Raw genomic sequence first — 112,855 nt, forward strand, 5'->3', positions numbered from 1 at the left:
CACGGCGATCTGTTCAATGCTCATGTGTCAGCCTCCCTCAGACGCGCTCGAACACGACAGCGATGCCTTGGCCGCCGCCGATACACATGGTGGCCAGGGCGTAGCGGCCCTGCATGCGCTGCAGCTCATGGATGGCCTTGGTGGCGATGATCGCGCCGGTGGCACCCACTGGGTGGCCCAGGGAAATGCCCGAACCGTTGGGGTTGACCTTTTCCGGGTCGAAGCCCAGCTCGCGGGCAACGGCGCAGGCCTGGGCAGCGAAGGCTTCGTTGGACTCGATCACATCCAGGTCTTGCAGGTTCAGGCCGGTTTTTTCCAGCACTTTGCGGGTGGCCGGGATCGGCCCCAGGCCCATCAGTTCGGGTTCCACCCCGGCGTGGGCATAGCCCACCAGGCGTGCCAGTGGCTTCAGGCCCAGGCGGCGCACCGCGTCACCGGTGGCCAACACCAGGCCGGCGGCGCCATCGTTGATACCGCTGGCGTTGCCGGCGGTGACGGTACCGTCTTTCTTGAATACCGGCTTCATACCGGCCAGTTGTTCGGCGGTCACATCAGCACGCACATGCTCGTCGACACTGAACTGCACGCTGCCCTTGCGGGTTTTCAGCTCCAGCGCAACGATCTGGCTGGCGAAGCGGCCCTCGGCAATCGCACGAGCGGCGCGGCGCTGGCTGGTCAGTGCCAGTTCGTCCTGCATTTCGCGGGTAATGCCGTACTTGGCCGAAACGTTCTCGGCAGTGATGCCCATGTGGAAGTGCTGGAACGGGTCCTGCAGCACGCCGACGGTATAGTCGATGCCTTGCAGGTCACCCATGCGTGCACCCCAGCGCGCTTGTGGCAGCAGGTAAGGGCCACGGCTCATGGACTCGGCGCCGGCCGCGACGGCCACATCGGTGTCGCCAAGCAACAGGCCCTGGGCCGCAGAGACAATAGCCTGCAGGCCAGACCCGCACAGGCGGTTGACGTTGAATGCCGGCGTTTCCTTGGGGATGCCAGCGTTCATTGCCGCTACCCGTGCCAGGTAGGCGTCACGCGGTTCGGTGGGGATTACCGTGCCCATCACCAGGTGGCCGACTTGCTCGGCGGCCAGGCCCGAACGCTCGATGGCGGCGCGGGTCACGGCGCTGGCCAGGTCGGCCAGCGGCAGGTCCTTGAGGGAACCGCCAAAGCCACCAATGGCTGAACGGACGGCACTGACGACGTAGATTTCTGCGCTGCTCATAAGGGCTCCGATTGCGAAGGCGTGGCGGGACCGGGCCAGGCTCTGCGAGAATGGTTGGCGGCCCCGAAGTGGGTTCGAGTCTAGGCAAAGGCTCTGTAGCAGCCTATGCCGAATCTGTTCAAACAACCTGGCACTTTTTGCCACTCAGCATAGACAGCGAAAACCGCCATGCGCGAAAGCGATTCAGTCGCCGTGTACTTCCTCAACGCCATGCTCCACGCCCTGCGCGACACACCCGCCGAGCGTGATGCCCAGCTGCGTGCGGTGGGCATCGCCCCGCAGCTGCTCGATCAGCCTCTGGCGCGGGTGCCGGCCAAGGCGTTCGCCCAGCTGTGGCTGGCGTTGATCCAGCGCCTGGACGATGAGTTCTTTGGCCTCGACAGCCATGGCATGCCGCTGGGCAGTTTTGCCCTGATCTGCCGGGGGTTGATCCTCGAGCCGAACCTGGAAAAGGCCTTGCGCCAGTGCATGGGGGGCTTCGGCCTGTTCCTGCGTGACCTGCGTGGCAGCCTGACGGTACGTGGCGGGCGGGCGGTGATCAGCGTGCAGTCGAACATTGCCGACCCCTTGACCCGGGTCTATGCCGAGGAAACCTACCTGGTGCTGATGATCGGCATGCTGTGCTGGCTGGCCGGACGGCGGATTGCCATCGACCGCACGGAGCTCGCGGTGTCGCGCCCGGCCCAGGAGGACGACTTGCTGCTGTGGGGCCCGGACCTGCGCCTGGGCAGCGGACGCACCGAGGTGGAGTTCGACAGCGCCTACCTGCGCCTGCCGGTGGTGCAGGACCGTGCAGCCCTGAAGACCTTTCTGCGCAGTGCACCTCAGGGGCTGGTGATCCGCTTTCGCAATCAGAACGGGCTGGTGGCTGAGGTGTATCGGCACCTGCGGGCATTGCGCTATGGACAGTGGCCGACATTGGCCGCACTGGCGCAGCAACAAGGGATCAGTGCCAGTACCTTTCGCCGGCAGTTGGAGCGGGAGGGGCGTTCGTACCAGCAGATCAAGGATGAAGTGCGCCGGGCCATGGCCTTCGAGCGGCTGCGCGAAGGCGCGTTGAGCATTGCCGAAATTGCCGAGCAGGCGGGGTTTCAGGAACCGAGTGCGTTCCACCGGGCGTTCAAGAAGTGGACCGGGCAGAGCCCAGGGGGCTACCGGGCGCGGCTGGCCGGCCTGCGTTCTAGCTGTGGAAGCGGGCTTGCCCGCGAAGGAACCAATGCGGTGGATGGCACCGGCTCTGCCGGTGTTCGCGGGTAAACCCGCTCCTACAGTCCACACGCACAGAATTGTGGGAGCGGGCATGCCCGCGAAGAAACCAACGCGGTGGATTGCACCGGCTCTGCCGGTGTTCGCGGGTAAACCCGCTCCTACAGGGCACGCACAGAATTGTGGGAGCGGGCATGCCCGCGAAGAAACCAACGCGGTGGATGGCACCGGCTCTGCCGGTGTTCGCGGGTAAACCCGCTCCTATGTATGGACTCGCCCACACTGTCTAGCTGCTTTTTTGAACATAGGAACCCGGTTGCATCTATGTATCAGGCCTGTTCGAGGAAGCTTTTTGCTTCTGGCCAACATCGTGGTGAGCTCGCAGTGTGCCGTTTACATTGAGGCCACTATCAGGCCTGTAGGAGCGGAGGCATCGGTCTGCGACGGTCTTACCTAGGGTCAATGTTCACTAGCAGGGGTTGGAGCGCCTAGCGCCCCGGTGGCATTACCCGGTGGGTCAGAGGCTCATAGCCGCCTCCGGTTTTTCGTTCGGTTTGCGTTGGTAAACCTGATCGCTCTGTAACAGGGCCCAGATAATCCGCAGATTTCGATTAGCCAGCCTGATCGCCGCCTCCTTGCGCCCAAGGCGGGATAGCCAACGCAAGAGGCGGCGATCATCTGGCTGATCGGAATCAGGCCTTAGCTGGCTCAAGACGGAATGCGCGCCCTGGATCATCAGGCTGCGTATGTAGCCGTCACCGCGCTTGCTCATCTTGCCCAATCTGATTTTGTTTCCGCTGCTGTGCTGATCGGGCACGATACCGAAGAAGGCGGAATACATTCGGCCACTGGCGAAGCGGCTGGGGTCGGTCTGTTTCGCCACGATCGCCGTGGCAATGATAGGGCCGACGCCGCGAATGGTGATCAGTCGCTGAGCGACTTTATCCTCTTGGGCAGTCGCTTCGAGCCGGCGGCTCAGCGCCGCTATGCGTTCACCTAGAGACAACCAGTCCATCAGCAACTCATCGAGCAACTCGCGCAACAGGTCGGGTAGAGGCAAGGAAGCATCCTCAAGCGCCTGAGGCACATGCTTATTGATCGCGGCATCGCCCTGGGGCATGGATACGCCATGCTCAAGTAGCAAACCACGGATCTGATTGCCCAGCGCGGTATGTCGCTTGATGTTACCGCGCCGGATACGGTGCAGCGCTTGAATAGCCAGTGCTGTGGTGCTCTTGATCGGTATCGAAGCGATGCTCGTATCGCGACCGGCACGCAAAATGGCATAGCAGTCGTTACGATCGTTCTTTGCACCGCTGCGATGTTCGGCGACACGTTGCGCCGGCAGGATGCGAACCGGATTACCTTTGGCCTGCAGCAGCCTGGCCCAGGCTTGCGCACCTGGACCGCACTCCATCAAGACGGCCACGGTCGTTGGCAGCCTGAGCAGGAAATCATGGAACGCTTGGCGGGATTTGATGCGATCTTCGTAGATCACCCGCCCAGTAGCGTCCTCGCCTGCTAATTGGAAGACCTGTTTGGCCAGGTCTACGCAGATGGTTGTGCAAAGCTCCACATCAGTGGAAGACAGGGAATCGTGTTTCGAACTATGCTTTTTCATGGTCTCGCCCTCGCTGCCGTTGGCTTCTTCGAACACCACCGTGGCACTGTGATGCCTCGGCGGGGGCGAGTCCATCGATTACAGGGCACGCACAGAATTGGACTGCCCCCAAGAAGTTGGACACCAATCCAACCCTTGGGGGATCTATGGGTAAGTACACCGAGCAATTCAAGCTCACAGCGATCACAGCCTACCTGGATGGCAGCAACGGTTTCCGAAAGGTGGCTCAACACTTAGGTATCGATTTCAGCCTGCTTCGACGCTGGGTGGCCAGTTATCAGGCCAATAATGGCATTGGTCCAGGCTCGCATGGGCGGCGCTATACCAGTGATTTCAAACAGCAGGTGCTTAGCTATATGCACGAGCATCGGCTTTCGCTGCGCCAGACTGCTGCCCACTTTGGTCTTGGGCAGTCCTCTCAGATAGGCATTTGGCAGCGGCAGTACTACAGTGGCAGTCCTGCACCCTCTACTGCCACCAAGCCAAGAAAGCCAATCGACGTGTCGAAGAAGATCAAGCCTGCCAAACCCACCGATACCAATGATGATCAGAAGTCTCGAGATCAGCTGATGGCTGAACTTGAGTACCTGCGCATGGAGAATGCTGTCCTAAAGGAGCTCAAGGCTCTGCGCGAGGAAAAGGAACGAACACGCGGGAAAAAGTCCTGATCGTTTCCAAACTCAAGCGCAGGTTTCCTTTGCCTGACCTCCTTCAGTTGGTCGAGCTGGCGCGCAGCACCTTCTACTACCAGCTCAAAGCTCAGCAGAAGCCAGACCGGCATGCTGAGCTCAAGGCATTGGTGCATCGCGTCTATCACGAGCAGAAACGGCTTTATGGTTATCGCCGTGTCGCACTCGTAATCAGGAAGGAAAAGCGGGTGAACAAGAAGGTCATTGAACGGCTGATGGCTGAGCAGGGATTGAAATCAGTAGTGCGCCCCAAGAAATATCGCTCCTATCGAGGTACCGTCGGCAAAGTGGCAGCGAATGTACTGGAGCGAAATTTTGTCGCTCAACGCCCAAACCAGAAGTGGGTGACTGACGTAACCGAGTTCAAAGTAGCTCAACAGAAGCTCTATCTGTCGCCCGTGATGGATTTGTACAACGGCGAAATCGTGGCCTACGAAATGGCCAGCCGCCCGTGCTATAGCCTGGTTGGGAACATGCTTGGCAAAGCGCTCGATTGCCTGGGAGAGAAACCGAAGCTCGTGCTGCATTCGGATCAGGGATGGCATTACCAGCAGGCGCAATACCGCCGTAAGCTAAGCGAATGTGGGGTAAAGCAGAGCATGTCTCGAAAAGGCAATTGCCTGGACAACGCGGCCATGGAAAGCTTCTTCGGCACGCTCAAATCTGAGTTTTTCTACCTGAAGCGTTTCGAGAGCATTGATGAGCTGAGAGCGGGTCTGGATGAGTACATTCACTACTACAACCATGATCGCATCAAGCTGAGGCTCAATGGCCTGAGCCCTGTGGAGTACAGGGCTCAGGCTGCAGCTTAAAACTGTCCAACTTTTGGGGGGCAGTCCAAATTGTGGGAGCGGGCTTGCCCGCGAAGAAACCAACGCGGTGGATGGCACCGGCTCTGCCGGTGTTCGCGGGTAAACCCGCTCCTACAGGGCACGCACAGAATTGTAGGAGCGGGCTTGCCCGCGAATAGGCCAGCACAGGCCACCCGAAAGGATCAGGCCGGCACCATGGCAAAGCCGACGCCGAACCGGTTCCAGGCATTGATGGTGGCAATTGCCAAGGTCAGGTTGGCCACCTCGCCCGGCTCGAAGTGTTCCTGCAGGGCTTCATATTGCTCTTGCGGCGCACCCCGTTCAGGCAAGCGGGTCAGGCTCTCGACCCAGGCCAGGGCAGCACGTTCACGCGGCGTGAAGTAGCTGGTGTCCTGCCACACGCACAAGGTCTGCAGGCGTGCTTCGGTCTCACCGGCCTTGCGCGCATCGTTGGCGTGCAGGTTGACGCAGTAGGCGCAGCCGTTGATCTGCGAAGCGCGCAGGCGTATCAGCTCCAGCAGCGAGTGTTCAAGGCCGCTGTTGGCCAGCGCCTGCTCCAGGCCGACCATGGCTTTGTAGGCTTGCGGCGCGTGTTTGGCCCATTCGATACGGTTGTGCATGGCAGTCTCCAGAAGTGTGGGGTGGACATGGCGCTACTGTAGCGCCGCTCATTGGCCACCCCGATAGCCAATTTTGCGCATAAGCGGGAGGCCAATCGTCCATTCAGGTGGCCACTGACCTGCATCCAATCTCTTCATTTCTGCCAGGCCAGCCGAGCCGGGATAATGGCCAGTTCCTGTTACAAGAGAACCGACTCACAATGAGCGCTGTACTGAACCTGTTGCTGGTGATCCTGCTGGCGTTGAACCTGCGGCCGATCCTGACCAGTATCGGCCCGTTACTCGAACCCATGCGCGCCAGCACCGGCCTGGGTTACCAGCAGGCGGCCTTGCTGACGGCGCTACCGGTGCTGTGCATGGGCCTGGTGCCCCTGTCGCAACCGTGGCTGCGACGCTGGGTCAGCGAGCATGGCGGCATGCTGGGGGGCCTGGCCGCGATTGCCCTGGCCTGCCTGTGGCGCCTGCAGCTGGACAGTGCCTGGGCGCTGATCGCCAGTGCGCTGGTCGCCGGCCTGGGCGTGGCGGTGGTGCAGGGCATGATGCCGGGGCTGGTCAACCGCTGGTTCCCCGGGCGTCTGGCCGGGGCGATGGGGCTGTACTCGGCAGCGCTGATGAGCGGCGGCGGCCTGGCTGCAGTACTCGGGCCACACATCAGCGGCCATTTCGGCTACTGGCAGGCGGGCCTGGGCGTATGGGCGGTCCCGGCCGTGCTGGCGGTGCTGGCCTGGGCCGTGCTGCGGCCAAGGCAGGAGGCGCCGAAGCTGTCTGGGGCCGCAGGCGGGCACTGGTTCGGCACCCGCCGGGCATGGTTGCTGGCCCTGTACTTCGGCCTGATCAACGGCGGCTACACCAGCATGGTGGCCTGGTTGCCGGCTTACCACATCGAGCATGGCGGCAGCGCTCAGGGCGGTGCCGACCTGGTGGGCCTGATGACCGTCTTCCAGGTGCTCGGTGCGCTCGGCCTGCCGCTGCTGCTGCGACGTTGGGCAGACAGGCGCCCGGGTTTGTGGCTGGCGCTGGCGATCCAGCTGGCGGGCTTCCTGGGGCTTTTGCTGGTACCTGCGGCGGCTTCCGGGCTTTGGGTCGCCATGATCGGCTTTGGCTTGGGTGCCTGCTTCAGCCAGTGCCTGACGTTGACCCTGGAACACCTGAAAACGCCTGCCGAAGCCGGCAGCCTGGCGGCGTTCGTACAGGGTATCGGCTTCATCATCACCGGCATCGTGCCGTATATCACGGGTTGGCTGCGGGATGTCAGTGGCGACTTCCAGGCTTCGTGGACGCTGTTGACCGTGACCGTGATGGCAATGCTGCTGGTGACCGCGTGCTTCAACCCGCGCGGCTATGCGGTGGCTATCGCCCGGCCGGCCGCAACCGGCAAGGCCGCACCGGTCAACTGAGGCGTTGCAGGGTATCGCGTACCCGGTCCAGCGCCGGGTCGATATCCAGCAGTTCGATGGCGCCGAAGCCCATCAATAGCCCCGGCCGTACCGGTGCCTCGCTGAAGAAAGGTGCCAGGGAATACAGGCCGACCTCTACCTTGCGCGCGAGGTTGGCCAACAACTCCACATCCACCCCGGGTGTGGCCAAGGCACTGAGGTGGAAGCCTGCGCTGGCGGGGATGGCGCTGAACCACGGTGCCAGATCGCCGCCCAGGCGCGCCAGGATGCGCTCGCGGCGTGCGCTGTAGACCTCGTGGCAGCGGCGGATGTGCTTGTTCAGGTGGCCTTCGCCAAGGAAGCGCGCCAGCGCCCACTGCAGCAGGGTAGGGCTGTGCCAGTCGCTGAGGTGCTTGGCCACGCAAGCGGCCTGCAGTACGGCAGGCGGTAATACGGCATAGCCCAGGCGCAGCTCGGGTAGCAAGGTCTTGGAGAAGGTTCCGACATAGGCGACCAGCCCATGCCGGTCCAGACGCTGCAGCGCGTCCGAGGCTGGCCCGTGGTAGCGGAACTCACAGTCGTAGTCGTCTTCGATGATAAGTGCACCCAGCTCGGCGGCCCGCGCAAGCAGGGCATGCCGGCGTGGCTCGCTCATCGGCATGCCCAGCGGGAACTGGTGCGAGGGTGTTACGTAGATCAGCCGGGTGCCGTCGGCGATCTGTTCCACGCACAGGCCCTCATCGTCCACCGGCACCGATTGCAGGCGTGCACCCAGGGCCAGGAACAATTGCCGTGCCGGTGGGTAGCCAGGATCTTCCATGGCCACCTGGCAGCCCGGCTCGACCAGCACCCGGGCGATCAGGTCCAGCGCCTGCTGGGCGCCGTTGCACACCAGCAGGTCGGCTGCGCTGCAGTGCACCCCGCGCGAGTAGGCGATGTGGTGGGCAATGGCTTCGCGCAGTTCCGGCAAGCCCTGGGCCGGGAATTGTCGCTCGGGGTGGCGCTGGCTACGGCGCAGGGCGTAGTTCAGGCAACTGCGCCACTGGTCGAACGGGAACTGTGCCTTGCTCGAAGCACCCCCGACGAAGTCATAGCGCGATGGCGCCTGCAATTGGCGTTGGCTGAGCACGGTGGCGCGTTGCTGCCAGCGCTCGAGGGAGGCGGCGCCGGCCAGGGGGAGGGTGGCTGATTCGCTACTGCGCAGCGGATGGCGTGGGGTGACGAATGTGCCACGGCCGACCACGCCGCTTAGCAGGTTATCGTAGGTCAGCCGCGAATAGGCCTCGGCCACAGTCTTGCGCGATACGCCCAGTTGTTCAGCCAGCAGACGGGTAGGCGGCAGTTGGGAGCCGGCGGCCAGGTGGCCGCTGTCGATACCGTCGCGCAGTTGCTGGTAAAGCTGATCGGCCAGGCCTTTGCGGCCCTCCAGGCGAATGTGCAGTTCCATGGGCGGGTCCGGAGCGGAGGATTGCTCAGGATAGCGGATTGGCTGCGACTCAGGTGCTTGTCACAGGCGACTAAGAGGCCGAGCCAACCGCTCAGAGCCGAGCGGTGCTGACGGTGATATAGCCTTTTTCTGCCAGGGCAATGCGTATCACGGTTTCGTCTTCCGGCGCGTTGCGGTTGCGCTTGATGCGCACGCCTTCAACCGTCGAAGCTTTCATATGCTCTGAAATGGCCCGCCCGTTCGCGTCGAAGAACACCTCGCTGGCCAGCAACTCGATGCGTTCGATCAATTGCCGGGAATGTTCATCGGTGGCGCAGAAGAACATGACCCCCGACAAGTGCGGGTCGTTGTCGGGGTTGGTCATGTCATGGGCCAGCATTTCGCGCAGGCTGCTGCGCAGTTCGGCGATGGGGCGGGCGTACGGGTGCATGCGGAGCCTCCTCTGGATCGCGACCTTGCGTCCTCCAGTGCCGATCATGTTTTCTGTGGGCAGAGGCAGCAAGTAGGGCGCTTCTGAGGGCTGCGTAGGAAACGTCTTAAGATGCTGGGCGGTGGTCGAACCCCAGGGTCTACAAGGCAGCAGCCCCCGCCTTGGCCACCTGGGCATCCTGTTCGGATTTGACGCCGGATACACCAATGGCGCCCACCACCTGGCCTTCCACCCGCAGCGGCACGCCACCTTCAAGGCTGGTCAGCAGGGGGGCGGTCACGAATGCCGTACGGCCACCATTGACCATCTCTTCATAATCCCGCGTCTCTTTGCGCCCCAGTGCGGCGGTGCGGCCCTTTTCCATCGCGATGTAGGCACTGGCCGGCGCGCAGCCGTCCAGGCGTTCCAGGGCCAGTGGGTGGCCGCCGTCGTCGACCACGGCGATGGTCACGCTCCATTGTCGGGCCTGGGCTTCCTGGCGGGCGGCGGTCAGTACGCGGGCGATTTCGGTCTGGCCGATAACGAACTTGCTAAGCATGGGCGGGCTCCGGGTTCAAGGCTGCTTCGACGATTTCGACCCAGTGGCGCACGGGCGTGCGTCCAGCTCCGTCGAGGTGGGCCTGGCAGCCTATGTTGGCTGTGGCAATGAGGTGCGGTTTACCACTTTCCAGCGCATTCAGACGATTGTCGCGAAGTTGCAGTGACAGTTCTGGCTGGGTCAGCGAATAGGTCCCCGCCGAGCCGCAGCACAGGTGGCCATCGGGCACAGAGGTCAGGGTAAAGCCAAGCCGCGTCAGCAACGCTTCCACCGCGCCGCCCAGTTTCAGGGCGTGCTGCAGGGTGCATGGGCAGTGGAAGGCCAGGCGCTGTTCGGCGCACAAGGCCAATTGTTCGATCGGCTCATCGCGCAGGATTTCCACCAGATCGCGGGAAAGGGCGCTGACCCGGGCGGCCTTGGCAGCGTAGTGGGGGTCTTTTTCCAGCAGGTGGCCATAGTCGCGGACAAACGCACCGCAGCCGCTGGCGGTCTGCACGATAGCCTCGGCACCCGCTTCGATGGCGGGCCACCAGGCGTCGATATTGCGCCGCGCCCGCTGCAGGCCTTGCTCCTGAGCATTCAGGTGATAGTCCACCGCGCCACAGCATCCGGCCTGCCGGACCGGTTGCACACTGATGCCCAGGCGGTCGAGCAGCCGCGCAGCAGCGGCATTGGTATTGGGTGACAGGGCCGGCTGCACGCAGCCTTCCAGCATCAGTACCCGGCGTGCATGGCGCACTGCCGGACGCTGGCCGGGTGTGGTGACCTGCGCCGGCAACTTGCGTTTGACCGAGGCCGGTAGCAGCGGGCGCAGCACCTGGCCGCTGCGGGTCAGGGCCTTGAACAGTGCCGGGCGCGGCACCACCGCACGCAGGCCCAGGCGCAACAGGCGCTGGCCGAGCGGGCGTGGCACCTGCTGCTCGACCACTGCGCGGCCGATGTCCAGCAGATCGTGGTACTTCACCCCCGATGGGCAGGTGGTTTCGCAGTTGCGGCAGGTCAGGCAGCGGTCCAGGTGCAATTGGGTGCTGGCGGTGACCGGCTCGCCCTCGAGCATCTGCTTGATCAGGTAGATGCGCCCGCGCGGGCCGTCCAGCTCGTCGCCCAGCAACTGGTAAGTGGGGCAGGTGGCGGTGCAGAAACCGCAATGTACGCAGGTGCGCAGGATGCGCTCGGCTTCGTCGGCGCGGGCCAGGCGGCGCGATGTTTCGCTAAGGTTGGTTTGCATGGTCTGGCCTCACAGGTCCGGGTACAGGCGACCAGGGTTGAACACCCCCTGGGGATCGAGCTGCTGCTTGAGGGCGCGGTGATAGCGCATCAGTGCAACCGGCAGCGGCGGGCTGCTGGCTGCACCGGGGGCGTAGCAGGTGGCGTGGCCGCCCACCTTGGCGACCTGGTCGCGAATGGCCTGCGCCGGTGCGCAGGTCTTGAGCCAGCGCTGGGCACCCCCCCAGTCGATCAGTTGCTGGCCGGGCAGGTCCAGCTCGCCGGTGACGGTGGGTACGGACAGGCGCCACAGGGGGGCGGCGTCGGCAAAGAACGCCAGGCGCTGTTCGCGCAGGTCGCTCCAGAAGCGGTTATCGAGTGTATCGCCCCCCAGCCGCTGGCGTGCCGACTGCACCGACCCTTCGCCGCCTTCCAGGCGCAGGTACAGCGTTTCGCCTTCATGGCAGGCGGCGCTGATCGGCAGCGGTTGCTGGCCCCATTCGGCCAGCTCGGCCAGCGCTTCATTGCGGCCCATCGCCAGGCGCAGGCTCAGGCACAGGCGAGGCCGTGGCAGCACTTTCAGCGAAACCTCGGTCAGCAGCCCCAAGCATCCGAAGCTGCCCGCCATCAGGCGTGACACATCGTAGCCGGCGACGTTCTTCATCACCTCGCCACCAAAGCGCAGCAGCTTGCCGTGGCCGGTGATTACCCGTGTACCCAGTACAAAGTCGCGCACCGACCCGGCCCACGGCCGTCGCGGGCCAGACAACCCGGCCGCAACCATGCCGCCCAAGGTGGCCTCGGGGCCCAGGTGGGGTGGTTCGCAGGGCAGCATCTGGCCGGCCTCGTGCAGGGCTGCCTCGATCTCGCGCAGGGGGGTACCGGCGCGGGCCGTGAGTACCAGCTCGGTAGGGTCGTAGCTGACGATGCCGCGGTGGTTGCGGGTGTCGAGTACTTTGCCCGCCACCGGGTTGCCGAGCATCGCTTTGCTGTTGCTGCCCTGGATGCGCAGCGGCGTACCTTCGTTCAGTGCCTGGTTGACCTGCTCCAACAGCGTTTGGCTCATGTCGCGGTCCATGCTCATCAGAAGCGCTCCAGCTCGGGGAAGGGTAGTTGCCCATGGTGCACATGCAGGGCGCCGAATTCGGCGCAGCGGTGCAGGGTGGGAATGTTCTTGCCGGGGTTGAGCAGGCCCTGGGGGTCGAAGGCGGCCTTCACCGCGTGGAACAGGGTAATTTCGTCGCTGTTGAACTGCGCGCACATCTGGTTGATCTTCTCGCGCCCCACGCCGTGTTCACCGGTGATGCTGCCGCCCACTTTCACACACAGCTCCAGAATCTTGCCGCCGATCGCTTCGGCACGCTCCAGCTCGCCGGGCAGGTTGGCATCGAACAGGATCAACGGGTGCATGTTGCCGTCGCCGGCATGGAACACGTTGGCCACCCGCAGGCCGTACTCCGCGGACAGGTCGCTGATGCCCTTGAGCACCCGTGGTAACTCGCGGCGCGGGATGGTGCCGTCCATGCAGTAGTAGTCCGGGGAGATGCGCCCCACGGCCGGGAACGCGTTCTTGCGCCCGGCCCAGAAGCGAACGCGCTCGGCTTCGTCGCAGGCCAGGCGCACCTCGCGGGCCCCGGCTTGGGTCAGCACGGCGGCGACGCGCTCGCAGTCGTCGTGAACATCGGCTTCCACGCCATCCAGTTCGCACAGCAGGATCGCCGCCGCGTCCACCGGATAGCCGGCATGGATGAAGTCTTCAGCGGCGCGGATCGCCAGGTTGTCCATCATCTCCAGGCCGCCGGGAATGATGCCGGCAGCGATGATGTCGGCGACTGCCCGGCCGGCGTCCTCGACGCTTTCGAAACTGGCCAGTATCACCCGCGCCACCTGGGGCTTGGGCAGCAGCTTGACGGTGACTTCGGTGACGATACCGAGCATGCCTTCGGAGCCGGTGAACAATGCCAGCAGGTCGAAGCCGGGGCTGTCCAGAGCATCGCTGCCCAGGCTCAGGCGTTCGCCCTCGACCGTAAGGATGTCCACCTTGAGCACATTGTGTACGGTCAGGCCGTACTTGAGGCAGTGCACGCCACCGGCGTTTTCGGCGACGTTGCCCCCGATTGAGCAGGCAATTTGCGAGGAAGGGTCGGGTGCGTAGTACATGCCATGGGATGCGGCGGCCTGGGAAATGGCCAGGTTGCGTACGCCCGGCTGCACGCGGGCGTAGCGCCCCTGCGGGTTGACCTCGAGGATACGGTTGAAGCGCGCCATCACCAGCAGGATGCCCTTGGCCAGCGGCAGGGCACCACCGGACAGGCCGGTACCGGCGCCACGCGCAACCACCGGTACGCCGCGCTGGTGGCAAAGCTTCAGCAGCGTCTGCACCTGTTCCAGGCGCTCGGGCAGTACCACCAGCAGTGGCACGGTGCGGTAGGCCGACAGGCCGTCGCATTCGTACGGTTTGAGGTCTTCGTCGCGGTGCAGGATGTCAAGGTCCGGCAGTGCATCGCGCAGCGCCTGCAACAGGGCGGCCAGGTCCACGTTGGGCAGCGCGCCATCGACGCGTTCGTCGTACAGGATATTCATTGGCTCACTCGCAACGGTTTTTGTTGTTGTTGGCGAAGCGGTCACCGATGCAGCGTGCGCGTGCTAGCGTTCGGGGTCGAGTGAGATGTTGACTGGTCCTACCAGTTTCTTCGGGCAGTACTGTCTATTCACGGTTCTGTCTGGCTAGATTGGCGCTATAAGTCAAAGTGGTCCTACCAGCAGGAGTGTGCGCAGTGGGTACTGAAGGCAAGGCCAAGGTCGCCGACCAGGTGGCCGAACGGGTCGAGCGGCTTATCGTCGAAGGCGTGCTCAAGGTGGGCCAGGCACTGCCGTCGGAGCGGCGGCTGGTGGAAAAGCTTGGCTGTTCACGTTCGGCCTTGCGCGAGGGCCTGCGCGTTCTGCGTGGGCGCGGCATCATCGACACCGAACAGGGGCGGGGTTCGTTCGTCGCCGATCTCACCGGGCAGGCGGGTGCTACGCCTTTGATGCACCTGTTCAGTTCGCAACCGCGCACGCTGTTCGACCTGCTGGAGGTCCGGGCGTTGCTGGAGGCTGAGTCGGCGCGGCTGGCGGCGTTGCGGGCTACCGACGTCGACCGCCTGCTGATCCGCCGGCGCTACGAAGAAATGCTGGCTGCGCACGAGGCTGCCCAGGCGCTCGATGCCCGTGAGCATGCCCGCCGTGACCATGCCTTTCACCGGGCGATCAGTGAGGCGTCGCATAACCCGGTGCTGGTGCATACCCTGCAATCGCTCAGTGACCTGACCTTGAGCACGGTGTTCGCTTCGGTCAACAACCTGTATTGCCGGCCAACGCAGAAACGCCAGATTGATCGGCAGCATGCGCGCTTGTATCGCGCGGTCATGGAGCAACTGCCCGAGCAGGCGCAGCGGGCCGCGCGTGAGCATATCAATGGCATACGCGACAGTTTGCGGGAGATCGAGCAGGAAGAGCAGCGCCTGGTCAGGGCGACCATGCGCATGGATGGCTGGGGGTGAAACGGCCCTGTAGCGGCCCTCTCGCGTCTGAGCGCCGCGAGAGGGTCGGTAAAGGTCTACTCAATGGTCAGCCACAGGGTCATCTTGCGACAGGATGGCCCGGGCCAGCTCTTCATCATTGGCCTGCAGCCCTGGATGGTCCTTGCGGGCCTGTTCAAGCGCCGACTCCACATAGGCGCCGCGGATGGTACCGCCGCTGGCGACGAACGCTGAAAGTTCGTCACGGGCCGGGATGATCCGTTTGTCGTCCTTGAAGGTCGAATACAGCGAAGCGGAAATACCGGCCGAGGTGGCGACGTCGCCCGCATCGACGCGGGCCAAGGCAGCACCGGCAGGCATCAGGAGCAGCAGCGCTGGGGCGAGCAGTAGGTGGCGCATGTCGTGTTCTCCAGTAGCGTGAAGCACAGGGAAATAAACCACTCAGTGTCTAAGACGGCGGGGGCGTTGGGGTAGTTCCCTTATCCTGGCTGGAGGGTGTCGGGGACAAGGTGCACCTGTCGCTGACGAGGTGGCTGAACTCGCGGGTTGCAAGCTGGCGACGGAGCGCGTCTTGGATTGACCGCGTCGGGACGCGCGTGATTTGCTTGGGTGGATGGTGCTTCGCGGGCAAATCCGCAGAGGGCCCTGCCGATCATTCAAAGGAAACTGAAGGTTCGCCCATGTCCGACTACAAGCTGCACTGCTTCGCCGAATCCGGTAACGCCTACAAGGCTGCGCTCATGCTTGAACTCACCGGCCAGAAATGGCAGCCGGTGTTCGTCGACTTCTTCCATGGCCAGACGCGTGAGCAAACCTGGCGCGATGAGGTGAACGAGCAGGGCGAGGTGCCGGTGATGGAACACGCTGGCAAGCGCATCACCCAGTCTGCGCTGATCCTCGAATACCTTGCCGAACAGACCGGCCAGTTCGGGCCTCGCGATGAAGATGAAAAGCGTGAGATCTGGCGCTGGATGCTGTTCGACAACCATAAGTTCACCAGCTATTACGCTGCGCTGCGCTTTTTGTTCTGCCTGAAGAACACCGGCGAAACCGATGTGACGCGGTTCCTGCGCGAGCGTGCCACGGCGGCTTACCGTATTGTCGACGCGCACCTGGCGAAGACGCCATTCATGGTCGGTGGCCGGTTGACCATCGCCGACCTGTCGTTGGCCGGGTATGTGTTCATGCCGGAAAACACCGGTATCCCGTTGGCAGCGTTCACGCACATCGAGGCGTGGAAAGCCCGTATCCAGGCGCTGCCGGGGTGGAAACACCCGTATGAGCTGATGCCGCGCACGGCATCCTGACCCATTCGCGGCTAAAACCGCCACCACGGCGGCCCGGCGAAATCAGGTGTGTGGCACACCCCGAGTGGGTGCGCCACCCGCATACTCCGGCTTCAGGTGCCCTTGCTCATCCAGCAGATAGGCGTCCATCACCTCCCGCACCACCGGCCCTGCGACCCGGCCTCCGGCCTCACCGTTCTCGATCATGACCGCCACCACCACACTGGGGTGCTCAGCCGGAGCAAAGCCGACAAACAGGGCGTTGTCGCGGTGGCGCTCGAGGGTCTTGTTGCGGTTGTAACGCTCACCCTGCTTGATCGCCACCACCTGCGCGGTACCGCTTTTGCCGGCAATTCGGTACTGGGCACCGGCGGCCGCGGCGCGGGCAATGCCGCGCGGGTCGTGCATGACCATCTGCATGCCCTGGCTGACCTGGTCCCAGGCATGCTTGTCGTGCAGCACGATGTCGGGCATGGGGTTTGGGTCGATCGGCGTATCGCCGCCCACGGTCATGGCCAGGTGCGGGCGGTGCCACACGCCCTTGCTTGCCAGCAGGCTGGTGGCCTGGGCCAGCTGCAGGGGGGTGACCTGCATGTAACCCTGGCCAATGCCAAGAATCAGCGTCTCGCCCGGGAACCAGGCCTGGCGTCGTGTGGCGCGCTTCCACTCGGCCGAGGGCATCAGCCCGGAGGCTTCTTCGAACATGTCCAGTGACACCTTCTGGCCCAGGCCGAACTCGGCCATGTAGTCGTGCAGCCGGTCGATGCCCAACTTGTGCGCCAGGTCGTAGAAGTAGGTGTCGTTGGAACGCATGATGGCGGTGTACATGTCCACCCAGCCGTCGCCGCTGCGGTTCCAGTTGCGGTACTTGTGGTCATAGTTGGGCAGTTCGTAGTAGCCCGGGTCGAACACCCGGCTGGCAGGGGTGATCACCCCGCTGTCGAGGCCAGCGATGGCCACTTCAGGCTTCACGGTCGAGCCGGGCGCATACAGGCCGCGCAGGACGCGGTTGAACAGTGGGCGGTCGATGGAGTCGCGCAGCGCGGCATACTGCTTGAAGCTGATGCCCTTGACGAACAGGTTGGGGTCGAAGCTGGGGTTGCTGACCATCGCCAGTACGTCACCATTGGTCGGGTCCAATACCACCACCGAGCCACGGCGGTCACCCAGCGCTTTTTCTGCGGCTATCTGCAAATGGGCGTCCAGGGTAAGGACTATATCCTGCCCAGGGGTCGGGTCCTTGTGGTTGAGCACTCGCATCACCCGCCCCTGAGCGTTTGTCTCGACCTCTTCGTAGCCCACGTGGCCATGCAGTTGGCTTTCGTAGAAGCGCTCGATGCCGGTCTTGCCAATCGATTGGGTGCCGCGGTACTCAGTGCTGTCGAGCGTCTTGGCTTCTTTCTCGTTGATGCGCCCCACATAGCCCACTGAATGCGCGAAATGCTCGGCCAGTGGGTACTCGCGGATGAACTGCGGCTCCACCTCCAGGCCCGGCAGGCGGAACTGGTTCACCGCTACCAGGGCGATCTGCTCCTCGCTCAGGCCCACCATAAGGGTTACGGGCTCGAACGGTTTGCGGCCACGGCGCAGGTCCTTGTCGAACTGCTTACGGTCGTCTTCGGTCAGGCCCAGCACCTGCGTCAGGGTGTCGAGCACCTTGGCCGAGTCGCCGCCGGCCCGCTCCCGGGTCATGGTCAGGTCGAAGCTGGGCTTGTTGTCGGCCAGTACCACGCCGTTGCGGTCGTAGATCAGCCCGCGTTCGGGGGCGATGGGCAGCACGTGCACGCGGTTGTTTTCCGACACGGCCGTTTGTTGGTCGTGCTGCAGTACTTGCAGCACATAGAGCCGGCCCACCAGGACGGCACACAGGCTGAACACCATGGCGGCGCAGGCCAGAAGCCGACGGTTGACCAGGTGTCTTTCCTTTTCGTGGTCCTTTAGAGGGATAGGTTGCGGCATCAGTGAATCGATCCTGAGGGGTAGCAGTACGCGCGCGATCGGGCCGCGGATGCTACGCAACCCGTACTGCCCCCTCAAGACGAGCCCCGGCTGCCCGCTGGCTGGCATCGGCTGTGTGCCCCATGATCAGGGCGCTGAGAGGGAATATGAAGATTTGTTCATTGCGGAGTCATGATGGCGAGTCAGGGGTGGTTTTTGATGATTTGTGGATCCACAAATCGATTCTGTTCGGTAACCGAACATCAAGTTTCGTTGGTTGTAAATTTCTAAGTTATTGAATTTATTTATAAAAAATATGATTTTTCCTAGCAATGAACTGAAATTGGTCGCGCCTGATTGTTAGGCAGTGCTTTCGTCACGTTGTCTGTGGATCCATTATCTGGTTGATTAGCGCCTGACAACGGCCGGAGCCCTCCTGCCGTATGCGATAACAATTACAAAAAGGGTCCAGTCATGAATGGCTATCCAGCGGCACTGAACCGTCAGGGTTCCTCCCGTTGCGCCTGCGTGTGCGCATCGTTCCTCTCGCCTGTGGCCAAGCCTGGCCGGCAGGTGACCCCATGAATACCGATCTCAAGCAACATCTGGACAACGACCCGATGGGTCGCTTTCAGTGCCTGGCCATTGGTATTTGCATCATCCTCAACATGATCGATGGCTTCGACGTGCTGGTCATGGCCTTCACCGCGGCCTCGGTGTCTGCCGAGTGGAACCTGAACGGGGCGCAGGTAGGGCTTCTGCTCAGTGCCGGCTTGTTCGGTATGGCGGCCGGGTCACTGTTTATCGCGCCGTGGGCTGACCGTTTTGGCCGACGCCCGCTGATCCTGCTGTGCCTGGCGCTGTCCGGTATCGGCATGCTGCTCTCGGCACTGAGCCAGAGCCCGCTGCAACTGGCGCTGCTGCGTGGCCTGACCGGGCTGGGCATCGGTGGCATCCTGGCCAGCAGCAATGTGATTGCCAGTGAATATGCCAGCAAACGCTGGCGCGGCTTGGCGGTGAGCCTGCAGTCCACTGGCTATGCGCTGGGTGCGACCCTGGGCGGTTTGCTGGCGGTATGGCTGCTGGGGCATTGGGGCTGGCGCTCGGTATTTCTGTTTGGCGGCATCGTCACCGTACTGGTGATCCCGCTGGTACTGCTGTGGTTGCCAGAGTCGCTGGACTTTCTGCTGGCACGCCGGCCGGCCAATGCTCTGGCCCGGGTCAACCGTCTGGCCCTGCGCCTCGGCCAGCCGGTATTGGCGCAACTGCCGGCTGTTGCCGCAAGGGCAGAGGGTGCCAAAACCGGGTTCAGGCAGCTGCTGGCGCCGGCCATGCGCCGCACCACGCTGGTGATCTGGTTGCTGTTCTTCCTGGTCATGTTCGGCTTCTACTTCGTGATGAGCTGGACGCCGAAACTGTTGGTGGCCGCCGGCTTGTCGGCCCAGCAAGGCATCACCGGCGGCGTGCTGTTGAGCGTGGGCGGCATCGTTGGCGCGGCGCTGATCGGCGGCCTGGCTTCGCGCTGGCCACTGACTCGCGTGCTGGCGTTGTTCATGCTCATCACCGCCGCGCTGCTGGTGCTGTTCGTGGCCAATGGTGCCTCGGTCACTGCGGCGCTGGCGTTGGGCCTGCTGATCGGGCTGTTTTCCAACGGCTGCGTGGCTGGGCTGTATGCCTTGTCGCCGGTGGTCTATGACGCATCGGTACGCGCCACCGGTGTGGGTTGGGGGATCGGCATCGGCCGCATGGGCGCGATCCTGTCGCCGACCGTGGCTGGCGTGCTGCTCGATGGTGGCTGGCAACCCCTGCATCTGTATGGCGTGTTCGCCAGCGTGTTCGTGCTTGCCGCAGGTTGCCTGCTGCTGCTGCGCCCAACGGCCAAGCCTGCGTCTGCCTTGCCTGCTGATGCACTGAGCCACTGAGTGCAACCCGGCCTGGCCGGGTATCTGAATGCAACTTACTGCTCCGGGTCATGCTGGCCTGGGGCGGTCTGCTGCGCCTATTGAACGTGGAGAACAATAATAATGATGGACACAACCTGCACGCTGGCCCGTTCGGTCCTGGCTGTTTCGCTGGCGTTTGGCCTTGGTTTGCCGGCCTGGGCGCAAGAGGGGGGCTTCTTTGAAGATGCCAAGGGTGGGCTGACATTGCGCAACTACTACTTCAACCGCGATTTCCGCGACCCGGGGGCCGCCAAGGGCAAGGTTGAAGAATGGGCCCAGGGTTTCATCTTCAAGTTCAGCTCTGGCTACACCCCGGGGTTGATCGGTTTTGGCCTGGACGGTATCGCCCTGTTCGGCGTGAAGCTGGACAGCGGCGGCGGTACCAGCGGCTCAGAACTGTTGCCGGTGCACGATGACGGGCGAGCGGCCGACGACTACGGTCGGGCCGGGCTGGCGGCGAAGCTGCGTATGTCCGCGACCGAGCTGAAGGTGGGGGAGTTGTTGCCGGATATTCCGCTGTTGCGTTACGACGATGGCCGCCTGCTGCCGCAGACCTTCCGTGGTGCCATGCTCGACTCGCGGGAAATCGAAGGCCTGAGCCTGCAGGCCGGCCAGTACCGCGAGGTGAGCCTGCGCCACTCTTCGGACATGCAGGATCTATCTGCCTGGGCCGCGCCCGGGGTCACCTCGGACGGCTTCAACTACGCCGGCGCCGAGTACCGCTTCAACCAGCAGCGAACACTGATCGGCGCCTGGCACTCGCAGTTGGAGGACATCTACCAGCAAAGCTACTTCAACCTGCTGCACAGTCAGCGGGTAGGGGAGTGGACGTTGGGGGCCAACCTTGGCTACTTCATCGACCGGGATGACGGACAGGCGCGCATCGGCGACATCCAGAGCCGCACCGGTTACGCCTTGCTGTCAGCTTCGCACAGTGGCCACACGCTGTACCTGGGGTTGCAAAAGGTCAGTGGCGACAGTCAGTGGATGTCGGTTTACGGCAGCAGTGGGCGAACCCTGGGCAACGACATGTTCAACGGTAACTTCAGCAATGCTGACGAGCGTTCGTGGCAAGTGCGTTATGACTACAACTTCGCCGCGCTCGGTGTGCCAGGGCTGCTGGCCATGGTGCGGTACGGGCATGGCGAGAACGCCACCACGGCGGCGGGCAGCAATGGCAAGGAGTGGGAGCGCGATGCCGAGGTGAACTACACCTTCCAGAGCGGGGCTTTGAAGAACCTCAACATCCGGCTGAACAACGCGACCAACCGGCGCAGCTTCAACAGTGATCTCGACCAGACGCGCCTGATCGTCAGCTATCCGCTGACCTTGTAGGGGCGGGTTCACCCGCGAACACCGGCGCAGCCGGTGCCATGTTCCGCGTCGCCTGCTTCGCGGGTAAACCCGCTCCTACATTTACGGCGCATGTCTTGGGCCAGGTGGGTTTCTTGGCGCGCGCCTCCCCCCGTAGGAGCGGGTTCACCCGCGAACACCGGCGCAGCCGGTGCCATGTTCCGCGTTGCCTGCTTCGCGGGTAAACCCGCTCCTACATTTACGGCGCATGTCTTGAGACAGGTTGGTTTCCATGCGTTAGCGCGCCTGGACTGCGCCCCAAATGTTGGATACTCGGCGTTAGCCTATCTCAGCCTGAACCCTGTAGGCCACAGGGCTCAGGCCGTTCAGTTTCATTTTTATCCGGTCATGGTTGTAGTAGTGGATGTATTCATCCAGGCCCGCCTTAAGCTCTGCAACATTCTCGAAGCGTTCGCGGTAGAAGTATTCCGACTTGAGCGTCCCAAAAAAGCTCTCCATCGCAGCGTTGTCTAGGCAATTGCCCTTACGTGACATGCTTTGCTCAAGACCTGCCTCTTTCAACCGTTTGCAGTAGTCGGGATACCGGTAGTGCCAGCCTTGATCTGAGTGCAGAAGCGGATTGCTACCCGCTGGAAGTCGATTAATCGCCGCCTCCAGCATCTCACCTACCAGTGTGAAGCGTGGCCGGGTGGCGGTGTGGTACGCAACGATCTCACCGTTGTACAGGTCCATCACCGGCGAGAGGTAGAGCTTTTCCCCAGCCACTTTGAACTCGGTGACGTCCGTCACCCATTTCTGGTTGGGCTGTTCGGCTTTGAAATCGCGCTTGAGGATGTTCGGTGCTGCTTCACCCATTAGTCCCCGATAAGATTTGTACTTCTTGAGGCGTACGGTGCATTTGAGGTCCAGCTCAACCATTAGGCGGCGTACTTTTTTACTGTTAACCATTTGTCCTTCGCTGCGTAGCGTAGAGGTGATCCGACGATAACCATAACGGCCTCGGTGCCGGTGGCTGATCTCCTGGATTGCCGCCTTGAGCGAGGCACACTGATCCCCGGCCGCGAGCACGCCAAGCTGGTAGTAGTAAGTACTGCGGGGCAGGCCAGCCACCTTGAGCAGTCGGGTAAGCGAGTAGCGCTTACGCAGCGCCGCCACTAGCCGGGTTTTTTCCTGGCTATCTTCAGCCTCGCCTTCTCCTCGTCTAACTCCTCGAGCTTTTTTAGGTAAGCGTTCTCCACTTCAAGCATGGCCAACCTCTCGAGCAACTCCGCGCGGGTGAGTTCCTCAATGGGCTTGGAAGCAGTTTCTACAGGCTTGCGTGGAGCTTTGCGCATCGCGGTAACCAGCATCTCTTTACGGTTGGACAGGGACTGACTCCCGCCACTGTAATACTGTTCTTGCCACCTGCGAACCAGTGTCGAGTTGCCGAGATTAAAAAGTGCTGCCGTGGCCCGTAACGAGAGGTTGTCGCGCAGCTTGCGGTGGATAACGCCGAGTTTGAATTCGACGCTGTAGTGGCCGCCTGGTTTGTTAAGACTGGCCTCACCGTGCACGCGATAGGCCTCGACCCAGCGGCGAAGCAGGGTCGGATCGATCTGGAACTGCGCGGCGATATGGCGAAAGCCCCGCCCGCGATCAAGAAACGCTTGGATAGCAGACAGCTTGAACTGCTTTGAATATTTGCTCATAAAAACCCCAGAAGATGGACGGATGTCCAACATCTGGGGTGCAGTCCAGCCCCCCGTAGGAGCGGGTTCACCCGCGAACACCGGCAAAGCCGGTGCCATGCCCCGCGTCGCCTGCTTCGCGGGTAAACCCGCTCCTACAACAGGCCTGCAGCAACCCCTCGGCTTGCGCTAAGATGCCCGTTCATGTCTTTGGAAGTCGCCTGGATGAGCAAACCCGGTCAGATGGTGCTGGTTGCGTTGCGCAAGATGATCGCTTCGGGCGAGCTGGCGGCCGGCGAGCGATTGATGGAAGTCCCAACCGCTGAACTGTTCGGCGTTTCACGCATGCCGGTGCGCATGGCATTTCGCACCCTCGAACAGGAAGGCCTGCTGGTGCGCTTTGGTGGCCGGGGGTTTCAGGTGCGTTCGGTCAGCGCCGATGACATCGCGGGTGCGGTCGAGGTGCGCGGTGTGCTGGAGGGGTTGGCGGCGCGCCAGGCTGCAGAACGTGGCTTGTCGGTGCAAGCACGCGCTGCGCTGCAACAGTGCCTGGTCGACGGCGATCAACTGTTCGACAAGGGCTTTGTGAGCGAAGACGACTTGCAGGTCTATCACGACCTGAACATGCGCTTTCATCAGGTGATCATCGACGCCAGCCACAACCCGGCCATTGCCGTTGCCCTGGCGCGCAACGACCACCTGCCATTCGCCTCGGTCACCGCACTGGCGGTGGACCGCCATGATCTGGCTCGCGAATACCGGCGCTTCAACTTCGCCCACATGCAGCACCACGCCGTGTTCGACGCCCTGGTCAACCGCCAGGGTGCCCGCGCCGAAGCGATCATGCGCGAGCACGCCAATGCCACCTTGCGCTATGCCGAAACCTTTGGCGGGGCAGCGGCGGACGCGGGCATGAAAGTCATCCTGCCCTCGTCGTAAGCCGGATCAGATGTCCAGCACCAGCAGCGGCGTCTTCGAGCGCGAGCAGCAGGGCGTGAACTGATCGTTCAGGGCCTGTTCCTCTTCGGTGAGAAACAGATCGCGATGGTCCGGTGTGCCCTGCAGCACGCGTGTCAGGCAGGTGCCGCAAATACCCTGCTCGCACGACATGGCGATCTCGATACCGTTCTCTTCCAGCACCTGCACCACGGTCCGGTCGGCTGGCACCTCGAACACCTGTCCCGTGCTGCCCACCTGCACCGAGAAACTGCCATCGTTGCTGGCATCCACCGGTGCTGCGGCGAAGTACTCGCGGTGCAGGTTGGCCTCCTGCCAGCCCAAGCCCTTCGCGCTGTCCAGCACATGCTGCATGAACCCGCCCGGCCCGCATACATACAGGTGCACATCATCTTGCGGGTTGCCCAGCACCTGGGCGATGTCCAGCGCCGTTTCCGGCTGCTCGTCGAAATGCACGAACAGCCGATCAGCGAACGGCGCGCTGCGAATCCGCTCGACAAACGCCGCACGTTCGCTGGAGCGGGCACAGTAGTGCAGCTCGAAGGCCTGGCCGCTGTGGGACAGCTGCTCGGCCATGCACAGGATTGGGGTAATGCCGATGCCGCCAGCAAACAGCAAACTGCGCTGCGCACCCTCGGCCAGCGGGAACAGGTTGCGCGGCGCACTGATACGCAGCCGGGCACCGGCCTGCACCTGTTCGTGCAGGCTACGAGAGCCGCCCCGCGAAGCCGGGTCGTTGAGTACGCCAATCAGATAGCGATGGCGTTCTTCGGGGTGGTTGCACAGCGAATACTGGCGCACCAGCCCGTCGGGCAGGTGCACGTCGATATGGGCGCCGGCGCTGAACGCCGGCAGCAGGCTGCCATCTGCCGCGGCCAGCTCGAAGCTGCAGATACCCTGCGCTTCATCGTTACGGGATACCACTACGGCATCGATCATGTCGGCTGTTCCTCAGGCAGGGTTGGCGCTGGTGGCGATCAGTTGCGGCTGCGGCGCACGCTCTTGGGCGATGATCCGCTCCAGCACTTTGCGTGACTGCACGCCGCCGGCGTCGATATTCAGCTTCAGCAAGTTGCGCTCGGGGTGGGCCAGCAGGTTCTGCTGCTGGCGTTCGAGCATTTCCAGGTCTTCGCTGAAAATCTTGCCCTGGCCCTCACGAATGTTGTCGGTCAGGGTCTGGTCGTGCGCAGCGAAGTTGCGCGCCATGCCCCAGAAGTACCAGATAGAGGTATCGCTTTCCGGGGTGATGAAGTCGACCACGATGCTCGACGCCTTGTGCTGTGCCTCGGCGTGGTAGCCGCCCTTGCCGGCATGCGCTACACCCACTTCGATCAGCACATGGCTAGGTGGGGTGAAACGGCAGATCTGCCAGCGGTCCACTGGTACATCGTCGGCCAGGCCATTGCCACGCAGGGCCATGCGCCAGAACGGCGGTGCCATGATGTTTTCCATGTGCCGGGCGGTGACCACTTCGTCGCCGGTCACGGTGGTGACCGGCGGTGCCTCGTCGATCTCCTTCTGGCCGATGCTGGAGGCGTGCACATAGGTTTCATGGGTGAGGTCCATGAGGTTGTCGATCATCAGGCGGTAGTCGCAACCGATGTGGAACAGCCCGCCGCCGTAGGCCCACTCATCACTCACCGCCCATTCCAGATGCGGAATCAGCGCCGGGTCGGCCTGCGCCTGGTCACCGGGCCAGACCCAGATGAAGCCATAGCGCTCGACGGCCGCAAAGGTCTTGTTGCAGGGGAAACCACGCACCCGTTGGCCCGGCATCGACACGGTCTTGCCGTCGCAACCCATCACCAGGCCGTGGTAGCCGCACACCAGGTTGCCGTCCTCGACATAGCCCAACGACAACGGTGCGCCGCGGTGCGGGCAGAAGTCCTCGACGGCGGCTACTTGGTTCTCGCGGGCGCGGTAGAACACGATTTTTTCCCCGCAGATCTGCCGGCCCAGGGGTTTGGTGGCGATCTCATCGGGGGTGCAGGCGACGTACCAGGTGTTTTTGGGGTACATGGGAGGCTCTCCGGGTTTTGTTTTTATTTAATGGATCCATTAAGGCTGCGGTCGGCGTGGTAGGTCAATGCATTTTGCTTGGCAAGTGCGGATTCTGTGCGATTATCGGTTTTTAGTGGATCCATTGATGGGGCGCCCTCTGCGATTCGAGGGGGCGGCTGCAGCGGCACGTCGTCTGAACAGGAAGGCACCGGCGAGATCGACCAATGTGGCCGGTGCGGGAGCAGGCCTGGCCGAACCTGCTATGCCTAAAGGGACACCCAACCCATCAAGGCCACTCGATGCTAGCCATCGAACAACTCTACAAATCATTCCCCACCCCCCAAGGCCCGCTCCCCATTTTGCAGGGGGTGGACATGCGCCTGGCGCGGGGCAGCAGCCTGGCGCTGATGGGCGAGTCGGGCAGCGGCAAGAGTACTTTGCTGCACCTGGTGGCTGGCCTGGACCGAGCGGACAGTGGCCGTATTCTGATCGACGACGTTCCGCTCGATGGCCGTTCGGAAGCGTCGCTGGCGCAGTGGCGGCGGGAGGGGATCGGCCTGGTGTTTCAGCAGTACAACCTGATCAGCAGCCTGGACGTGGGCCTGAACCTTACCTTCCAGGCCCGTCTCGCCGGGCGGCATGACCCGCATTGGGCGGCTTACCTGGCGCAGCGCCTGGGCCTGGCGGACCTGCTCGGGCGTTACCCGGAACAACTGTCTGGCGGCCAGCAGCAGCGCGTCGCGATCGGCCGTGCGCTTGCCGGGCGCCCGGCCTGGCTGTTGGCTGACGAACCGACCGGCAGCCTCGATGAAGCCAGCAGTGACGAGGTGCTGAGTTTGTTGCTGCAGTTGGTCGCCGAAGCCGGCAGCGGGGTACTGATGGTGACCCACAGCCCGCGGCTGGCGGCGCGTTTGCAGCACCGTTGCTACCTGCAGGCCGGCCGTGTGCGGCCCGAGCAGGGCTGATGAAGCTTTTGTCGCTGGCCCTGTTGGCGCTGCTCAGCCACTGGCGGCGCCATCGTGTGCAGTGCTTCAGCATCTTCACTGGCCTGTGGCTGGCCACGGCGTTGTGGACCGGCGTGCAGGCGTTGAACAGCCAGGCACGCAGCGACTATGCCCGGGCCAGCGCGGTATTGACCGGGCCGTTGCAGGCGCAACTGATCGCGCGCAATGGCGAGCGCTTCGATCAGGCGTTGTACGTGCAACTGCGCACGCTGGGCTGGGCTGTTTCGCCGGTGCTGGAAGGGCGCTTGCGCTTGCCGGGCGAGCCCGCACGCAGTGTGCGACTGATCGGCATCGAGCCGTTGAGCCTGCCGCCTGCCAGCAGCGTTGCCGGGGTGCAGGTGCAGGCATTCGACCTGCAAGCGTTCGTCGGCTCGCCCGGGCAAGCCTGGGTTGGGCCAGACACCTTGCGTCAACTGAACACAAGCCCCGGGTCGCCGACCCGCGACAGTGAAGGGCAGTTGCTGCCGCCTATGGTTTTGCAGCCTGCGCTGGCACCCGGGGTCATCGTGGTGGACATCGGCCACGCGCAGACGTTGCTGAACGCACCGGGGCAGTTGTCTCGTCTGCTGCTGGCCGATACCCCCGGGCCGTTGCCTGCAGATATCGCCCGCTACCTTGAACTGCAGCCGCGGCAGGACGATGGTGGCTTGCAGCGCCTGACCGACAGTTTCCACCTCAACCTGACCGCGCTCGGCCTGCTGGCGTTCGTCGTCGGCTTGTTCATTGCCCACGCCGCAATCGGTCTGGCGCTGGAGCAGCGCCGTGGGCTGATCCGCAACCTGCGCGCGTGCGGCGTCAGCCTGAAGACCCTGCTGGGCGCCCTGGTGCTGGAGCTGGGCCTGTTCGCGGCACTGGGCGGGCTGGCCGGGGTGGCCAGTGGTTACGGATTGGCCGCGTGGCTGCTGCCCGACGTGGCCGCCAGCCTGCGTGGCCTGTATGGCGCCCAGGTCGCCGGCACGTTGAGCCTGCCGGCGGGCTGGTGGCTGCTAGGTGTGCTGGTGAGTGTACTCGGGGCATTGCTGGCCGGCCTGCAGAGTGTAATGCGCGCTGCCCGATTGCCTTTGCTGGCGCTGGCGCAACCCCAGGCCTGGCGACTGGCGCAGGGGCCATGGTTGCAACGGCAGGCTTTGCTAGCGGGCCTGCTGCTGTTGCTGGCCTTGGGTTGTGGTGTCTTCGGGGCTGGCCTGCTTGGCGCGTTCGCCATGCTGGCAGGGTTGCTGCTGGCGGCGGCGCTGCTGTTGCCGGCCTTGCTCGATCGGGTACTGGCCTGGCTGGCGCGTCGTTGCCACCGGCCATTGGCGCAATGGTTCGTGGCTGACAGCCGCCAGCAGTTGCCAGCCCTTAGCCTGGCGTTGGTCGCCCTTTTGCTGGCGCTGGCTGCCAGTGTTGGCGTGGGCAGCATGACCGAGGGTTTTCGCAAGACGTTTGTCGGTTGGCTTGACCTGCGCCTCTCCGCCGACCTGTATGTCACCCCGCGGGACACGGCCCAAGGCTTGCAGATAGTCGAGTGGCTCAAGCAGCAGCCCGGGGTCAGCGTGGTCCTGCCCGGCTGGCGCGCAGACATGCAGCTGCAAGGTTGGCCGGTGCAAGTGCAGGGCATTGTCGATCACCCTGCCTATCGTACGCGCTGGCCATTGCTGGAACAGCATTCGCGTGCTTGGCAGCAACTGGCCAGCGGACAAGGCTTGATGCTCAGTGAGCAGTTGGCCAGGCGATTGAACCTGCAACTGGGCGACAGCCTGAAGCTGCCCGCAGACACGCCAGCCATGCCCGTGGTGGGGATCTATGCCGATTACGGCAACCCCAAGGGGCATTTGCTGGTCAATGCCGACTGGTTGCGCGCCCACTGGCCAAAGGCAACCCTGGCCGGCTTGAGTGTCGACCTGAGCGCTGAAGGGGGGGCGTCGCTCAAGGACGCGCTGCAACGGCACTTTGCCCTGGATGACAGCCGGGTGGTCGAGCAGGCGCGCCTGAAACGCTGGTCGACCGACGTCTTCAACCGCACCTTTGCCGCCACCGCAGCCCTCAACAGCCTTACCCTTGGCGTGGCCGGTGTGGCGTTGTTCATCAACCTGCTGACCCTGGGCCAGGCCCGGCTGGGCCAGTTGGCACCGCTGTGGGCGCTGGGGGTGCGGCGCATGCAATTGGTCTGGTTGAGCCTGGGGCAGACACTCATGCTCAGCAGCTTCACCGTGCTGCTGGCAATTCCGCTTGGGCTGTTGCTGGCCTGGTGCCTGGTCGCGGTGGTGAACGTGCAGGCCTTCGGCTGGCGGTTACCGCTCTATGTGTTCCCCATGCAACTGCTGCAGTTGACCGTGCTGGGCATGCTCACCAGCCTGTTGGCCTGCGCCTGGCCGCTGTGGCAGCTGGCGCGCCGCCAGCCGCGCGAACTGTTGAGGCCGTTGTCCGATGAAGCTTAATGCGTGGCTGTTGCTGAGTGGTTTGTTGTGCGGCTGTGATCAGCCTGCACCGCAGAGCTATGCCGGGCTCGGGCAGCAGGCTGGCGAGTTCAGCCAGGTAACCCGCGATCATCGTCTGGTCTTCCCGCATGACCACGGCCCCCACGACGGCTTTCGTATCGAGTGGTGGTATGTCACCGCCAACCTCAAGGACGCCCAGGGCCGTGACTGGGGCGCCCAGTGGACACTGTTCCGCTCGGCCCTGCGCACCGGCCCGGAGACCAGCGGCTGGAACAGCCCGAACCTGTGGATGGGGCATGCAGCACTGACCGGGCCGGGTGGCCATCAGGCTGCTGAAACCCTGGCGCGGGGGGGGATCGGCCAGGCCGGCGTGCAGGCCCAGCCGTTTCGCGCATGGATCAATGACTGGGTGTTGCAGGGCCAGGGCGGTATTGAACAGCTACAGATGGTCGCAAGTGGCGATGGTTTTCGCTATGACCTGCAGTTGCACAGCGATCTTCCCTTGGTGCTGCATGGTGAGCAGGGCTACAGCGAAAAATCTGGCAAGGGCCAGGCTTCGTACTATTACAGCCAGCCGTTCTACCAGGTCCAGGGGCAGGTCCAGCGTGGCAGCTTGTGCATCGCGGTTACCGGGCAGGCCTGGCTGGACCGGGAATGGAGCAGCCAGCCGCTGGCCCCCGGGCAGACCGGCTGGGACTGGTTTTCCCTGCACCTGGACAGTGGCGCCAAGCTGATGCTGTTCCAGGTACGGGAAGCCCACGGGGAACCGTATCGCGCCGGGACCTGGGTAGGGCCACAAGGGGACGTGGTGGCACTGGACGCCGCACAGATCCAGCTGCAGGCCCTGGCCTGGTCTGCGCAGAAAAACGGCAAGCAGGTGCCGACGCGCTGGCGGGTGCAAGTGCCGGAGCACGGGGTGGATGTGCAGGTCGATGCCGTGGACCCGCAGGCGTGGATGCAGACACGGTTCCCATATTGGGAAGGGCCGGTACGCTTGAACGGGACTGCGGGTGGGCGCGGGTATCTGGAGATGACCGGGTACTAGTGCAACAACGTTTGAGCAAGACAGTTGTTCCCATAAAGGTCGCGCCAGACCCTTCAATCCTTGATCAGCCCTCGCAGCACTGCCCGCGCTTCTTCAGTGCGCAAGCATTCGATGAAAAACTGGCTTTCCCGCGCCACCGTGGCCTCCAGCTCCGCCCGCTGGCTGTCCTTGAGCAGCCGCTTGCTGATCCGCAGTGCCGCCTGCGGGTAGCCTTGCAGTTGCCGCGCCAGCGTGCGCGCAGCGTCCAGGCATTGTTCGCCGTTTTCATGCAGCTCATTGGCCAGCCCCCAGGCCAGCATCTGTTCGCCATCCAGCAATGCATTGGTCAGCAGCAAGCGTGCCGCCCGGGCCTGGCCAAGCACACGCGGCAGCAGCAGGCTGGAACCAAATTCCGGGCACACACCCAGCGGCGCGAAAGGCATGCGCAGCTTGGTCGAGCGGCTGACCAGCACCTGGTCGCAGTGCAGCAACAGAGTGGCCCCGATGCCGATTGCCGCACCACTGACCGCTGCGATCAGCGGCTTGTCCAGGCCCATGACCACCCGCATCAAGCGGAACACCGGGCTGTCCAGGTCGCTGGGCGGGTTGTCGAGGAAGTCGCGAAGGTCGTTGCCAGCGCTGAAGCAGTGCGGCCCACCGGTGATGATGATGGCATCGACAGCGGGGTCTTCACCTGCCGCCAGCAGTAGGTCGCCCAGCAGCTGGTACATGGCAGTGTTCAGGGCATTGAGCTTGTCGGGGCGGTTGAAGGCCAGGGTCAACAGGCCTTGGTCCAGCTCGCGTGTGATCAGGTCGTTCATGGCAGCCGCTTTTGTTGTTGTGAGGGGCCCTGCCGGGCAGTGGTGCTTAGGGTTTATCACGCAGTCCGGCTTGTTGTACAGTCGTTCAGTCCAGCCCTTAACCAGAGACCCACCGATGACTCAGGAAGCCCGCTACCACCGCATGCTGCCGGAATTGCGCAAAGCCAACCTGGTCGAGGCGACCCTGGTGTGCCTCAAACGCCATGGTTTCCAAGGGGCTTCGATCCGCAAGATTTCGGCCGAGGCCGGGGTCTCGGTCGGGCTGATCAGCCACCATTACGCGGGCAAGGACGAACTGGTGGCAGAGGCTTACATGGCCGTCACCGGTCGGGTGATGGGCCTGTTGCGCGAGGCCATGGCCCAGGCCGCGCCCAATGCCCGCGAGCGGTTGTCGGCGTTTTTCCGTGCCTCGTTCTGCGCCGAGCTGCTCGACCCGCAATTGCTCGATGCCTGGCTGGCCTTCTGGGGGGCGGTGAAGACCGCCGACGCGATCAACCAGGTGCACGACCACTCCTACGGCGAGTACCGCAACGAACTTGGCCAGCTACTGGCCAGGCTGGCCGAGGAGGAGGGCTGGCAGGGCTTCGATGCCGACCTGGCGGCCATCAGCCTGAGCGCCTTGCTTGATGGCCTGTGGCTGGAGTCGGGCCTGAACCCCGGCACCTTCACCCCCGAGCAGGGCGTGATCATCTGCGAGGCCTGGGTCGACGGCCTGCAGGCCGGTGGCCGCAGGCGCTTCAGCCTGTCCGAGGGCTGTTGATCGCCTGTTCAGTAACGAGTACGCTGCTGTCGCGAGTGTGTAGAACAACACCAATAAAAAGAGACAACACGCAATGACGCCTCGGGTATTGATCGTCGATGACGATCCGCTTGTTCGTGACTTGCTGCAGGCCTACCTGTCCCGGGAAGGCTACGACGTACACTGCGCCGACACCGCCGAAAGGGCCGAAGCCCTGCTTGGCAGCCAGGACGTCGACCTCGTGCTGCTGGACATCCGCCTGCCCGGCAAGGACGGCCTCACCCTGACCCGCGAACTGCGGGTGCGCTCGGAGGTTGGCATCATCCTCATCACCGGGCGCAATGACGATATCGACCGCATCGTTGGCCTGGAATGCGGTGCAGATGACTACGTGATCAAACCGCTCAACCCCCGCGAGCTGGTGTCCCGGGCGAAAAACCTGATCCGCCGCGTGCGCCATGCCCGCGAGGCGCACCCCGCCCCGGCCTGCGCGCAATCGCTGAAGCAGTTCGCCGACTGGGCACTGGATACCGACCGCCGGCGCCTGATCGACGCCTGTGGCGGGCAAACCCTGCTGACTCATGGCGAGTTCCAGTTGCTCAGCGTGTTCCTGCGCAACAGCGGCCACACCCTCAGCCGCGACCAGTTGATGGACCAGATTCGCAACCGCGAGTGGGTGCCCAACGACCGCTCCATCGACGTGCTGGTCGGCCGCCTGCGGCGCAAGCTGCATGACGACCCGGCCGAACCGCAGTTGATCATCACCATTCACGGCACCGGCTACCTGTTCACCGCCAGCGTGGCAGCATGATTCCTCGCGCCTGGCAGTTGGCGCTGGCCTTGACGTTGCCGACCCTGCACGCCAGTGCCAGTGAGCCGGTGCGCTACTGCGACTACCCGGTGTACCCGCCCATTTCCTGGAGCGACGGCCACCAGGTGCGCGGCCTGGCCCCCACCGTGGTGCGCGAACTGTTCGCGCGCATGGGCTACGAGGTGCAAACCGTGGTGCTGGGCAACTGGAAGCGCTGCCTGATGGATGCCGCCGCCGGGCGGGTGGACGTGGTCCTGGCCTACAACAGCGACCAGCGTGACCAGCGCATGCGTTTTTCCACGGAGCCGGTGGTGCGCGAGGAAGTGGCCGTGTTCTACAACCGCAAGCGACCGGTGCAGTTCCAGCAGCTGGAGGACCTGGCGGGTTACCGCGGCGGCCTGCTGTACGGTGAAAGCTATGGCGCCGAGTTCGACCGCTTCGTCGCTCGCCACCAGAACATCGAGCGGGTATCGTCCAGCCAGCAGAATTTCGGCAAGCTGATCCGCGGGCGCATCGACTATGTGATTCAGGAGCGGCGCACTGGGCTGCTGTTCATCGAACACCTGCCCGGGGCGCAGGATATTCGCGCATTGCCCACGGCACTGAGCGTGGACTACCTGCGGGTGGCGGTATCGCGACAGTCACCCTTGAGCCAGCACGTGGCTGAAATCGACGCGCAGTTGCAGCGGATGAACCAGACGGGCGAGATCGCGCGTTGGCTTGAGCAAAGTGAGGTCACTTACCGCGACATGATCAACCTGCCGGCGGATGCACGATGATCCGCCTGCGCACCGATGGCCTGCTGCGCCGCCTGCTGCTGTTCATCCTGCTGTTCAGCTTGTGCTTCACGGTGCTGGCCAGCGGCGTGCAGCTGTACTTCGAGTACCGTCGCGAAATGCGGGATATTGAGGCACGCATGGCGTTGATCCGCGCCGGCTACCTGGCCAGCCTAGAGCGCAGCCTGTGGGACCTCGACGAGGCGCAGCTGGATGTTCAGTTGCGCGGCCTGGTGGACTTTTCCGATGTGGCGCGGGTGCGTCTGGTCAGTGATGATTTCACATTGTTACGCGGTGACGCCGAGCCCCAAGGGCCGCTGCGCATCGAGCGCTTCCCCCTCGACTATCAGCCGCCCTCAGGGCCGGTCAGGCACCTGGGCGAACTGGAAGTCAGCATCGACCTTGGCGCGGTACACCGGCGGCTTTACGCCACGGGCCTTGCCAGCCTGCTGTGGATGGGCGTGTTTCTGTGCGGCCTGGCAGTGGCACTGTCAGGGCTGTTCTACCGTCTGGTCACCCGCCACCTGCAAGTGATGGCCGAGTTCGCCCGCCGCATTGGCGCCGGCCAGTGGCAGGAGCCGTTGCGCCTTGGCCGCCGCCGATCATCGCGCCCCGACGAAATCGACACTGTGGCCAATGCCTTGGACGATATGCGTCGCGCCATCCTCAGCGATATCGAGCGCCGTGAGCGTGACCGCCTGGAACTGCAGGACAAACGCGACGAATTGCAGGCCATGGTCGAGCGGCGTACGGCCAGCCTGGCTCGGGCCAAGGACGAGGCCGAGGCTGCCAACCTGGCCAAGTCGCGCTTTTTGGCGACCATGAGCCATGAATTGCGCACGCCGCTCAACGGTATTCTGGGCATGGCCGAACTGCTGCGCGGCGGGCGCCTGGAGGTCGCCGACCGCCAGCGTGTCGAGGCCTTGTACAAGGCTGGCGAAGGGCTGTTGGCGATTCTCAACGAAGTGCTGTATTTCGCCCGGCTCGAAGAAGGCGAGAGCCGCGCCGAACGGGTGGTGTTTTCCTTGCGTCAGTTGTGCCAGGAAGTGCTGGCGTTGCTCGAACCCATGGCCATGGAGAATGCCGACACCCTGCAACTGCAGGTTGATGAGCAACTGGCCGCGTACCAGTACGGCGCAGAGCAGTACCTGCGACAGGTGCTGAGCAATCTGCTGGCCAATGCCATCAAGTTCACTGAGCACGGCCAGGTACAGCTTACGGTGCAGGTGCTTGCCAGTAACGAATGCTCGCAGCGCTTGCGGCTGTCGGTCCGTGACAACGGTATCGGCATCGAACCCGCCGTTCAGGCGAAGATCTTCGACCGTTTCGTCCAGGCCAGCGAAGCTGTGACCCAGCGCTATGGCGGCACTGGCCTGGGCCTGGCGATCTGCAAGCACCTGGTGGAAAAACTGGGCGGTAGCATCGGCCTTGAGAGCGTTCAAGGGCAGGGCAGCTGCTTTTGGTTCGAGCTCGACATGGCTCGCGGGCAGCCTGTCTCAGCGGGGGCACCAGCTCCTTCGCCCTTGCCCAGCCTGGATATCCTGGTGGTCGAAGACGTTGCCCTGAACCGTGAGGTTGCTGGTGGCCTGCTGATGCGCGACGGTCATCGGGTAAGCTTTGCCGAAGACGCCGGCCAAGCCCTGCAGGCATGCGCGCAGCGGCGCTTCGACCTGGTTCTGCTGGACGTGCACTTGCCGGGCATGAGCGGGGTGGCGTTGTGCCGACAGCTGCGTACCTCGCCTGGGCCGAACCGCGACAGCCGGATCCTGGCGCTGACGGCCGGCGTGCAACCGGGCCAGGTCGCGGGTTATCTGGACGCTGGCATGCAGGGCGTACTGGCCAAACCGTTGCGGCTGGACAACCTGCGCAAGGCGTTGGCTGACGTAGCGCCCGGTGAAGTGGCCAGCGCTGGCGCAGACATGGACTGGTCATTGCTCGACACCCACCGTTCACTGCTGGGGGAGCAGAAGTTGCAAGGCCTGCTGAAGGTCCTGCGCCAGTCACTGCAGCAGCACGCCACGGCGCTGGCCGAGGCGCTACCAGCCCAGGACTTCACCGAAGTGCTGCACCTGGCCCACCGCCTGGCTGGCAGTTGCGATTCCCTGGGGTTTACCGGGCTGGCGACGGTGTTGCGTGGTCTGGAGGAGGCGGCCCGGCAGCATGACGTACAGGCCATGCAAGCCCTCGGCGAGCCGTTGGCTACCCAGCTAGGTCAGGCCAGTGCCACGCTGGAACAGTTGATCCAGAGCTGACGTACAAAAAACTTACGACTTTTTACATCTTCGATCCGTTCGTATAACGGCGCCTTACATCCGTTTCCAATAATCCATGGCAACCGTGTTGCACACGGTCCATGAGGCTTATTGGAGACAAGAATAATGACATGCCGTAGCGCTCAGCCCCTCATTCGAACCCTCCCACGCACCGGCCGCAATGGCGAGGTGTGCCATGACTGACAACGTTGAAAAAATCCAGCTCACCCGCGCCCTGAAAAGCCGGCACATCTTCATGCTGTCGCTGGGTGGGGTCATTGGAACCGGCCTGTTCATGGGCTCGGGCGTAACCATCAATCAGGGCGGGCCGGTGGGCGCGATCCTGGCTTACCTGGTCGCGGGCTTGCTGATGTACCTGGTGATGGTCTGCCTGGGCGAGCTGTCGGTGCAGATGCCAGTGTCCGGTTCGTTTCAGGCCCACGCCACCAAATACATTGGCCCGGCCACCGGGTTCATGATCGGCTGGGTGTACTGGATGAGCTGGGCCACCACCGTAGGCCTGGAGTTCACCGCTGCCGGCATGTTGATGACCCGCTGGTTCCCGGAGGTGCCGATCTGGTACTGGTCGGCGCTGTTCGTGGTGGTGCTGTTCGGGCTCAACGCCCTGGCCACGCGTGCCTTTGGCGAGGCCGAGTACTGGTTCTCGGGCATCAAGGTGGCAACCATCCTCGGCTTCATCGTCATTGGCCTGCTGGTGATCTTCGGTGCCATCCCCCTGAGCAGCGGGGCACCCGCACCGATGCTGAACAACCTGGTGGGCGAGTCGCTGTTCCCTCACGGCCTGTCGGCAGTGTTCGCGGTGATGATGACTGTGGTCTACGCCTTCCAGGGCTGCGAAATCATGGGGGTGGCGGCTGGCGAGACCGAGCACCCGGAAAAGAGCATCCCGCGGGCGGTGCGCAATGTGGTGTTCCGCGTGCTGATCTTCTATGTGCTGGCGATTGCCGTGCTGTCTGCCATTGTGCCGCACGAGCAGGCCGGGCTGATGGAAAGCCCGTTCGTGCAGGTGTTCGACATGGTCGGCATCCCTTACGCCGCCGACTTGATGAACTTCGTCATCCTCACGGCCATCCTCTCGGTGGGCAACTCCGGGTTGTATGCCTCCACGCGCATCCTCTGGGCCATGTCCAAGACTGGCATGGCACCGAAAAGCCTGTCGCCGCTGAGCAAGCGTGGCGTGCCGCTGCGGGCGCTGAGCATCACCCTGTGCTTTGCGCTGATTTCGCTGATGACCAGCTTCGTCGCGGCTGACACGCTGTTCATGGTGCTGATGGCGGTGAGCGGTATGTCCGGCACCGTGACCTGGATCGTCATCGCCCTGGCGCAGTACCGTTTCCGCAAGGCATGGCTGCGTGACGGCGGGCAACTGCAGGACCTGAAGTACAAAGCGCCGCTGTACCCGCTGGTGCCGCTGCTGTGCATCACCCTGTGCAGTTCGCTGTTTGTGTTTCTGGCGCTGGATGAAACCCAGCGGCCGTCGCTGTACTGGGGCTTTGGCTTCATTGCCCTGTGCTATGCGGCGTACTTCTTCGTCAACCGCCGCCGGCAGGGGGCCTTCGCACCCAGCGCACCAGGGGTTTGACACCGCAGCTCGTCGTCGGCAGGTGTTGGTCGCTGCATTTTCAGCGCCTGTGAGGTCGAGCGCCGCCCGTGCGGTGCGCGATCTCACAGGCCATAAAGCCGTCATGACGAACGCCCTTGTGTAACGCCAGATACCGAGTTGTGCGAAGTTGTAACAGCCCATCCCGCCTTGCTGAACACTCGTTTAGTATCTCCCTCATCAAGTCCTCCAACACCATCACAACAACACCGAGGCCCCCCATGACTACCCCGTCGTCGTCACTGTTGAGCAAGGTCGAAGCCGGCGTTGCCTGGATCACCCTCAACCGCCCCGAGCAGCGCAACGCGCTGGACATTCCCACCCTCAAGCAACTGCACGCCTTGCTCGACAGCCATGCCGACGACCCCGCCGTACGCGTGGTGGTGCTGACCGGCAGCGGCCGCAGCTTCTGCGCTGGCGCCGACCTGGCCGAATGGGCAGCCGCCGAAGCGGCGGGCACCCTGGAAAGCTACGGCTGGACCGAAACTGCCCATGCCCTGATGCTGCGCCTGCACAGCCTCGACAAACCCACCATCGCCGCCATCAACGGCACCGCCGTGGGCGGTGGCATGGACCTCAGCCTGTGCTGCGACCTGCGCATCGCCGCCGCCTCGGCGCGCTTCAAGGCCGGCTACACCAGCATGGGCTACAGCCCCGATGCCGGCGCCAGCTGGCACCTGCCACGGCTGATCGGCAGCGAGCAGGCCAAGCGCCTGCTGTTCCTCGACGAGCTGTGGGGCGCCGATCGAGCCCTGGCCGCCGGGTTGGTCAGCGAAGTCTGCGCCGACGAGCAGTTGCCTGCCGTTGCCGCCGAACTGGCCGGGCGCCTGGCCAATGGCCCGACCTTCGCCTATGCGCAGACCAAGCGGCTGATACGCGACGGTGCCCGGCGCACGCTGGCTGAACAGCTGGAAGCCGAGCGCCACGCCGGCCTGTTGTGTGGCCGCAGCCAGGATGGCCTCGAGGCCCTGCAAGCTTCGGTGGAACGTCGCGCCCCCCGTTTTACCGGCCAGTAATCCGATACCCGACCCTCATCAGGACCTTCGCAGATGAATTTCCAACTGACCCAAGAACAAGAAATGTTGGTGGAAGCGGTACGCAGCTTTGTTGCCAAGGAGCTGCTGCCCCATGAGGAAGCGGTGGACCGCGCCGACGCCGTGTCACCCGAACTGGCCGCGCAGATCCGTGGCAAGGCCATCGCTGCCGGGTTCTATGCCTTCAACATGCCCGAGGAAGTGGGAGGGGGCGGCCTGGACTACCTGTCCCAGGCGCTGATCGAACGTGAGCTGTCCAAGGTGTCCTGGGCGCTGCATGTCTTCGTTGCACGGCCGTCGAAAATCCTCATGGCCTGCAAGGACGAGCAGATCAACGACTACTTGCTGCCGTGCGTGCAGGGCGAGAAGGTCGACTGCTTCGCCCTCACCGAACCGGGCGCCGGCTCTGATGCCAACGCCATCAAGACCCGCGCCTTGCGCCAGGGCGATGACTTTGTCATCAACGGTAGCAAGCACTTCATCAGCCACGCCGGTCACGCCGATTTCGCCATTGTCTTCGCGGTCACCGACACCTATGAGCACAACGGGCGCAAGCGCAATGCGGTCACCGCCTTGCTGGTCGACCGGGGTACGCCGGGCATGACCATCCGCCGTGGTCCCAAGTGCGTGAGCAACCGTGGTTATCACACCTACGAGCTGTTCTTCGACGACTGCCGAGTGCCGGCCAGCAAGGTGCTGGGCGAAGTGGGCAAGGGCTGGGAAGTGGCCAACGCCTGGCTTACCGCCGGCCGGGTGATGGTCGCCGCCAACTGCGTGGGCCAGGCCCAGCGCGCCCTCGACCTGTCGCTGCAATGGGCCGCCGACCGCAAGCAGTTCGGCCAGGCCATCGGCAGCTATCAGGGGGTGTCGTTCAAGCTGGCCGACATGGCCACGCAGATCCGCGCGGCCGAGATGCTCACCCTGCACACCGCCTGGAAGATGGACCAGGGCAACATGACCGACGGTGAGGCCGGCATGGCCAAGCTGTTTGCCAGCGAGGTGCTGGGCAAGGTCGCCGACGAAGCCGTGCAGATCTTCGGTGGCATGGGCCTGATGGATGAAGGGCCGGTTGAGCGCATCTGGCGCAACGCGCGTATCGAGCGCATCTGGGAGGGCACTTCGGAAATCCAGCGGCATATCATCGCCCGCGAACTGCTGCGCCCGCTGCTGCGCTGAGCGCCAGGAGAACACCCATGTCGCAATCGATTCGTGACAACCTCAAGCGCCTGCTGGCGCCCCGACACCTGGCCTTCGTCGGCGGGCGCAGTATGGCGCGGGCGCTCAAGCGCTGCGCCGAAGGTGGCTTTGCCGGTGAGCTGTGGCTGGTCAACCCGCAGCATGAAAGCCTCGAAGGAATCCCCTGCGTGGCCCGGGTGGCCGACTTGCCCTACGCCCCGGACGCGGTGTTCATCGCCACCAACCGTGAGCTGACCTTGCAGTGCGTTGCCGAGCTGGCTGCACGTGGCGCCGGTGGCGCCATCTGCTACGCCTCGGGCTTTGCCGAAAGCGGTCAGGAGGGCTGCCAGTTGCAGCAACGCCTGCTCGACGTCGCCGGCAACATGGCCTTGCTCGGCCCCAACTGCTATGGCTTGCTCGACTACCTGCACGGTGCCGCCCTGTGGCCGGTGGCGCATGGTGGCCAGCAAGTGGAGAAGGGGGTGGCGATCCTCACGCAAAGTGGCAACTTCGCCTACAACCTGTCCATGAGCGATCGCTCCCTGCCGGTGGCCTACATGGCCTCGGTCGGCAACCAGGCGCAACTGGGTGTGGCCGAGCTGATGGATGTGCTGCTCGACGACCCACGGGTAACCGCCATCGGCCTGCATTTGGAAGGCCTGAAGAACGTGCCGGGCTTCGCCCGCGCCGCTTGCAAGGCGCTGCAGCAGGGCACGCCGATCATTGCATTGAAGACGGGCGTTTCGCAGATCGGCGCTGAACTGGCGCTCAGCCACACCAGCTCGTTGTCCGGCTCCGATGCGTTGTACGACAGCCTGTTCCAGCGCCTGGGGGTGATCCGCGTCAGCGGCCCGGTGAGCTTTGTCGAAACGCTCAAGGCCGCAGCCTGCGGACGCTTGCCGGCAGATGGCGAGCTGATTGCGCTGGCCTGCTCAGGCGGCGATGCCGGGCTGATTGCCGACTATGCCGAACGCAACCAGTTGCAACTGCCGAAGCTCGCGCAAGGGCAGGTGGCGGCACTGGCCGAGGTGTTGCCGGGCTATGCCAGCCTGGTCAACCCACTGGACTTCACCACTGCCATCTGGGGCGATGAAGCCGCCCTGCAACGCATGCTCGACAACACCCTGAGCGGCGCCGCAGGCGCGGCGATGCTGGTGCTGGACTACCCGGCGGCGTTCACCGGCGAGCGCAAGGAATGTGACCTGCTGCTGGGGCTGTACTGCGATGCCGTTGAACGCCACGGCAAGATCGGCTTCGTCACCTCGGCTTTCCCGGAACTGTTGCCTGCCAGTGCGCGTGAGCACCTGCATGCGCGGGGCATCGCAGCCCTGCAGGGAGTGGAAGATGGCCTGGCGGCCTGGGGCCGTATCGTCGCTTACCAAAGGAACCGCCAGCGGTTGCTGGACCAGGGCGAGGCTGCGCGGGTACCACTGTGCCCGCAGGCCCTCACGGGCGAAAGCCGATTGTTGGACGAATGGCAATCCAAGCAGGCCCTGCGCGCCTTCGGCCTGCCCGTGCCTGCGGGCGTGCTGAGTACGCCCGAACGCGCCGTGGCAGACGCCGCCCGCGTGGGTTACCCCTTGGTACTGAAGGCGGTCAGCGCGCAGCTGCCACACAAGACCGAAGCTGGCGCTGTGGCGTTGAACCTGCGTGATGCCCGCGCCCTGGAAGCTGCACTGGTGCAGATGCGCCAGTGCATCGCTGACTACGCCCCACAGGTTGCGTTTGATCAGGTGCTGCTCGAGCCCATGGCCGAGCCGCCCTTGGCCGAGCTCATAGTGGGCATCAAGCGTGAAAACGACTTTGCACTGGCCTTGGTGATCGGTGCCGGCGGCGTGCTGGTCGAACTGCTCAAGGACAGTGTCAGCCTGTTGCTGCCCACTACCGACAGCGCCATCCGGGCAGCGCTACTGAGCCTGCGCAGTGCCAGCCTGCTGCAAGGCTTCCGTGGCCGTCCGGCCGCCAACCTCGATGCCTTGGTCTCGGCCATCCGCGCGGTCGCCGATTACGCCTGCGAAAACGCCGGGCAGTTGCTGGAGCTGGATGTGAACCCATTGATGGTCGGTGCCAACGGTACCACCGCAGTCGACGCGCTGATCCGCCTTGGCCAGGCGCAAGGAGAACGACATGAATGACCTTACCCTGACAGCCGGCCAAGCGCTGGTGCGGTTGTTGGCCAACTACGGCGTGGAGACCGTGTTCGGCATCCCCGGCGTGCACACCCTGGAGCTGTACCGTGGCCTGCCGGGCAGCGGCATTCGCCATGTATTGACCCGCCACGAGCAGGGCGCCGGCTTCATGGCCGACGGCTACGCGCGGGTCAGTGGCAAGCCGGGGGTGTGCTTCGTCATCACCGGCCCAGGCGTGACCAACGTCGCCACCCCCATCGGCCAAGCCTATGCCGACTCGGTGCCGATGCTGGTGATTTCCAGCGTCAACCACACCGCCAGCCTGGGCAAGGGCTGGGGCTGCCTGCATGAAACCCAGGACCAGCGCGCCATGACTGCGCCCATCACGGCGTTTTCTGCGGTGGCCCTGCAGGGCGACGACTTGCCCGAGCTGATCGCGCGCGCCTGGGCAGTGTTCGACAGCGAACGACCGCGCCCGGTGCATATTTCGGTGCCCCTGGACGTGCTGGCGGCATCGGTCAGTCGGGACTGGAGCGGTGAGGTGGTACGCCGTCCCGGGCGTGGCCAGCCGTGCCGCGAAACCCTCGAGCAGGCTGCCCTGAAGCTCGCCGCCGCCCAGCGGCCGATGCTCATTGCCGGGGGGGGCGCGTTGCACGCGGCTGAGCAGTTGCAGCAACTCAGTACACGGCTGGCAGCGCCTCTGTTCACCAGCGTGGCCGGCAAGGGCTTGCTGCCACCAGACGCGCCACTCAATGCTGGCGCCAGCCTGTGCGTCGAACCCGGCTGGCAGTTGATCAGCCAGGCTGATGTGGTGCTTGCCGTAGGCACCGAAATGGCCGACACCGACTTCTGGCGTGAGCGCCTGCCGATCCGCGGCGAGCTGCTGCGCGTCGACATCGACCCGCGCAAATTCAACGATTTCTACCCCTGTGCCATTGCCCTGCAGGGCGATGCCCGGCAAACCTTGGACGGTTTGCTCGAACACCTGCCCGCACTTCAGCGTGACCCGGCCCAGGCCAGCGCGGCGGTGGCCACCCTGCGCCAGGCCATCCGCAATGGGCATGCCCCGTTGCAGGCCACGCACCAGGCCATTCTGGACCGTATCGCCGCCGTACTGCCTGACGATGCCTTCATCAGCAGCGACATGACCCAGCTGGCCTATACCGGCAACTACGCCTTCGCCAGTCGGGCGCCACGTAGCTGGCTGCACCCCACCGGTTACGGCACCCTCGGCTACGGCCTGCCGGCCGGCATCGGTGGCATGTTCGCCAGCGACCATCGCCCCGGCCTGGTACTGGTGGGTGATGGCGGCTTCCTGTACACCGCCCAGGAACTGGCCACTGCCGTCGAGGAACTGCACCGGCCGCTGGTGGTGTTGCTTTGGAACAATGACGCCCTCGGCCAGATCCGCGACGATATGCTCGGCCTGGATATCGAGCCGGTCGGCGTGCTGCCGCGCAACCCGGATTTCATCGGCCTGGCCCGCGCCTTCGGTTGCACCGTGCACCAGCCACGCGACCTGGACGCGCTGCAGGCCGACCTGGCCAGCGGCTTCGCCACCCCCGGCGTGACGTTCATCGAACTCAAACACACCTGCGTCTGTTAAGGCGCGCACTACGACAAGAACACGAGTAATCACCATGCCCTTTCGCCGTACCCTTCTGGCTGCATCCCTGGCACTTCTGATCACCGGACAGGCCCCCCTGTATGCGGCACCCCCGTTGTCGACGGACAACGGCACCAACACCCTGACCGTGCAGAACAGCAACGCCTGGGTCGAGGTCAGTGCCAGCGCCCTGCAACACAATATCCGCACCCTGCAGGCTGAGCTGGCCGGCAAGTCCAGGCTGTGCGCCGTGCTCAAGGCCGATGCCTATGGCCATGGTATCGGTCTGGTGATGCCGTCGATCATCGCCCAGGGCGTGCCCTGCGTGGCGGTGGCCAGCAACGAGGAGGCCCGGGTGGTCCGCGGCAGTGGTTTCACCGGGCAACTGGTGCGGGTACGCCTGGCCAGCCTCAGCGAGCTGGAAGATGGCTTGCAGTACGACATGGAAGAGCTGGTGGGCAGCGCGGAATTTGCCCGCCAGGCCGATGCCATCGCCGCGCGCCATGGCAAGACCTTGCGCATTCACATGGCGCTCAACTCCAGTGGCATGAGCCGCAACGGGGTGGAGATGGCCACCTGGTCCGGCCGTGGCGAAGCGCTGCAGATCACCGACCAGAAGCACCTCGAGCTGGTTGCGCTGATGACCCACTTCGCCGTGGAAGACAAGGACGATGTACGCAAGGGCCTGGCGGCATTCAACGAGCAGACCGACTGGTTGATCAAGCACGCCAGGCTGGACCGCAGCAAGCTCACCCTGCACGCCGCCAACTCGTTCGCTACGCTGGAGGTGCCGGAAGCGCGCCTGGACATGGTACGAACGGGTGGCGCGCTGTTCGGCGACACCGTGCCGGGGCGCACCGAGTACAAACGTGCGATGCAGTTCAAATCGCACGTGGCGGCGGTGCACAGCTATCCGGCCGGCAACACCGTGGGCTATGACCGCACCTTCACCCTGGCCCGTGATTCGCGGCTGGCCAACATTACGGTCGGGTACTCCGATGGCTACCGCCGGGTATTCACCAACAAGGGCCATGTGCTGATCAACGGCCACCGTGTGCCGGTCGTGGGCAAGGTGTCGATGAACACGCTGATGGTCGATGTCACCGACTTCCCTGATGTGAAGGGGGGTAACGAAGTGGTGCTGTTCGGCAAGCAGGCCGGGGGCGAAATCACCCAGGCCGAGATGGAAGAAATCAACGGCGCGTTGCTCGCCGATCTGTACACCGTATGGGGCAATTCCAACCCGAAGATCCTCGTCGACTGAAATTGCCATTGAAAGGAGATTGCCATGCGCTACGCCAAGCTCACCCAACGCATCGCCGGCGACGGCGCTGCGGCCTGGGACATCCACTACCGCGCCCTGGCGCTGCAGGCCGAGGGCAAGGACATCCTGCTGCTGTCGGTGGGTGACCCGGACTTCGACACTCCCGCGCCTATTGTCGAGGCGGCCATCGACAGCCTGCGCGCTGGCCATACCCATTACGCCGATGTACGCGGCAAGCTGGCCCTGCGCCAGGCCATCGCCAACCGTCACCGGCAACGCAGCGGCCAGGCGGTGAGCGCCGACCAGGTGACGGTGCTGGCGGGGGCCCAGTGCGCGTTGTTCTGCGTGGCCCAGTGCATACTCGACCCAGGCGATGAGGTGATCGTTGCCGAACCCATGTATGTCACCTACGAGGCCGTGTTTGGCGCCTGCGGCGCCAAGGTGGTGCCGGTACCGGTCAAGCCCGAGAATGGCTTTCGCGTGTGCCCGCGTGACGTCGCCGAGCGCATTACCCCGCGCACCCGCGCGCTGGCGCTGAACAGCCCGCACAACCCTTCAGGGGCGAGCCTGCCGCGCGCCACCTGGGAGGCGCTGGCCGAACTGTGCGTTGCCCATGATCTGTGGCTGATCTCTGACGAGGTCTACAGCGAGCTGCTGTATGAAGGCGAGCATGTCAGCCCCGGCAGCCTGCCGGGCATGGCCGAGCGCACTGCAACGTTGAACAGCCTGTCCAAGTCGCATGCCATGACCGGCTGGCGCATGGGGTGGGTGGTCGGCTCGACAGCACTGGCCACGCATCTGGAAAACCTCGCCCTGTGCATGCTCTACGGCTTGCCGGACTTCGTCCAGGATGCCGCCGTGGTGGCGCTGGAGCAGCCGTTGCCCGAGCTGGACGCCATGCGCGAAGCCTACCGCGAGCGGCGCGATCTGGTGTGCGAGCAGCTGGCCGGCTGCCCGGGCCTCAAGGCATTGAAGCCCGATGGTGGCATGTTCGTGATGCTCGACATCCGTGAAACCGGCCTTAGCGCACAGGCTTTCGCCGACTACCTGTTGGACAGCCAAGGCGTGTCGGTGCTCGCCGGCGAGGCATTCGGCCCGAGCGCTGCCGGGCATATCCGCCTGGGCCTGGTGCTGGGCAATGAGGCGCTGGCCGATGCCTGCCAGCGCATCGCCCGCTGCGCCGGCGAACTGATGCGCGGGCAGACGGATGCGTGAGCACACCGTCCAGCGTACGCGCCGCCCGGGCCAGGAGGAAGGCGCGTGCTGCTGAACCACTGCGGCAAGATAACCTGTTTTGTGTGAGGAGAATGCTTGTGAATGTACTGATCGTCCACGCTCACCCCGAGCCGCAATCGTTCACGGCTGCTCTGCGTGACCAGGCTGTGGAAACCTTTCGCGCCCAAGGCCATCAGGTGCAGGTCAGCGACTTGTACGCCATGGGCTGGAACCCGGTGGCCAGTGCCGATGACTTTACCCAGCGCGAGAACCCCGAGTACCTCGTGTATGCGCTGGAGCAGCGTCAGGGCGTCAAGCGCGGTGCCATTGCCGCAGACATCCAGCAGGAGCTGGACAAGCTGTTGTGGGCCGATTTGCTGGTGTTGAACTTCCCGATTTTCTGGTTCTCGGCCCCGGCCATGCTCAAGGGCTGGATCGACCGGGTGCTGGTGTCGGGGGTGTGTTATGGCGGCAAGCGCTTCTACGACCAGGGCGGGTTGGCCGGCAAGAGGGCGCTGGTGACCGTGACCCTGGGCGGGCGCGAGCACATGTTTGGCGACGGCGCGATTCACGGGCCGCTGGAAGACATGCTGCGGCCGATCCTGCGGGGCACGCTGGCCTATGTCGGGTTCGAGGTGCTGCCGCCGTTCGTGGCGTGGCATGTGCCGTACATCAGTGCTGATGCGCGGCAGGACTTTCTGCAGCAATACCGGCAGCGTCTGGAGCAGCTCTCGGACGACCAGCCACTGGTGTTCCCGCGCCTGGCGCAGTTCGATGAAGCGTTGTACCCGCTGACGTGACCTTTCTCCTGCACTGAGCACTGGGGCCGCGTTGCGGCCCTTTCGCGACACAAGGCCGCTCCCACAGGATTGTCGCCAGCTTCGAAGGCTGCGCCGTCCTTGTGGGAGCGGCCTTGTGTCGCGAAAGGGCTGCAAAGCAGCCCCAACATTTTGTCGTCATACGATGTTCTGCAAACCTTCCAGCACCACCTGCCAAAAAACGACCACCCACACATTCGGGGTATGTCACCCCTGGGCGAATCCACCGATAGTGAACCCATCGGCTCGATCCGGAGCACTCACACGATGGAGTTGCCATGCGCAAGGTACTGAAGGTGATTGGCGGTCTGCTGCTGGCGTCTGGCGCCAGCCTGGCCCAGGCGGCAGAGGTGGACAGCGGTAACACGTTACGGTTGTACAACTGGACCGACTACATCGGTGAAACCACCCTGGCCGACTTCGAGAAGGCCACCGGCATCAAGGTCATCTACGACACCTTCGATGGCTACGAAACCGTGCAGACCAAGCTGCTCACCGGCCGTTCCGGCTACGACCTGGTCATGCTCAACGCCTCGCTGGTCCCCCCGCTGATCAGCGCCGGTGTGTTCCAGGCACTGGACAAGCAGCAACTGCCCAGTTGGCACAACCTCGACCAGCAGGTGGTGAACGACCTGCAGGGCTACGACCCTGGCCTGAAGTATTCGGCGCCCTACACCTGGGGCAGCTCGGGGGTCACCTACAACGTCGACAAGATCACCGCACGCATGCCCGACGCGCCGATCGGTTCGCTGGCCATGCTGTTCGACCCCAAGATCGTCTCGCGCTTCGCCGACTGCGGTGTCACCCTGATGGACGCGCCCACCGAGGTCATCCCGCTGGCCTTGCAGTACCTGGGCAAGGATCCGCGCAGCGCATCGCCGGCCGACCTCAAGGCGGCCGAACAATTATTGCTGGGCATCCGCCCTTACATACGCAAGTTCGATTCGGTGAATTACCTCACCAGCCTGCCCAATGGTGATGTCTGCCTGGCGCTGACCTGGTCCGGTGACTATGCCACCGCCCAGGCCCGCGCAGTGGAAGCGAAGAAGGACATCAAACTGTCGTTCTTCATCCCCAGGGAAGGTTCGCTGATCTGGTTCGACAACCTGTACATCCCCAAGGATGCGCCGCACGCGGCCAACGCCCACCGCTTCATCGAGTTTCTGCTGCAGCCGCAGACCATGGCCAAGGTCACTGACTACATCCATTACGCCAACAGCAACGCTGCCGCTACCGCGCTGGTGCGTGATGACATTCGCCAGGACCCGGCCATCTACCCCGACGCACCCACCCGCGAACGCCTGTTCGCGCAGAAAACCCAGAGCCCGAAGGACATGCGCGCCATCACCCGGGTCTGGAGCACGGTCAAGACCGGTTTCTGAACACTGCCCAAAAATTCTCGCCAAGGAGCTGCCCATGGCCACCCCAAGCAAAGCATTCGCCATTGCCCACGACCCACTGGTGGAAGCCGACAAGGCCCACTACATGCACGGCTACCATGTGTTCGACGAGCACCGCGAGCAAGGTGCGTTGAACATCGTCGCCGGTGAAGGCGCCTACATTCGCGACACCCACGGCAACCGTTTCCTTGATGCCGTCGGCGGCATGTGGTGCACCAACATCGGCCTGGGCCGCGAGGAAATGGCCCTGGCCATCGCAGACCAGGTGCGCCAGCTGGCGTATTCCAACCCGTTCTCCGACATGGCCAACGACGTGGCCATCGAACTGTGCCAGAAGCTTGCGCAGCTGGCGCCGGGCGACTTGAACCATGTGTTCCTCACCACCGGCGGCTCGACCGCTGTCGACACCGCCTACCGGCTGATCCAGTACTACCAGAACTGCCGAGGCAAGCCGCACAAGAAGCACATCATCGCCCGTTACAACGCTTACCATGGCTCCACCACCCTGACCATGTCGATTGGCAACAAGGCCGCCGACCGGGTGCCGGAGTTCGATTACCACCACGACCTGATCCACCACGTCTCCAACCCCAACCCGTACCGCGCGCCAGACGACATGGACGAGGCGGAGTTCCTCGACTTCCTGGTGGCCGAGTTCGAGGACAAGATCCTCTCGCTGGGTGCCGACAACGTGGCTGCATTCTTCGCCGAGCCGATCATGGGCTCGGGCGGGGTGATCATTCCGCCCGAGGGGTACTTCCAGCGCATGTGGCAGCTGTGCCAGACCTACGACATCCTGTTCGTCGCCGACGAAGTGGTGACCTCGTTCGGGCGCCTGGGCACCTTCTTCGCCAGCGAGGAACTGTTTGGCGTCATCCCTGACATCATCACCACCGCCAAAGGCCTGACCTCGGCGTACCTGCCGCTGGGTGCGTGTATTTTTTCCGAGCGCATCTGGCAAGTGATTGCCGAGCCGGGCAAGGGCCGTTGCTTCACCCACGGTTTTACCTACAGCGGCCACCCGGTGTGCTGCACGGCGGCGCTGAAGAACATCGAGATCATCGAGCGCGAGCAACTGCTCGATCATGTCAAGGACGTGGGGGGTTACCTTGAGCAACGCTTGCAGAGCCTGCGCGACCTGCCGCTGGTGGGGGATGTGCGCTGCATGAAGCTGATGGCCTGTGTCGAGTTCGTCGCCAACAAGGCCAGCAAGGCGCTGTTCGCCGATGAGGTGAACATCGGCGAGCGCATCCACAGCAAGGCGCAGGAAAAAGGGCTGCTGGTGCGCCCGATCATGCACCTGAACGTGATGTCGCCACCGTTGATCATCACCCATGCGCAGGTGGACGAGATCGTCGAGACCCTGCGCCAGTGCATCCTCGAAACCGCGCGTGAACTCACGGCGCTTGGCCTGTACCAAGGCCGATGAACCTGGCGCAAAGGGCTGTGCGCGGGCGTGCCTGGCAGGCTAGACTGCCGGGCATGACCCAGGCCTCCCCCGATACCCCGCTTACCCTCACAATGGGCGCGCTGCAGCAGTGGCACGTGGCGTTGCAGCGTGCCCTGGCCCATGGCGAAACCCCCGAGGCGCTGGGGTATGTGGCCGCTGCCATCGGCCAGTTGGTGCAGGTGGAGTCGATGATGATCAGCCTTGAGTGCCAGGGGCGGGCGCCGCAGTTGCTGTACCAGCAAGGCATTCCCGAACGGCATCGGGCCGCCGTGCTGGAGCGCTATTTCAGTGCCGGCTACCTGCTGGACCCTTTCTGCCTTGCCGTGCAAAGCGGCCTGGCCGAAGGCTTCTACCACCTGCAGGAAATCGCCCCCGACAACTTCTTCGACAGTGACTACTACAAGGCCTATTACCTGGGTACAGGTTGCAGTGAAGACAGCTACTACATCGTTGACCTCAGCGCAGGCCGCAAGCTGTCGCTGAGCCTGTTCCAGGGCTGCAGCGGCACGCGCCTGAATGCCGGGCAGGTCGACCTGTTGCGTGCGCTGGAGCCGATGGTGCGCGAACTGCTGGGGCGCTATGCCCGGTACAACCTGGAACCGGGCGCTGCATCAACCGAGCGCAGCAGCCTGCAGGCAGCGTTCGACAGCTTTGGCTGCCAGGTGCTGACCGACCGCGAGCGCGAAGTGGCCCACATGATCTTGCGCGGGCACTCGGTGAAATCTACTGCGCTGGAGTTGGGTATCTCGCCGGAGACCGTGCGCATGCACCGCAAGAACCTGTACATGAAGCTTGAGATCAACTCGCAATCGGAGTTGTTTGCACGGTTCATCGACTGGTTACGCGGTGATCATTTGCCGATGATTTCTGATTGACTGTCTTGAGCCCTGGCGATTCACGTGTCGCAGCATGAAACAGCTCAATGGGAGCATCCCTATACCGATGGGTATACGGGGCAGGCATAGGCAATAGGGCAGGGCTATACAGCCCCTGTGGGCATGGTGTGTTCATATGGCCTGTTGCTCGATCAACGCCAGGCACCGCTTCACGATCGGGCTTACATCACCCTTGCGCCGGCTGAGGATGATGGGGCTGACGGCGCCGCTATCAAGCAGGCCGACATACTCGATATCGGGACGGTGCTGCTGCTGTACCGATGCTGGCACCAGGGTCACCCCGACGCCAACCGCTACCAGGCCGATGGCGGTCTGCAGTTCGTTGGCCCATTGGCTGACACGAATGCTCATGCCGTGGTGGGCGAACAGCGCCAGCACGTGGTCGGCATAGCTGGGCCGGGGATTGGCCGGGTAGAGGATGAACGCTTCGCCAGCCAGCTGGGCAAGACTGAGCGGGCTGCCCGCCAGGGGGTGGCCCTTGGGCAGCACGGCCACCAGCGGGTCCTCGCACAGCACCTGCTGGTGAATCACCGGGTCGTCGATGCGAATGCGGCCGAAGCCAATGTCGATACGCCCGCTTTTCAGCGCCTCCACCTGTTGCAAGGTGGTCATTTCGTTCAGGCCCAGTTCCAGCTCGCTGTCCTGGCGCAGTTCGCGGATCAGCTCCGGCAGCACGGTGTACAGGGTAGAGGGCGCAAAACCGATGCCCAGCCACTGGCGCTGGCCCTGGCCGATGCGGCGGGTGTTGTCGCTGATGTTCTGCAACTGCTGCAGCACGGTGCAGGTCTGTTCGTAGAAGAAACGGCCGGCCTCGGTCAGCCGCAGCGGACGTTCGCGAACCACCAGCAGGGTGCCGAGCTGGTCCTCCAGCTGGCTGATCTGCCGGCTCAGGGGTGGCTGGGCGATGTGCAGCAGCTCGGCGGCGCGGGTGAAGTTCAGGGTCTCGGCCAAGACTTTGAAGTAACGCAGGTGGCGCAGCTCCATCAGACCTCCAGGGTATGGTGGGAGATTCATTTGATATTGGACGGTCGTCAGGGTCTCGCGCAATCCTTCAACAATCAAGTAAACGCATCACTCGGGCCTACGACTGTAAGCCCGACCTGACGGGACCTGGCAACAATGACAAGCGCGCTGATTGAACACATAGATGCAATTATCGTCGATCTCCCGACCATTCGCCCGCACAAGCTGGCGATGCACACCATGCAGCAGCAGACCCTGGTGGTATTGCGACTGCGCTGCAGCGATGGCGTGGAAGGCATCGGTGAAGCCACCACCATCGGTGGCCTGGCGTATGGCTACGAAAGCCCCGAAGGCATCAAGGCCAACATCGACGCGTACCTCGCCCCGGCGCTGATCGGCCTGCCGGCAGATAACATCAATGCCGCCATGCTCAAGCTGGACAAGCTGGCCAAGGGCAACACCTTCGCCAAGTCCGGCATCGAAAGCGCCTTGCTCGACGCCCAGGGCAAACGCCTGGGCCTGCCGGTCAGCGAACTGCTGGGTGGCCGCGTACGTGACAGCCTGGAGGTGGCCTGGACCCTGGCCAGCGGCGACACCGCCCGCGACATCGCCGAAGCCCAGCACATGCTGGACATTCGCCGGCACCGCGTGTTCAAGCTGAAAATCGGCGCCAACCCGGTAGCGCAGGACCTCAAGCACGTGGTCGCGATCAAGCGCGAGCTGGGTGACAGCGCCAGCGTGCGGGTCGACGTCAACCAGTACTGGGACGAGTCCCAGGCCATCCGCGCCTGCCAGGTATTGGGCGACAACGGCATCGACCTGATCGAGCAGCCGATTTCGCGCATCAACCGCGCAGGCCAGGTGCGCCTGAACCAGCGCAGCCCGGCACCGATCATGGCCGATGAGTCGATCGAAAGCGTCGAGGACGCCTTCAGCCTGGCCGCCGACGGCGCCGCCAGCATCTTCGCCCTGAAAATCGCCAAGAATGGTGGCCCGCGCGCGGTGCTGCGCACTGCACAGATCGCCGAGGCCGCTGGCATCGCCTTGTACGGCGGCACCATGCTCGAAGGTTCGATCGGCACCCTGGCTTCGGCCCATGCATTCCTCACCCTGCGCCAGCTCACCTGGGGTACAGAGCTGTTCGGGCCGCTGCTGCTGACCGAGGAGATCGTCAACGAGCCGCCGCAATACCGCGACTTCCAGCTGCACATCCCCCATACCCCAGGCCTGGGCCTGACGTTGGACGAACAGCGCCTGGCGCGCTTCGCTCGTCGCTGACAAGCAAGGAGATAACCATGTTGTTCCACGTGAAGATGACCGTGAGGCTGCCGGTCGACATGGACCCGGCCAAGGCCGCCCAGCTCAAGGCCGACGAAAAGGAACTGGCCCAGCGCCTGCAGCGCGAAGGCATCTGGCGTCACCTGTGGCGCATTGCCGGGCATTACGCCAACTACAGCGTGTTCGATGTGCCCAGCGTCGAGGCGTTGCATGACACGCTGATGCAGCTGCCGCTGTTCCCGTACATGGATATTGAGGTCGACGGCCTGTGTCGGCATCCCTCGTCTATTCACAGCGACGATCGCTGATTCGCACCTGTATGCCTGACAAGAACAATACGAGGTAAGCACGATGACCGTGAAAATTTCCCACACTGCCGATATTCAAGCCTTCTTCAACCGGGTGGCTGGCCTGGACCATGCCGAAGGAAACCCGCGCTTCAAGCAGATCATTCTGCGTGTGCTGCAAGACACTGCTCGCCTGGTCGAAGACCTGGAAATCACCGAGGACGAGTTCTGGCACGCCGTCGACTACCTCAACCGCCTGGGTGGCCGTAACGAGGCAGGCCTGCTGGCTGCTGGCCTGGGCATCGAGCACTTCCTCGACCTGCTGCAGGATGCCAAGGATGCCGAAGCCGGCCTTGGCGGCGGCACCCCGCGCACCATCGAAGGCCCGCTGTACGTTGCCGGGGCGCCGCTGGCCCAGGGCGAAGCGCGCATGGACGACGGCACTGACCCAGGCGTGGTGATGTTCCTTCAGGGCCAGGTGTTCGATGCCGACGGCAAGCCGTTGGCCGGTGCCACCGTCGACCTGTGGCACGCCAATACCCAGGGCACCTATTCGTACTTCGATTCGACCCAGTCCGAGTTCAACCTGCGTCGGCGTATCATCACCGATGCCGAGGGCCGCTACCGCGCGCGCTCGATCGTGCCGTCCGGGTATGGCTGCGACCCGCAGGGCCCAACCCAGGAATGCCTGGACCTGCTCGGTCGCCACGGCCAGCGCCCGGCGCACGTGCACTTCTTCATCTCGGCACCGGGGCACCGCCACCTGACCACGCAGATCAACTTTGCTGGCGACAAGTATCTGTGGGACGACTTTGCCTATGCCACCCGCGACGGGCTGATCGGCGAACTGCGTTTTGTCGAGGATGCGGCGGCGGCGCGCGACCGCGGCGTGCAAGGCGAGCGCTTTGCCGAGTTGTCATTCGACTTCCGCTTACAGGGTGCCAAGTCGCCTGACGCCGAGGCGCGAAGCCATCGGCCGCGGGCGTTGCAGGAGGGCTGAGTTCGAGGTTATGTCACTGTGATTTTGCCTGGGGCTTTCCGTGCGGGGAGGCCTCGGGCTTTTTGTCGCCAGGGGCGGGTGATCTAGAATCGTCTTTTTGTTCAGGCCCCCACACCATGCTCCCCATCGCGCTGCTGCCAGCCACCATCGACCAGGCGTCGCTGATCCGCAATCTCTACCAGTTCTATTGCTACGAGTCCTCCGACTGGGAGCAGGAAGACGTCGAGGCGGACGGCCGTTTCTACATCCACGAGGAGCACCTGCAACGCTACTGGCAGGACGACGGCTGGGGCGCGTATCTGGTGCTGGTGGACGGCTTCATCGCCGGCTTCGTGCTGGTCGAGCGCAGCGAGCTGCCTGGCATCGTTGCGCAGGAGCTTGCCGACCTGTTCATCTTGAAGAAGTACCGTCGCCAGGGCATCGGCCGAGCGGTGGCGTTGCAGTTGCTGGGGGGCGAGGGTGACTGGCTGCTGCGTTGCTACGCACAGGATCTGCCCGCCGTGGCTTTCTGCAATGCCGTGCTGGCGAGCCTGCCGCGGCCGGCGCAGGCTATCGCCCTGGGGGATGAGCCTGACTTGCTCAATTTCCTGGTGACCGGCACCCGCCATTGAGGGCGGGGCGCTTTCGTTCGTCCAGATAAGGGATAGCGCCATTTTTGTGACGTGCTTCACAAAATGCTCGCGAGCGGCATAATGCCATCATCGCTTTCCAAGACCCGGCCGCCGCTTGCCGGGGTCCCTTTTCATGCGCTTCGAAGGTTCAGGTAAAGTTCATGTCGCTCGCAGCAAACCCCGACATCATGTACCGGCTGTTGATCCAGAGCGTGGTGGATTATGCCATCTACCTGCTCACCCCTGAAGGTATCGTCGCCAACTGGAACCCCGGCGCCCAGCGCGCCAAGGGGTACCGTGCCGAGGAAATCGTCGGCCAGCACTACTCGCTGTTCTACACCGATGCCGAGCGCGCAGCCGGGTTGCCGGCATTCAACCTGGAGCAGGCGCGCAGCACCGGACGCTTTGAGGAAACGGGTGCACGGCTGCGCAAGGACGGCACGGCCTTCCACGCCCATGTGGTCATCGAAGCGGTTTACGACGATGCCGGGCAACTGGTGGGTTTCGCCAAGGTCACCCGCGACATTTCCGAACGCCACCGCCAGGAGCTCGAATTGCTGCAGGCCAAAGAGCTGGCCGAGCAGTACAGCCAGGAAATGGCCAAGCTGTCGCAGTTTCTCGATTCGGTCATTGCCAACATTCCCGCGAGCGTCATCGTCCAGGACCTGGAAAGCCAGCGCATCCTGTTGGCCAATCAGCAGGCCGAACGCCTGTTCGGCGGGCCTCAGCACAGCATGATCGGCCAGTTGCCCAGGGAATGCCTGGCAGCGGCTGCCGGTGACTATCTGGAGCAGCAATTCGTGCGGGGTGCCCGCAGTACCAAGGGGCACGCCGCCGAAACCCGCGTCGACACCGCCCGCGGCCCACGCACACTGCGTAGCCGTACCCTGCTCAGTCAAAACCGCGAAGGGCAGGCCGATTACGTGTTGTTCGTGGCCGAAGACGCCACCGAAGAGCTGGCCGCCCATGCGCAGATCCACCACATGGCGCACCATGACGCGCTCACCGGGTTGCCCAACCGTACGCTGTTCCACGAACGGCTGCGCCAGGCCCTGTTGCGCGGCAGCGAAAACACCAAGCTGACCGCTGCCCTGTGCCTGGACCTGGACAACTTCAAGAACATCAACGACTCCCTTGGCCATGCCTTTGGTGACAAGCTGCTACGCGAGTTGGGCAAGCGTCTGCGCCGCGAACTGCGTGAGCACGACACCTTGGCCCGCCTGGGTGGCGACGAGTTCGCCGTGGTGCTGACGGGCCTGGAGGGGCGGGATGCCGCGTGCAATACCGCGCAGCGCCTGATCAAGGCCATCAGCCCGCCGTTCCGGATCGAAGGGCATCAGTTCGCGGTGGGGGTGAGCATCGGCATCGCCATCGCGCCTGATGACCATGACCAGGCAGAGCAACTGCTGGGCTACGCCGACATGGCGCTGTACCAGGCCAAGCGTAACGGCCGTAATCGTTATGAATGCTTCGATGTCGAACTGGACGTTGCCGCCCGCCAGCGCCGTCTGGTGGAAACCGACCTGCGCACAGCGCTGCACCTGGGGCAGTTGCAGTTGCACTACCAGCCGGTAGTCGATCATCAGACCAGCAGCGTTACCGGTTATGAGGCGCTGCTGCGCTGGGAACACCCGACCCGTGGCATGGTCATGCCGATGGACTTCATCCCCATTGCCGAAGAAACCGGGTTGATCCACGAGTTGGGCAACCGTGCGCTGAACCTGGCCTGCCAGGAGGCGGCCAGTTGGGACAGTGAGCAGACGGTGTCGGTCAACCTGTCGGCGGTGCAGTTCAAGAACGGCGATCTGGTGCATACCGTCGCCCTCGCGCTGGCCGACTCGGGCCTGCCGGCGCAGCGGCTGGAGCTGGAAATTACCGAGTCGGTACTGCTGGGCAACAGCGAGGAGAACGTGCGCACCTTGCGCGCGCTGAAAGACCTGGGCGTGTCCATTTCACTGGATGACTTTGGTACCGGCTACTCATCGTTGGGCTACCTGCGTTCGTTCCCGTTCGACCGGATCAAGATCGACAAGTCGTTCGTGCATGACATGTGCGACAGCCGCGAGGCCATGTCGATCATTCGCGCCATTACCGAGCTGTCCAACAGCCTGATGATCAAGATCACGGCTGAAGGCGTGGAGTCGGAGGAGCAGATGCGCCGGCTCGCGGCGGAAGGCTGTTCGCACTTCCAGGGCTACTTTTACGGGCGGCCGGCACCGGCGAGCGAGCGGTTGAAGCAGGTCATCACCCAAGAACAATGACTTGCGCGGCGACCTCAGCTGTTCCAGTCCGGGGCAAACGGCGGGCTAACCACGCGCTGGTCTTTCGGCAGCCCGGCAATGGCTGTGCGGTCTTCGTCATCCAACTGCACGGTCAACGCGGCCAGGTTGGCCAGCTGGTTTTCGCGGCTGCTGGCTTTGGGGATCGCCGCCACGCCGTCCTGGTCCAGCAGCCATTTCAGCGCCACCTGGCTGGGCAGCACGCCATGCTTGCGGGCGATCGCCTGGATCACCGGCTGCGCCGCTGCCTGGCCGCGTGCCAGCGGGGTATAGGCGGTGAGCAACAAATCATGGCTGCGGGCGAAGTCGAGTAGCGGTTGCTGGCTGAGCAGAACATGGTATTCCACCTGAATCGCCGACAACGGCGCACCCAGGGTTTCCACCACCTGGCGCAGTAACCCCAACGGGAAGTTGGCCACGCCAATGTGGCGCGCCTTGCCTTCGTCACGCAGGGCTACCAGGGTGTCGATGCTGCGGGCCAGGTCCCAGTCCGTGCCTGGCCAGTGGATGTGGAACAGGTCGACCTGTTCGGTACCCAGCGCGCGCAGGCTGTCTTCCAGCGACTGACGCATGGCTTTGGGCTCCAGGCGGTCCCACCAGACCTTGGTGGTCAGGTGGATCTGCTCGCGTGGCACGTCGCTGTCGCGCAGCGCCTGGCCAACGGCCGCTTCGTTTTCGTAGGCGGTGGCGGTGTCGATGTGCCGGTAACCCACGTCCAGTGCCTGGCGCACGGCCTGGGTGCATTCACTGCCGGTCATTGGCCAGGTGCCCAGGCCGATGGCGGGCAGGTCCAGGCCTGTGCGGGTGCTGAGCCTTTGCATGTAAATTCCTTGTAGGGTGTGCAGGGTCGGTCGATGGTCGGCGATCAACCGTGTACGGGCCATGCAGACAAGGTGGAAAGTGGTCGATCAGCGAACAGAAATTGCACTTGGCCGGGGCAAGCGGCAAATGAACTTCCTTATTCTGCGCCATCTCTTCTAGAATCCCAGCTGTTACATCCGCCAGGCAATGCCTGCGCGGCCTTCCTTGGGCGAGGCATGTTGCCCCGCCGTCATCGAGAGAGCCATGAGTTCCAGCACACCGCTGTCCGGCGTCAACCAACCCCTGCGCGGCATCGCGTTGGTGGTGGTGGCGACGTTCCTGTTCGCCAGCCACGATGCCTTGTCCAAATTCCTGGGTGGCCTGTACCCGATAGTCATGGTGGTGTGGGCGCGTTATGTGGTGCACACGTTGCTGATGGCCGGCATCTTCCTGCCCAAGTCTGGGCTCAACGTATTGCGCACCCGCCGGCCGGTATTGCAGACCTTGCGGGCCCTGAGCCTGCTGAGCACCAGCCTGCTGTTCACGACCGGCTTGCAATACCTGCCACTGGCCGAGGCCACGGCCGTCAACTTCCTTGCCCCGGTGCTGGTCACCGCGTTGTCGGCTCCGCTGCTCAAAGAGCGAGTGACAGCGGGGCAGTGGGTGGCGGTGGTGATGGGCTTTATCGGCGTGCTGGTGGTGGTGCACCCTGGCGGGGCGATGTTTACCCCGGCCATTCTGTATCCGTTCGGTTCGGCATTGGGCTTCTGCTTCTATCAGTTGCTGACGCGGATTCTGGCGGCGCATGACAGCCCGACCACCAGCAACTTCTATGCGGGGTTGTGCAACACCTTGGCAATGAGTGCGCTGGTGCCGTTCTTCTGGGAGGTGCCGCGCTGGGACCATGCCCTGTTGATGCTGGCACTGGGCGGCTTTGGCATGACTGCGCACCTGCTGTTGACCCAGGCCTTCCGCCATGCGGCGCCGGCGTTGCTGGCGCCGTTCAGCTATTGCCAGATCGTGTTTGCCGGGTTGCTTGGCTTCGTGGTGTACAGCCAGGTGCCGGATACCCTGAGCCTGGTGGGGATTTTGGTGATCTGCCTCAGTGGGCTTGGTGCAGCCTGGATGCAGCGCGGCAAATAGCAGCCGCGTGCTTCAGGCTGTACGACCGGTAGGCGCAGCGTTGCGCTGCGAAGAGGACATCACTGCGTGGCCATGAACTGCAGGATGCGGTCGCGCAGCCAGCGCTCGGCGGGGTCGTTGTCCTGGGCGCCGCTCCAGACCATCGACAGCTCGGCCTCGGTGATATCGAACGGCGCCGGGTCGGCGCGCAGGCTGCCGTCGTCGGCGAGGGCACAAGCGGCATAGTCCGGCACGGTGGCGATCAGCTCGGTGTTGCGCAGCAGGGCACGCAGGCTACCGAACTGCGGCACCGCCAGCACCACCTTGCGGCAACGCCCGATGCGTGCCAGGTCGAGGTCGATGTTGCCGCTCATGTCACCGGAGAACGACACCATCACATGCGGGCGGGCGCAGTATTCGTCGAGGGTCAGCGGCCCCGGGCGGTCGTCGGCGCGCAGCACCCGTACACCGATGTCGCGCAGTTTGCGGCGTTTGGCGGTGGCCGGCAGGTCGGTGGTATAGCTCACACCTACCGAGATCTCGCCGCTGGCCAGAAGGCCCGGCATCAGCAGGAAATTGGCCCGCCGCACTACCACGCTAATGGCGGGGGCTTCTTCACGCAGGGCCTGCAGCAGGGCCGGAAACAGGCCGAACTCGGCATCGTCAGAAAGGCCCAGGCGGAACACGTTGCAGCTGTTGGCCGGGTCGAACTCGCGGGCGCGGCTGATGGCAGCGGAAATCACGTCCATGGCCGGGCCCAGTTCAGCAAAGATCTGCATGGCCCGTGGGGTGGGTTCCATGGCCCGGCCGCTGCGGATCAGCAGCGGGTCGTCGAACAGCTCGCGCAGGCGGGCGAGGGCGGCGCTGACGGTGGATTGGGTGATAAACAGCTTTTCACCCACGCGGGTCAGGTTGCGTTCGATCATCAGGGCTTCGAACAGCACCAGCAGGTTCATGTCGACGCGGCGCAGGTCGTTGCGGTTCATGAGGGCTCGGCGTCCTGGGCAAAGGGTATGGCTGTGTATTGAAGCATGGCGCGGGGCCTTGTGCCTTGTATGGATGTGCCGGCCTCATCGCGGGCTTGACCGCGATGAGGCCGATACAGGCCTGCGCTTGACAGAGCCAGCCTATCAGGCTCCAACAGCCACTCTATTAGACCTCTGCCCAAGCTCGGCTAGTCTTTCTCGTGGCCCCGCGAATTCCGCGACAGGGCAGCGCGTCAGCACCTGCGTGCAAGACCGTGCCCCCCCGCCGTGACAGCTTCGCAAGCCCCATGTACACCTGATGAGGGGTAGTACGAGCCCACCCGCTCGGCTGAAAGAACACTGGCATAGACCGGAAATCTGGATAACCGACCCAAAGGTACCCGCAGATGTCGAACGAATCGAAATGCCCGTTCCATCAAACCGCAGGTGGCGGCACCACCAACCGTGACTGGTGGCCTGACCAGCTCAACCTGAGAATTCTTCACCAGCATTCCTCCAAGTCCAGCCCCGACCCGGACTTCGACTATGCCAAGGCGTTCAAGAGCCTCGACTTTCAGGCCCTGAAGAAAGACCTCACCGCCTTGATGACCGACTCGCAGGATTGGTGGCCGGCCGACTTCGGCCACTACGGCCCGCTGTTCATCCGCATGGCCTGGCATAGCGCCGGCACCTACCGCATTGGTGATGGCCGCGGTGGTGCGGGCTCTGGCCAGCAACGCTTCGCCCCGCTCAACAGCTGGCCGGACAACGTCAGCCTGGACAAGGCCCGGCGCCTGCTGTGGCCGATCAAGCAGAAGTACGGCAACAAGATTTCCTGGGCCGACCTGATCGTACTCACCGGTAATGTTGCCCTCGAATCCATGGGCTTCAAGACCTTCGGCTTCTCCGGCGGGCGTGCCGATGTGTGGGAGCCGGACGAAGACGTGTACTGGGGGTCGGAAAAGGTCTGGCTGGGCGGCGATACCCGTTACGGCAAGGATCAGGTCAAGGCGCAGCCGCCGGGGCAGGGTGACCTGGTGGCCGAGCCGGCCAAGCATGGTGAAGAGCAGAATCGCGACCTGTCGGCCGAGCGTAACCTGGAAAACCCGCTGGCCGCCGTGCAGATGGGCCTGATCTACGTGAACCCGGAAGGCCCGGAAGGTAACCCCGACCCTGTGGCCTCGGGCAAGGACATCCGTGAAACCTTTGGCCGCATGGCCATGAACGATGAAGAAACCGTGGCCTTGATCGCCGGTGGCCACGCGTTCGGCAAGACCCATGGTGCCGGCCCCGCCGACAACGTCGGCCCCGAGCCGGAAGCGGCAGGCCTGGAGATGCAGGGCCTGGGCTGGCACAACACGTTTGGCTCCGGCAAAGGCGGGGATACCATCACCAGTGGCCTGGAAGTGACCTGGACCTCCACCCCGACCCGGTGGAGCAACGAGTACCTGAATAACCTGTTCGACTTTGAGTGGGAGTTGACCAAAAGCCCGGCCGGCGCGCACCAGTGGCGGCCGAAAGACGGCAAAGGCGCAGGCATGGTGCCCGATGCACACGATCCCGGTAAAAGGCATGCACCGTCGATGTTGACCTCCGACCTGGCATTGCGCTTCGACCCCATCTACGAGCCGATCGCCCGCCGTTTCAAAGACAACCCTGACCAGTTGGCGGATGCGTTCGCCCGTGCATGGTACAAGCTGATCCACCGCGACATGGGCCCGCTGGCGCGCTATCTGGGCCCGGAAATGCCCAATGAAGAGTTGCTGTGGCAAGACCCGTTGCCCAAAGCTGACCCATCCACGATCAGCGAGCAAGACATCGCGACCCTCAAGGCCAGGATCCTGGCCTCGGGTTTGAGCGTGGGCGAACTGGTCTCCACCGCCTGGGCATCCGCGTCGACCTTCCGCGGCTCCGACAAGCGCGGTGGTGCCAACGGCGCGCGTTTGCGCTTGGCGCCACAGAAGGACTGGGCTGCAAACCAGGGCGTGGACAAGGTGCTGGCGGCATTGGAGAAGATCCAGGGCGAGTTCAACAGCAGCGGCAAGAAGGTTTCCCTGGCTGACCTGATCGTGCTGGCCGGTACCGCGGCAGTCGAAAAAGCTGCCAAGGATGCGGGCTACAGCGGCAGCGTAGGGTTCCGTCCGGGCCGAGTCGATGCGTCCCAGGAGCAGACCGACGTCGAGTCGTTCGCCGTGCTGGAACCGCTGGCCGATGGCTTCCGCAACTTCACCAAGGCACGCTACAGCGTCAAGGCCGAGAAACTGTTGCTGGACAAGGCGCAGTTGCTGACCTTGACCGCGCCAGAGCTGACCGTGCTGATCGGTGGCCTGCGGGTGCTCGGTGCCAACCATGGTGGTAGCAAACTCGGCGTGTTCACCGACAAGCCGGGGACGCTGAGCAACGACTTCTTCCGCAACTTGCTGGATATGAGCGTGGAGTGGAAGCCGACCTCGGCGGACAACGAAACCTTTGAAGGCCGCGACCGCAAGACCGGGCAGGTGAAGTGGAGCGGTAGCCGGGTCGATCTGGTGTTCGGTTCGCATGCCCAGTTGCGGGCGTTGAGCGAGGTGTATGCCAGCAGTGATGGCGGTGACAAGTTTGTCCGGGACTTTGTGGCCGCCTGGCAGAAGGTCATGGAGCTGGACCGCTTTGATCTGAAATAGCGTTGCCTGGCGGGGGGGCGCTCAGCGCCCCCTTGGCCAGTGGTCATCCCGCCAATTCCAGGTCGGATAGATACAAAAGTGTCCTCGTCGGTTCTGTTGCAATGCTTCTCAGGCGGCCGGCCTGAACAGCGTGCTCACAACGACAAGGAACCCCGACCATGCAAATGCCCAAGACCCTGAAAATCCGCAATGGCGACAAGGTACAACCAACCTTCTCCGCTCAGGAATACGCTGCTCGCCACGCCCGGCTGCGGGCCTATATGGCCGAGCAGGACATCGAGGCGGCAATCTTCACCTCGTATCACAACGTCAACTATTACAGCGATTTCCTCTACTGCTCGTTCGGCCGCCCTTATGCGCTGGTGATCACCCAGGACAAGGTGGTCTCGATCAGCGCCAATATCGACGGCGGGCAACCCTGGCGGCGCACGGTGGGCACTGACAACATCGTCTACACCGACTGGCAGCGCGACAACTATTTCGTCGCCATCCAGCAGGCGTTGCCGCTGGCCTCGCGCATCGGCGTGGAGTACGACCACCTGAACCTGCAGAACCACGGCAAATTCGCCGCCTGCTACCCCAAGGCCGAGCTGGTGGACATCGCTGCGCCGTGCATGCGTATGCGCATGATCAAGTCGGCCGAGGAGCAGGCGCTTATCCGTCACGGTGCACAGGTGGCCGACATCGGCGGAGCGGCAGTGGTCGAGGCCCTGCGTGAGCAGGTGCCCGAGTACGAGGTGGCACTGCATGCCACCCAGGCGATGGTGCGCGAAATTGCCAAACGCTTCCCGGACGCCGAGCTGATGGACACCTGGACCTGGTTCCAGTCCGGGCTCAACACCGATGGCGCACACAACCCGGTCACCAGCCGCCGTGTGGGCAAGGGCGAGATCCTCAGCCTCAACTGTTTCCCCATGATCGCCGGTTATTACACCGCGCTGGAGCGCACCCTGTTCCTTGACCACTGCCCGGACGAGTACCTGCGCCTGTGGCAGGCCAACGTCGAAGTGCACGAAGCCGGGCTGCAACTGGTGCGCCCAGGCATGCGCTGCAGCGATATCGCCCGCGAACTGAACGAGATCTTCCTGCGCCATGACCTGCTGCAGTACCGCACCTTCGGCTATGGCCATTCGTTCGGCACGCTCAGCCATTACTACGGCCGCGAGGCGGGGCTGGAGCTGCGCGAGGACATCGATACCGTACTGGAACCGGGCATGGTGGTGTCGATCGAGCCGATGATCATGCTGCCTGAAGGGCGGCCGGGGGCGGGCGGTTATCGCGAGCATGACATCCTGATCGTCAACGACAGCGGCGCCGAGAACATCACCAAGTTCCCGTATGGGCCGGAGCACAACATCATTCGCAAATAAGCATCGGCGTCGGCTGCTTCGCGGGCAAGCCCGCTCCTACGGGGATTTCACCGTTGTCGTAGGCGCGGGTTCACCCGCGAAAAGGCTGGCCCAGACAACAACAAGATCCCCGTATGACCACCAGACCCTGCCTCCAATTAAAAGAACCAGAGGGTACCCGTCATGTCCAGCACCACCCTAGACCCATCCGCCATCGCCGGCCCCGCACACAACGCCGAACGCCAGGCGCTGCGCAAGGCCGCCCGGGCCAGCTTCATGGGCAACTTCGTCGAGTGGTTTGACTACGCCGCCTACGGCTATCTGGCCACCATCATCGCCGCCACCTTCTTCCCGCAAACTGACAAGACCACCGGTTTGCTGGCCACCTTCGCGGTATTCGCCCTGTCGTTCCTGGTGCGCCCGCTGGGTGGCATCGTCTGGGGCCATTTCGGCGATCGACACGGTCGGCGAAACGCGCTCTCGTGGTCGATCCTGATCATGTCGGTATCCACCTTCTGCATCGGCTTGTTGCCGGGCTATGCGCAGATCGGGCTGTGGGCACCGGCCTTGCTGTTGCTGATCCGCCTGGTACAGGGGTTTTCCGCCTCGGGTGAGTACGCCGGGGCCGCTGCGTTCCTGGCCGAGTACGCGCCGCCTGGGCGGCGTGGCTTGTACACCAGCATCGTGCCGGCCAGCACGGCGGCGGGGTTGTTGTTCGGTGCGGCGTTCGTCGCGGTGCTGCATGAGCTGCTCAGCAGTGAAGCCCTGCATGAGTGGGGCTGGCGCCTGCCGTTCCTGCTGGCGGCGCCGTTCGGCCTGGTAGGGCGCTATATCCGCATGAGCTTGCAGGACACGCCCAAGTTCCTGGAGATGGAGCAGCGCCTGGAAACCAAGGCCGGCATGGCCACGACGCCGCTGCGCGAACTGCTGGGCCAGCACCGGCGCAGCCTGGCGATCGGCATGGGTGTCACCTGCCTGAATGCGGTTGCGTTCTACCTGTTGCTCAGTTACATGCCGACCTACCTGTCCAGTGAAATGGGCATGAGCGAGCGGGATTCGTTCATCGCCTCGACGGTGTCGCTGGCCACCTATATCGGCTTGATCTTCCTGATGGGGCGGCTGTCCGACCAGTTTGGTCGCAAGACCATGCTGGTGGTGGCCTCGCTGTTGTTCCTGGGGTTGACCGTGCCGTTGTTTCGCCTGCTGGACGGCCAGCCTCTGCTGGTGATTCTGGCCATCCAGATCCTTTTCGGTGCGATGCTGGCGATGAACGACGGGACCTTGCCGTGCCTGCTGGCCGAAATCTTTCCGACCCGGGTGCGCTTCAGCGGGTTTGCCTTGAGCTTCAATGTGGCCAATGCGCTGTTTGGCGGGACTGCGCCGTTCATTGCCACCTGGCTGATTCAGGTGACGGGCAGCAAGCTGGCCCCGGCAGGATACTTGCTGGCGGCAGCACTGGTGGCGCTGGTGGCCATGCTGATGTGTCGGGAGACGGCGCACGCGGCCCTTGAAGATTAGTTGACCTGCACTGGCCTCTTCGCGGGCAAGCCCGCCCCTACAACGGCCTGTGGCGGACCACCGATGTGCGTGTAGGAGCGGGTTTGCCCGCGAATACGGTGGCGGCGGCAACGGTGAGCGGCGGGTGGAGATTGGCCAGCAGGCCCGGCCCTTTCGCGGGTGAACCCGCTCCTACAAAAGCCTGTGGCGGACCACGTGCGTGTAGGAGCGGGCTTGCCCGCGAAGAGGCCCCAAGCCAATACATGACCCCATTCAATGGAGAGAGGCCTGCCGCCGCTCCCCTAAAGGCGACAGCCCGAAGAACCGGCTATAACTCTTGGAGAAATGCGCAGGCGAACTGAAGCCGCAGGCCAGCGCCACCTCACGCACTTGCACGTCGCTGCGCAGCAGTAACTCCCGCGCCCGCGACAGCCGCAGCTCCAGGTAATACTGGCTGGGCGTGCGCTGCAGGTACTTGTGGAACAGCCGCTCCAATTGGCGCACGGTCACGTCGTTGAGGCTGGCCAGTTCCTCCAGCCCCAGCGGTTCCTCCAGATTGGCCTCCATGATCGCCACCACCTGGCTCAGTTTGGGCTGAGCGCTGCCGAGCAGGGTGCGCAGCGGTACACGCTGGCGCTCACGCTCACCGCGTACGCGGTCGCACAGCAACAGCTCGGCGGCCTTGGCCGCGATGTCCTGGCCGCCCGTGTCCCGGGCCACCAGTTGCAGCATCATGTCCATGGCCGCCACGCCGCCTGAGCAGGTGTAACGGTCGCGGTCCAGTTCGAACAGCTGGCTGGAGATCACGATACCGGGGAAATGTGCCTGCAACGTCGGCAGGTCTTCCCAGTGGATGGTGCAGCGGTAACCCTTGAGCAATTCGGCCTTGGCCAGCAAATAGCTACCGGTGCAGATACCGCCCAGTGGCAAGCGCTGGCGGGCCAGTTGGCGCAACCAGTCGATCAATGGGCGGTTGCTACGGCTTCGGTCGATCGGGTTGGCGCCGACCACCAGCAAGGCATCCAGCGCGGGGGCGTTGGTGATGTTGTAGTCGGGCAGTACGCGCATGCCGTTGCTGGCCACCACCGGCGCGTCGTCTGCGGCGATCAGCACACTGCGATACAGTGGCTTGCGCGCGGCCAGGTTGGCCATGCGCAGGGTCTCCACCGCCGACGCAAGGCCGATGGTGGTGAAATTGGGCAAAATCAGGAAGCCAAAGGTCTTTGCCGAACAATTCTTTACACTAGACGGCGATAGGTTTGCAGAAGCGGGGTGGACCATTGCGCTGTTCCTGTGCAAGCTGAGGCCTGGTTGGTCAGGGGCAGTGAGAAAGCAGAGCCTCGCGTGGTTCTTGTTGTTATGGGTCGTTGCCGGGTCGATCATACACCTCGGATGCAGCGGCCAGGAATGGCCCCGCCGGCTGGCGGGGCCGACAGTGATTGCACAGAGAAGGTGAGCGTCAGTGAACCCCGAAACCATGCTGGCGGGCTTGCCAGGCTATGCCATGGCCCCCGAAGCGATCCAGGTGCTGCCCGATGCCAGGGCTTACCGCGCCTGCTTGTTCGAGCGCATCCGTACGGCGACTCGGCGCATTGTTATCGTTGCGCTGTACCTGCAGGAGGACGAGGCCGGCCAGGAAGTGCTGGATGCCTTGTACCAGGCCAAGGCCGCGCGGCCAGGCCTGGAGATCAACATCGTGGTCGACTGGTTCCGCGCCAGGCGCGGGCTGCTGGGGGCCGGGCGTCAGCCGGGCAATGCCGCCTGGTACCAGGCCCAGCGCCAGTTGCACGGGCTGGACATCGCGATCCATGGCGTGCCAGTGCAGACCCGCGAACTGTTCGGGGTGTTGCACCTCAAAGGCAGCATCATCGACGATTGCGTGATCTACACCGGCGCCAGTCTGAACAACGTCTACCTGCATCGTTTCGACCGCTATCGCCTGGATCGCTACCACCTGTTCCAGTCACCGGCACTGGCTGATGCCATGGTCGGCCTGGTTCAGCGTTTGCTGCACCATACCGCCACACCGCGCCTCGACCTGCCGGCGCCACCTTCTACCCGCAGTTTGCGCGGTGACATTCGGCGTTTGCGCGCACGGCTGCGGCGCATGGCCTACGAGGTACCGGCCAGCGTGACGGGGCAGGGCCTGCAGGTGATCCCGCTGCTGGGTGTGGGCCGTGGCAATCCACTGAACCGGGCGCTGTGCGCCTTGCTGGCAGTGGCGCGCACGCAGATCATCATCAGTACGCCGTATTTCAACCCGCCGCAGGTCGTGATGCGCGAACTTGACCATGCTCTGGCGCGGGGGGTTGGGGTGGAGCTGATTGTCGGTGACCGCACCGCCAACGACTTCTACATCGCCCCTGGCGAACCGTTCAGTGCCAGTGGTGCATTGCCCTATCTGTACGAGGACAACCTGCGCGCCTTCGCCCACCGCCGCCACGCCGCGATTGCCAGCGGCCAGTTGCAAGTACGCATCTGGAACGATCCCGGGCATACCTTCCATGCCAAGGGCGTTTGGATCGACCAGCGTTATTCGCTGCTGACCGGCAACAACCTCAACCCGCGCGGGTTCAACCTGGACCTGGAGAACGGCCTGCTGATCGACGACCCGCAGGGTCAATGGCTGGCGCCACGGGAAGCGGAGTTGAGCGAGCTGCGACGCTTTGCGCCGAGAATCGGCTCGGCAGAGGCGCTGGGGGCGAAGGCCGAACATCCCAAGCAAGTGCGCAAGTTTCTGCGTCGGCTGCGCTATAGCCGGCTGGAACCGTTGATCAAACGGGTGCTCTGACGTCGCCTGCAATGGCCCTGTCGCCGGCAAGCCAGCGAAGGGCCAGAGTGGTACGCACCGCGCATTGATGTCATTATGATATTGCTGCCCGCGGCCCTTTGTCAGGGGCTGGTTTACAATGTGCAGGCAACCTTGCAAGGCCCCTCTGAACGTGATCACGATCGCATACAGTCGGGCCTTTTCCCGTTAACCAGACAGGCCAATGCGTATATGGCGTTAGATCCACCCACGATGCTGACTATTTCAGTCGCTTTGGCCGCTGCGGCCGCCTTGTACCTGGCGATTGAATGGCGCAGTGTGCGCGAAACCTCGTTGCTGTACTGGAGTGCGGGTTTCGCCACGATTACGGTTGGTAGCACCCTGGCATTGTTGCGCGGGGTCGGCTTTCTGTTCATCGGCATCTGGTTCGCCAATGGCTTGCTGGTGGTGGCCCACGTTTTTTTCCTGATCGGCGTGCTGCGCTTCACCCAGGAGCGCTTGTCACGCGCCTGGATGATGGTTGTGGTGGTCTGGTTTGCCTTGCTGCTGCTGCCCGTGGGCCCGCAGTGGTCGAAGGTGATGCTGATGGTCAACTCGTTGTTGGTGGCCTCGCTGACGCTCAAGGCCAGTTTCCTGCTGCGGCCACATGGCAAATCGCTGAGTGTCGGGGCCGTGCAACTGCGCTATGTGTTGCTGATCCATGGGCTGTTCTATGTGGCCAAGGCGGCCATCGCGATCACGCCAGGCACGCTGATTGACCTGGCGACCTTTGGCGGGCTGATCATTCAGGTTTCGCTGGTGGAAGGCGCGATGGCGATCATGCTGATTGCCTTGTCGATGACCGGCACCGTACGTTACCGGCGGGAAGAGCGGATTGCCCGGCTGGCAGCCCGTGACCCGCTGACTGCGCTGTACAACCGGCGTGCACTGGAGGTGCGGGCGGGGCATTTCTTCAAGGACGTGAGCCCGGCGCAACCCGGGGCATTGCTGTTGATCGACATCGACAACTTCAAACTGGTCAACGACCTGCACGGGCATATCGCCGGCGACCGTTTGCTGATTGCCTTGAGCGAGATGATTCGTACGGCGCTGCCCGAGCGCTCGCTGGCGGCGCGGTTGGGCGGGGATGAGTTCGTCATCTTGCTCAGTAGCGCGAGCAGTGAACGGGTCATGGAACTGGGGAGTGGGCTGCGTGAGCAGTTCCAGCAGTACGCCGACAAGACCGTGCCTACGCCCCAGGCGGTTACCTTGAGCATTGGTGCCAACGTGTTCGATCAGCCGCCGGCGAGCCTGGCGGCGTTGATCGAGCAGGGGGATGTGGCGTTGTACCAGTCCAAACGTGGGGGGCGCGACAGCATTCGGTTCTTCGAGCGGGCGATGGTTGAACTCCGGCAGTGAGCGAATCACCTAGGTGGGTGAGCTTTCATGTAACCCCTGTGGGTGATCCATACAGGCGCTCCCGTCACCCGGCCCCCGCGTTTGACGGGCATCCATGCCCGTCATCAGCAAAACAGCGTGGTCAGGTCGCTACCTGATAGCACGGTACATACTCCGCGCCGCCGGGCAGCTTCATCCGGTGCTGGTCGACGAATGCCTGCAACAGCCGGCCCAGCGGGTCCAGTACGGCGCTGTCACCGTGGATCTGATACGGCCCGTGTTCCTCGATCAGGCGGATGCCTTTGTCCTTGACGTTGCCTGCGACAATCCCGGAAAACGCCCGGCGCAGGTTGGCCGCCAGTTCATGGGGCGGCAGCTCGCGGCGCAAGTCCAGGTCGGCCATGGCCTGGTGGGTCGGGTCGAACGGTCGCTGGAAGCTCTCCTCGATCTTCAGCAGCCAGTTGAAGTGGAAGGCATCGTTGCGCTCGCGGCGGAACTGCTTGACCGCCTTGAGGCCTTCGACCATGTGCCGGGCGACTTCCGCCGGGTCATCAATGATGATTTCGTACAGGCGATGGGCCGCTTCACCCAGCGTGGCGCCGACGAAAGCGTGCAACTGTTGCAGATAAGGCTCGGCGCTGCGCGGGCCGGTGAGCACCACCGGGAACGGCAGGTCGTGGTTGTCCGGGTGCATGAGGATGCCCAGCAGGTAAAGGAACTCCTCCGCCGTGCCGGCACCGCCCGGGAAGATGATGATGCCGTGGCCGACACGCACGAAGGCCTCCAGGCGCTTCTCGATGTCTGGCAGGATCACCAGTTCGTTGACGATCGGGTTGGGCGCCTCGGCGGCGATGATGCCGGGCTCGGTCAGGCCCAGGTAGCGGCTGCCATGCATGCGTTGCTTGGCGTGGGCGATGGTGGCGCCCTTCATCGGGCCTTTCATCACGCCCGGGCCGCAGCCGGTGCAGACATCCAGCTTGCGCAGGCCCAGTTCATGGCCGACCTTCTTGGTGTACTGGTATTCCTCGGTGCTGATCGAGTGGCCGCCCCAACACACCACCATCTTCGGCTCCACGCCTGGGCGCAGGGTGCGCGCGTTGCGCAGCAGGTGGAAAACGTAGTCGGTGATGCCCTGGGAGCTTTCCAGGTCGATGCGCTGGCTGGCCAGCTCGCTTTCGGTGTAGACGATGTCGCGCAAGGCGCTGAACAGCATTTCACGGGTGCTGGCGATCATTTCGCCATCGACGAAGGCGTCGGCCGGGGCGTTCAGCAGCTCCAGGCGCACGCCGCGGTCCTGTTGGTGGATACGCACCTCGAAGTCTTTGTAGGCCTCAAGGATAGTCTTGGCATTGTCGACATGGGCGCCGGTGTTGAGGATTGCCAGGGCGCACTGGCGGAACAGTGTGTAGAGGCTACCGGTACCGACTTCACTCAGTTGCTGCACTTCACGTTGTGACAGCGTCTCCAGGCTGCCTTTGGGGCTGACGGATGCATTGATGACATGGCGTTGAGGCATCTAAGTCTTTCCTGTGCGGGTAAAACATCCTTCTTTGACACCACCATACCGAGAAATGTGGACGGCAACGAGGGGGGCTGTGAAAAACCTTGAGACCGAGCTGCCTGCTTCGCGGGTGAACCCGCTCCTACAGGGGCGTTGCCATCTTCAGGGCAGCACCCACCTGTAGGAGCGGGTTTACCCGCGAAGCAGCCGACTCGCTCTCCAGTCACCCCAACAGCTTCTGCACCCCCAGGGTAATCGCCAGCCCCCCGCCAACCAGCCACAGGTTGAGGATCGCCCCGGTGGCCAGCGCCCGTGGCCCAGCCTGGCGAATCTGGCTGAAGCGGGTCTCCATGCCCAACGCCGTCATGGCCATGGTCAAGGCAAAGGTGTCCAGGCTGTTCACGGCCTGGGTCACGCTGCCAGGCAGTATTTGCAGCGAATTCACCAGGACCAGGGCCAGGAAGCCGAAAGCGAACCAGGGCATGGCAATGCGCCCGTTGCCCTGCGCCTGGCCAGCCTTGCGCGAACGGCTGATCCACAGGCCCACCACCAGCAGTACCGGCACCAGCAGCATGACCCGGGTCATCTTGACGATGGTGGCGACATGCGTGGCTTCGGGGCTGACATTGCTGGCCGCGCCTACCACCTGCGCCACTTCGTGGACAGTGCCTCCCAGCAGCAGCCCGGCGCCCATGGTATCCAGATGCAGCCAGCCGGCATTGATCGCCAGTGGGTAAAGGAACATCGACAAGGTACCGAACAGCACCACGCTTCCGACTGCCATGGCGCTTTTATGGGGGGCGCTGCGCAGCGCCGATTCGAATGCCAGCACGGCGGCGGCGCCGCAGATGGCGCTGCCGGCGGCGGTCAGCAACGCGGTATCGCGGTCGAGCTTGAACACTTTCATGCCACACCACAGGCCGATCAGCAGGGTACTGGTGACTACCAGTACCGAGACGATAAGCCCCGACCAGCCGACTTCGGCAATTTCCTGCAGGCTTACCCGCAGGCCAAAAAATGCCACGGCAATGCGTAACAGGCCGCGAGCGGAAAAATTGATGCCTGCCGCCCAGCTTGCCGGTACGCCGTCACGCAGCGCGTTGCCATACAGGGCACCTGCGACGATACCCACGATCAGCGGGCTGATGCCCAGGTTGGCGATAGCGGGTATGGCCGCCAGTTGCGTGACTGCGACCGCGAACAGCGCGACGAACAGAATGCCATTGAGCCGCCCTCGGGTGGAGAGGGTAGGGGCAAAGGCGGGGTTGGACGGAACCGTGGCCATGTGAGTCCTCCGGAAAAGGTGTTTCGACACGGCCTACGTTAATCTGGTTATAAGCTTATAAAAAATCGTAATTTAGAATGGCAAATATCCGTATAGCTGATATTTTTGAATCATGACCCCAGAACAGCTGATAACGTTCGCCACGGTTGCCGAACACGGCAACATCAGCCATGCGGCCCAAGCCCTGCACCTGTCGCAGCCGGCGGTGTCCGGCCAGCTCAAGCTCTTGCAAGAGGCGTTTGGCGAACCCCTTTACCAACGTGCCGGCCGCGGCGTGCGGCTGACAGCGGCCGGTGAGCAGTTGCTGGCGCATGCCGAGCGCCTGCGCGAAACCTTCCGCCAGGCGCAAGCGCTGCGCGAGGCCATGCGCGGGCTGGAGCGCGGCACCGTGCGCATCGGCGCCAGTACCACGCCTGCCAGTTACCTGCTGCCTTACCTGATCGCCGATTTTCACGGGCGTTATCCAGATGTGCTGGTCAGCACCTCGCATGGCAACACGGCGGAGATCGTCGCCGCCCTGGACAGTGTTGATATCGCTCTGATCGAGGGGCCGCCCGGGCAGGAATTGCCGTTGGGTACGCAAGTGACGCCGTGGCGCGAGGACGAGATCGTGGCGATTGTGCCCCGTGGGCATCCGCTGGCAGGCAGTGACCAGCAGACGCTGGCGGCGCTCGGCGCCTACCCGTTGGTACTGCGTGAAAGCGGCTCGGGTGTGCGGCAGATCGTCGAGCGGGCGTTTGCCCGTGATGGCGTGGCGATGCGTGTGGCGTTGGAGATCGCGGGCGTTGAAGGGGTAAAAGAGGCGGTCCGGGCCGGGATGGGGGTTGGCTTTGTGTCGGCGATGTCCATTCGCCATGAGGATGGGGCGCTGCACCGGCTGCAGGTAGCGCCGCAGGCGCTGGTGCGGCGTTTTTCCATTCTGTTGCCGCATGCGGCTACGCCTTCGCGGGCTGCCTCGCGGTTTCTTGAATTGTGTGTAGCCATGCAAGAGGCGGGTTGACTGTACTGGTCTCTTCGCGGGCGTGCCCGCCACAGGTACAGCACAGATTTTTGAAGACGGTGCTGTATCTGGACTGCCCCCAGGAAGTTGGACGCCAATTCAACCCTTGGTGGCTTCTGAACATAGGGTATTGGCTATATGGATCGGCGTGTATGCTTTGCAAGGCAGCCTTCGGTATCGAGTTAGCAACGGAGCCCCAGATGGAGTTTTCTGCCCACAAAGGCACTACGTCGATCAGCCTCGTGCGGGACGCACTTCAAGGAGCAGAACTGCGTGGCCTGGATGTCGCTACTGTGCTCAGCCACGCGCATATTGATCCACACCTGCTGGACCAGCGCTATGCCAGGGTACCTGCTGGTACGTTCTCCAGATTGTGGATTGCGTTAGCGGATTTGCTCGACGATGAGTTTTTTGCGGCAGACAGTCATCCCCTTCGCAGAGGTAGCTTCAAGCTGATGGCGCAATTGGCCCTCGGCTGCGACACCATTGGGCAGGCGCTCAAGCGGATTCTGGCGTTTCTCAGGACTGCCCTTGATGACATCTACGGGTCGGTGGAATGCGAGGGAGAGCATGCTGCAATTATCATTCATGATCATGGTGAGTTGCGAAGGGTGTTTTGTTACGGTGCCTGGCTGGTGCTCGTGCACGGCCTGCTTTGCTGGCTGTGCGACAGGCGCATTCCTATTGTGAAGTTATCGATGCGTCCTCCTCAGCCGGTGGACGACAGCGACTATCGAATGCGCTTTTGTGAGGAAATCGAGTGGAGGGCCGATAGAACCTCCGCTGTGTTCGAGAAGAGCTTTCTGGCGTACAAGGTTTGCCAAACGCCCGCTTCTCTTCCTGCCTTTCTAAAAGGCACGCCAAGTAACTTCCTTGTGAAATACCGTAACGACGACAGTACGAGCATTATGATCCGGCGGCGATTAAAACTGCTCTCTCCACACACGTGGCCTGAACTCGATGAGCTCGCCCGCGACTTGAGCATGTCCAGTTCCACCCTACAGCGAAGGCTCTATGCTGAGGGTTTCACCTACCAACGGCTCAAAGATAATCTACGGCGGGATATTTCCATCAGTCTGCTGTGCCGGGCAGGTATGACGGTGGATGGCGTTGCGTCAGAGGTTGGCTTCATTGAGACCAGTGCGTTCCACAGGGCATTCAAGAAATGGACGGGTATCACTCCTGGTGCTTACAGACGCTCGTTGCGTAGCCCTCGAGGAGACTAGTCCGCTGCGCTTGGGCTGATCACCCTCTGTTCGGAGCCATCTGGTTTTCCAAAAACTGCCCGTTCCGGTCAAGCAGAATGATGCCATTGGGCATGGTTGGCGCTTGCCATAAGGCCTACGATTTTTCTCGGGCGCCGTCTAGTTGGTGCCTCTCAACTCTCCCGACTCACACGCGGAACCATGCGTACCTGTGCGTGTGGTCGAGTTGTGCCAGATCGCTATACGTATGTGGACTTCAAAAACACAACAATAAGATTGAAGGAGACACGGTATGAGTTCTTTGAATATGTACACGTTGACCGAAGAGTCGAAGTTCAACCGCTTTCATGGACTTATTCTATTCTGGTGCGTGTTGATTCTGATTATTGATGGTTACGACTTGGCAGTGGTGGGGGCTGCCCTGCCAGCCATCATGGCCGATATGCAAATTGACGCAACCAGCGCCGGGGTAATGGCTGGCTCAGCATTGTTCGGGACAATGCTGGGCGCCATTTTTTTAGGCACATTGGCAGATCGAATTGGCCGGCCGAAAATGATCGCGATGTGTGTCGCGCTGTTCAGCGTTTTCACCGCTGCGGCAGGGTTCACTGACAGCCCGCTGACCTTCAGTATCATGCGCTTTATCGCCGGCTTGGGAATCGGCGGTGTGTTGCCCATCTGTACGGCGCAGATGGGTGAGTTCTCGCCCTTGAAAGTTCGCACCCGGCTGGTGACCATCGTTTTCGCAGGCTATTCGGTGGGCGGAATTCTGGTAGCGCTGACGGGTAAACAACTGATCGAAAGCTACGGTTGGCAATACGTGTTTTACGTGGCAGTCCTGCCAGTGGTATTGATTCCTTTCATTCTCAAGACAATGCCCGACTCTATCGGCTTTATGTTGAAGCAGGGTCGACAAGACCAGTTGAGAGTCATCGCGCGTCGCCTTCGTCCTGACCTTGTGATCAAGGATGACACGCATTTCGTTGGCAATCCGCAGATTATCTCTGCTCAAGACAAGCCGGTACGAAGCCTTTTCCTGGAAGGCCGTGGATACAGCACGGTCATGATCTGGATGGCATTCATGACCGGGCTGTTCATGGTGTATGCGCTCAATTCGTGGCTCACCAAGTTGATGGCCATGGCGGGTTTCAGCCTCGGTTCAGCCCTGAATTTCGTCATCGTGTTCAACCTCGGTTCGATCTTCGGTGCAATTCTGGGTGGATGGCTTAGCGACAAATTCAGCATCAAGCACGTCTTGGTGGTGTTCTATGTGGTGGGCGCGGTCGCACTCACGTTGCTGGGATATACCCGCTCCACCGAACTGCTCTTTGTCGTCGTGTTCATCGTGGGGGCCTCGACCCTTGGCACCCAGCTTCTGGCCTATGCATACGCCGGCGATTTCTATCCCTCCACCATCCGCTCGACTGGCGTCGGTTTTGCATCGGGGGTCGGTCGCGTCGGGGCGATTGTCGCACCTGTTTTGATTGGTGCCTTGGTGTCGATGGCGTTGCCGCTGGAGCAGAACTTCATGGCAATCGCGCTCGCCGGCCTGGTAGGGGCTGTTGCAGTGACCATGATCAACCAATCTCGCTCGGACTCGGCTGTAGTGAGGAAGAAGGCCACGGTTGCCCACGAGTTGACCTGACCGTAATTCTGAGAGACAGGTGCCAAGTATGCTTATTGATCGCTTGCGCGAATCACCGGTAGGTTCGGACGAAGCAGCCCGTTTGATCGACTGGGCAATTGTCTCACGTCGGAGCATCAGGTCGTTCCTCCCAACCCCAGTTCCGCTAGAGGAAATCGAAGCGATGCTGAACGTTGCTCGCTTTAGCGCAACAGGCGTCAACCTGCAGCCCTGGAATGTGCATGTTGTTACCGGTGATATGAAGGCACGGTTGTCCGCAGCACTTGCTGAGGTTGATGACCATCCGGCTGATGACCAACGCTTTTCTGATCCCTACGCGTATTACCCCAGGGAGTGGACGTCTCCCTACATCGAGCGGCGCAGGGAGGTAGGGTGGGGGCTCTATAGCTTGTTGGGCATCAGTCGAAGCGATAAACAAAGGATGCATGAGCAACACGGCCGGAATTATCGCTTCTTCGGGGCGCCTGTTGGCCTGTTCTTCACGATTGACCGCGTGCTTCAGGAAGGGAGCCTGCTGGATTATGGCATGTTCCTGCAAAGCCTCATGATTGCCGCACGGGGAAGAGGCTTGCACACCTGCCCACAGGCAGCATTCCTTAAATATCACAGCATCATCACTGAAATGCTGGAAATACCGAAGAGCCAAATGCTCGTCTGTGGGATGAGCTTGGGTTATGCCGATGATGGCAGCATTGAGAACACGTTGGTTACTGGCCGTGAGCCCGTGCGTGCATTCACTACCTTTCACTCAGAATAAAAACTGGCGTGCACCCTGTCCAAGTTTGGCGTCGGGCAGGGTGATACTGTTTCGATCATTCCGCTAAAGCGGGCCTTAACCCATTTGTAGAACTGGCATTGCATGGGGCGCTTAGCGGCGGACCATGCTCAAGCACACAACAAGAACAAGGTGCCTGTGATGTCTATTGCTTTTAAAAAAACGTTGGCTTGTTCAGCAACACTGCTAGTCGCGCCTTATGCTTCTGCCGCGTTCGTGGAAGACTTCAAAGGCAGCCTTGAGCTCCGGAACTTTTACTATAATCGGGATTTTCGCAATGATGGCGCCACTCAGTCCAAGCGCGATGAGTGGGCGCAAGGTTTTATCTTGAACCTGCAATCCGGTTTTACAGAAGGGCCAGTGGGCTTCGGTATTGATGCGATGGGCTTGCTGGGGGTGAAGCTTGATTCCAGCCCGGACAGAACGGGATCAGGGCTGCTGGCCTACGATTCCAACAGGCAGGTTGAGGATGAATACGGTAAGTTCGTGGCCACCGCCAAAGCGAGGATGGGTAAGACGGAGTTGAGGATAGGGGGGGTAAACCCTCTGATGCCTCTACTCTGGAGTAATAACAGCCGCTTGCTGCCTCAGGTCTTTCGCGGTGGTTCGCTGACCGTCAACGATATCGATAAATTGACGGTAACGGCTACAAGAGTCAACGCAGTGAAGCAGCGTAATTCCACCGATTTCGAATCACTCACAGCCACTGGCTATGCCCCGGTTGAGGCGGATCACTACAACTACCTGGCATTTGACTTCAAGCCTGCGAAGGACATGACCTTCAGTTTGCACGCCGCCGAACTTGAAGATCTCTATAAATCCTACTTCGCCGGCATTAAAGTCATCAAGCCGTTGTGGGAAGGCAATGTGATCGCGGATGTTCGCGTGTTCGATGCCAGCGAGACGGGCTCCAAAAAACTGGGTGAGGTGGATAACAGAACGCTGAGCAGCTACTTCGCCTACAGCATCAAGGGACACACCATCGGTGGCGGTTACCAGAAGGCCTGGGGCGACACCTCGTTTGCGTTCGTGAACGGCACGGATACCTATCTGTTCGGCGAGTCGTTGGTCAGTACATTCACTGCCCCTGAGGAGCGAGTGTGGTTCGCAAGGTACGACTTTGATTTCGCCGCGATGGGTGTACCGGGCTTGCTGTTCACCACTCGGTACATGAAAGGTGATGATGTCAATCCTGATCTGCTGACCAGCCGCCAAGCTGCTTCACTCCGCCTCAACGGGGAGGATGGCAAAGAATGGGAGCGGGTCACTGATATCTCTTATGTCATTCAGAGTGGTCCGGCGAAGGGTGTTTCGTTCCAGTGGCGTAACTCCACGAACCGCTCGACTTACGCTGACAGCGCTAATGAAAATCGCCTGATCATGCGCTACACCTTCAACTTCTAAATAGCGAAACGGGCCGGCCTTCTGAAGCCGGCCCATTTTTTTGAGCCGCCTCCGACATCTACAGCGAGGTCAAGGAGGGGCGTGGGCATTCGCAGGCCTCCCCGGTGGCCACAAGTGCGCCGGTGAGGGCATTGTCGGAAAGGTCACGCGTGTTGAGGTGTTAGGCATGCCTCAGCGGGGCGCGCAAGCGAAGGAGGCGGCTATGAGGCAAGAAATCCTGATACGTCAGTGTTTATTGTTATGGTATAACATCATTTGCCATAAGGTAGACGCAGATCCTGCCTTCTTCATCTGTGCGCCAACACACACTCAACCCCGCGTCAGGAACCTCCATGCGATTCACCCCAGCCTCGTTTGCCGTCTTCACGGCAATGTTCACACCTGAAATCCTCGCCGAACAGACCGGTAGCTCCACCATCATCCTCGGTGAAGTGAATATTACCCAAACTGCCGGTACAGCCTTGAGCACTGAAAATGTGCTTACTTCGGTCGACGTTCTGGGCGGCGACCAGGTGCGAGACAAGAATGTGATGAACAGCTGGCAATTGTTGGGGCAGATGCCGGGCATCCAGTTGACCGAAACAGGGCAAGGTGCCGAGTCAGGCAAGGTCACCTTCCGCGCGTTCAATGGCGAGGGCTACATCAACGGCATCAAGACCTTGATCGACGGTGTGCCGAGCAACGTCAACAGTGGCAACCAGCGCTTCATCGACATGATCTTCCCGCTGGACATCGAGTACATCGAAGTTGTACGCGGTACCAACGATCCGCGCTATGGGCTGCACAATATCGGTGGCAACATCAACTTCGCGACCCGCCAAGGTGGGAACTATGTCGATAGCCGTGTGACTTACGGCAGTTTCGACACGCGCGAAGTGCAGTTGGCAGCCGGGCACGAGGAGGGGAACTTTGCCCAGAACTATATCCTCGCCAAGCAAGACAGCAACGGTTACCGCGACCACAGCGAATCCAACAAATACTCGCTCGGCGGCAAGTGGTTCATCAGCAACGACGAACAGGATTTCCGTGTCGGCCTGATCGCCCGCCTGTACCACCACCAGGCCCAGGAGTCAGGTTTCCTCACCCGCGAACAACTGCACGCCAGCCGCACCCAATCGCCGGCCAAGAACGCCAATGACGGTGACGACCGCGACATGAAGCAGCTGAGCCTGCACGCCGACTGGCAGCTCGACGACGACCTGAGTCTGAGCAGCAAGCTGTACTACAACAGCTACAACGATGATCGAACCATCACCTTCACCGATTACCAGCCCGGCAACGCGCCACGCCAGCGTCGTCAGTGGGATGAACAGCAGCGAGGGATGCTCAGCAACCTGACCTGGCGCGCTGACGATCTGCTGACGCTGGATGGCGGCATCAACTACGAGGAGCAGGACAACCAGTATCGTCGCCTGCGCTACAGCTACGGGATCCCGACTGATTTCGACGCTACACCGGCACGTGTGCAGAACGACGACACTTACACCCTGCGCAATATTGGCGGTTATGTGCAGGCGGTCATTCAGCCGACCGACGCACTGAAGATCATTCCTGCCATGCGCGTCGACAAGTTTTCTGGTAACAGCGAGACGCTTGGCGGTGTCAAGGCATCCCTGCAGGATTATGGCTGGATCCGCCAGCCGAAGCTGAGCGTAATCTACAGCCTCACGCCCGAGATCGACCTTTATGCCAACTGGGGGCGTACCTTCCAGATTCTTACAGGCTCCGGCGGGCCAGCCTACAGGGTGCCTGGGCAAGCCTCGTACGACCCGTCGATCAACACCGGCAAGGAAGTGGGCATCAAGTTTCAGCCATTCCCGGGCGCTCAGGCGCGGGTTGCGCTGTGGCAGCAGGACGCGACCGATGAAGTCGCGAACATGCCCAGCACTGGCACCACGGTCGGCCTTGGCGAAACACGCCGGCGTGGCGTGGACATGCAGATCAGTGCTCAGCTGGACGATCAATGGACGGTATGGGCGTCCCACGCGATCCAGGAGGCCAAGGTGGTCAAGGCCTACGCTGCAAACGGCCAGTCATTGTCCGGCAAAGAGGTATTTTCCACCCCGCGCTACATCAGCAATGTGGGTGTCGACTACCGATACAACGATGACTGGAAGTTCGGGGCGCAGGGGCGGGCGCAAGGCAGCTACTATATCGACGAGCTGAACGAGCAGGGTAAGTACGGCGGTTTCGTGGTCGTGGACGCCAGTGTCAGTTACCGTATTACCTCGTCGACCAGCGTCGACCTGCAGGTTAAAAACCTGTTTGACCGTGAATACGAATACGTCTGGTACGACAACTTCTTCTGGGGCGGCGACGACCAGGCGATGTTCTCGCCAGCACCTGGCCGCTCAGCGTTCGTGTCGATAAACATGAGCCTTTGACGGGAACCTCTTGAGGGCGAAACCTATCGCCCTCAAGAGGTCTCCAGGATCTTAGGCCAGTTCACCTTGTGCTGCGAATGGCCAGTGCAGCTTAAGCCACCGCTGCCAGCTTGGCGCTGGTCTGCCGACGACGGTAGGCACTGTCTCGGCTCGCCAGCCACCAGTACAGCGGCGAGGTGATCGCCAACCCTACCAGCCACGACAGGTCAGCCCCGTTGATGTGCTCGGAAATCGGCCCGACGTACAGCGGGGTGTTCATGAACGGTATCTGCACCACGATACCCACAGCGTAGGCGATCAGTGCCTGCGGGTTGTAGCGCCCATAGATCCCACCATCGACCTGGAAGATCGACTGGATGTCGTAGTCACCTTTGTGAATGGCGTAGAAGTCGATCAGGTTGATCGCCGTCCACGGCACCAGCACCACCAGCAGTACCAGCACCATGTCAACGAAGTGGCCGATGAAGTCTGCCGAAGCGAACACCGCTACCACGCAGCAGGCTGACAGCACGATCAGCGACAGCACTGCCCGGCTTTTGGCGGTGGGGATCCAGCGGTAGGCGAACGTTTGCACCAGGGTGATGATCGACAGCACAGCGCCATACAGGTTGAGAGCGTTATGGCTGATCACGCTGAGCAGGAACAGCACCAGCATGATCGGGCCGAGCGTGCCGGTGGCCAGCTTGACCGCGTCCATGGTGTCCATGCCGGCCGGGATCGCCAGCACGGCCACGGCGCCGAAGATGAATGACAGGCTTGAGCCCAGGGCCGAACCCAGGTAGGTGGTCCAGAAGGTCGAGCTGACTTTGACATCTGCCGGGAGGTAGCGCGAGTAGTCCGACACATAGGGCGCAAAGGCGATTTGCCACAACGCCGCCAGCGACACGGTGGCCAGCCAGCCGGCCAGGTTGAAGCTGCCACGGGTGAGGAAATCGTCGCTTTGTACATGGGTGAAGATGTAGCCGAAGCCGACCACGATACCGATACCCAGTACCCAGGTGCCAATGCGATTGAGCACGTGGATGAAGCGGTAGCCGATGATGCCGATGATGCCTGAACCCAGCGCACCGATGACGATGCCCACCGGTACCGGAACGGCGTCGACCACGCCATGCAGTGACTTGCCGGCAAGGACGATGTTGGATGCGAAGAAGCCGATGTACATGACACCGGCGATCACCACCACCAACAGCGCACCGAGGGTGCCGAACTGGGCGCGGCTCTGGATCATCTGCGGAATGCCCATTTGCGGGCCCTGGGCCGAGTGCAGGGCCATCAGCACCCCGCCGACCAGGTGGCCGACAAGGATGGCGACGATGCCCCATACCAGGTTCAGGTGGAACAGTTGCACACCCAGCGCGCCGGTGACGATGGGCAACGGCGCGATGTTGCCGCCGAACCAGAGTGTGAACAGATCCCTTACCTTTCCATGGCGGTCTTGCGGGGGCACGTAGCCGATCGTGTGTTTTTCTATCAGGGGTGCCGAATTGGCTGCACTGGTCATGACTGACTCCAAGGCAAGGTAGGGCATTGGGAACTGCCCGGGGGCGTGCCGGCGGTGGGCGACGCGTTCTTGTTGGAGCGATGATGAGGGGCGCGGGGATAACGAGAAATTAGTAAATATGTGCCCATAAGCGTTAAAAAAACTAAGGCTGACAAAAGCTTAAGCGGGTGACGGTAGCAAGGAGAGTGCCAGCTGGCTGAAGGCCTTGGGGTAGAGGGACGGCGGGGGTGGCAACCGGATCACGGTGGGCTGGGTTGGTGCGATGTGCGCGTTTTCAGGGCAGATGAAAGGTTGCCTGGGCCGGCCTTTTCGCGGGTAAACCCGCTCCTACAGCAGGCGCGGGTTTACCCGCGAAGGGGCCGGCACAAGAGGAAACAGCTACATGGGTAGCAACCGATCCTGAATCACTTCCTTCATCACCAAGGTCGAGCTCAAGCGTTTCACATTGGGAATACTGGTCAGGTGCTCGTCATACAGCTTCTGAAACGCCGGCAGGTCCTTGGCTACCACATGCAGCAGGTAATCGGGGTCGCCGAACAGCCGCTGCGCTTCGACAATCTGCGGGATCTGCGCCAGTGCCGTTTCAAAGTCCGCCACCGGCTGGCGGGTTACCTCGCGTAGCGTCACGAATACCAGCGCGGCAAAGTTCAGCCCAAGGGCGCTCGGTGCCAGCCGTGCGTGATAGCCCAGAATGGCTCCGGACTCTTCCAGTGCCTTCAAGCGCCGATGACAGGGTGACAGGCTAAGCCCCACGCGGTCGGCCAGCTCGGTTACCGACAGGCGCCCGTCTTTTTGCAGCTCGGCAAGGATTTTTCGATCAGTTCTATCCATTGGGAAGAATTTTCCAATTCATGAATGCCAAGGGGAAATATACGAAAGAATATCCCCGAGCGAAATCCGTAATCTTTCGACATCCCAATGCAGTAGATAAGGAAGATTCAAGTGGCTATCAGTGTGCTGACGGCGTTCTGGGCTGTGTCGATGCTGTTCGTGATTACCCCGGGTGCAGATTGGGCGTATGCCATCTCTGCAGGCATGCGCGGTCGCTGGGTGATGCCAGCGGTGGCGGGAATGTTGTCGGGGCATTTCCTGGCCACGCTGGTGGTGGCGGCCGGGGTTGGCAGCCTGCTGGCTGGTCACCCGTTGGCGCTGACCTTGCTGACCCTGGCGGGGTGCACCTATTTGCTGTGGCTGGGCGGTAACCTGTTGCTCAGCCCGTCCTTGCCGGCGGCCGGGCAGGGCGGCGCGGGGGAGTCGGGCTCGCGCTGGGCGTTGAAGGGTTTTTGCGTCAGCGGCCTGAACCCCAAGGTATTCCTGCTGTTCCTGGCCCTGCTGCCGCAGTTCACCGACCCGCAGTCGAGCTGGCCCGTACCGTTGCAGATCTTGTTGCTGGGGCTGGTCCATCTGTGCAGTTCGCTGGTGATCTACACGCTGGTCGGCTATGGCGCCAAAGCGGTGCTGAGCACCCGGCCGGGGGCGGCAAAGCTGGTCGGGCGGGTGTCGGGGATGGCGATGATTACCGTGGCCCTGGGCTTGATAGCCGGGCAAATGACCTGAATTTACCGGTTCAGAATGACTTCAGATACACTCGCTGCACCCTCATGCACAACCAGGAAGTGCCCCCATGCCCGAAACCACGCAACTGCTCACGTTCGCCCTGATTTGCCTCGGCATGGTCCTGACCCCAGGGCCGAACATGATCTACCTGATTTCCCGCTCGATCTGCCAGGGCCGCCAAGCCGGGTTGATTTCGCTTGGCGGTGTGGCTCTGGGCTTCGTCATCTACATGTTCTGCGCGGCAATGGGCATCACGGCGCTGGTGATGGCAGTACCCTTTGCCTACGACGCGCTGCGCATCGGTGGCGCGCTGTACCTTTTGTACCTGGCCTGGCAGGCGCTGCGGCCGGGTGGCCAATCGCCGTTCCAGCTCCGTGAACTGCCCGCCGACAGCCCGCGGCGGCTATTCACCATGGGGTTTGCCACCAGCCTGCTCAACCCCAAGATTGCCGTCATGTACCTGTCGCTTATGCCGCAATTCATCGAACCGGGCCACGGCAGCGTGCTGTTGCAGTCGCTGGTGCTGGGTTCGACGCAGATCGCCATCAGCGTTACGGTCAACGCGCTGATTGCGATCATGGCCGGCTCCATCGCCGTGTTCCTGGCTGGCAGGCCACTGTGGCAACAGGTTCAGCGTTGGTTGATGGGAACGGTGCTGGCGGGGCTGGCGGTGCGCATGCTGGCAGAAGGGCGCCGTTGATCGCCCATTGCGACAAGTATCAGTGGCCGAGTACTTGCCCGAGCATCTGGCACACCTGTTCTGCCGAGTAGGGTTTGGCCAGGAAGGTGAACCCTTGGTGCCCGCCTTCGGCAATCGCATCGCTAAAGCCCGAAGTAAGGATCACCGGCAACTGCGGGCGCTGGCGGCGAAGTTCGCGGGCCAGTGCCAAGCCACCCATGCCGGGCATGACCACATCGGAAAACACCGCATCAAAATCACCTGCCGGGCCAGTCAACTGCGCCAGCGCTTCTTCTGCCGAACGCGCATAGCTGATTTGGTAGCCGTGGTCCTCGAGGAACTGAGCCGTGAAGCTGCCCAGGTCGGGGTTGTCTTCTACCACCAGTATTCGTCGCCGCTCGCCCTGTACCTGCGGCTGGCTGCCGGCCGAGGCGTCTTCGGGCAAGGCCGCAGGTGAGTCCTCCTGCGGCAGGTACAGGGTAAAGGTGGTGCCCTGGCCGGGGATGCTGTTCACCTGTACATCGCCCCCGGATTGCTTGGCGAAACCGAACACCTGCGACAACCCGAGCCCGGTACCTTCACCTGGGGCCTTGGTGGTGAAGAACGGGTCGAAGATGCGCTCCAACAACTCGCTGGCAATACCGACGCCGCTGTCGCTCACCGATATTGCCGCGAACGGGCCAGGCAGCGAAGGCTGACCGCGCAAGGCAGGCAGGCACTGGTCGGCCTGCAGACGCAGCTGCAAGGCACCTTCGCCAGCCATGGCATCGCGGCCATTGAGCATCAGGTTGATCACCGCGGTTTCCAACTGGCTGAGGTCGGCGCGGATGTGGCAGGGCGCTTGCGGTAACTGCAGCTCGACCCGGATGCGCGCGCCAGTGACGGTGTCGAGCATGTCGGCCATGGCCTCCAGCCGAGGCCCGGCCTCGAACACCTGTGGGCTGAGGGCCTGGCGACGGGCGAAGGCCAGTAGCTGGCCGGTCAGTTTGGCACCACGGTCGACCGTGTCGGACATGGTCTTGAGGTAGCGCTCGCGGCGCTCCTCGGCCAGGTTGGGGCGCTGCAGGAAGTGCAGCGACGAGCGGATGATGGTCAGCAGGTTATTGAAGTCGTGGGCTACGCCGCCGGTCAGCTGGCCAATGGCTTCCAGCTTCTGGGCTTGGCGCAGCACGGCCTCGGTGTGCAGCAACTGAGTGGTGCGTTCTTCGACGCGATGTTCCAAGGTGGTGTTGAGCGCTTCAAGGGCCGCCATCGCTTCGCGCACTTCGGCATGGGCCTGGGCCCGTTGTATGTGTGCCCAGCATCGCTCGGTCACTTCGCTGATCAGTGTTTGCTCGTAGTCGGTCCATGCCCGGGGTACGCGGTCGTGAATCGCCATCAGCGCGGTCAGCCTGCCACCCTTGATCAGTGGCATGCAGATGGTGGCCGTAATGCCGATGGCCTGAAAAGTCGCCGCCTCGTCAGTGGCCAGTTCGCGCAGGTTGTCATTGATCACCAGGGCCAGGCCGCTGCGCAGGCGGCTGACAGCCAGGCGGCCGAAGTCATGCAGGTGATAGTGGCCCACCAGGCGTGGTGAACCGGGGGTCACCGCATCGCCGCAAATGGTGAAACCGTCCTCGTCGGGGTCCATCACCGCATAGGCGCAGCTGGACAGGCCAAGGTGCTCGACCAGCATGCGGGTGGTTATGGCCATGATCTGGTCCGGGTCGGTCGCCTCGGTCACGGCTCGCCCGAGGGTATCGAGAAAGTTCAGGCGTTGGTTGGTGACCACGCTGGCGGTGGTTTCGGTGACCGTGTCGAGCATGCCCAGAATCTCGCCATCATGGCCGCGAATCGGGCTGTAGCAGAAGGTGAAATAGGCCCGCTCCAAACCTCCGTTGCGGTCGATCATCAGCGGGAAGTCTTCGATGTACACCGCTTCACCGGCCAACGCACGGTCCGCCATGCTGCTGATTTCATCCCAGGCTTCGTGCCACACGTCGCGGAAGGGGATGCCCAAGGCCAGGGGCTTGCGACCGAGTATCGGGGTGAAGGCGTCGTTGTACAGGGTGATCAAGTCCGGGCCCCACAGCACGGCCTGCGGAAAGCGCGAGGCCAGGCACAGAGACATCGTGGTTTTCAGGGCGTCGGGCCAATGTTCCAGCGGGCCCAGGGGAGTGCTGGCCCAGTCGTGGTTGCGGATGCGTTCGGCCATTAGCCCGCCGCCGTCTAGCCATCTAGCCATGTGCTTTGCCGGTCCTCTTTCTCAAGGCCCTTAGGGTGCACCGAGAATAGACCGTTGGCGAGGGTTTTGTGAGGGGCTGTGCCACTGCACGAGCCTCTGCCACTGCGCGATCCGGGGGAGTGCAGATTCACCTGCGAAGAGGCCGGACAGGCTAGCGCATGAAGTGCACTTTGCCGGTGTCATCATTGCCCATGTAAATGCCATACACCCCGGCCTGCCGCTCGAGGATGTAGCGCTCGAGAATTTGCCGGATAGCCGGGTAGTAGATTTCATCCCAAGGGATTTCATCCGGTTCGAAGAACTTGTACGCCAGCGTCTCCGGCCCATACTGCCCGGTCTCTTCGGTGACGATGGCACGGAAGATGATGTACACCTCGCTGATCTTTGGCACGCTGAAGATCGAATACGGCGAGACGATGTCCGCACGTACCCCGCTTTCTTCCCATACCTCGCGCAGCGCCGCCTGTTCGGTGGTTTCGCCAGCCTCCATGAACCCGGCAGGCAAGGTCCAGGTGCCGGGGCGAGGGGGGATGGCGCGCTGGCACAGCAGGTACTTTCCATCGCGCTCGATGATGCAGCCGGCGATGATCTTGGGGTTGATGTAATGGATGTAGCCGCAGCCGGTGCAATGCAGGCGTTCGTGGGTATCGCCTGTGGGAACGCCCCGGGCCAGTTCCTTGGTGCAGTGCGGGCAGTAGCGCGGGGCATTGGGCATGATCAGCGACCTATGCGGGGTTCCTTCAGGGCCAAGGGTTCGACAATGTCGCGCACCTTGGCGTTGTCATCCTGCTTCTGGCGCAGGTAGTCCAGGGCCACCTTGGCGGCGGCGCGGACGTGGTCGACCGAGGCCTGGTGGGCCACCAGCGGGTCGCCGCCCTTGATGGCCTCGACGATCTTTTCCATTTCGCGGTTGCTGGCGCCGCGGCGGTTTTCCTGCGATACCGAGGTGGCGCGCAGGTAGCTGATGCGTGCTTGCAACTGGCGCAGCTGCTGGGCCGCCACCTGATTGCCAGAGCCTTCCAGCAGCACATCGTAGAAACCTTGTACCGAATCCAGCACCTGTTGCAACTCGCCTTCTTCCAGTGCTTCGCGGTTCACTTCCAGCGCGCGTTCCAGCGCACGGATGTCCTTGGCCTTGGCGTTGAGGGTGAACAGTTGCACGATCAGGCCTTCGAGCACACAGCGCAGCTCATAGATGTCACGTGCGTCTTCCAGGGTGATGATGGCCACGCGCGGGCCTTTGGCGTCGGCAAACTCGACCAGGCCTTCGGACTCCAGGTGACGCAGCGCTTCACGTACCGAAGTGCGGCTGACGCCGAGGCGGTCGCACAGGTCGCGCTCGACCAGGCGGTCGCCGGGCAACAGGTGAAAGTTCATGATTGCGGTGCGCAGCTTGTCGAGCACGATTTCGCGCAGAGTAACGGGGTTGCGGTTGACCTTGAAGCTGTCGTCGAGTGGCTGGCGTTTCATCAGGTGCGCTCTTTATGAGGCTGTTGCGCCAACATCGCGGAATGCCCCGAACCGAGGCTTTCCATGCAGTGGTTCGAACAGCCCGTTGTTAACGGGTTGGCTCCGCATCGGCTTCGGCAAAGGCTTCACGGGCCAGGCGGAAACTGTCCACCGCCGCGGGTACGCCGCAATAAATGCCGACCTGGAGCAGGATTTCGCGAATCTGTTCACGGCTCAGCCCATTGCGCAGGGCACCGCGAATGTGCAACTTGAGCTCGTGGGGCCTGTTGAGCGCGGAAATCATGGCCAAGTTTATCATGCTGCGCTCTTTCAGCGACAAGCCTTCGCGGCCCCAGACGTGACCCCAGCAATACTCGGTGACCAGCTCCTGCAACGGTTTGGTGAATTCATCTGCGTTCTGGATCGAGCGGTTGACGTAGTCCTCGCCCAGTACCTGGGTGCGGATTTTCAGGCCCTTTTCGTACTTTTCATTGCTCATGTGCAGTACTCCGGCATAAAAAAGGGGCCGCAACCGAGGGTGAGACGATTAGCGCGACCCCTGAAAACAGGGGCATCGGTGTTGGCTTCTTCGCGGGCTTGCCCGCTCCCACAGCTTCCGGAATCTGTGCGATACCTGTGGGAGCGGGCAAGCCCGCGAAGAGGCCAACACCGACTCAAGATGTATCAGCCAAGTGGCGGCAGGGCGCCGAGCTTGCCCTTGTGGTACACCATCGGGGTCATCGGCTGCTCAGGCAACACCAGGTTCTTCACCGCGCCGACAATGATCGCGTGGTCACCGCCGTCGTACTCGCGCCACAATTCGCACTCGATGATCGCCGTGGCCTTGGCCAGCAGAGGGTTGCCCAGCTCGCTCAGGTGCCATTCGACGCCCTTGGCCTTGTCCTTGCCCTTGCCTGCGAAGGCATACGCCTCGGCAGTCTGGTCGGCGGACAGCAGGTGGATGGCGAACTGCTTGCTGTCGCGCAGGATCGGGTAGGTGTCGGAGGCGTAGTTGGGGCAGAACAGCACCAGCGCCGGGTCGATCGACAGCGCGCTGAACGCACTGGCGGTGATGCCGACGATGCCGCCGTCGGCGTCCAGGGTGGTCACTACCGTGACGCCTGACGGGAAGGAGCCCATCACGTCTTTGTAGATGCCGGGTTCGATCATCTCGTGTTCCTCCTAGCGCATCACGAACGGGTCGGGCATCGGCGCGGTGGACAAGTTGATCCACACGGTCTTCAGCTCGGTATAGGCCAGCACCGAATCGATGCCGCTCTCACGGCCGTAGCCGCTGTTCTTGAAACCACCTATCGGTGCCATGGCCGACACAGCGCGGTAGGTGTTGACCCAGATGATCCCCGAACGCACGTCGCGGGCCAGGCGGTGGGCACGGCCCAGATCGCGCGTCCAGATGCCGGCAGCCAGGCCGAACTGTGAGTCGTTGGCTATGGCCAGGGCTTCTTCTTCGGTTTTGAAGCGAATCACTGCGGCGACCGGGCCGAACACTTCTTCCTGCATGATGGTCATCGCGTTGCTGTCGCACTCGAACAGGGTCGGCTCGTAGAACCAGCCGTCACCTTCAACGTCGGCACGCTTTCCGCCCATATGCAGTTTGGCGCCTTCGGCCTTGGCCGCAGCCACCAGGCCTTCGACGACTGCCAGCTGCTGTGCGGTGGCCATCGGGCCCATTTCGCTGGCGTCGTCCTGTGGGTTGCCGATGCGGATGCGCTTGGCGCGGGCAATCAGGCGCTCGACAAACACGTCGAAGATTTCATCCTGCACCAGCAGGCGCGAACCGGCCACGCAGCTTTGCCCGGACGCGGCATAGATGCCGGCCACGGCGCCATTGATGGCGCTGTCCAGGTCGGCGTCGGCGAAGATGATGTTCGGCGACTTGCCGCCCAGTTCCAGCGACAGCTTGGCGAAGTTTTCGGCGCTGCTGCGCACCACGTGGCGGGCGGTGGCGGCACCGCCGGTGAAGGCGATCTTGCGCACCAGCGGGTGGCGGGTCAGCGCCGCGCCGGTGCTGGGGCCGTAGCCGGTGATCACGTTGACCACGCCGGCCGGGAAGCCGGCCTCAAGGGCCAGTCGGGCCAGCTCGAGGATGGTCGCCGAGGCGTGCTCGGACGGTTTGAGCACGATGGTGTTGCCGGCAGCCAGGGCAGGGGCCAGCTTGATCGCGGTGAGGTACAGCGGGCTGTTCCACGGGATGATCCCGGCAACCACGCCGATCGGCTCGTGCACGGTGTAGGCGAACAGGTCGGGTTTGTCCAGCGGCAGGGTACCGCCTTCGAGCTTGTCGGCCAGGCCCGCAGTGTAGTGGAAGAACTCCGGCAGATAGCCGACCTGGCCGCGGGTTTCGCGGATCAGCTTGCCGTTGTCACGGCTTTCCAGCTGGGCCAGGTGCTCCTTGTTCTCGGCAATCAGGTCACCCAGGCGACGCAGCAGCTTGCCGCGGGCGGTGGCGGTGATGCTGCGCCACGCCTTGCTGTCGAAGGCACGCTGGGCGGCCTGAACGGCCAGCTCCACATCGGCTTCATCGGCGTCGGGCAGTTGCGCCCAGGCCTGGGCGGTGGCCGGGTTAAGGCTGTCGAAGGTCTTGCCGCTCTGGGCATCGCGCCATTGGCCGTCGATGCACATCTGGAAACGAACGAGGGTCATGCAACAATCCCCTTGGCGGATTCGGTGAGGGTGCGGGCTTGGGTGAGGAAGTCCAGCAGCATCTTGTTGACTTCACGCGGTGCTTCCACCGGCATCATATGCCGTTGCTCGGCGAGGACCACACTGCGTGCGCCAGGAATGCAGGCGGCGAGCTGGCGGGTCATGGCCGGGGTGGAGCCCGAGTCGAGTTCGCCGGTGGCGATCAGCGTCGGCACCTGGATACTGCCCAGGTCGTCGGCGCGGTACATGTCCTGAGTGGCGAACAGCGAATAAGTGGTGTGGTAGCCCTGCGGGTCGTTGCTCGCCAGCACCTGGCGAATGGCGGCGACCTGCGCGGGGTTGGCAGCCTTGTATTCACGGCTGAACCAGCGGTCCAGGGCAGCATCGACGTTGGCGTCTGGGCCCAGCTCCGCCGCTTGTGCAGCGCGGGCGATCACCCCGGCACTTTGCTCGGGGGTGCGGTTGAACACGCTGTTGAGCACGACCAGTGCAGCCAGGCGCTGCGGGTAATTGAGGGCGAATGCACGGGCAACCAGGCCGCCCATGGAGAAGCCGATCACGGTGGCTTGTGCAATTTGCAAGTGGTCAAGCAGTTCCGCGAGCTGGTCGGCATAGCCTTCCAGCGTTGTGTCGGCGGCCGGTACGCGGCTTTGACCGTGGCCGAGCATGTCGTAGGCGATGACGCGGTAGTCGTTGGCCAGGCCAACGAACTGACCGCCCCACATTTCCTTGTTCAGGCCCACGCCGTGGATCAGCACCACGGGTTGGCCCTGGCCGACATCCAGATAGCTGGTGCCGGCAGGTGTGCGTTCAGCGACAGGCTGAATCATGGAGGGCGCTCCTTGAAGGTCGGGCGCGGCGGGTAAGCACGCCACGCCCCGGCCCGTCTTGGTTGTTGTTATTGAGCGTTGGCTTTTTCGGCAGCCAGTTCTTCCAGGTCGATGTAACGGTTGCCGATGCGCGGGTGCAGGCGGCCGCCATCGGCTGCGCCCAGGACCACGACGATTTCATCGGCACGCGGGGCATCTTCGATCTGCATTTCCAGGGTGATGTAGTGCGAACGCAGGCCTTCGTCGTCCTTCTGCATCATCGGGATCTGGATCGAAGTGCCTGGGCCGCCGCGCTTGTTGGTGAAGCTCAGGTAGCTCTTGGCCTGTACCGCCTCGCGGTAGTGGTTGCCGAAGCGCAGGGTATGGATGACGGCCGAGGCGTGCTCGATTTCGCCATCGGCGCCGACGACGGCGGCCTTACCGTAGGCCTCGATCTTGTCGGCGCCGCCAATGGCAGCAGTCAGGCGCTCGACCATCAGGGCACCCAGCTCCGAGCAGTTGGCGCGAATTTCCGGCTTCAGATCTTCAACGAAACCGCGACCGGCCCATGGGTTCTTGATCACGACGGCCAGGCCGACCATGGTCACCGGCTTGTCGGTGGCCTTGCCGCCTTCGATGCGGGTCTCTTCGGAGTAGGTGACGATCTTGCGGATTTCGAAACTCATGGGTGGCTCCTGGTGAGGGTTATCAGCTCTTGTTGTCTGATGGTATACCATAATATTTGTTGTGCAAGAGGTGTCAGGAAATTTCTCTTGCCGGGGGACGAAAGGTGGCCTGATGCCTTGATTTCTCTGTTGTCTGTACTGGCCTCTTCGCGGGCTTGCCCGCTCCCACAGGAACTGCACAGGTTTCAAAAAAAAGCCCGCTCACGCAGGCCGAAGGGGCCCACGGGAGCGGGCGCGTCCCGCAATGATTCAGGCAATGGGAATTCAGGCGAACGCCGGCACCACTTCCTTGATGAACAGCTCGAGCGATTTTTTCTTCTCGGCGTGGGGCAAGCTGTTGTCGCACCAGAAGCTGAACTCGTCGACGCCCAGTTCCTGGTAGTACTTGATGCGTGCGATGATCTCTTCCGGCGTGCCGATCATGGTGTTCTTGCGGATGTTCTCCAGCTGGAACGCCGGCACTTCGGCGAATTTCGACTCCGGGCTCGGCTCCAGGAAGCCATTCACCGGGGTCGTCTTGTTGCCGAACCAGGCATCGAAGGTGCGGTAGAAGCGCGAGATCGCCTGGGCACCGACCTTCCAGCCTTCCGGATCCGCCGGGCTGTGCACATGGGTGTGGCGCAGCACCATCAGTTGCGGGCGCGGCACGCCTGGGTTGTTGTCCAGGGCGGCCTGGAACTTGTTCTTCAGGTCCAGCACTTCTTCGTCCCCCTTCATCAGCGGGGTGACCATGACATTGCAACCATTGGCAACGGCGAAGTTGTGCGAGTCCGGGTCGCGGGCGGCGATCCACATAGGCGGCGTGGCGTTGAACGGCTTCGGTACGCTGGTGGAGGTCGGGAACTTGTAGACTTCACCGTCGTGGGCGTAGTCGCCTTCCCACAGCTTGCGCACCACCGGCACCATCTCGCGCAGCGCCTTGCCGCCGTCGGTGGCCGGCATGCCACCTGCCATGCGGTCGAACTCGAACTGGTAGGCGCCGCGGGCCAGGCCCACTTCCATGCGGCCGTTGCTGATCACGTCGAGCAGGGCGCATTCGCCAGCGACGCGGATCGGGTTCCAGAATGGCGCAATGATGGTGCCGGCGCCCAGGCGGATCTTCTCGGTGCGCGCGGCCAGGTAGGCCAGCAGCGGCATCGGGCTTGGCGAAATGGTGTATTCCATGGCGTGGTGTTCACCGATCCACACGGTGCTGAAACCGCCGTATTCGGCCATCAGGGTCAGTTCGGTCAGGTCTTCGAACAGCTGGCGGTGGCTGACCTGTTCATCCCAACGTTCCATGTGTACGAACAACGAAAATTTCATGGGTTTTTCCTCAACGCTTGTTATTGCCCGTCAGTCAATCGGGCTTCAATTTGGGAGCGGGCTGCGTCCAACTGCAGGCTTCAGGCAAAGGCCGGCAGGCTGGCCATCTTGCCGCGGCAGTACACCATGGGCCGTGGTGCTTCTGCCGGGACGATCAGGTTGTGCACCTTGCCGACCATGATGGCGTGGTCGCCACCTTCGTATTCACGCCACAGTTCGCATTCGATGACGGCGGTGGCACCGGCCAGGATCGGATTGCCCAGTTCACTCAGGCTCCACTCGATACCGCTGGCCTTGTCCTTGCCCTTCTTGGCGAACGCGTAGGCTTCTGCCTGCTGTTCACCCGAGAGCAGATGAATGGCAAAGCGCTTCTGCTTGATCAGTACCGGGTAGGAGTCGGAGGTGTAGTTGGGGCAGAACAGCACCAGCGGCGGGTCCATCGACAGGGAGGAGAAGGCGCTGGCGGTCAGGCCGACGACCGAGCCGTCGTCGTCCTGGGTGGTGATGACGGTAACGCCGGACGGGAAGGAGCCCAGAACGTTCTTGTAGACAGTTGCGTCGATCATCGGGAGTACCTCTGAAGGGCTGCGGTGGTCCGCGGTTTTTATCGTTGATGTGTCTGATGGTATACCGTAATACCTATTTTGCAAGCGGAATTTTCAACCCTGGGTTTTCGCGATGAACGGCCCAAAGCCACGAAAACCGTGGCCTTGAGCGGTGAGGCGGTTTGTCGCAGGGGTTTCGCAAGCGGATCAGTGGCCGTTTTTTCATGCGGATCAGTGTTGTCAAAAGTTTGGAATACCATAATATGGTCCGCAGCTGAGAGGCCGCCTAGATGCGGTTTCCTTACAAAGATAAAAACGACCTTTCGAGCTGAAAACCATGTCCCAACCGTCGTCGCAACACCAGTTTGTCGAGAATCACACGGTCGATTACGTTCCACCTGCCGAGCGCCACGGGAAGGCGCGCGACCTGTTCACCCTCTGGTTCAGTACCAACATTGCACCACTGCCCATCGTCACCGGTGCCATGGTGGTCCAGGTGTTTCACCTGAACCTGTTGTGGGGGTTGATAGCCATCGTCCTGGGCCATCTGGTCGGGGGCGTGGTCATCGCCCTGGCCTCTGCGCAGGGGCCGCAGCTGGGCATTCCACAAATGGTGCAAAGCCGTGGCCAGTACGGCCGTTACGGTGCCTTGCTGATCGTGTTCTTCACCGCGCTGATCTATGTCGGCTTCTTTATTTCCAACATTGTCCTGGCAGGCAAGACCATCCACGGCATCGCCCCGAGCGTGCCGATGCCTGGCGCGATCGTGATAGGCGCCCTGAGCGCTACTGCCATCGGCGTGATCGGCTATCGTTTCATCCACATTCTCAACCGCATCGGTACCTGGGTGATGGGTTCGGCTTTGCTGGCCGGTTTCATCATGATGTTCATCCAGGACCTGCCGGCAGACTTCTTCAGCCGCGGCGCATTCAACCTGTCGGGCTTTATCGCCACCGTGTCGCTGGGCACCATCTGGCAGATCAGCTTCTCGCCGTACACGTCAGACTATTCGCGCTATCTGCCGCGTGAAGTGGGCATTGCCAAACCGTTCTGGGCTACCTACCTGGGCGCCACCCTGGGCACCATCCTGTGCTTCAGCTTTGGTGCAGTGGCCGTGTTGTGCGTCCCGCAAGGCACCGACGCAATGGACGCGGTGAAGCAGGCTACCGGCTGGCTGGGCCCGATCCTGATGGTGCTGTTCCTGCTCAACATCATCAGCCACAACGCCCTCAACCTGTATGGCGCGGTGCTGTCGATCGTGACCGCAATCCAGACCTTCATGGCCGAGTGGACGCCGAGCGTCAAGGTACGGGTGATCCTGGCCTCGGTCATTCTGGTGGGCTGCGGGATGGTGGCACTGAATGCCTCGGCGGACTTCATCGGCCAGTTCATCGGCCTGATCCTGGCGCTGCTGCTGGTGCTGGTGCCGTGGGCTTCGATCAACCTGATCGATTTCTACCTGATCAAGAAGGGCCAGTACGACATCGCCTCGATCTTCAGTGCAGACGGCGGCATCTATGGCCGCTTCAACCACCACGCGATCATTGCCTATGCCTGCGGCATCCTGGTGCAGCTGCCGTTTGCCAATACTTCGCTGTATGTGGGGCCGTACTCGAACATTGTCGAAGGGGCCGACCTGTCGTGGCTGTTCGGCTTGCTGGTGACGGTGCCGCTGTATTACTGCCTGGCCACACGCGGGAAGGCGGTTAACAGTGCGCGGGTTATCAGCGTCAACGACTGACAACTGCAACATGGGGCTGCTAAGCAGCCCCGACTATGGCCGCTTGGTCGATTTCCGCGCTTTGCTGGGTCAGGCATGCCCGCGCCCGTCATGCTGCCTGCGATACGCCCCCGGCTGCACCCCCACTGCCTTGGCGAACGCCCTGGTGAATGCGGCCACCGACTGATACCCCACCTGCGCGCCCACCTGCTCAACGGTATGCCCCGCCTGCAGCAACTGGCTGGCATGGCGCATGCGCAGCGCCAGCAGCACTTGTCCCGGTGACTGCCCGGCCAGCTCGCTGAAACGCTTGAAAAAAGCCGACCGTGACAACCCGGTGCAAGCGGCCATGTTCTCCAGGGTCCAGGTTTGCCCCGGTTGCTCGATCAATTGCTCAAGCAATCCGGCAAATGCCGGCTGGCGGGCGAGGGCGACCAGCCCGCCCAGCGATTGCCCTGCGTGCACCTGCTGGCGCAGCACGTACAGGAACAACAAGTGCGTCAGCCGTTCCAGTAGCATCTGTGATGGCCCAGCATCTCGCCGGCATTCTTCCAGGATCAGCCCGAACAGCGCCCGCGCTGCGCTGCCGCTGGGATCTTCAGCGCGTAACAAGATCCAGTCAGCGAGACCCTCGACAATCAGCGAGCAGAGGCCCGACTGAAAATGGAAGAAGCCGCAGACCAAGCCAACGCCGTCGGCGGCCTGGCTATCCAGCGCCTGCATGGCCTGGCGTGGCTGAGCACAGGCGTCGACCGGGTCCTGATCGCTGGACAAGCGATAGGCCAGGTCACGCAGCAGGAACACGGCATCACCTTTCTCCAGGCGAATGGCCTGCGGCTGGCCGTCAATGTGCAGCCAGCAATGCCCTTGCACCACCAGGTGAAAGCTGGCGCGGCCCATGCCTTGGGTACTGGCATGCCAGCCGCCGCAATAGCGGCCTACATGAAACAGGCTGGCATCGAGCTCCAGGCTTTCTAATAACCAATCGACAAGCGGGCTGGACGAAATCATCTAATGCAAAGACTCAGGAGCAAGGAAAGGCGACTGACGAATATGGAGGGTAGTTCTTATAACCAACAGACTGTAGTGACACTCATCAAAGGAGATCACTGCATGTCCGCGCGCATTACTTTACACACGCTGCAGAGCGCCCCGGAAGCGGCACGGCCGTTCCTTGAGAACGCGCAGAAGAATTCCGGCTTCATCCCCAACCTGCTTGGTGTGCTGGCCAACGCCCCGGCGGCGCTGGAGACCTACGTGACCGTTTCGGCACTCAATGGCAAGTCTGAGCTTGGCCTGGCCGAGCGTGAAGTGGTGCAACTGATCGCGGCCACCCAGCATGGCTGCGACTTTTGCGTGGCCGGCCATACGGCCGTCGCGCTGAACAAGGCCAAGCTGCCGCAGGAGGTGGTCGATGCTCTGCGTGCCCGTGGCGAACTCCCGAACGCCCGCTACGAAACCCTGGCCGCCTTTGCCCGCGAAGTGATCGCCACCCGTGGCAATGTCAGCGAAGCCACCTACCAGGCCTTCCGTGAGGCCGGCTTCAGTGAAGGCAACGCCTTGGAGGTGATTCTGGGCGTAAGCCTCGCAACCCTGTGCAACTTTGCTAATGTTTTCGCCCAGACGCCACTCAACGAAGAGCTTGGCAAATACCGCTGGCAGCCTTCTGCGTAGTCCACCTGTGATAATGGCCATTACCAGGCCGTTGTATGAGCGGCCTTGTGCCGTGAACGGGCCGCAGAGCGGCCCCGGCGTTATCAAAGGAGCAAGACCATGCAAGATTGTGCATTTCGACACTGGCTGGATGCCAATGCCGAGGCCATCGACCGGGGCCTGTGCGAACCGCAGCAGGTGCTGGCGCAGATCGCAGAATCGCAGCTGCTGCGCACGGGGGTCGACCCAGCGCTGGGCGGTACGGGCGGGCAGGTGACCGACGCGGTCGAGGCCATCGCCGCCATTGCCAGCCGCTCATTGGCTGCGGCTTTCGTCTGCTGGGGCCAGCGTGCCTTCATCGAATACCTGCTGCACAGCCCCAACCAGCCCCTGCGTGAGCGCCTGCTGCCGCGGCTGTTGACCGGTGAATTGGCCGGTGCCACCGGGCTGTCCAACGCCATGAAGTTCCTGTCCGGTATCGAAGCGCTGCAGGTGCGTGGCCGCCCGGCAGCCGATGGCTGGCACCTGGAAGGGCGACTGCACTGGGTGACCAACTTGCGTAAAAGCGGCTTCGTGGTGGCGGCGGCCATCGAGGATGAAGCCGGCGGCGCGCCGTTTGTGCTGGCCATTCCTTCCGACGCTCAAGGCCTGGAGCGCTCTGATGATCTACAACTGATGGGCCTGCAGTCGAGCAACACGGCAGCACTGGCTTTTCACCAGGTGCCGCTGGCCCGCGACTGGTTGCTGCATGAAAATGCACGCGAATTCCTGCCACGGGTACGTCCGGCATTCCTGGCGCTGCAATGTGGCATGGCCATTGGCCTGGCGCGACGAGCGCTGGAAGAGGTTCAGGCGCATCTGCATGGCCGAGCCTCGTTCCTCGACGAAGCCCGTCAGGTGCTTGGCGAACGCCTGGAAAACACCGTCAGCGAACTCAAGCAGGGCTTGCTCGAAGGTCGCTTCCAGCAGCAGCCGGCGGCCTTGTTCAAGCTGCGCATCATCCTGGCTGAAAGTGCTGCTGACGCGGTACAACTGGAGTTGCAGGCCAGTGGCGGCAAGGCTTACCTCTGCGAATACGGCGAAGGGTTCGCCCGCCGCTGGCGGGAGTCGGCCTTCGTGCCGATCGTCACGCCCAGCCTGGTGCAATTGCGCGCCGAACTGCAACGCCAGGCAGGCGTTGCATGAGCGCGGTATTGCTGGAGGCCCGTGAAATTCGCTTGGGCTACCCGCGTGAGGGTGGTTGGCAGCAGGTGCTGGCGCAGTTCGACCTGCAGCTGGCGCCAGGTGAAGTCGTGAGCATCCTTGGCCCCAGTGGTGTGGGCAAGTCCAGCTTGCTGCGGGTGCTGGCAGGCCTGCAGCAGCCTGGCGGCGGCAGCGTGAGCTTGCACGGCCAGCCGCTGCAGGGGCCGCACCCGCGTCTGGCGGTGGCCTTTCAGGACCCAAGCCTGCTGCCATGGCTGAGCCTGGAGAAGAACGTCGCCTTCGGCCTGGACTTCGCCCGTCAGCCCAGGCTGGCGGATGCCGAACGCCGTGCACGCATCGACCATGCGATTGCGGCTGTGGGCCTGGCCCACGCCCGTGGCCAGTACCCGGCGCAGTTGTCTGGCGGCATGGCCCAGCGCACCGCGCTGGCCCGCTGCCTGGCACGCCAGCCCGAAGTCTTGTTGCTGGATGAACCCTTAGGTGCGTTGGATGAGGTGACCCGCGCCGACATGCAGCAGTTGCTGCTGCAACTGATCGCCACGCACAAGACCGCGGCCGTGCTGATCACTCACGATATCGACGAAGCCCTGCTGCTGTCAGACCGGGTTCTGCTACTGGGCAACCACCCAGCGCACATCCTCGGCCAGTGGCACATCGACCTGCCGCAACCACGGACGCAGCGGGTCGAAGAACTGGGCGCTTTGCGTATCGAAATCCTCAAAACCCTTCGGCGGGCAAGCCGCACAGTCGAACCTACCCCAACCTCGTTGCCCTCGGAGGCTGTCCATGTGCATGGATGACTGTTGTTCCTCTTCTTCGCGTCGTGACTTTCTCAAGCTCGGCGCCATGCTCACTGCTGCCGGTGCATTGCCGTTGCTGTCGAGCTTGCAGGCGCGTGCCGCTGCCGAGCCGGACGCGCCGGTGCGCATCGGCTACCTGCCGATCACCGATGCCACGCCGCTGCTGGTGGCACATAACAACGGCCTGTTCGAGGCCGAAGGCATCAAGGCCGAGCGCCCGGTGCTGCTGCGCAGCTGGGCGCAGGTGATCGAGGCATTCATCTCCGGCCAGGTCAATGTCATCCACCTGCTTTCGCCGATGACGGTATGGGCGCGCTATGGCAGCAAGGTGCCAGCCAAGGTGGTGGCCTGGAACCACGTGGGCGGTTCGGGCCTGACTGTTGCGCCGGATATATCCGACGTGAAACAGCTTGGTGGCAAGACAGTGGCCATTCCGTTCTGGTACTCGATCCACAATGTGGTACTGCAACAGTTGCTCAACGACAACGGCCTGACGCCCGTGTCGAAGCCGGCCAATGCGCAACTGGCCGCCAACGAGGTCAACCTGCTGGTGCTGCCACCGTCCGACATGCCACCCGCTCTGGCCAGCAAGCGCATTGCCGGCTACATCGTTGCCGAGCCGTTCAACGCACTGGCCGAGAACCTCAAGGTGGGCCGCGTGCAGCGCTTTACCGGCGATGTATGGCGCAACCATGCGTGCTGCGTGGTGTTCATGCACGAGCATGACCTGAATAACCGCCCGGAGTGGTCGCAGAAAGTGGTCAACGCCATCGTCAAGGCCCAGCAATGGACCCGTGACCATCGCACCGAAGCCGCCGCACTGCTGTCCAGGGCGGGCCCCAACAAGTACACCCCACACGAGCCTGCGGTGCTGACCAAGGTCCTGGCGCCCGCCGCCGAAGACCGTGCTGGCTACATTGCCAGTGGCGCCATTCGCCATCAGCAGTGGGACGAAAAACGCATCGACTTCCAGCCATACCCGTTCCCGAGTTACACCGAAGAGCTGGTCAAGCGCCTGAAAACCACCCTGATCGAAGGCGACAATGCGTTTCTTGCCGGGCTGGATCCGGCGTATGCCGCACGCGACCTGGTCGACGATCGCTTCGTGCGGAATGCCATCGCGACAGTGGGTGGCCCGTCGGTGTTCGGCATTGCCGACAACTTCGAGCGTAGCGAGGAGTTTGCGGTCTGATGCGCACGCATGTCGTACATGCCGGCCTTGGGCTGGTCGGGTTGCTGGCCTTGTTGCTGTTATGGTGGGCCGGTGTGGCAATGTTCGGCCAGGCCGACGGCCTGTCGGCGCGCTTTTCGCCGGCGGCAACCCTGGCCAGCCTGGTCGAGCTGCTGGGGCAGGGCGAGGTCTATGGGCATATCTGGGTCAGCCTCAAGCGCATCCTGATTGGGCTGCTGCTGGCGCTGCTGATGGGCGTGCCGTTGGGCTTGCTGGTAGGCAGCTACCGGCACCTGGAGGCGGTGACCACGCCAGCATTTCAGTTTCTGCGCATGATATCGCCATTGTCGTGGATGCCTGTGGTGGTGATGCTGATGGGCGTGGGTGACCAGCCGATCTACTTCCTGCTGGCGTTTGCCGCGTTGTGGCCGATCTTGCTGAACACGGCGGCTGGGGTGCGCCAACTGGACCCGCGCTGGCTGCAACTGAGCCGCAGCTTGAGTGCCACGCGCTGGGAAACCTTGTGCAAGGTGATTGTGCCGGGGGTGATCGGTCACGTGCTGACGGGGGTGCGTCTGGCCATCGGTATTCTGTGGATTGTGCTGGTGCCGTGCGAAATGCTTGGGGTGAGTGCGGGGCTTGGGTATTTCATTCTTGATACCCGTGACCGGCTGGCGTATTCCGAACTGATGGCCATGGTGCTGCTGATTGGCGTGCTGGGGTTTGTGCTGGATGCCCTGGCGCGTGGGCTGCATCGGCGCTGGGTGCATGGCTGAAAGGCCAATGGGGTTTCTTCGCGGGCTCGCCCGCTCCCACAGGTACATCACCGGCCTTGGGCCTTACGGTATTCCTGTGGGAGCGGGCAAGCCCGCGAACAGGCCCTTGGATCAATGCACGTTCTTGCGCTGGCGCACACATTCCTGGGCTTGAGCGGTCAGCTCATCCAGCCGCTCATCGCGCATCTGCTCCGCTTCGATCATCGCATCCTCACCCTGCTGGTTAAGCAGATAGGTGTGAATCTGCAGCACTTCAGCCGTCTGATAAATCGGCGCAATGTCCAGGCGCCCGATCAGCGCACCACTGGGCTGGCCGGTACTGCTCATCAGCACCTGCGGGCCGTTGGCGGCCACCACTTGCATGCCCATCGCCTCGAACCACGGCACCTGGTTGGCAAAGGCGTTCAGCTCTACGCAGGCATGGCGTGAGCGCAGGTCGCCCAGCAGAGCACGGGCGATGCCCTGGCGGCGATGGCTGGCGCACACGGCCAGAAAGGCCAATGCACAGGCCTGCCCATCGTCCTGGGCTGGCAGCGACAGCGCAAAGCCCAGCAACTGGTCTGGTGCTTCGGCATCCAGCGCCAGGGTAAGCGCCACGGCCAGACCGCGGGTGCCGTCCAGCGCTTGCAGGTACTGGTGGACTTCCATGCCGACGCCGTACTGGTACAGCGGGTATAGCGGGTTGTCGACGGCGATGGCGACACTGCTCAAATCGCCGACATTGTGAATGACCAGCTCGCGGATCTGGTTCTGGAAAGATTCGGGCGGCACGCTGTCGAGGCGGCTCAGGATGAACATCTGGGGGCTCCGGCGGATGAGAATACGACCCGCGCTGTGTTGGCGCGGGTTGTACAGTCTAACCGTTTTTGCCGTATCAGCCGTGTGCCTGTAAGGCACCGAGCATCAGGTCGAGGTTTTGCACGGCAGCACCAGAGGCACCTTTGCCCAGGTTGTCGAACACCGCCGTGAGCAGTACCTGGCCATGCTCGGGGTTGGCGTACAGCGCCAGGCGCAGGTCATTGCTGCCGTTCAATGCCTCGGGGTCGAGGTTTACCGCAGCTCCGCACTGATGCAGAGGCATCACCTGAACATGGCGGGCACCCTGGTAATGCTGTTCCAGGCAGGCTTGCAACTGCTCGGCGCTGACCTGTCCAGGCAGCAGGCGAAGCTGCAGCGGAATGCTCAGCACGATGCCTTGGCGGTAGGCGCCATAGCCGGGCATGAACATCGGCCGCGCCGACAACCCCGCGTGCTGCTGTATCTCCGGTACGTGCTTGTGCGCCAGCTCCAGGCCATACAGCTGTAGCGCCGGGGCTTTGGCGGCGCCGGGCTGTTCATGCCGCTCGACCGCCGCTCGACCACCGCCGGAGTAGCCAGACACGGCGTGGATGTTCAGGGGGTAGTCCGCAGGCAGCAAGCCGGCCTTGACCAGTGGGTGCAGCAGCGCGATGGCGCCGGTGGGATAGCAGCCGGGATTGCTGACACGCGTGCTTTGCGCGATGCGCTCGGCTTGCTGTTCGTCAAGCTCCGGCAGGCCATACACCCAGCCTGGTGTGGTGCGGTGCGCCGAGCTGGCGTCGATCACCCGCACCTGTGGGTTGTGGATTGCGGCCACGGCCTCGCGGGCGGCGTCGTCGGGCAGGCACAGCAGGGCGATGTCGGCGCTGTTGATCGCTTCGCAGCGGCGTTGCGGGTCCTTGCGCTCGGCCTCGGGGAGGGTCAGCAGGCGAAGATCGCTCCGGCCCTGCAGGCGGGCATGGATCTGCAGGCCTGTGGTGCCTTGGTCGCCGTCGATGAAAACAACAGGGGTGTGCATGCTCGGGGTCCGGTTGGGGAAAGATAGCCTATGCTCGCCCGTAGCGTTGGTAATGAAAATTTGAATATGATGATCGATACATTCAGGTTTTCTGAATGATTTTTGAAACACGTGGTGAACCTGTGGGTTTACTCGAAAAAGGGCCTGCACTGACAATTGCGCGAAATCAGCCTCGACCGCCTCCGCACATTGGTGGTCATCACCGACCTGGGCTCCTTTGCCGAGGCCGCCCGTCAGCTTAACCTGGCGCCGCCCACCATCAGCTTGCACGTGGCCGAGCTGGAGGCGCGTATTGGCGCCCCGTTGCTCACCCGCACCCGCGGCCAGGTGCGGCCTACCGTCATCGGTGAAACACTGCTGGGGCGCGCCCGACGCCTGCTGGCGGACGCTGACTTGGCGCTGGACGAAGTGCGCCGGCAGGTCGCAGGGTTGACCGGGCGTGTGCGCCTGGGCGCCTCCACCGGTGCCATCGCCCATTTGCTGCCGCAGGCGCTGGCGCGCCTGCGTGTGGAGCACCCGGGGATCGATGTGCAGGTTCAGGTGCTGACCTCCCAGGCATCGCTCGCGCGCTTGCGTGAGGGCACACTGGATATCGGTCTTGTGGCCTTGCCGCAGGTAGCCGGCAAAGGGCTGACGGTTACCCCCTGGCGGCGCGACCCGATCCTGGCGTATGTGCCGGCCGACTGGCAGCCGCCGGCCAGGATCACCCCGGCCTGGCTGGCGCAACGGGCGTTGATCCTGAACGACAGTACCACCCAGCTGTCGCGGGTTACCGGCGAATGGTTTGCAGCGGCGGGGTTGTACCCCGAACCGCGGATCGAGCTGAACTACAACGATGCGATCAAGAGCCTGGTCGGCGCCGGGTACGGGGCGACATTGTTGCCGCAGGAGGGGGAGGCGACCGAGCTGGACCGGCGCATTGCCCGCCGACCGCTGCGGCCGGGGTTGTGGCGGCAGTTGGGTATTGCGTGTCGGGAAGGGCAGGTGGAGCGGGCCACGGGGTATGTGCTGGAGGCGCTGGAACGGTTGCGGTAGGGGCGGTTCCGCTGCTGCAAGACCTGTGGCAGGCCTGCACGTTCCAGCCCCGACGCCTTGCCGAACTCAGAACCAGCGATCGTTCTTCTTGCGCCCACGGGTCAGTGCCGGCAGGATCAGCCCCGCCAGCAAGCCTGCACCGGCAATGCTGCCGCCATACACCATGTAGCGCATCATCACCTGCTTGTTCTCATCCCCCAGGCGGGCCTGGGTATCGCGCAGGTCCGACTGGCTCTGATCGAGCTGCTCGTTCAGTGCCTTGTTGCGCGCCTCCAGCTCGTCAATCAGCTGCTTGCGCGAATCAAGCGTTTCCTGCATGCCCTGTACGCGGTTCTTCCAGCTGTCGTCGATGGTCTTCAACTGCCCGGTCAGTTCGGCGACCTGGGCATCGAGCAATGGCAGGCGCTCGTTCTGCCCGGGCACTGTCTGCAGGTCGTTGCTGAGGATCCACACCACATCGCCGTTCTGCCCGCGCACCTGGCTGTAATTGCCCTGGCTGCCGAGCAGGGTCAGCTTCTGCCCGGACTTGAGCGTGCCGACAATGCGGTGCCCGTCGGTCGGGCCGCTGCGCACGTAGGTGCTCAGGCTGTCACTGACCCAGCGTGCGTCGCTGGCAGGCTCTTCGGCGTGCACGGGTGCGACAAGACTCACCAAGGCGGCAATCAGGCCGATGCGCAGGGCAGGGAGGGCGGAAGCATTTGGGCGGGAATTGGGCATGTTGGGTCTTCGCTGAAACAGGACAAAAAGAAGGCCCGGTGACTGGGCCGATGAACCGGTCGGTGAGTTGACCGTCAGCGAAAGACCGTTTTTTTGTCAGCAGGTTCACTACCTGATGTCGGAAATGTCTGCAGAACCGGTACGCCGGGGCTATGAGGCTAGACTCAAGGCTCACCTTCGATCTTGGAGCAAGACCATGACTGCCAAGAACACCATCTGCCTGTGGTACGACCACGATGCCGAAGAGGCGGCGAACTTCTACGCCCGAACTTTCCCCGATAGCCGGGTTGTCGCTGTGCACCAGGCACCCGCCGATTACCCTTCAGGCAAGCAGGGCGATGTGATCACCGTGGAATTCACGGTAATGGGTATCCCTTGCGTGGGGCTCAATGGCGGCTCGGCCTTCAAGCACTGTGAGGCATTTTCGTTCCAGGTGAGTACCGCGGACCAGGCAGAGACCGACCGCTTGTGGGATGCCATTGTCGGCAACGACGGCGAGGCCAGCGTTTGCGGCTGGTGCAAGGACAAATGGGGGATTTCGTGGCAGATCACTCCACGCATCCTCATCGAAGCCATCGGCCACCCCGACCGTGCGGCGGCCAAGCGTGCGTTCGAGGCCATGATGCAGATGGGCAAGATCGATGTGGCCAAGATAGCGGCGGCGTTGAAAGGTTGAAGCAGGTCCATGTTTCAGCAGGCGCGGTTTCGCATTGCGAACGGGCTGCGTAGCAGCCCGTGGTCTTCGGGTTGACGCCGTCAGTTGCTGGTTACTTCGGCCTCTGCCGCTGTCTTGGCCGACGCCTTCTTCTCCTGCACCACAATGTAGAACTCCTCCCCATGCTTCACCGCGCCATACAGTACGGCCTTCTCGATCAGCTCGTTGCCGCGCAGGTGGCGCAGCATCATCGGGTCCTTGCGCAGGTCGCGGTACAGCGCCAGGCATAGCAGCACCATCACCACCACGAATGGCAAGGCCACGACGATGGTCAGGTTCTGCAGCCCGGTCAGCGCCTCGCCAGGGTTACCTGGGTCGCCGATCGCCAGCATGATGGCCGCCACCGTACCGGTCAGCGTCCCCCAGAAAATCACTGTGCGTCGCGATGGCGCGGTGGTGCCGTGTTCCGACAGCGTGCCCATCACCAGCGAGGCGGCGTCGGCACCCGAAACAAAAAAGATGCCCACCAGGATCATCACCAGCACCGAGGTTGCCGAGGCCAGCGGGTAGCTGTCCAGCAACTGGTACAGCGCGTGATTACTGTTGACCGCACCGTTGGCCAGCTGGAAGGCGCCCTCGCGCACGGCCTCGATGGCGGCGCCACCGAAGATGGTGAACCACACCAGGCTGACCAGGCTTGGCACCAACAGCACCCCGGTAACGAACTGGCGAATGGTGCGACCGCGGCTGATGCGGGCGATGAACATGCCCACGAAAGGCGTCCAGGAGATCCACCAGGCCCAGTAGAACACGGTCCAGCCGGCCAGCCAGCTGTTCATCTGCTCGCCGCCGCTGGCGTTGGTGCGGGCCATCATTTCCGGCAGCATCTTGATGTAGATGCCGAGCGAGGTCGGCAACAGATTGAGCATCAGCAGCGTCGGCCCGACCATGAACACGAACACCGCCAGCACCAGTGCCAGCACCATGTTGGTGTTGGACAGCCACTGGATACCCTTGCCGATGCCCGACACCGCCGAGGTCACGAAGGCAATGGTCAGCAGGGTGATGATCGAGATATAGAACAGTTTACCGGGGCTTTCGATCCAGCCGTTGTATTCCAGGCCGCCGGCAATCTGCAGCGCCCCAAGGCCCAGCGAGGCGGCCGAGCCGAACAGCGTGGCGAAGATCGCCATCATGTCGATCAGGCGGCCGAGAGGGCCGTTTGCGTGCTTGCCGATCAGCGGCCGGAAGGCGGCGGAAATCAGCTGCGAGCGGCCACGGCGGAAGGTGCCGTAGGCGATTACCAGGCCGACGATGGCGTACATGGCCCAAGGGTGCAGGGTCCAGTGGAACAAGGTAGTGGCCATTGCCACCTGCATCGCTTCGCTGGTCTGCCCGCTGGCCGAGCCGGGCGGCGGCGATATGTAGTGCGACAGCGGCTCGGCCACGCCGAAGAACATCAGGCCGATGCCCATGCCGGCGCTGAACATCATCGCGACCCAGGACACCGTGCGGAACTCTGGCTGTTCGCCATCGCGGCCCAGCGGCACCCGCCCGTAACGGCTGGCGGCCAGCCACAGCACGAACACCACGAAGAGGGAGGAGGTGAGCACGAAGAACCAGCCGAAATTGAGAATGACCCAGGATTGCGCGCTTGAGGCGCTGCTGGCCAGGCTGGCCTGGTTTAGGAAGCCCCAGAGCACGAAGGCGATGGCCAGAAGGCTGGTGAAACCAAAGACGATCCAGTCAAGCTTGCCCTCGAAATGTCGATCCTGGCGGGCTTCTGCGGTTTTCGAGGGGTCTGTGACGCCAAGATCGAGTGTTTCGGGGATGTGTTCCTTTGCCATGTATGATGAGGCCCCATTTGTGTATTGCCTGGACGCGCAGGCTTGTTGTGTGGGCTGCCGAGCACGATGACGGCCTCGGCGGGGTGGATTGCTGGCGGGATTATCCTGCGCAGCAGATAGCGGCTCATGTCCCCATAACGCCATGGGGCGTCCATTGCGCGACTTGGCAAATACTTTTAGTTCTGGGGGCAATGGCCCTTTCTGCCTCGGCTTCTGGTACCCTGATGGGCATAACCCGGGACCGCACATACGAGCATCGTAGAAGCGCTGCTGCTTGCGGGCCTGGCCGCACCAGGAAACGGAGATTCGTCATAATGGCCACTGACCGTGTGAGCCTGATTCATTTCGATAAATTGAGCATGAGCCCTGCCGCTGCCGATCGGTTCCAGAAAGCCCTCGACGCGCTGGAAGCGCTCAAGCTGCAGGACCGTTACGTGTATCTCATCGCTCCTTATCTGGGTGATATCGCTGACGCCTCCGACGCCGAGCAACTGGCAACAGCCCTGGAGCAGGGCTTGCGCGTGGTCGAAGAGTTGCTGGCAGCCAGGTCGGTAACCAAGGTCAAGGCCGAGGAAGTGCGCCAGGTGTTCCACAGCGCAGGCGAACGTGCGCGGGCAGAACTGCCTGGCTGAGCAGTGGCATGGCCAAAGACATCGACAACCCCTGCGTCTCGTTATGCCAGCTCAACAGCGAACTGTGCGTGAGCTGCGGCCGTACCCGTGACGAAATCCGCAAGTGGCGGGGCATGAAGCGGCCCGAGAAAATGGCCACTGTGCAGCGTGCGGCGACGCGAATGAAGGCTATCGCCAAAAAGGCGGCCAAGCGGCAGAATGCCGGCTGAACCTGCGTGCAATTGACGCAGCCTTTCCTGTTTGTCTGACGAGCCTGAAAATGGATTCTCACTCGCTGTTCGCGTTTACCCTGGTCGCCGCCATCGCGATCGCCAGCCCCGGCCCTGCCACCTTGATGGCTATCAACAACAGCCTTGCCCATGGCCAGCGCAGCGCGATCTGGTCGTCGCTGGGCAATGGCACGGGTCTGTTCTGTCTGTCGGCAGCGGCCATGCTGGGGCTAGGCGCACTGCTGGCCAGTTCTGAAGTACTTTTCAATGCCGTGAAGATCCTGGGGGCGGGCTATCTGTTCTACCTGGGGGCGCGCCAACTGATGAAAAAGAGCCCGATGCTGGAGCAGGGTGCCGCAGAGCGTTCAGCCAAGGTGCGGCCCACGCCGCTGAAACTGTTCAAATCGGCCTTTCTCACTGCAGTGACCAACCCGAAGGCGACCATGTTCTTTACTGCACTGTTCCCGCAGTTCATCGACCAAGGGGCTGCGCTGTTGCCGCAGTTCCTGACCTTGACCGGGATTTTCGTGGCCTTGTCGCTCACTTCGCTAAGCGCGTATGCCGCCCTGGCTGCGCGGGCCAAGGGGGTGCTGACCCGGCCGTCGCTGTCGCGCTGGGTGAACAGGGTGGTGGGCACCACCTTTATCGGTTTTGGCGCGGCGATCCTGGCGATGCGACGGCAGGGTGCCTGAAACGCCCAGTTTGTCGCCGGCCGTGCAGGCGCTCACTGTCTGTCCTTCGGCAGATTTATCAACGGGACGATGAAAGGCTCGTCTGCAGGTTGCTGATGGTCCAGACTGTCTACAGCGCGCAGATGATAGCTGCAGGCGACCACGGCAGGTGGCAGCCTTTGGCCACTACGCCGGATCGCCGGGTGTTTCATGTGCCGAGGGTCGTAGATGATCGAGCGTTGCTTCCGCCACGTCTTGCTCCTGATGTGCCTGTCACTGCTGCCCCTGGCTGCAACAGCGGATGATGCATGTCTACGGCTGACCGCCACAGGCAACCCGGAATACCCCCCGTACCTGTGGCGCGACCCGCTGAACCCTCAACGACTGATCGGTGCCAATGCCGACCTGCTCAAATACCTGGGCAAGCAGCTGGGGCTGGACATAGAGGTGGTTTACGCCGGGCCGTGGTCGCGAGCCCAGGAAGAAGTGCGCACCGGGCGGATCGACTTGATGGCCGGGTATTTCCTGACCGAAGCGCGCCGGCAGCATGTGGACTTCATTGCCCCGCCGTTTTTGCGCACGCCCAGCGTAATCTGGGTGCGCCAGGACAATGCCTTTGCCTACCAGCAATGGGCCGACCTCAAAGGCCGCAAGGGTGGCACTCTGGTCAACAACAGCCACGGCCAACAGTTCGATGAATACGCCCTGGCCAATCTCACCCTCGAAGCGGTGCCAACTGCCAGGCAGGCGTTCGAGAAGCTGATGCACAAGCGCAGCGATTACGTGGTGTACGAGCAGTATCCTGGCATGGCGCTGGCGCGCACATTGGGCATCGCAGCCACTGTGCAGGTTTTGCAGCCACCGGTGTCCAGCGAAGGGTTGTACCTGGCAATCTCACATGAGTCGCCTTGCAACCGGCCACTGCTGCGTGAGGCGCTGGCGCGGGAGATGGCGAAGATCGTTGGCGGGGCCTTGCCCGAGCAGTGGTTGAAACAGAATCTGGAGCGGTGGCAGTGACAGAGTGGCTCATGCGCTGCGCGGTTTTCGTGGGGGCAGCCTCGCGTCGGTACATGTGCCACTCCAATTCAACGCATATGCAAGATGATGGGGCTGCTGCTAGCCGGGTCGGTATGCCCACGCAACTTGCCTACCGCCTGCGCATCCACCGCACCCCCCTGGTTGCCCCAGGCCGTACGCACAAAGCTGAGCACGTCGGCAATCTCCTGATCACTCAACTGCTCGCGCAAAGCCGGCATGCGATAGGCGTCCGGCACCCCTGCAGCCACCACCCGCTGCGAACCATTGAGCGTGATATTGATTGCCGAGGCGCTCTCCTTGGCCAGTGCCGAGGTCGCCCCGGCCAAGGGCGGCATCCATTCGGCCTGGCCCTTGCCGTCCAGGCCATGGCACGACGCACAGCGTGTCACGTAGGTGCGCGCTCCCGGGCTGTCCAGCCGTGTCGCTGGCGATTCGGCCTGGTATTGCCATGGCGCGCCGTCCCGTTGGGGGTCGCCGGGCAGCGACTTCAGGTAGTGAGCGATGGCAGCCAGGTCGTCGTCATGCATGAATTGCGTGGAGTTGTTGAACGCCTCGGTCATCGAACCATATACCACTGCATGCCGGTTGCGCCCGGTCTTCAGGAACTGCGCGATCTCTGCCTCGCTCCAGCGCCCCAGCCCGGTGTTGTGGTCGGCGCGCAGGCTGGGTGCATACCAGCCGTCGAGCAGTGCGCCGGACAGGAACGGCTTGCCGCTGTCATCCAGCGCCTTTTCATTGAAGGCCAGGCCACGTGGCGTATGGCAACTGCCGCAGTGTCCGGGGCCCTGGACGATATAGGCGCCACGGTTCCACTGTGCATCCTGCCCGGCCTTGTCGGTGTAAGGCGTGGTGGCGGCGAACAGGCCGTTCCACAAGGCGATGGGCCAGCGCAGGTTCAGCGGCCAGGGGATGTCGCTGCCCAGGTTGGCCTGCCGCGCCGGTTGCACGCCGTGCATGAAGAACGCATACAGCGCCTTGACATCATCATCGCTGAGCTTGGCGTAGGACGGGTAAGGCATCGCCGGGTACAGCCGTCGGCCACCCGGCGCGACACCCTGGCGCACGGCGCGGTCGAAGTCGGCCAGGGTGTAGTTACCGATGCCGCTGTCGCGGTCGGGGGTGATGTTGGTGGCGTGGATTGCCCCCAGCGGGGTGGCCATTTCCAGTCCGCCGGCGAACGGTTTGCCACCCGGCAGGCTATGGCAGGCCACGCAGTCACTGAGCCGGGCGACGTATTCACCGCGGCTGACCAGCGCCGGGTCGGCAGCAGTGGCCTGTGCGTCGGCAAACGGTGATGCGGGTTCACGGGTGACATACCAGGCCAGCAGGCCCGTCGCGACCAGGCACGGCAGCGCCAGCCAGCCAGCGGTTCTTGCGAAACGATGGGTCATGAGGCGTCCCTTGTGCGATCAGCTGAAGGTGTGGCGGCTCAATGGCAAACTGCGCACGCGCTGGCCGGTGAGCTGCGCGACCGCGTTGGCCACCGCCGGGGCCACGGCGGGCAGCGGTGGTTCGCCGATGCCGCCCATCTTCGCCCCGCTTTCGATGATGCGCACATGCACCCGCGCCATGCGCGAAGGCGGCAGGATCGGGTACAGGTCGTAATTGCGTGCGCGCGGCTTGCCATCTACGTACACCGCTTCTTCCACCAGCGTCTGCGACAGGCCCAGGGCGACGGCGCCGTTGACCTGGTGCTCGATGATCGCCGGGTTGACGATGCTGCCCGGGTCGATGGCTTGCCAGATGTCGTGCACCCTGACCTGGCCGTTGTCGATCGAAACCTCGGCAATGACCGCAGCCTCCGAGCCGAACGGTGAGGCCATGGCCACGCCGCGTGCGCGCTTGCTGCCGTCCTCGGCGGTGAACGGTCCGCGCTTCCAGCCGCCGGACAAGTCGGCCACTGCGTTCAGCAGGTTGGTCAGTCTCGGGTTGTCGCGCAGCAGGTGCAGGCGCAGTTCAAACGGGTCCTTGCCACCTTTGTCCGCCAGTTCGTCCAGGAATGATTCGTAGAAGAAGTCGTTCAGCGAGTTACCTACCGAGCGCCAGTAACCAAGCATGGCCGGACCTTTGACATAGATCTGGGCAATGCGCTTGTTGGCGATGGCGTAGGACTTGCCTGACAGCCCCTCAAGCGCGGTCGGGTCGATCTTCTCCCCTTGTTTTCCAGCAAGAGCCTCGGTTGGGCCCTCGGTGGCGCTGACCGCTTCGAGCGCCACTGGCATACCGTCTGCGTCCAGCCCGGCGCGGAACTTGACCACTGCGACGGGGCGCAGTACATCGCGCAAGAACTCCTCTTCGCGACTCCAGATAAGCTTCACCGGCCGGCCAACTGCTTTGGCCAGGGCAATGGCCTGCGGGTAGGGGTTGGCAGAGTCGTACAGGAAGTGGCGGCCAAAGAAGCCGCCCAGCAGCGGCGAGTGCAGGTTGATTTGTGCAGGCTCCAGGCCGGTGCGTCTGGCAATGTCGTCACGGAACATGTCCGGGGCCTGGTTGGGCAGCCAGACGTCGAGGCTGCCGTCCGGGTTGAAGCGGGCGAGGGCGGACGGTGGCTCCAGCTGGGCATGGTTCAGGTACTGGTTGTGGTAGCTGGCCTCGACCTTGGTCTTGGCGTTGGCCAAGGCGCCGGCAATATCCCCTTCGTTCTCTTCATCACGGGACGGCCCTTGCACCGTCGCGAGGTGTTCGCGCCAGGCGTCGCTGGAAAAATCGGCCGGCATCGGTCGCACTTTGCTGTCGGCGGCCGGTTCTTTCCAGTCCACCTGAATCGCCTCCACTGCACGCTTGGCGTGCCACCAGCGCTCGGCGACCACAGCCACGGCGCCTGGCAGCTGATGCACAGAATGTACGCCTTTCATGGCCTTGACCTGGTCTTCGTTGCGCAGGCTGCCAACCGTCATGCCCAGGCGCGGTGCATGCTGCACGGCAGCGTGGAGCATGCCGTCGACCTTGATGTCGATGCAGTACTGGGCCTTGCCGGTGGACTTGTCGTAGGCATCCAGGCGGCGTACGGGCTTTCCAATCCAGCGAAACTGGCTGGGGTCGCGCAGCTTGACGCTGGCCGGGTCGGGCACTGGCAGGT

98 protein-coding genes (2 of these 98 cut by a window edge) are annotated in these 112,855 nt (G+C 63.0%); 57 read left to right on the forward strand and 41 right to left on the reverse strand.

Features of this window, described 5'->3' with window-relative positions; all coding sequences use genetic code 11:
* Positions 1 to 24: the 5' portion of a 3-hydroxybutyryl-CoA dehydrogenase gene (locus tag ACI7M0_RS10235; RefSeq protein ID WP_129933630.1), read on the reverse strand. It extends 825 nt beyond the left edge of the window; 24 of the gene's 849 nt are visible here — the first part of the coding sequence; the start codon lies at positions 22 to 24; its stop codon lies off the left edge, out of view.
* Between the two features lie 13 nt (positions 25 to 37).
* A complete protein-coding gene (locus ACI7M0_RS10240) occupies positions 38 to 1,222 on the reverse strand; it encodes an acetyl-CoA C-acyltransferase family protein (RefSeq protein ID WP_129933629.1) in 1,185 nt (394 codons plus the stop codon).
* A 168-nt stretch (positions 1,223 to 1,390) separates the two neighbouring features.
* On the opposite strand from ACI7M0_RS10240, the gene ACI7M0_RS10245 reads away from it, so the two are divergent.
* Positions 1,391 to 2,479, forward strand: a complete 1,089-nt coding sequence (locus ACI7M0_RS10245; RefSeq protein ID WP_129933628.1) for an AraC family transcriptional regulator — start codon at positions 1,391 to 1,393, stop codon at positions 2,477 to 2,479.
* 466 nt (positions 2,480 to 2,945) lie between these two features.
* Here ACI7M0_RS10245 and ACI7M0_RS10250 read toward each other — a convergent pair whose 3' ends face one another.
* Positions 2,946 to 4,004: an IS110-like element ISPpu11 family transposase gene (locus ACI7M0_RS10250; RefSeq protein WP_405314606.1), complete on the reverse strand. Its 1,059-nt coding sequence runs from the start codon at positions 4,002 to 4,004 to the stop codon at positions 2,946 to 2,948.
* A 191-nt stretch (positions 4,005 to 4,195) separates the two neighbouring features.
* Between ACI7M0_RS10250 and ACI7M0_RS10255 the strand changes: the two genes are divergently transcribed.
* A protein-coding gene (locus tag ACI7M0_RS10255; RefSeq protein WP_405314508.1) for an IS3 family transposase occupies positions 4,196 to 5,550 on the forward strand; the annotation gives its coding sequence in 2 pieces (ribosomal slippage) (positions 4,196 to 4,669 and positions 4,672 to 5,550; 1,353 coding nt in all).
* A gap of 182 nt (positions 5,551 to 5,732) precedes the next feature.
* On the opposite strand, the gene ACI7M0_RS10260 is transcribed toward ACI7M0_RS10255, so the two are convergent.
* Positions 5,733 to 6,170 (reverse strand): carboxymuconolactone decarboxylase family protein, encoded by a 438-nt coding sequence (locus ACI7M0_RS10260; RefSeq protein ID WP_064493037.1) that lies wholly within the window; start codon positions 6,168 to 6,170, stop codon positions 5,733 to 5,735.
* A 200-nt stretch (positions 6,171 to 6,370) separates the two neighbouring features.
* Here ACI7M0_RS10260 and ACI7M0_RS10265 point away from each other — a divergent pair, with 200 nt between their 5' ends.
* Positions 6,371 to 7,567, forward strand: coding sequence for a CynX/NimT family MFS transporter (locus ACI7M0_RS10265; RefSeq protein ID WP_129933859.1), 1,197 nt, complete (start codon positions 6,371 to 6,373; stop codon positions 7,565 to 7,567).
* Here ACI7M0_RS10265 and ACI7M0_RS10270 read toward each other — a convergent pair.
* From ACI7M0_RS10270 to glcD, 6 genes are all read right to left on the reverse strand, one after another.
* Positions 7,560 to 8,993 (reverse strand): PLP-dependent aminotransferase family protein, encoded by a 1,434-nt coding sequence (locus ACI7M0_RS10270; protein ID WP_129933860.1) that lies wholly within the window; start codon positions 8,991 to 8,993, stop codon positions 7,560 to 7,562. The genes ACI7M0_RS10265 and ACI7M0_RS10270 overlap by 8 nt on opposite strands.
* Before the next feature lie 91 nt (positions 8,994 to 9,084).
* A complete protein-coding gene (locus ACI7M0_RS10275) occupies positions 9,085 to 9,423 on the reverse strand; it encodes a hypothetical protein (protein WP_012051955.1) in 339 nt (112 codons plus the stop codon).
* A gap of 139 nt (positions 9,424 to 9,562) precedes the next feature.
* The gene (locus tag ACI7M0_RS10280) at positions 9,563 to 9,961 is read right to left on the reverse strand and encodes a heme-binding protein (RefSeq protein ID WP_129933861.1); all 399 of its coding nucleotides are present in this window, start codon (positions 9,959 to 9,961) and stop codon (positions 9,563 to 9,565) included.
* Positions 9,954 to 11,189 carry a glycolate oxidase subunit GlcF gene (gene glcF, locus ACI7M0_RS10285; protein WP_129933862.1) on the reverse strand — a complete coding sequence of 412 codons (1,236 nt, stop codon included), beginning with the start codon at positions 11,187 to 11,189 and terminating at the stop codon, positions 9,954 to 9,956. The genes ACI7M0_RS10280 and glcF overlap by 8 nt, the downstream gene beginning before the upstream one ends.
* A gap of 9 nt (positions 11,190 to 11,198) precedes the next feature.
* On the reverse strand, positions 11,199 to 12,251 hold the full coding sequence (gene glcE / locus ACI7M0_RS10290; RefSeq protein WP_129933863.1) for a glycolate oxidase subunit GlcE: 1,053 nt from the start codon (positions 12,249 to 12,251) through the stop codon (positions 11,199 to 11,201).
* Positions 12,251 to 13,750 (reverse strand): glycolate oxidase subunit GlcD, encoded by a 1,500-nt coding sequence (glcD, locus tag ACI7M0_RS10295; protein WP_129933864.1) that lies wholly within the window; start codon positions 13,748 to 13,750, stop codon positions 12,251 to 12,253. Before glcD ends, glcE begins: the two co-directional genes overlap by 1 nt.
* Before the next feature lie 194 nt (positions 13,751 to 13,944).
* Between glcD and glcC the strand changes: the two genes are divergently transcribed.
* Positions 13,945 to 14,709, forward strand: coding sequence for a transcriptional regulator GlcC (gene glcC / locus ACI7M0_RS10300; RefSeq protein ID WP_020192876.1), 765 nt, complete (start codon positions 13,945 to 13,947; stop codon positions 14,707 to 14,709).
* A gap of 60 nt (positions 14,710 to 14,769) precedes the next feature.
* Here glcC and ACI7M0_RS10305 read toward each other — a convergent pair whose 3' ends face one another.
* Positions 14,770 to 15,087 (reverse strand): DUF2388 domain-containing protein, encoded by a 318-nt coding sequence (locus ACI7M0_RS10305; protein ID WP_010954576.1) that lies wholly within the window; start codon positions 15,085 to 15,087, stop codon positions 14,770 to 14,772.
* 281 nt (positions 15,088 to 15,368) lie between these two features.
* On the opposite strand from ACI7M0_RS10305, the gene ACI7M0_RS10310 reads away from it, so the two are divergent.
* Positions 15,369 to 15,995 (forward strand): glutathione S-transferase family protein, encoded by a 627-nt coding sequence (locus tag ACI7M0_RS10310; protein WP_129933865.1) that lies wholly within the window; start codon positions 15,369 to 15,371, stop codon positions 15,993 to 15,995.
* A gap of 42 nt (positions 15,996 to 16,037) precedes the next feature.
* Here the strand turns inward: ACI7M0_RS10310 and mrdA are convergent, their stop codons facing one another.
* Positions 16,038 to 17,933 (reverse strand): penicillin-binding protein 2, encoded by a 1,896-nt coding sequence (gene mrdA, locus ACI7M0_RS10315; RefSeq protein WP_129933866.1) that lies wholly within the window; start codon positions 17,931 to 17,933, stop codon positions 16,038 to 16,040.
* A 560-nt stretch (positions 17,934 to 18,493) separates the two neighbouring features.
* Between mrdA and ACI7M0_RS10320 the strand changes: the two genes are divergently transcribed.
* Together ACI7M0_RS10320 and ACI7M0_RS10325 are read left to right on the forward strand one after the other, a co-directional pair.
* Positions 18,494 to 19,834 carry an MFS transporter gene (locus ACI7M0_RS10320; RefSeq protein WP_129933867.1) on the forward strand — a complete coding sequence of 447 codons (1,341 nt, stop codon included), beginning with the start codon at positions 18,494 to 18,496 and terminating at the stop codon, positions 19,832 to 19,834.
* 102 nt (positions 19,835 to 19,936) lie between these two features.
* A complete protein-coding gene (locus ACI7M0_RS10325; protein WP_020192871.1) occupies positions 19,937 to 21,190 on the forward strand; it encodes an OprD family porin in 1,254 nt (417 codons plus the stop codon).
* A gap of 297 nt (positions 21,191 to 21,487) precedes the next feature.
* Here the strand turns inward: ACI7M0_RS10325 and ACI7M0_RS10330 are convergent.
* Positions 21,488 to 22,857, reverse strand: a protein-coding gene (locus ACI7M0_RS10330) for an IS3 family transposase (protein WP_256658304.1) whose coding sequence is annotated in 2 segments (ribosomal slippage) — positions 21,488 to 22,375 and positions 22,378 to 22,857 — 1,368 coding nt in all. Because the reading frame shifts where the segments join, the coding sequence is not laid out codon by codon here.
* A gap of 204 nt (positions 22,858 to 23,061) precedes the next feature.
* Here ACI7M0_RS10330 and ACI7M0_RS10335 point away from each other — a divergent pair.
* Positions 23,062 to 23,775: a GntR family transcriptional regulator gene (locus ACI7M0_RS10335; protein WP_003256147.1), complete on the forward strand. Its 714-nt coding sequence runs from the start codon at positions 23,062 to 23,064 to the stop codon at positions 23,773 to 23,775.
* 6 nt (positions 23,776 to 23,781) lie between these two features.
* Here the strand turns inward: ACI7M0_RS10335 and ACI7M0_RS10340 are convergent, their stop codons facing one another.
* Together ACI7M0_RS10340 and ACI7M0_RS10345 are read right to left on the reverse strand one after the other, a co-directional pair.
* The gene (locus ACI7M0_RS10340; RefSeq protein ID WP_020192346.1) at positions 23,782 to 24,732 is read right to left on the reverse strand and encodes a PDR/VanB family oxidoreductase; all 951 of its coding nucleotides are present in this window, start codon (positions 24,730 to 24,732) and stop codon (positions 23,782 to 23,784) included.
* 12 nt (positions 24,733 to 24,744) lie between these two features.
* Positions 24,745 to 25,812: an aromatic ring-hydroxylating dioxygenase subunit alpha gene (locus tag ACI7M0_RS10345; RefSeq protein ID WP_010954571.1), complete on the reverse strand. Its 1,068-nt coding sequence runs from the start codon at positions 25,810 to 25,812 to the stop codon at positions 24,745 to 24,747.
* A gap of 281 nt (positions 25,813 to 26,093) precedes the next feature.
* On the opposite strand from ACI7M0_RS10345, the gene ACI7M0_RS10350 reads away from it, so the two are divergent.
* From ACI7M0_RS10350 to ACI7M0_RS10360, 3 genes are read left to right on the forward strand one after another with little or no spacing between them, the layout of a single operon-like run.
* Positions 26,094 to 26,759, forward strand: a complete 666-nt coding sequence (locus ACI7M0_RS10350) for an ABC transporter ATP-binding protein (protein WP_010954570.1) — start codon at positions 26,094 to 26,096, stop codon at positions 26,757 to 26,759.
* Positions 26,759 to 29,218: an ABC transporter permease gene (locus ACI7M0_RS10355; RefSeq protein ID WP_129932069.1), complete on the forward strand. Its 2,460-nt coding sequence runs from the start codon at positions 26,759 to 26,761 to the stop codon at positions 29,216 to 29,218. Before ACI7M0_RS10350 ends, ACI7M0_RS10355 begins: the two co-directional genes overlap by 1 nt.
* Entirely contained in the window at positions 29,208 to 30,263 is a 1,056-nt protein-coding gene (locus ACI7M0_RS10360; protein WP_129932068.1) for a lipocalin-like domain-containing protein, read from the forward strand. The genes ACI7M0_RS10355 and ACI7M0_RS10360 overlap by 11 nt, the downstream gene beginning before the upstream one ends.
* 53 nt (positions 30,264 to 30,316) lie before the next feature.
* On the opposite strand, the gene ACI7M0_RS10365 is transcribed toward ACI7M0_RS10360, so the two are convergent.
* Entirely contained in the window at positions 30,317 to 31,063 is a 747-nt protein-coding gene (locus tag ACI7M0_RS10365; protein ID WP_129932067.1) for an enoyl-CoA hydratase-related protein, read from the reverse strand.
* Positions 31,064 to 31,178: 115 nt separating this feature from the next.
* Here ACI7M0_RS10365 and ACI7M0_RS10370 point away from each other — a divergent pair, with 115 nt between their 5' ends.
* The 15 genes from ACI7M0_RS10370 (at position 31,179) to ACI7M0_RS10440 (ending at position 50,229) form a co-directional block, all read left to right on the forward strand.
* Positions 31,179 to 31,823: a TetR family transcriptional regulator C-terminal domain-containing protein gene (locus tag ACI7M0_RS10370; RefSeq protein WP_010954566.1), complete on the forward strand. Its 645-nt coding sequence runs from the start codon at positions 31,179 to 31,181 to the stop codon at positions 31,821 to 31,823.
* Positions 31,824 to 31,896: 73 nt separating this feature from the next.
* Positions 31,897 to 32,613 (forward strand): response regulator, encoded by a 717-nt coding sequence (locus tag ACI7M0_RS10375; RefSeq protein WP_010954565.1) that lies wholly within the window; start codon positions 31,897 to 31,899, stop codon positions 32,611 to 32,613.
* On the forward strand, positions 32,610 to 33,392 hold the full coding sequence (locus ACI7M0_RS10380) for an ABC transporter substrate-binding protein (protein ID WP_129932066.1): 783 nt from the start codon (positions 32,610 to 32,612) through the stop codon (positions 33,390 to 33,392). Before ACI7M0_RS10375 ends, ACI7M0_RS10380 begins: the two co-directional genes overlap by 4 nt.
* Entirely contained in the window at positions 33,389 to 35,641 is a 2,253-nt protein-coding gene (locus ACI7M0_RS10385) for an ATP-binding protein (protein WP_129932065.1), read from the forward strand. The genes ACI7M0_RS10380 and ACI7M0_RS10385 overlap by 4 nt, the downstream gene beginning before the upstream one ends.
* 196 nt (positions 35,642 to 35,837) lie before the next feature.
* A complete protein-coding gene (locus ACI7M0_RS10390) occupies positions 35,838 to 37,244 on the forward strand; it encodes an amino acid permease (RefSeq protein WP_003256132.1) in 1,407 nt (468 codons plus the stop codon).
* Between the two features lie 239 nt (positions 37,245 to 37,483).
* Positions 37,484 to 38,278, forward strand: a complete 795-nt coding sequence (locus ACI7M0_RS10395; RefSeq protein WP_129932064.1) for an enoyl-CoA hydratase/isomerase family protein — start codon at positions 37,484 to 37,486, stop codon at positions 38,276 to 38,278.
* A gap of 33 nt (positions 38,279 to 38,311) precedes the next feature.
* The gene (locus tag ACI7M0_RS10400) at positions 38,312 to 39,472 is read left to right on the forward strand and encodes an acyl-CoA dehydrogenase family protein (protein ID WP_104887800.1); all 1,161 of its coding nucleotides are present in this window, start codon (positions 38,312 to 38,314) and stop codon (positions 39,470 to 39,472) included.
* Between the two features lie 17 nt (positions 39,473 to 39,489).
* Positions 39,490 to 41,607 (forward strand): acetate--CoA ligase family protein, encoded by a 2,118-nt coding sequence (locus tag ACI7M0_RS10405; RefSeq protein ID WP_129932063.1) that lies wholly within the window; start codon positions 39,490 to 39,492, stop codon positions 41,605 to 41,607.
* Positions 41,600 to 43,207 carry a 5-guanidino-2-oxopentanoate decarboxylase gene (locus tag ACI7M0_RS10410; protein WP_129932062.1) on the forward strand — a complete coding sequence of 536 codons (1,608 nt, stop codon included), beginning with the start codon at positions 41,600 to 41,602 and terminating at the stop codon, positions 43,205 to 43,207. Before ACI7M0_RS10405 ends, ACI7M0_RS10410 begins: the two co-directional genes overlap by 8 nt.
* A 34-nt stretch (positions 43,208 to 43,241) precedes the next feature.
* Positions 43,242 to 44,471, forward strand: a complete 1,230-nt coding sequence (gene alr, locus ACI7M0_RS10415) for an alanine racemase (RefSeq protein ID WP_129932061.1) — start codon at positions 43,242 to 43,244, stop codon at positions 44,469 to 44,471.
* Positions 44,472 to 44,495: 24 nt separating this feature from the next.
* Positions 44,496 to 45,686: a pyridoxal phosphate-dependent aminotransferase gene (locus tag ACI7M0_RS10420; RefSeq protein WP_129932060.1), complete on the forward strand. Its 1,191-nt coding sequence runs from the start codon at positions 44,496 to 44,498 to the stop codon at positions 45,684 to 45,686.
* A gap of 98 nt (positions 45,687 to 45,784) precedes the next feature.
* Positions 45,785 to 46,486: an NAD(P)H-dependent oxidoreductase gene (locus ACI7M0_RS10425; RefSeq protein WP_014590556.1), complete on the forward strand. Its 702-nt coding sequence runs from the start codon at positions 45,785 to 45,787 to the stop codon at positions 46,484 to 46,486.
* Between the two features lie 296 nt (positions 46,487 to 46,782).
* Entirely contained in the window at positions 46,783 to 47,886 is a 1,104-nt protein-coding gene (locus tag ACI7M0_RS10430; protein ID WP_129932059.1) for a polyamine ABC transporter substrate-binding protein, read from the forward strand.
* A 34-nt stretch (positions 47,887 to 47,920) separates the two neighbouring features.
* The gene (locus tag ACI7M0_RS10435; protein WP_104961431.1) at positions 47,921 to 49,333 is read left to right on the forward strand and encodes an aminotransferase; all 1,413 of its coding nucleotides are present in this window, start codon (positions 47,921 to 47,923) and stop codon (positions 49,331 to 49,333) included.
* A complete protein-coding gene (locus ACI7M0_RS10440; protein WP_129932058.1) occupies positions 49,330 to 50,229 on the forward strand; it encodes a helix-turn-helix transcriptional regulator in 900 nt (299 codons plus the stop codon). Before ACI7M0_RS10435 ends, ACI7M0_RS10440 begins: the two co-directional genes overlap by 4 nt.
* A 132-nt stretch (positions 50,230 to 50,361) precedes the next feature.
* Here the strand turns inward: ACI7M0_RS10440 and catR are convergent, their stop codons facing one another.
* A complete protein-coding gene (gene catR / locus ACI7M0_RS10445) occupies positions 50,362 to 51,234 on the reverse strand; it encodes an HTH-type transcriptional regulator CatR (protein WP_003256113.1) in 873 nt (290 codons plus the stop codon).
* Positions 51,235 to 51,369: 135 nt separating this feature from the next.
* On the opposite strand from catR, the gene ACI7M0_RS10450 reads away from it, so the two are divergent.
* The 5 genes from ACI7M0_RS10450 to ACI7M0_RS10470 all read left to right on the forward strand — a co-directional run bounded on the left by ACI7M0_RS10450 (position 51,370) and on the right by ACI7M0_RS10470 (position 56,650).
* The gene (locus ACI7M0_RS10450) at positions 51,370 to 52,491 is read left to right on the forward strand and encodes a muconate cycloisomerase family protein (RefSeq protein WP_129932057.1); all 1,122 of its coding nucleotides are present in this window, start codon (positions 51,370 to 51,372) and stop codon (positions 52,489 to 52,491) included.
* Between the two features lie 17 nt (positions 52,492 to 52,508).
* Positions 52,509 to 52,799: a muconolactone Delta-isomerase gene (gene catC, locus ACI7M0_RS10455; RefSeq protein ID WP_129932056.1), complete on the forward strand. Its 291-nt coding sequence runs from the start codon at positions 52,509 to 52,511 to the stop codon at positions 52,797 to 52,799.
* A 43-nt stretch (positions 52,800 to 52,842) separates the two neighbouring features.
* Complete coding sequence (gene catA, locus ACI7M0_RS10460; protein ID WP_104887790.1) at positions 52,843 to 53,778, forward strand: catechol 1,2-dioxygenase; 936 nt, start codon at positions 52,843 to 52,845, stop codon at positions 53,776 to 53,778.
* Between the two features lie 116 nt (positions 53,779 to 53,894).
* Complete coding sequence (locus ACI7M0_RS10465) at positions 53,895 to 54,389, forward strand: GNAT family N-acetyltransferase (protein WP_129932055.1); 495 nt, start codon at positions 53,895 to 53,897, stop codon at positions 54,387 to 54,389.
* Positions 54,390 to 54,550: 161 nt separating this feature from the next.
* Complete coding sequence (locus ACI7M0_RS10470; RefSeq protein WP_129932054.1) at positions 54,551 to 56,650, forward strand: bifunctional diguanylate cyclase/phosphodiesterase; 2,100 nt, start codon at positions 54,551 to 54,553, stop codon at positions 56,648 to 56,650.
* Between the two features lie 14 nt (positions 56,651 to 56,664).
* Here ACI7M0_RS10470 and ACI7M0_RS10475 read toward each other — a convergent pair whose 3' ends face one another.
* Entirely contained in the window at positions 56,665 to 57,489 is an 825-nt protein-coding gene (locus tag ACI7M0_RS10475) for an aldo/keto reductase (protein WP_129932053.1), read from the reverse strand.
* A 244-nt stretch (positions 57,490 to 57,733) separates the two neighbouring features.
* On the opposite strand from ACI7M0_RS10475, the gene ACI7M0_RS10480 reads away from it, so the two are divergent.
* Complete coding sequence (locus ACI7M0_RS10480) at positions 57,734 to 58,612, forward strand: DMT family transporter (RefSeq protein WP_129932052.1); 879 nt, start codon at positions 57,734 to 57,736, stop codon at positions 58,610 to 58,612.
* 59 nt (positions 58,613 to 58,671) lie between these two features.
* Here ACI7M0_RS10480 and ACI7M0_RS10485 read toward each other — a convergent pair whose 3' ends face one another.
* Complete coding sequence (locus ACI7M0_RS10485) at positions 58,672 to 59,577, reverse strand: LysR family transcriptional regulator (protein ID WP_020192324.1); 906 nt, start codon at positions 59,575 to 59,577, stop codon at positions 58,672 to 58,674.
* A 386-nt stretch (positions 59,578 to 59,963) separates the two neighbouring features.
* Between ACI7M0_RS10485 and katG the strand changes: the two genes are divergently transcribed.
* From katG to ACI7M0_RS10500, 3 genes are all read left to right on the forward strand, one after another.
* The gene (gene katG, locus ACI7M0_RS10490) at positions 59,964 to 62,219 is read left to right on the forward strand and encodes a catalase/peroxidase HPI (RefSeq protein WP_104887789.1); all 2,256 of its coding nucleotides are present in this window, start codon (positions 59,964 to 59,966) and stop codon (positions 62,217 to 62,219) included.
* 158 nt (positions 62,220 to 62,377) lie between these two features.
* Positions 62,378 to 63,589, forward strand: coding sequence for a M24 family metallopeptidase (locus ACI7M0_RS10495; protein ID WP_020191657.1), 1,212 nt, complete (start codon positions 62,378 to 62,380; stop codon positions 63,587 to 63,589).
* Between the two features lie 162 nt (positions 63,590 to 63,751).
* Positions 63,752 to 65,086: an MFS transporter gene (locus ACI7M0_RS10500; protein WP_010954505.1), complete on the forward strand. Its 1,335-nt coding sequence runs from the start codon at positions 63,752 to 63,754 to the stop codon at positions 65,084 to 65,086.
* Between the two features lie 252 nt (positions 65,087 to 65,338).
* On the opposite strand, the gene ACI7M0_RS10505 is transcribed toward ACI7M0_RS10500, so the two are convergent.
* Positions 65,339 to 66,346, reverse strand: coding sequence for a GlxA family transcriptional regulator (locus ACI7M0_RS10505; RefSeq protein ID WP_019751089.1), 1,008 nt, complete (start codon positions 66,344 to 66,346; stop codon positions 65,339 to 65,341).
* Between the two features lie 181 nt (positions 66,347 to 66,527).
* Here ACI7M0_RS10505 and pssA point away from each other — a divergent pair, with 181 nt between their 5' ends.
* Positions 66,528 to 67,856 carry a CDP-diacylglycerol--serine O-phosphatidyltransferase gene (gene pssA, locus ACI7M0_RS10510; RefSeq protein WP_129932050.1) on the forward strand — a complete coding sequence of 443 codons (1,329 nt, stop codon included), beginning with the start codon at positions 66,528 to 66,530 and terminating at the stop codon, positions 67,854 to 67,856.
* 231 nt (positions 67,857 to 68,087) lie between these two features.
* Complete coding sequence (locus ACI7M0_RS10515; RefSeq protein WP_129932049.1) at positions 68,088 to 69,233, forward strand: GGDEF domain-containing protein; 1,146 nt, start codon at positions 68,088 to 68,090, stop codon at positions 69,231 to 69,233.
* 121 nt (positions 69,234 to 69,354) lie between these two features.
* Here ACI7M0_RS10515 and ppnN read toward each other — a convergent pair whose 3' ends face one another.
* Positions 69,355 to 70,728 carry a nucleotide 5'-monophosphate nucleosidase PpnN gene (gene ppnN / locus ACI7M0_RS10520; protein WP_014590577.1) on the reverse strand — a complete coding sequence of 458 codons (1,374 nt, stop codon included), beginning with the start codon at positions 70,726 to 70,728 and terminating at the stop codon, positions 69,355 to 69,357.
* A 208-nt stretch (positions 70,729 to 70,936) separates the two neighbouring features.
* On the reverse strand, positions 70,937 to 71,998 hold the full coding sequence (locus tag ACI7M0_RS10525; RefSeq protein ID WP_129932048.1) for a YeiH family protein: 1,062 nt from the start codon (positions 71,996 to 71,998) through the stop codon (positions 70,937 to 70,939).
* 112 nt (positions 71,999 to 72,110) lie between these two features.
* Between ACI7M0_RS10525 and ACI7M0_RS10530 the strand changes: the two genes are divergently transcribed.
* From ACI7M0_RS10530 to ACI7M0_RS10555, 6 genes are all read left to right on the forward strand, one after another.
* Complete coding sequence (locus ACI7M0_RS10530) at positions 72,111 to 72,998, forward strand: LysR family transcriptional regulator (RefSeq protein ID WP_104961442.1); 888 nt, start codon at positions 72,111 to 72,113, stop codon at positions 72,996 to 72,998.
* Between the two features lie 200 nt (positions 72,999 to 73,198).
* Positions 73,199 to 74,224, forward strand: a complete 1,026-nt coding sequence (locus tag ACI7M0_RS10535; protein ID WP_104962869.1) for an AraC family transcriptional regulator — start codon at positions 73,199 to 73,201, stop codon at positions 74,222 to 74,224.
* A gap of 271 nt (positions 74,225 to 74,495) precedes the next feature.
* Positions 74,496 to 75,848, forward strand: a complete 1,353-nt coding sequence (locus tag ACI7M0_RS10540; protein ID WP_129932047.1) for an MFS transporter — start codon at positions 74,496 to 74,498, stop codon at positions 75,846 to 75,848.
* 28 nt (positions 75,849 to 75,876) lie between these two features.
* On the forward strand, positions 75,877 to 76,605 hold the full coding sequence (locus ACI7M0_RS10545; RefSeq protein WP_020192108.1) for a nitroreductase: 729 nt from the start codon (positions 75,877 to 75,879) through the stop codon (positions 76,603 to 76,605).
* A gap of 102 nt (positions 76,606 to 76,707) precedes the next feature.
* Positions 76,708 to 78,027 (forward strand): OprD family porin, encoded by a 1,320-nt coding sequence (locus tag ACI7M0_RS10550; RefSeq protein ID WP_129932046.1) that lies wholly within the window; start codon positions 76,708 to 76,710, stop codon positions 78,025 to 78,027.
* A gap of 332 nt (positions 78,028 to 78,359) precedes the next feature.
* Positions 78,360 to 80,411 carry a TonB-dependent receptor gene (locus tag ACI7M0_RS10555; RefSeq protein WP_129932045.1) on the forward strand — a complete coding sequence of 684 codons (2,052 nt, stop codon included), beginning with the start codon at positions 78,360 to 78,362 and terminating at the stop codon, positions 80,409 to 80,411.
* A 91-nt stretch (positions 80,412 to 80,502) separates the two neighbouring features.
* Here the strand turns inward: ACI7M0_RS10555 and ACI7M0_RS10560 are convergent, their stop codons facing one another.
* Together ACI7M0_RS10560 and ACI7M0_RS10565 are read right to left on the reverse strand one after the other, a co-directional pair.
* The gene (locus ACI7M0_RS10560) at positions 80,503 to 81,915 is read right to left on the reverse strand and encodes a cytosine permease (protein ID WP_014590635.1); all 1,413 of its coding nucleotides are present in this window, start codon (positions 81,913 to 81,915) and stop codon (positions 80,503 to 80,505) included.
* 378 nt (positions 81,916 to 82,293) lie between these two features.
* The gene (locus tag ACI7M0_RS10565) at positions 82,294 to 82,746 is read right to left on the reverse strand and encodes an Lrp/AsnC family transcriptional regulator (protein WP_003256079.1); all 453 of its coding nucleotides are present in this window, start codon (positions 82,744 to 82,746) and stop codon (positions 82,294 to 82,296) included.
* Positions 82,747 to 82,857: 111 nt separating this feature from the next.
* On the opposite strand from ACI7M0_RS10565, the gene ACI7M0_RS10570 reads away from it, so the two are divergent.
* Together ACI7M0_RS10570 and ACI7M0_RS10575 are read left to right on the forward strand one after the other, a co-directional pair.
* Complete coding sequence (locus ACI7M0_RS10570; protein WP_064493008.1) at positions 82,858 to 83,472, forward strand: LysE family translocator; 615 nt, start codon at positions 82,858 to 82,860, stop codon at positions 83,470 to 83,472.
* Positions 83,473 to 83,539: 67 nt separating this feature from the next.
* Complete coding sequence (locus ACI7M0_RS10575) at positions 83,540 to 84,172, forward strand: LysE family translocator (RefSeq protein WP_003256077.1); 633 nt, start codon at positions 83,540 to 83,542, stop codon at positions 84,170 to 84,172.
* A gap of 19 nt (positions 84,173 to 84,191) precedes the next feature.
* Here ACI7M0_RS10575 and ACI7M0_RS10580 read toward each other — a convergent pair whose 3' ends face one another.
* The 10 genes from ACI7M0_RS10580 to ACI7M0_RS10625 all read right to left on the reverse strand — a co-directional run bounded on the left by ACI7M0_RS10580 (position 84,192) and on the right by ACI7M0_RS10625 (position 93,854).
* Positions 84,192 to 86,375: an ATP-binding protein gene (locus ACI7M0_RS10580; RefSeq protein WP_104961446.1), complete on the reverse strand. Its 2,184-nt coding sequence runs from the start codon at positions 86,373 to 86,375 to the stop codon at positions 84,192 to 84,194.
* A 151-nt stretch (positions 86,376 to 86,526) separates the two neighbouring features.
* Positions 86,527 to 87,090, reverse strand: coding sequence for an NUDIX hydrolase (locus tag ACI7M0_RS10585; RefSeq protein WP_010954491.1), 564 nt, complete (start codon positions 87,088 to 87,090; stop codon positions 86,527 to 86,529).
* Positions 87,091 to 87,092: 2 nt separating this feature from the next.
* Entirely contained in the window at positions 87,093 to 87,845 is a 753-nt protein-coding gene (locus ACI7M0_RS10590; protein WP_010954490.1) for a GntR family transcriptional regulator, read from the reverse strand.
* Positions 87,846 to 87,933: 88 nt separating this feature from the next.
* On the reverse strand, positions 87,934 to 88,323 hold the full coding sequence (locus tag ACI7M0_RS10595; protein WP_003256073.1) for a carboxymuconolactone decarboxylase family protein: 390 nt from the start codon (positions 88,321 to 88,323) through the stop codon (positions 87,934 to 87,936).
* A 185-nt stretch (positions 88,324 to 88,508) separates the two neighbouring features.
* The gene (locus ACI7M0_RS10600; RefSeq protein ID WP_014590641.1) at positions 88,509 to 88,994 is read right to left on the reverse strand and encodes a flavin reductase family protein; all 486 of its coding nucleotides are present in this window, start codon (positions 88,992 to 88,994) and stop codon (positions 88,509 to 88,511) included.
* A 12-nt stretch (positions 88,995 to 89,006) separates the two neighbouring features.
* On the reverse strand, positions 89,007 to 90,488 hold the full coding sequence (locus ACI7M0_RS10605; RefSeq protein WP_129932044.1) for an aldehyde dehydrogenase: 1,482 nt from the start codon (positions 90,486 to 90,488) through the stop codon (positions 89,007 to 89,009).
* Positions 90,485 to 91,318, reverse strand: coding sequence for an alpha/beta fold hydrolase (locus tag ACI7M0_RS10610; RefSeq protein ID WP_129932043.1), 834 nt, complete (start codon positions 91,316 to 91,318; stop codon positions 90,485 to 90,487). The genes ACI7M0_RS10605 and ACI7M0_RS10610 overlap by 4 nt, the downstream gene beginning before the upstream one ends.
* 68 nt (positions 91,319 to 91,386) lie before the next feature.
* Positions 91,387 to 91,983, reverse strand: a complete 597-nt coding sequence (locus tag ACI7M0_RS10615) for an amino acid synthesis family protein (RefSeq protein ID WP_003256068.1) — start codon at positions 91,981 to 91,983, stop codon at positions 91,387 to 91,389.
* Positions 91,984 to 92,247: 264 nt separating this feature from the next.
* Positions 92,248 to 93,288 carry an LLM class flavin-dependent oxidoreductase gene (locus ACI7M0_RS10620; protein ID WP_129932042.1) on the reverse strand — a complete coding sequence of 347 codons (1,041 nt, stop codon included), beginning with the start codon at positions 93,286 to 93,288 and terminating at the stop codon, positions 92,248 to 92,250.
* Positions 93,289 to 93,368: 80 nt separating this feature from the next.
* Entirely contained in the window at positions 93,369 to 93,854 is a 486-nt protein-coding gene (locus ACI7M0_RS10625; protein ID WP_010954485.1) for a flavin reductase family protein, read from the reverse strand.
* Positions 93,855 to 94,170: 316 nt separating this feature from the next.
* Here ACI7M0_RS10625 and ACI7M0_RS10630 point away from each other — a divergent pair, with 316 nt between their 5' ends.
* Positions 94,171 to 95,574, forward strand: coding sequence for a cytosine permease (locus ACI7M0_RS10630; RefSeq protein ID WP_129932041.1), 1,404 nt, complete (start codon positions 94,171 to 94,173; stop codon positions 95,572 to 95,574).
* A gap of 69 nt (positions 95,575 to 95,643) precedes the next feature.
* On the opposite strand, the gene ACI7M0_RS10635 is transcribed toward ACI7M0_RS10630, so the two are convergent.
* Positions 95,644 to 96,564, reverse strand: a complete 921-nt coding sequence (locus ACI7M0_RS10635) for an AraC family transcriptional regulator (RefSeq protein WP_064493004.1) — start codon at positions 96,562 to 96,564, stop codon at positions 95,644 to 95,646.
* 102 nt (positions 96,565 to 96,666) lie between these two features.
* Here ACI7M0_RS10635 and ACI7M0_RS10640 point away from each other — a divergent pair, with 102 nt between their 5' ends.
* From ACI7M0_RS10640 to ACI7M0_RS10660, 5 genes are all read left to right on the forward strand, one after another.
* Positions 96,667 to 97,227 (forward strand): carboxymuconolactone decarboxylase family protein, encoded by a 561-nt coding sequence (locus ACI7M0_RS10640; RefSeq protein WP_029615376.1) that lies wholly within the window; start codon positions 96,667 to 96,669, stop codon positions 97,225 to 97,227.
* Between the two features lie 99 nt (positions 97,228 to 97,326).
* Positions 97,327 to 98,391 (forward strand): acyl-CoA dehydrogenase family protein, encoded by a 1,065-nt coding sequence (locus tag ACI7M0_RS10645; RefSeq protein ID WP_104887781.1) that lies wholly within the window; start codon positions 97,327 to 97,329, stop codon positions 98,389 to 98,391.
* Complete coding sequence (locus tag ACI7M0_RS10650; RefSeq protein ID WP_129932040.1) at positions 98,388 to 99,209, forward strand: ABC transporter ATP-binding protein; 822 nt, start codon at positions 98,388 to 98,390, stop codon at positions 99,207 to 99,209. The genes ACI7M0_RS10645 and ACI7M0_RS10650 overlap by 4 nt, the downstream gene beginning before the upstream one ends.
* Positions 99,196 to 100,401 (forward strand): ABC transporter substrate-binding protein, encoded by a 1,206-nt coding sequence (locus tag ACI7M0_RS10655; RefSeq protein WP_129932039.1) that lies wholly within the window; start codon positions 99,196 to 99,198, stop codon positions 100,399 to 100,401. Before ACI7M0_RS10650 ends, ACI7M0_RS10655 begins: the two co-directional genes overlap by 14 nt.
* A complete protein-coding gene (locus tag ACI7M0_RS10660) occupies positions 100,401 to 101,156 on the forward strand; it encodes an ABC transporter permease (protein WP_129932038.1) in 756 nt (251 codons plus the stop codon). The genes ACI7M0_RS10655 and ACI7M0_RS10660 overlap by 1 nt, the downstream gene beginning before the upstream one ends.
* Before the next feature lie 111 nt (positions 101,157 to 101,267).
* On the opposite strand, the gene ACI7M0_RS10665 is transcribed toward ACI7M0_RS10660, so the two are convergent.
* Together ACI7M0_RS10665 and argC are read right to left on the reverse strand one after the other, a co-directional pair.
* A complete protein-coding gene (locus tag ACI7M0_RS10665) occupies positions 101,268 to 101,954 on the reverse strand; it encodes a GNAT family N-acetyltransferase (protein WP_064492999.1) in 687 nt (228 codons plus the stop codon).
* Positions 101,955 to 102,030: 76 nt separating this feature from the next.
* Positions 102,031 to 102,972 carry an N-acetyl-gamma-glutamyl-phosphate reductase gene (argC, locus tag ACI7M0_RS10670; RefSeq protein WP_129932037.1) on the reverse strand — a complete coding sequence of 314 codons (942 nt, stop codon included), beginning with the start codon at positions 102,970 to 102,972 and terminating at the stop codon, positions 102,031 to 102,033.
* A gap of 156 nt (positions 102,973 to 103,128) precedes the next feature.
* Here argC and ACI7M0_RS10675 point away from each other — a divergent pair, with 156 nt between their 5' ends.
* Positions 103,129 to 104,007: a LysR family transcriptional regulator gene (locus ACI7M0_RS10675; protein WP_014590656.1), complete on the forward strand. Its 879-nt coding sequence runs from the start codon at positions 103,129 to 103,131 to the stop codon at positions 104,005 to 104,007.
* Between the two features lie 66 nt (positions 104,008 to 104,073).
* On the opposite strand, the gene ACI7M0_RS10680 is transcribed toward ACI7M0_RS10675, so the two are convergent.
* Entirely contained in the window at positions 104,074 to 104,724 is a 651-nt protein-coding gene (locus ACI7M0_RS10680) for a TIGR04211 family SH3 domain-containing protein (RefSeq protein ID WP_020190496.1), read from the reverse strand.
* Between the two features lie 196 nt (positions 104,725 to 104,920).
* On the opposite strand from ACI7M0_RS10680, the gene ACI7M0_RS10685 reads away from it, so the two are divergent.
* Positions 104,921 to 105,400 (forward strand): VOC family protein, encoded by a 480-nt coding sequence (locus ACI7M0_RS10685; protein ID WP_014590658.1) that lies wholly within the window; start codon positions 104,921 to 104,923, stop codon positions 105,398 to 105,400.
* An 80-nt stretch (positions 105,401 to 105,480) separates the two neighbouring features.
* On the opposite strand, the gene ACI7M0_RS10690 is transcribed toward ACI7M0_RS10685, so the two are convergent.
* Positions 105,481 to 107,226, reverse strand: coding sequence for a BCCT family transporter (locus tag ACI7M0_RS10690; RefSeq protein ID WP_064492996.1), 1,746 nt, complete (start codon positions 107,224 to 107,226; stop codon positions 105,481 to 105,483).
* Between the two features lie 314 nt (positions 107,227 to 107,540).
* Here ACI7M0_RS10690 and ACI7M0_RS10695 point away from each other — a divergent pair, with 314 nt between their 5' ends.
* The 4 genes from ACI7M0_RS10695 to ACI7M0_RS10710 all read left to right on the forward strand — a co-directional run bounded on the left by ACI7M0_RS10695 (position 107,541) and on the right by ACI7M0_RS10710 (position 109,755).
* The gene (locus ACI7M0_RS10695) at positions 107,541 to 107,858 is read left to right on the forward strand and encodes a hypothetical protein (RefSeq protein WP_003256033.1); all 318 of its coding nucleotides are present in this window, start codon (positions 107,541 to 107,543) and stop codon (positions 107,856 to 107,858) included.
* Between the two features lie 8 nt (positions 107,859 to 107,866).
* Entirely contained in the window at positions 107,867 to 108,067 is a 201-nt protein-coding gene (locus ACI7M0_RS10700) for a DUF1289 domain-containing protein (RefSeq protein ID WP_010954468.1), read from the forward strand.
* A 50-nt stretch (positions 108,068 to 108,117) separates the two neighbouring features.
* The gene (locus ACI7M0_RS10705) at positions 108,118 to 108,759 is read left to right on the forward strand and encodes a LysE family translocator (RefSeq protein ID WP_129932036.1); all 642 of its coding nucleotides are present in this window, start codon (positions 108,118 to 108,120) and stop codon (positions 108,757 to 108,759) included.
* Between the two features lie 207 nt (positions 108,760 to 108,966).
* Entirely contained in the window at positions 108,967 to 109,755 is a 789-nt protein-coding gene (locus ACI7M0_RS10710; protein WP_129932035.1) for an ABC transporter substrate-binding protein, read from the forward strand.
* 68 nt (positions 109,756 to 109,823) lie between these two features.
* On the opposite strand, the gene ACI7M0_RS10715 is transcribed toward ACI7M0_RS10710, so the two are convergent.
* Both ACI7M0_RS10715 and ACI7M0_RS10720 read right to left on the reverse strand, forming a co-directional pair.
* Positions 109,824 to 111,167: a cytochrome c gene (locus tag ACI7M0_RS10715; RefSeq protein ID WP_129932034.1), complete on the reverse strand. Its 1,344-nt coding sequence runs from the start codon at positions 111,165 to 111,167 to the stop codon at positions 109,824 to 109,826.
* Between the two features lie 18 nt (positions 111,168 to 111,185).
* Positions 111,186 to 112,855: the 3' portion of a molybdopterin cofactor-binding domain-containing protein gene (locus ACI7M0_RS10720; RefSeq protein WP_129932033.1), read on the reverse strand. It continues 586 nt past the right edge of the window; only the last 1,670 of its 2,256 coding nucleotides appear in the window; its start codon lies beyond the right edge, outside the window — the gene reads right to left on this strand; it ends in the stop codon at positions 111,186 to 111,188.

This window comes from Pseudomonas sp. 10(2024) (assembly GCF_045164175.1).
Classification (GTDB): domain Bacteria; phylum Pseudomonadota; class Gammaproteobacteria; order Pseudomonadales; family Pseudomonadaceae; genus Aquipseudomonas; species Aquipseudomonas alloputida.

What these genes read in the sequence shown, in the direction of transcription:
- ACI7M0_RS10240 (WP_129933629.1), bottom strand. Translation starts at nt 1,222, where the DNA reads ATGAGCAGCGCAGAAATCTACGTCGTCAGTGCCGTCCGTTCAGCCATT.
- ACI7M0_RS10245 (WP_129933628.1), top strand. Translation starts at nt 1,391, where the DNA reads ATGCGCGAAAGCGATTCAGTCGCCGTGTACTTCCTCAACGCCATGCTC.
- ACI7M0_RS10260 (WP_064493037.1), bottom strand. Translation starts at nt 6,170, where the DNA reads ATGCACAACCGTATCGAATGGGCCAAACACGCGCCGCAAGCCTACAAA.
- ACI7M0_RS10265 (WP_129933859.1), top strand. Translation starts at nt 6,371, where the DNA reads ATGAGCGCTGTACTGAACCTGTTGCTGGTGATCCTGCTGGCGTTGAAC.
- ACI7M0_RS10270 (WP_129933860.1), bottom strand. Translation starts at nt 8,993, where the DNA reads ATGGAACTGCACATTCGCCTGGAGGGCCGCAAAGGCCTGGCCGATCAG.
- ACI7M0_RS10275 (WP_012051955.1), bottom strand. Translation starts at nt 9,423, where the DNA reads ATGCACCCGTACGCCCGCCCCATCGCCGAACTGCGCAGCAGCCTGCGC.
- ACI7M0_RS10280 (WP_129933861.1), bottom strand. Translation starts at nt 9,961, where the DNA reads ATGCTTAGCAAGTTCGTTATCGGCCAGACCGAAATCGCCCGCGTACTG.
- glcF (WP_129933862.1), bottom strand. Translation starts at nt 11,189, where the DNA reads ATGCAAACCAACCTTAGCGAAACATCGCGCCGCCTGGCCCGCGCCGAC.
- glcE (WP_129933863.1), bottom strand. Translation starts at nt 12,251, where the DNA reads ATGAGCATGGACCGCGACATGAGCCAAACGCTGTTGGAGCAGGTCAAC.
- glcD (WP_129933864.1), bottom strand. Translation starts at nt 13,750, where the DNA reads ATGAATATCCTGTACGACGAACGCGTCGATGGCGCGCTGCCCAACGTG.
- ACI7M0_RS10305 (WP_010954576.1), bottom strand. Translation starts at nt 15,087, where the DNA reads ATGCGCCACCTACTGCTCGCCCCAGCGCTGCTGCTCCTGATGCCTGCC.
- ACI7M0_RS10310 (WP_129933865.1), top strand. Translation starts at nt 15,369, where the DNA reads ATGTCCGACTACAAGCTGCACTGCTTCGCCGAATCCGGTAACGCCTAC.
- mrdA (WP_129933866.1), bottom strand. Translation starts at nt 17,933, where the DNA reads ATGCCGCAACCTATCCCTCTAAAGGACCACGAAAAGGAAAGACACCTG.
- ACI7M0_RS10320 (WP_129933867.1), top strand. Translation starts at nt 18,494, where the DNA reads ATGAATACCGATCTCAAGCAACATCTGGACAACGACCCGATGGGTCGC.
- ACI7M0_RS10325 (WP_020192871.1), top strand. Translation starts at nt 19,937, where the DNA reads ATGATGGACACAACCTGCACGCTGGCCCGTTCGGTCCTGGCTGTTTCG.
- ACI7M0_RS10335 (WP_003256147.1), top strand. Translation starts at nt 23,062, where the DNA reads ATGAGCAAACCCGGTCAGATGGTGCTGGTTGCGTTGCGCAAGATGATC.
- ACI7M0_RS10340 (WP_020192346.1), bottom strand. Translation starts at nt 24,732, where the DNA reads ATGATCGATGCCGTAGTGGTATCCCGTAACGATGAAGCGCAGGGTATC.
- ACI7M0_RS10345 (WP_010954571.1), bottom strand. Translation starts at nt 25,812, where the DNA reads ATGTACCCCAAAAACACCTGGTACGTCGCCTGCACCCCCGATGAGATC.
- ACI7M0_RS10350 (WP_010954570.1), top strand. Translation starts at nt 26,094, where the DNA reads ATGCTAGCCATCGAACAACTCTACAAATCATTCCCCACCCCCCAAGGC.
- ACI7M0_RS10355 (WP_129932069.1), top strand. Translation starts at nt 26,759, where the DNA reads ATGAAGCTTTTGTCGCTGGCCCTGTTGGCGCTGCTCAGCCACTGGCGG.
- ACI7M0_RS10360 (WP_129932068.1), top strand. Translation starts at nt 29,208, where the DNA reads ATGAAGCTTAATGCGTGGCTGTTGCTGAGTGGTTTGTTGTGCGGCTGT.
- ACI7M0_RS10365 (WP_129932067.1), bottom strand. Translation starts at nt 31,063, where the DNA reads ATGAACGACCTGATCACACGCGAGCTGGACCAAGGCCTGTTGACCCTG.
- ACI7M0_RS10370 (WP_010954566.1), top strand. Translation starts at nt 31,179, where the DNA reads ATGACTCAGGAAGCCCGCTACCACCGCATGCTGCCGGAATTGCGCAAA.
- ACI7M0_RS10375 (WP_010954565.1), top strand. Translation starts at nt 31,897, where the DNA reads ATGACGCCTCGGGTATTGATCGTCGATGACGATCCGCTTGTTCGTGAC.
- ACI7M0_RS10380 (WP_129932066.1), top strand. Translation starts at nt 32,610, where the DNA reads ATGATTCCTCGCGCCTGGCAGTTGGCGCTGGCCTTGACGTTGCCGACC.
- ACI7M0_RS10385 (WP_129932065.1), top strand. Translation starts at nt 33,389, where the DNA reads ATGATCCGCCTGCGCACCGATGGCCTGCTGCGCCGCCTGCTGCTGTTC.
- ACI7M0_RS10390 (WP_003256132.1), top strand. Translation starts at nt 35,838, where the DNA reads ATGACTGACAACGTTGAAAAAATCCAGCTCACCCGCGCCCTGAAAAGC.
- ACI7M0_RS10395 (WP_129932064.1), top strand. Translation starts at nt 37,484, where the DNA reads ATGACTACCCCGTCGTCGTCACTGTTGAGCAAGGTCGAAGCCGGCGTT.
- ACI7M0_RS10400 (WP_104887800.1), top strand. Translation starts at nt 38,312, where the DNA reads ATGAATTTCCAACTGACCCAAGAACAAGAAATGTTGGTGGAAGCGGTA.
- ACI7M0_RS10405 (WP_129932063.1), top strand. Translation starts at nt 39,490, where the DNA reads ATGTCGCAATCGATTCGTGACAACCTCAAGCGCCTGCTGGCGCCCCGA.
- ACI7M0_RS10410 (WP_129932062.1), top strand. Translation starts at nt 41,600, where the DNA reads ATGAATGACCTTACCCTGACAGCCGGCCAAGCGCTGGTGCGGTTGTTG.
- alr (WP_129932061.1), top strand. Translation starts at nt 43,242, where the DNA reads ATGCCCTTTCGCCGTACCCTTCTGGCTGCATCCCTGGCACTTCTGATC.
- ACI7M0_RS10420 (WP_129932060.1), top strand. Translation starts at nt 44,496, where the DNA reads ATGCGCTACGCCAAGCTCACCCAACGCATCGCCGGCGACGGCGCTGCG.
- ACI7M0_RS10430 (WP_129932059.1), top strand. Translation starts at nt 46,783, where the DNA reads ATGCGCAAGGTACTGAAGGTGATTGGCGGTCTGCTGCTGGCGTCTGGC.
- ACI7M0_RS10435 (WP_104961431.1), top strand. Translation starts at nt 47,921, where the DNA reads ATGGCCACCCCAAGCAAAGCATTCGCCATTGCCCACGACCCACTGGTG.
- ACI7M0_RS10440 (WP_129932058.1), top strand. Translation starts at nt 49,330, where the DNA reads ATGAACCTGGCGCAAAGGGCTGTGCGCGGGCGTGCCTGGCAGGCTAGA.
- catR (WP_003256113.1), bottom strand. Translation starts at nt 51,234, where the DNA reads ATGGAGCTGCGCCACCTGCGTTACTTCAAAGTCTTGGCCGAGACCCTG.
- ACI7M0_RS10450 (WP_129932057.1), top strand. Translation starts at nt 51,370, where the DNA reads ATGACAAGCGCGCTGATTGAACACATAGATGCAATTATCGTCGATCTC.
- catC (WP_129932056.1), top strand. Translation starts at nt 52,509, where the DNA reads ATGTTGTTCCACGTGAAGATGACCGTGAGGCTGCCGGTCGACATGGAC.
- catA (WP_104887790.1), top strand. Translation starts at nt 52,843, where the DNA reads ATGACCGTGAAAATTTCCCACACTGCCGATATTCAAGCCTTCTTCAAC.
- ACI7M0_RS10465 (WP_129932055.1), top strand. Translation starts at nt 53,895, where the DNA reads ATGCTCCCCATCGCGCTGCTGCCAGCCACCATCGACCAGGCGTCGCTG.
- ACI7M0_RS10470 (WP_129932054.1), top strand. Translation starts at nt 54,551, where the DNA reads ATGTCGCTCGCAGCAAACCCCGACATCATGTACCGGCTGTTGATCCAG.
- ACI7M0_RS10475 (WP_129932053.1), bottom strand. Translation starts at nt 57,489, where the DNA reads ATGCAAAGGCTCAGCACCCGCACAGGCCTGGACCTGCCCGCCATCGGC.
- ACI7M0_RS10480 (WP_129932052.1), top strand. Translation starts at nt 57,734, where the DNA reads ATGAGTTCCAGCACACCGCTGTCCGGCGTCAACCAACCCCTGCGCGGC.
- ACI7M0_RS10485 (WP_020192324.1), bottom strand. Translation starts at nt 59,577, where the DNA reads ATGAACCGCAACGACCTGCGCCGCGTCGACATGAACCTGCTGGTGCTG.
- katG (WP_104887789.1), top strand. Translation starts at nt 59,964, where the DNA reads ATGTCGAACGAATCGAAATGCCCGTTCCATCAAACCGCAGGTGGCGGC.
- ACI7M0_RS10495 (WP_020191657.1), top strand. Translation starts at nt 62,378, where the DNA reads ATGCAAATGCCCAAGACCCTGAAAATCCGCAATGGCGACAAGGTACAA.
- ACI7M0_RS10500 (WP_010954505.1), top strand. Translation starts at nt 63,752, where the DNA reads ATGTCCAGCACCACCCTAGACCCATCCGCCATCGCCGGCCCCGCACAC.
- ACI7M0_RS10505 (WP_019751089.1), bottom strand. Translation starts at nt 66,346, where the DNA reads ATGGTCCACCCCGCTTCTGCAAACCTATCGCCGTCTAGTGTAAAGAAT.
- ACI7M0_RS10515 (WP_129932049.1), top strand. Translation starts at nt 68,088, where the DNA reads ATGCTGACTATTTCAGTCGCTTTGGCCGCTGCGGCCGCCTTGTACCTG.
- ppnN (WP_014590577.1), bottom strand. Translation starts at nt 70,728, where the DNA reads ATGCCTCAACGCCATGTCATCAATGCATCCGTCAGCCCCAAAGGCAGC.
- ACI7M0_RS10525 (WP_129932048.1), bottom strand. Translation starts at nt 71,998, where the DNA reads ATGGCCACGGTTCCGTCCAACCCCGCCTTTGCCCCTACCCTCTCCACC.
- ACI7M0_RS10530 (WP_104961442.1), top strand. Translation starts at nt 72,111, where the DNA reads ATGACCCCAGAACAGCTGATAACGTTCGCCACGGTTGCCGAACACGGC.
- ACI7M0_RS10535 (WP_104962869.1), top strand. Translation starts at nt 73,199, where the DNA reads ATGGAGTTTTCTGCCCACAAAGGCACTACGTCGATCAGCCTCGTGCGG.
- ACI7M0_RS10540 (WP_129932047.1), top strand. Translation starts at nt 74,496, where the DNA reads ATGAGTTCTTTGAATATGTACACGTTGACCGAAGAGTCGAAGTTCAAC.
- ACI7M0_RS10545 (WP_020192108.1), top strand. Translation starts at nt 75,877, where the DNA reads ATGCTTATTGATCGCTTGCGCGAATCACCGGTAGGTTCGGACGAAGCA.
- ACI7M0_RS10550 (WP_129932046.1), top strand. Translation starts at nt 76,708, where the DNA reads ATGGGGCGCTTAGCGGCGGACCATGCTCAAGCACACAACAAGAACAAG.
- ACI7M0_RS10555 (WP_129932045.1), top strand. Translation starts at nt 78,360, where the DNA reads ATGCGATTCACCCCAGCCTCGTTTGCCGTCTTCACGGCAATGTTCACA.
- ACI7M0_RS10560 (WP_014590635.1), bottom strand. Translation starts at nt 81,915, where the DNA reads ATGACCAGTGCAGCCAATTCGGCACCCCTGATAGAAAAACACACGATC.
- ACI7M0_RS10565 (WP_003256079.1), bottom strand. Translation starts at nt 82,746, where the DNA reads ATGGATAGAACTGATCGAAAAATCCTTGCCGAGCTGCAAAAAGACGGG.
- ACI7M0_RS10575 (WP_003256077.1), top strand. Translation starts at nt 83,540, where the DNA reads ATGCCCGAAACCACGCAACTGCTCACGTTCGCCCTGATTTGCCTCGGC.
- ACI7M0_RS10580 (WP_104961446.1), bottom strand. Translation starts at nt 86,375, where the DNA reads ATGGCTAGATGGCTAGACGGCGGCGGGCTAATGGCCGAACGCATCCGC.
- ACI7M0_RS10585 (WP_010954491.1), bottom strand. Translation starts at nt 87,090, where the DNA reads ATGCCCAATGCCCCGCGCTACTGCCCGCACTGCACCAAGGAACTGGCC.
- ACI7M0_RS10590 (WP_010954490.1), bottom strand. Translation starts at nt 87,845, where the DNA reads ATGAAACGCCAGCCACTCGACGACAGCTTCAAGGTCAACCGCAACCCC.
- ACI7M0_RS10595 (WP_003256073.1), bottom strand. Translation starts at nt 88,323, where the DNA reads ATGAGCAATGAAAAGTACGAAAAGGGCCTGAAAATCCGCACCCAGGTA.
- ACI7M0_RS10600 (WP_014590641.1), bottom strand. Translation starts at nt 88,994, where the DNA reads ATGATCGAACCCGGCATCTACAAAGACGTGATGGGCTCCTTCCCGTCA.
- ACI7M0_RS10605 (WP_129932044.1), bottom strand. Translation starts at nt 90,488, where the DNA reads ATGACCCTCGTTCGTTTCCAGATGTGCATCGACGGCCAATGGCGCGAT.
- ACI7M0_RS10610 (WP_129932043.1), bottom strand. Translation starts at nt 91,318, where the DNA reads ATGATTCAGCCTGTCGCTGAACGCACACCTGCCGGCACCAGCTATCTG.
- ACI7M0_RS10615 (WP_003256068.1), bottom strand. Translation starts at nt 91,983, where the DNA reads ATGAGTTTCGAAATCCGCAAGATCGTCACCTACTCCGAAGAGACCCGC.
- ACI7M0_RS10620 (WP_129932042.1), bottom strand. Translation starts at nt 93,288, where the DNA reads ATGAAATTTTCGTTGTTCGTACACATGGAACGTTGGGATGAACAGGTC.
- ACI7M0_RS10625 (WP_010954485.1), bottom strand. Translation starts at nt 93,854, where the DNA reads ATGATCGACGCAACTGTCTACAAGAACGTTCTGGGCTCCTTCCCGTCC.
- ACI7M0_RS10630 (WP_129932041.1), top strand. Translation starts at nt 94,171, where the DNA reads ATGTCCCAACCGTCGTCGCAACACCAGTTTGTCGAGAATCACACGGTC.
- ACI7M0_RS10635 (WP_064493004.1), bottom strand. Translation starts at nt 96,564, where the DNA reads ATGATTTCGTCCAGCCCGCTTGTCGATTGGTTATTAGAAAGCCTGGAG.
- ACI7M0_RS10640 (WP_029615376.1), top strand. Translation starts at nt 96,667, where the DNA reads ATGTCCGCGCGCATTACTTTACACACGCTGCAGAGCGCCCCGGAAGCG.
- ACI7M0_RS10645 (WP_104887781.1), top strand. Translation starts at nt 97,327, where the DNA reads ATGCAAGATTGTGCATTTCGACACTGGCTGGATGCCAATGCCGAGGCC.
- ACI7M0_RS10650 (WP_129932040.1), top strand. Translation starts at nt 98,388, where the DNA reads ATGAGCGCGGTATTGCTGGAGGCCCGTGAAATTCGCTTGGGCTACCCG.
- ACI7M0_RS10655 (WP_129932039.1), top strand. Translation starts at nt 99,196, where the DNA reads ATGTGCATGGATGACTGTTGTTCCTCTTCTTCGCGTCGTGACTTTCTC.
- ACI7M0_RS10660 (WP_129932038.1), top strand. Translation starts at nt 100,401, where the DNA reads ATGCGCACGCATGTCGTACATGCCGGCCTTGGGCTGGTCGGGTTGCTG.
- ACI7M0_RS10665 (WP_064492999.1), bottom strand. Translation starts at nt 101,954, where the DNA reads ATGTTCATCCTGAGCCGCCTCGACAGCGTGCCGCCCGAATCTTTCCAG.
- argC (WP_129932037.1), bottom strand. Translation starts at nt 102,972, where the DNA reads ATGCACACCCCTGTTGTTTTCATCGACGGCGACCAAGGCACCACAGGC.
- ACI7M0_RS10680 (WP_020190496.1), bottom strand. Translation starts at nt 104,724, where the DNA reads ATGCCCAATTCCCGCCCAAATGCTTCCGCCCTCCCTGCCCTGCGCATC.
- ACI7M0_RS10685 (WP_014590658.1), top strand. Translation starts at nt 104,921, where the DNA reads ATGACTGCCAAGAACACCATCTGCCTGTGGTACGACCACGATGCCGAA.
- ACI7M0_RS10690 (WP_064492996.1), bottom strand. Translation starts at nt 107,226, where the DNA reads ATGGCAAAGGAACACATCCCCGAAACACTCGATCTTGGCGTCACAGAC.
- ACI7M0_RS10695 (WP_003256033.1), top strand. Translation starts at nt 107,541, where the DNA reads ATGGCCACTGACCGTGTGAGCCTGATTCATTTCGATAAATTGAGCATG.
- ACI7M0_RS10700 (WP_010954468.1), top strand. Translation starts at nt 107,867, where the DNA reads ATGGCCAAAGACATCGACAACCCCTGCGTCTCGTTATGCCAGCTCAAC.
- ACI7M0_RS10705 (WP_129932036.1), top strand. Translation starts at nt 108,118, where the DNA reads ATGGATTCTCACTCGCTGTTCGCGTTTACCCTGGTCGCCGCCATCGCG.
- ACI7M0_RS10710 (WP_129932035.1), top strand. Translation starts at nt 108,967, where the DNA reads ATGATCGAGCGTTGCTTCCGCCACGTCTTGCTCCTGATGTGCCTGTCA.
- ACI7M0_RS10715 (WP_129932034.1), bottom strand. Translation starts at nt 111,167, where the DNA reads ATGACCCATCGTTTCGCAAGAACCGCTGGCTGGCTGGCGCTGCCGTGC.